General features: G+C 47.3%; 95 protein-coding genes, 6 pseudogenes and 1 other annotated feature (2 of these 102 cut by a window edge). Of the genes and pseudogenes, 66 read left to right on the forward strand and 35 right to left on the reverse strand.

The annotated features are described in order from the left end of the window. Window positions 1-996, forward strand: the final stretch of a protein-coding gene (locus A4G20_03350; protein QIW15432.1) for an ATP-dependent RNA helicase HrpA. 2985 nt of this gene lie to the left of the window's left edge; only the last 996 of its 3981 coding nucleotides appear in the window; its start codon lies off the left edge, out of view; the stop codon is at window positions 994-996. A gap of 415 nt (window positions 997-1411) precedes the next feature. Here the strand turns inward: A4G20_03350 and A4G20_03355 are convergent, their stop codons facing one another. After that, a complete protein-coding gene (locus A4G20_03355; protein ID QIW15433.1) occupies window positions 1412-1675 on the reverse strand; it encodes a glutaredoxin in 264 nt (87 codons plus the stop codon). Window positions 1676-1805: 130 nt separating this feature from the next. Between A4G20_03355 and A4G20_03360 the strand changes: the two genes are divergently transcribed. Next, a complete protein-coding gene (locus tag A4G20_03360) occupies window positions 1806-2618 on the forward strand; it encodes a 5'-nucleotidase, lipoprotein e(P4) family (protein QIW15434.1) in 813 nt (270 codons plus the stop codon). 55 nt (window positions 2619-2673) lie between these two features. On the opposite strand, the gene A4G20_03365 is transcribed toward A4G20_03360, so the two are convergent. Beyond that, a complete protein-coding gene (locus A4G20_03365) occupies window positions 2674-3306 on the reverse strand; it encodes a repressor LexA (GenBank protein ID QIW15435.1) in 633 nt (210 codons plus the stop codon). A gap of 153 nt (window positions 3307-3459) precedes the next feature. Between A4G20_03365 and A4G20_03370 the strand changes: the two genes are divergently transcribed. The 4 genes from A4G20_03370 (at window position 3460) to A4G20_03385 (ending at window position 9238) form a co-directional block, all read left to right on the forward strand. Continuing rightward, a complete protein-coding gene (locus A4G20_03370; protein QIW15436.1) occupies window positions 3460-5931 on the forward strand; it encodes a glycerol-3-phosphate 1-O-acyltransferase in 2472 nt (823 codons plus the stop codon). Between the two features lie 724 nt (window positions 5932-6655). Then, entirely contained in the window at window positions 6656-7813 is a 1158-nt protein-coding gene (locus A4G20_03375) for a hypothetical protein (GenBank protein QIW15437.1), read from the forward strand. A 91-nt stretch (window positions 7814-7904) separates the two neighbouring features. Beyond that, on the forward strand, window positions 7905-8444 hold the full coding sequence (locus A4G20_03380) for a hypothetical protein (GenBank protein QIW15438.1): 540 nt from the start codon (window positions 7905-7907) through the stop codon (window positions 8442-8444). Between the two features lie 188 nt (window positions 8445-8632). Next, a complete protein-coding gene (locus tag A4G20_03385) occupies window positions 8633-9238 on the forward strand; it encodes a hypothetical protein (protein ID QIW16844.1) in 606 nt (201 codons plus the stop codon). Between the two features lie 87 nt (window positions 9239-9325). Here the strand turns inward: A4G20_03385 and A4G20_03390 are convergent, their stop codons facing one another. After that, window positions 9326-10693, reverse strand: coding sequence for a U32 family peptidase (locus tag A4G20_03390; GenBank protein QIW15439.1), 1368 nt, complete (start codon window positions 10691-10693; stop codon window positions 9326-9328). A 399-nt stretch (window positions 10694-11092) separates the two neighbouring features. Between A4G20_03390 and A4G20_03395 the strand changes: the two genes are divergently transcribed. Beyond that, window positions 11093-11467 carry a cytochrome B562 gene (locus A4G20_03395; protein QIW15440.1) on the forward strand — a complete coding sequence of 125 codons (375 nt, stop codon included), beginning with the start codon at window positions 11093-11095 and terminating at the stop codon, window positions 11465-11467. A gap of 32 nt (window positions 11468-11499) precedes the next feature. Here the strand turns inward: A4G20_03395 and A4G20_03400 are convergent, their stop codons facing one another. Then, entirely contained in the window at window positions 11500-14385 is a 2886-nt protein-coding gene (locus A4G20_03400; protein ID QIW15441.1) for a hypothetical protein, read from the reverse strand. Between the two features lie 12 nt (window positions 14386-14397). Next, complete coding sequence (locus A4G20_03405) at window positions 14398-16086, reverse strand: hypothetical protein (GenBank protein ID QIW15442.1); 1689 nt, start codon at window positions 16084-16086, stop codon at window positions 14398-14400. A gap of 129 nt (window positions 16087-16215) precedes the next feature. Between A4G20_03405 and A4G20_03410 the strand changes: the two genes are divergently transcribed. The 4 genes and pseudogenes from A4G20_03410 (at window position 16216) to A4G20_03425 (ending at window position 21043) form a co-directional block, all read left to right on the forward strand. After that, window positions 16216-18321, forward strand: a complete 2106-nt coding sequence (locus A4G20_03410) for a ligand-gated channel (GenBank protein ID QIW15443.1) — start codon at window positions 16216-16218, stop codon at window positions 18319-18321. A gap of 98 nt (window positions 18322-18419) precedes the next feature. Beyond that, window positions 18420-19510 (forward strand): annotated as a pseudogene (locus A4G20_03415) (glutamate 5-kinase). 84 nt (window positions 19511-19594) lie between these two features. After that, entirely contained in the window at window positions 19595-20296 is a 702-nt protein-coding gene (locus tag A4G20_03420; GenBank protein QIW16845.1) for a 3-deoxy-D-manno-octulosonic acid kinase, read from the forward strand. A gap of 85 nt (window positions 20297-20381) precedes the next feature. Beyond that, window positions 20382-21043: pseudogene (locus tag A4G20_03425) on the forward strand (hypothetical protein). Window positions 21044-21045: 2 nt separating this feature from the next. Here A4G20_03425 and A4G20_03430 read toward each other — a convergent pair. Further along, complete coding sequence (locus tag A4G20_03430; protein QIW15444.1) at window positions 21046-21837, reverse strand: peptide ABC transporter ATP-binding protein; 792 nt, start codon at window positions 21835-21837, stop codon at window positions 21046-21048. 79 nt (window positions 21838-21916) lie between these two features. Next, window positions 21917-23215 carry a branched-chain amino acid transport system II carrier protein gene (locus tag A4G20_03435; protein QIW15445.1) on the reverse strand — a complete coding sequence of 433 codons (1299 nt, stop codon included), beginning with the start codon at window positions 23213-23215 and terminating at the stop codon, window positions 21917-21919. Window positions 23216-23575: 360 nt separating this feature from the next. On the opposite strand from A4G20_03435, the gene A4G20_03440 reads away from it, so the two are divergent. The 9 genes and pseudogenes from A4G20_03440 to A4G20_03480 all read left to right on the forward strand — a co-directional run bounded on the left by A4G20_03440 (window position 23576) and on the right by A4G20_03480 (window position 35147). Then, window positions 23576-25366 carry a fumarate reductase (quinol) flavoprotein subunit gene (locus A4G20_03440; protein QIW16846.1) on the forward strand — a complete coding sequence of 597 codons (1791 nt, stop codon included), beginning with the start codon at window positions 23576-23578 and terminating at the stop codon, window positions 25364-25366. Between the two features lie 10 nt (window positions 25367-25376). Beyond that, window positions 25377-26147 (forward strand): fumarate reductase, encoded by a 771-nt coding sequence (locus A4G20_03445; protein ID QIW15446.1) that lies wholly within the window; start codon window positions 25377-25379, stop codon window positions 26145-26147. Between the two features lie 11 nt (window positions 26148-26158). Continuing rightward, the gene (locus A4G20_03450; protein QIW15447.1) at window positions 26159-26551 is read left to right on the forward strand and encodes a fumarate reductase subunit C; all 393 of its coding nucleotides are present in this window, start codon (window positions 26159-26161) and stop codon (window positions 26549-26551) included. 10 nt (window positions 26552-26561) lie between these two features. Beyond that, a complete protein-coding gene (locus A4G20_03455; protein QIW15448.1) occupies window positions 26562-26906 on the forward strand; it encodes a fumarate reductase in 345 nt (114 codons plus the stop codon). Between the two features lie 190 nt (window positions 26907-27096). Continuing rightward, window positions 27097-29433 (forward strand): restriction endonuclease subunit R, encoded by a 2337-nt coding sequence (locus A4G20_03460; protein QIW16847.1) that lies wholly within the window; start codon window positions 27097-27099, stop codon window positions 29431-29433. A gap of 4 nt (window positions 29434-29437) precedes the next feature. After that, a complete protein-coding gene (locus A4G20_03465; protein QIW15449.1) occupies window positions 29438-30910 on the forward strand; it encodes a transcriptional regulator in 1473 nt (490 codons plus the stop codon). A gap of 239 nt (window positions 30911-31149) precedes the next feature. Further along, on the forward strand, window positions 31150-32619 hold the full coding sequence (locus tag A4G20_03470; GenBank protein QIW15450.1) for a restriction endonuclease subunit M: 1470 nt from the start codon (window positions 31150-31152) through the stop codon (window positions 32617-32619). A gap of 161 nt (window positions 32620-32780) precedes the next feature. Further along, a pseudogene (locus A4G20_03475) lies at window positions 32781-34288 on the forward strand (restriction endonuclease subunit S). A 56-nt stretch (window positions 34289-34344) separates the two neighbouring features. Further along, window positions 34345-35147: pseudogene (locus tag A4G20_03480) on the forward strand (integrase). Window positions 35148-35187: 40 nt separating this feature from the next. On the opposite strand, the gene A4G20_03485 reads toward A4G20_03480, so the two are convergent. After that, complete coding sequence (locus A4G20_03485) at window positions 35188-36429, reverse strand: hypothetical protein (GenBank protein QIW15451.1); 1242 nt, start codon at window positions 36427-36429, stop codon at window positions 35188-35190. Window positions 36430-36566: 137 nt separating this feature from the next. Between A4G20_03485 and A4G20_03490 the strand changes: the two genes are divergently transcribed. From A4G20_03490 to A4G20_03500, 3 genes are read left to right on the forward strand one after another with little or no spacing between them, the layout of a single operon-like run. Next, the gene (locus A4G20_03490; GenBank protein QIW15452.1) at window positions 36567-37262 is read left to right on the forward strand and encodes a nuclease; all 696 of its coding nucleotides are present in this window, start codon (window positions 36567-36569) and stop codon (window positions 37260-37262) included. Beyond that, a complete protein-coding gene (locus A4G20_03495; protein QIW15453.1) occupies window positions 37259-38446 on the forward strand; it encodes a cysteine desulfurase in 1188 nt (395 codons plus the stop codon). Before A4G20_03490 ends, A4G20_03495 begins: the two co-directional genes overlap by 4 nt. Window positions 38447-38458: 12 nt before the next feature. After that, window positions 38459-39916 (forward strand): cytosol nonspecific dipeptidase, encoded by a 1458-nt coding sequence (locus tag A4G20_03500; GenBank protein QIW15454.1) that lies wholly within the window; start codon window positions 38459-38461, stop codon window positions 39914-39916. A gap of 37 nt (window positions 39917-39953) precedes the next feature. On the opposite strand, the gene A4G20_03505 is transcribed toward A4G20_03500, so the two are convergent. Continuing rightward, window positions 39954-40397, reverse strand: coding sequence for a peptidoglycan-binding protein LysM (locus A4G20_03505; protein ID QIW15455.1), 444 nt, complete (start codon window positions 40395-40397; stop codon window positions 39954-39956). 213 nt (window positions 40398-40610) lie between these two features. Here A4G20_03505 and A4G20_03510 point away from each other — a divergent pair, with 213 nt between their 5' ends. From A4G20_03510 to A4G20_03525, 4 genes and pseudogenes are all read left to right on the forward strand, one after another. Beyond that, window positions 40611-41981 carry a glutathione-disulfide reductase gene (locus A4G20_03510; protein QIW15456.1) on the forward strand — a complete coding sequence of 457 codons (1371 nt, stop codon included), beginning with the start codon at window positions 40611-40613 and terminating at the stop codon, window positions 41979-41981. 159 nt (window positions 41982-42140) lie between these two features. Continuing rightward, window positions 42141-43873 (forward strand): annotated as a pseudogene (locus tag A4G20_03515) (amino acid ABC transporter). Window positions 43874-44022: 149 nt separating this feature from the next. Next, complete coding sequence (locus A4G20_03520; GenBank protein ID QIW15457.1) at window positions 44023-45141, forward strand: nitrate reductase; 1119 nt, start codon at window positions 44023-44025, stop codon at window positions 45139-45141. A 226-nt stretch (window positions 45142-45367) separates the two neighbouring features. After that, window positions 45368-45501 (forward strand) — a binding site (molybdenum cofactor riboswitch). A gap of 14 nt (window positions 45502-45515) precedes the next feature. After that, complete coding sequence (locus tag A4G20_03525) at window positions 45516-47987, forward strand: trimethylamine N-oxide reductase I catalytic subunit (GenBank protein ID QIW15458.1); 2472 nt, start codon at window positions 45516-45518, stop codon at window positions 47985-47987. Between the two features lie 94 nt (window positions 47988-48081). Here the strand turns inward: A4G20_03525 and A4G20_03530 are convergent, their stop codons facing one another. Continuing rightward, on the reverse strand, window positions 48082-48312 hold the full coding sequence (locus A4G20_03530) for an acyl carrier protein (protein ID QIW15459.1): 231 nt from the start codon (window positions 48310-48312) through the stop codon (window positions 48082-48084). Between the two features lie 346 nt (window positions 48313-48658). Here A4G20_03530 and A4G20_03535 point away from each other — a divergent pair, with 346 nt between their 5' ends. From A4G20_03535 to A4G20_03550, 4 genes are all read left to right on the forward strand, one after another. Beyond that, window positions 48659-48988, forward strand: coding sequence for a hypothetical protein (locus A4G20_03535; protein ID QIW15460.1), 330 nt, complete (start codon window positions 48659-48661; stop codon window positions 48986-48988). A gap of 42 nt (window positions 48989-49030) precedes the next feature. Further along, window positions 49031-50125 carry a tRNA (uridine(54)-C5)-methyltransferase TrmA gene (locus A4G20_03540; GenBank protein ID QIW15461.1) on the forward strand — a complete coding sequence of 365 codons (1095 nt, stop codon included), beginning with the start codon at window positions 49031-49033 and terminating at the stop codon, window positions 50123-50125. 85 nt (window positions 50126-50210) lie between these two features. Further along, window positions 50211-51653, forward strand: coding sequence for a fructosidase (locus A4G20_03545; protein QIW15462.1), 1443 nt, complete (start codon window positions 50211-50213; stop codon window positions 51651-51653). 89 nt (window positions 51654-51742) lie between these two features. Then, the gene (locus A4G20_03550) at window positions 51743-52762 is read left to right on the forward strand and encodes a transcriptional regulator (protein ID QIW15463.1); all 1020 of its coding nucleotides are present in this window, start codon (window positions 51743-51745) and stop codon (window positions 52760-52762) included. A gap of 113 nt (window positions 52763-52875) precedes the next feature. Here the strand turns inward: A4G20_03550 and A4G20_03555 are convergent, their stop codons facing one another. From A4G20_03555 to A4G20_03565, 3 genes are all read right to left on the reverse strand, one after another. Continuing rightward, window positions 52876-53790 (reverse strand): tyrosine recombinase XerC, encoded by a 915-nt coding sequence (locus tag A4G20_03555; protein ID QIW15464.1) that lies wholly within the window; start codon window positions 53788-53790, stop codon window positions 52876-52878. A 121-nt stretch (window positions 53791-53911) separates the two neighbouring features. Further along, window positions 53912-54865 carry an acetyl-CoA carboxylase carboxyltransferase subunit alpha gene (locus A4G20_03560; GenBank protein ID QIW15465.1) on the reverse strand — a complete coding sequence of 318 codons (954 nt, stop codon included), beginning with the start codon at window positions 54863-54865 and terminating at the stop codon, window positions 53912-53914. A gap of 112 nt (window positions 54866-54977) precedes the next feature. After that, a complete protein-coding gene (locus A4G20_03565) occupies window positions 54978-55931 on the reverse strand; it encodes a sodium transporter (GenBank protein ID QIW15466.1) in 954 nt (317 codons plus the stop codon). Window positions 55932-56163: 232 nt separating this feature from the next. Between A4G20_03565 and A4G20_03570 the strand changes: the two genes are divergently transcribed. Together A4G20_03570 and A4G20_03575 are read left to right on the forward strand one after the other, a co-directional pair. Further along, entirely contained in the window at window positions 56164-56859 is a 696-nt protein-coding gene (locus tag A4G20_03570; GenBank protein ID QIW15467.1) for an N-acetylmannosamine-6-phosphate 2-epimerase, read from the forward strand. Window position 56860: 1 nt separating this feature from the next. Continuing rightward, window positions 56861-57742, forward strand: coding sequence for an N-acetylmannosamine kinase (locus tag A4G20_03575; GenBank protein QIW15468.1), 882 nt, complete (start codon window positions 56861-56863; stop codon window positions 57740-57742). A gap of 67 nt (window positions 57743-57809) precedes the next feature. Here A4G20_03575 and A4G20_03580 read toward each other — a convergent pair whose 3' ends face one another. From A4G20_03580 to A4G20_03600, 5 genes are all read right to left on the reverse strand, one after another. Further along, entirely contained in the window at window positions 57810-59456 is a 1647-nt protein-coding gene (locus tag A4G20_03580) for a chaperonin GroL (protein QIW15469.1), read from the reverse strand. Between the two features lie 177 nt (window positions 59457-59633). Then, entirely contained in the window at window positions 59634-59924 is a 291-nt protein-coding gene (gene groES / locus A4G20_03585; GenBank protein ID QIW15470.1) for a co-chaperone GroES, read from the reverse strand. Window positions 59925-60046: 122 nt separating this feature from the next. Beyond that, entirely contained in the window at window positions 60047-62011 is a 1965-nt protein-coding gene (locus A4G20_03590; protein QIW15471.1) for a recombinase, read from the reverse strand. A 149-nt stretch (window positions 62012-62160) separates the two neighbouring features. Continuing rightward, the gene (locus A4G20_03595; protein QIW15472.1) at window positions 62161-63429 is read right to left on the reverse strand and encodes an O-acetylhomoserine aminocarboxypropyltransferase; all 1269 of its coding nucleotides are present in this window, start codon (window positions 63427-63429) and stop codon (window positions 62161-62163) included. A gap of 101 nt (window positions 63430-63530) precedes the next feature. Continuing rightward, window positions 63531-65939, reverse strand: a complete 2409-nt coding sequence (locus A4G20_03600; GenBank protein ID QIW15473.1) for a hypothetical protein — start codon at window positions 65937-65939, stop codon at window positions 63531-63533. 85 nt (window positions 65940-66024) lie between these two features. Here A4G20_03600 and A4G20_03605 point away from each other — a divergent pair, with 85 nt between their 5' ends. Continuing rightward, window positions 66025-66390, forward strand: coding sequence for a hypothetical protein (locus A4G20_03605; GenBank protein QIW15474.1), 366 nt, complete (start codon window positions 66025-66027; stop codon window positions 66388-66390). Window positions 66391-66470: 80 nt separating this feature from the next. Further along, window positions 66471-68249 carry a long-chain fatty acid--CoA ligase gene (locus tag A4G20_03610; GenBank protein ID QIW15475.1) on the forward strand — a complete coding sequence of 593 codons (1779 nt, stop codon included), beginning with the start codon at window positions 66471-66473 and terminating at the stop codon, window positions 68247-68249. Window positions 68250-68588: 339 nt separating this feature from the next. Here A4G20_03610 and A4G20_03615 read toward each other — a convergent pair whose 3' ends face one another. The 3 genes from A4G20_03615 to A4G20_03625 form a co-directional block, all read right to left on the reverse strand. Further along, the gene (locus A4G20_03615) at window positions 68589-69083 is read right to left on the reverse strand and encodes a hypothetical protein (GenBank protein ID QIW15476.1); all 495 of its coding nucleotides are present in this window, start codon (window positions 69081-69083) and stop codon (window positions 68589-68591) included. Window positions 69084-69092: 9 nt separating this feature from the next. Beyond that, window positions 69093-69914, reverse strand: a complete 822-nt coding sequence (locus A4G20_03620) for a hypothetical protein (GenBank protein QIW15477.1) — start codon at window positions 69912-69914, stop codon at window positions 69093-69095. An 85-nt stretch (window positions 69915-69999) separates the two neighbouring features. Beyond that, window positions 70000-70461, reverse strand: coding sequence for a hypothetical protein (locus A4G20_03625; GenBank protein ID QIW15478.1), 462 nt, complete (start codon window positions 70459-70461; stop codon window positions 70000-70002). Between the two features lie 242 nt (window positions 70462-70703). On the opposite strand from A4G20_03625, the gene A4G20_03630 reads away from it, so the two are divergent. Further along, the gene (locus A4G20_03630; GenBank protein QIW15479.1) at window positions 70704-70934 is read left to right on the forward strand and encodes a transcriptional regulator; all 231 of its coding nucleotides are present in this window, start codon (window positions 70704-70706) and stop codon (window positions 70932-70934) included. 22 nt (window positions 70935-70956) lie between these two features. On the opposite strand, the gene A4G20_03635 is transcribed toward A4G20_03630, so the two are convergent. Next, window positions 70957-73509 carry a hypothetical protein gene (locus tag A4G20_03635; protein ID QIW15480.1) on the reverse strand — a complete coding sequence of 851 codons (2553 nt, stop codon included), beginning with the start codon at window positions 73507-73509 and terminating at the stop codon, window positions 70957-70959. 293 nt (window positions 73510-73802) lie between these two features. Here A4G20_03635 and A4G20_03640 point away from each other — a divergent pair, with 293 nt between their 5' ends. Further along, the gene (locus A4G20_03640; GenBank protein QIW15481.1) at window positions 73803-74450 is read left to right on the forward strand and encodes a hypothetical protein; all 648 of its coding nucleotides are present in this window, start codon (window positions 73803-73805) and stop codon (window positions 74448-74450) included. 38 nt (window positions 74451-74488) lie between these two features. Here the strand turns inward: A4G20_03640 and A4G20_03645 are convergent, their stop codons facing one another. Continuing rightward, window positions 74489-75709 (reverse strand): hypothetical protein, encoded by a 1221-nt coding sequence (locus A4G20_03645; GenBank protein ID QIW15482.1) that lies wholly within the window; start codon window positions 75707-75709, stop codon window positions 74489-74491. Between the two features lie 223 nt (window positions 75710-75932). Between A4G20_03645 and A4G20_03650 the strand changes: the two genes are divergently transcribed. Together A4G20_03650 and A4G20_03655 are read left to right on the forward strand one after the other, a co-directional pair. Next, window positions 75933-77084: a methionine adenosyltransferase gene (locus A4G20_03650; protein ID QIW15483.1), complete on the forward strand. Its 1152-nt coding sequence runs from the start codon at window positions 75933-75935 to the stop codon at window positions 77082-77084. A 112-nt stretch (window positions 77085-77196) separates the two neighbouring features. Next, entirely contained in the window at window positions 77197-78735 is a 1539-nt protein-coding gene (locus tag A4G20_03655; GenBank protein ID QIW15484.1) for a hypothetical protein, read from the forward strand. Here the strand turns inward: A4G20_03655 and A4G20_03660 are convergent. The 12 genes from A4G20_03660 to A4G20_03715 form a co-directional block, all read right to left on the reverse strand. Further along, on the reverse strand, window positions 78732-79664 hold the full coding sequence (locus tag A4G20_03660; protein ID QIW15485.1) for an arabinose-5-phosphate isomerase: 933 nt from the start codon (window positions 79662-79664) through the stop codon (window positions 78732-78734). The genes A4G20_03655 and A4G20_03660 overlap by 4 nt on opposite strands. Window positions 79665-79681: 17 nt before the next feature. Beyond that, window positions 79682-80518: a 3-deoxy-8-phosphooctulonate synthase gene (locus A4G20_03665; GenBank protein ID QIW15486.1), complete on the reverse strand. Its 837-nt coding sequence runs from the start codon at window positions 80516-80518 to the stop codon at window positions 79682-79684. Between the two features lie 126 nt (window positions 80519-80644). Then, window positions 80645-82828 carry a DNA helicase II gene (locus A4G20_03670; GenBank protein QIW15487.1) on the reverse strand — a complete coding sequence of 728 codons (2184 nt, stop codon included), beginning with the start codon at window positions 82826-82828 and terminating at the stop codon, window positions 80645-80647. Between the two features lie 127 nt (window positions 82829-82955). After that, window positions 82956-84650: a D-lactate dehydrogenase gene (locus tag A4G20_03675; GenBank protein QIW15488.1), complete on the reverse strand. Its 1695-nt coding sequence runs from the start codon at window positions 84648-84650 to the stop codon at window positions 82956-82958. Between the two features lie 205 nt (window positions 84651-84855). Next, window positions 84856-86823: an exodeoxyribonuclease V subunit alpha gene (locus A4G20_03680; protein ID QIW15489.1), complete on the reverse strand. Its 1968-nt coding sequence runs from the start codon at window positions 86821-86823 to the stop codon at window positions 84856-84858. Between the two features lie 4 nt (window positions 86824-86827). Continuing rightward, the gene (locus A4G20_03685) at window positions 86828-87166 is read right to left on the reverse strand and encodes a sulfur relay protein TusE (GenBank protein ID QIW15490.1); all 339 of its coding nucleotides are present in this window, start codon (window positions 87164-87166) and stop codon (window positions 86828-86830) included. A 254-nt stretch (window positions 87167-87420) separates the two neighbouring features. Further along, window positions 87421-88086: a BAX inhibitor protein gene (locus A4G20_03690; GenBank protein ID QIW15491.1), complete on the reverse strand. Its 666-nt coding sequence runs from the start codon at window positions 88084-88086 to the stop codon at window positions 87421-87423. Window positions 88087-88150: 64 nt separating this feature from the next. After that, window positions 88151-88354 (reverse strand): heme exporter protein CcmD, encoded by a 204-nt coding sequence (locus A4G20_03695; GenBank protein ID QIW15492.1) that lies wholly within the window; start codon window positions 88352-88354, stop codon window positions 88151-88153. 12 nt (window positions 88355-88366) lie between these two features. Next, window positions 88367-89098 (reverse strand): heme ABC transporter permease, encoded by a 732-nt coding sequence (locus A4G20_03700; GenBank protein QIW15493.1) that lies wholly within the window; start codon window positions 89096-89098, stop codon window positions 88367-88369. Between the two features lie 264 nt (window positions 89099-89362). Next, entirely contained in the window at window positions 89363-90025 is a 663-nt protein-coding gene (locus tag A4G20_03705; GenBank protein ID QIW15494.1) for a heme exporter protein CcmB, read from the reverse strand. An 11-nt stretch (window positions 90026-90036) separates the two neighbouring features. Next, window positions 90037-91071 carry an oxidoreductase gene (locus tag A4G20_03710; protein QIW15495.1) on the reverse strand — a complete coding sequence of 345 codons (1035 nt, stop codon included), beginning with the start codon at window positions 91069-91071 and terminating at the stop codon, window positions 90037-90039. Window positions 91072-91080: 9 nt separating this feature from the next. Continuing rightward, the gene (locus A4G20_03715; GenBank protein ID QIW15496.1) at window positions 91081-92475 is read right to left on the reverse strand and encodes an MATE family efflux transporter; all 1395 of its coding nucleotides are present in this window, start codon (window positions 92473-92475) and stop codon (window positions 91081-91083) included. A gap of 227 nt (window positions 92476-92702) precedes the next feature. Between A4G20_03715 and A4G20_03720 the strand changes: the two genes are divergently transcribed. The 27 genes and pseudogenes from A4G20_03720 to A4G20_03850 all read left to right on the forward strand — a co-directional run. Beyond that, window positions 92703-93077 (forward strand): 30S ribosomal protein S6, encoded by a 375-nt coding sequence (locus A4G20_03720; protein ID QIW15497.1) that lies wholly within the window; start codon window positions 92703-92705, stop codon window positions 93075-93077. Then, window positions 93077-93388 carry a primosomal replication protein N gene (locus tag A4G20_03725; GenBank protein QIW15498.1) on the forward strand — a complete coding sequence of 104 codons (312 nt, stop codon included), beginning with the start codon at window positions 93077-93079 and terminating at the stop codon, window positions 93386-93388. Before A4G20_03720 ends, A4G20_03725 begins: the two co-directional genes overlap by 1 nt. 10 nt (window positions 93389-93398) lie before the next feature. Beyond that, window positions 93399-93626, forward strand: coding sequence for a 30S ribosomal protein S18 (locus A4G20_03730; protein ID QIW15499.1), 228 nt, complete (start codon window positions 93399-93401; stop codon window positions 93624-93626). Window positions 93627-93641: 15 nt separating this feature from the next. Continuing rightward, entirely contained in the window at window positions 93642-94091 is a 450-nt protein-coding gene (locus A4G20_03735; GenBank protein QIW15500.1) for a 50S ribosomal protein L9, read from the forward strand. Between the two features lie 562 nt (window positions 94092-94653). Then, entirely contained in the window at window positions 94654-96000 is a 1347-nt protein-coding gene (locus A4G20_03740; GenBank protein ID QIW15501.1) for an NADH:ubiquinone reductase (Na(+)-transporting) subunit A, read from the forward strand. Window positions 96001-96002: 2 nt separating this feature from the next. Then, complete coding sequence (locus tag A4G20_03745) at window positions 96003-97247, forward strand: NADH:ubiquinone reductase (Na(+)-transporting) subunit B (GenBank protein QIW15502.1); 1245 nt, start codon at window positions 96003-96005, stop codon at window positions 97245-97247. Then, complete coding sequence (locus A4G20_03750; protein QIW15503.1) at window positions 97240-97971, forward strand: Na(+)-translocating NADH-quinone reductase subunit C; 732 nt, start codon at window positions 97240-97242, stop codon at window positions 97969-97971. The genes A4G20_03745 and A4G20_03750 overlap by 8 nt, the downstream gene beginning before the upstream one ends. Continuing rightward, window positions 97971-98600: an NADH:ubiquinone reductase (Na(+)-transporting) subunit D gene (locus A4G20_03755; protein ID QIW15504.1), complete on the forward strand. Its 630-nt coding sequence runs from the start codon at window positions 97971-97973 to the stop codon at window positions 98598-98600. Before A4G20_03750 ends, A4G20_03755 begins: the two co-directional genes overlap by 1 nt. Beyond that, window positions 98601-99197, forward strand: coding sequence for an NADH:ubiquinone reductase (Na(+)-transporting) subunit E (locus A4G20_03760; GenBank protein QIW15505.1), 597 nt, complete (start codon window positions 98601-98603; stop codon window positions 99195-99197). Between the two features lie 10 nt (window positions 99198-99207). Then, window positions 99208-100443 (forward strand): NADH:ubiquinone reductase (Na(+)-transporting) subunit F, encoded by a 1236-nt coding sequence (locus tag A4G20_03765; GenBank protein ID QIW15506.1) that lies wholly within the window; start codon window positions 99208-99210, stop codon window positions 100441-100443. Window positions 100444-100795: 352 nt separating this feature from the next. Next, window positions 100796-101818 (forward strand): thiamine biosynthesis protein ApbE, encoded by a 1023-nt coding sequence (locus tag A4G20_03770; protein QIW15507.1) that lies wholly within the window; start codon window positions 100796-100798, stop codon window positions 101816-101818. Between the two features lie 13 nt (window positions 101819-101831). Then, window positions 101832-102065 carry a hypothetical protein gene (locus tag A4G20_03775; GenBank protein ID QIW15508.1) on the forward strand — a complete coding sequence of 78 codons (234 nt, stop codon included), beginning with the start codon at window positions 101832-101834 and terminating at the stop codon, window positions 102063-102065. 8 nt (window positions 102066-102073) lie between these two features. Continuing rightward, window positions 102074-102496, forward strand: coding sequence for an 8-oxo-dGTP diphosphatase (locus tag A4G20_03780; protein ID QIW15509.1), 423 nt, complete (start codon window positions 102074-102076; stop codon window positions 102494-102496). After that, window positions 102477-103025, forward strand: coding sequence for an oligoribonuclease (locus tag A4G20_03785; protein ID QIW15510.1), 549 nt, complete (start codon window positions 102477-102479; stop codon window positions 103023-103025). Before A4G20_03780 ends, A4G20_03785 begins: the two co-directional genes overlap by 20 nt. A gap of 177 nt (window positions 103026-103202) precedes the next feature. Continuing rightward, window positions 103203-103691 (forward strand): tRNA (N6-adenosine(37)-N6)-threonylcarbamoyltransferase complex ATPase TsaE, encoded by a 489-nt coding sequence (locus A4G20_03790; GenBank protein ID QIW15511.1) that lies wholly within the window; start codon window positions 103203-103205, stop codon window positions 103689-103691. Window positions 103692-103717: 26 nt separating this feature from the next. Continuing rightward, window positions 103718-104839, forward strand: a complete 1122-nt coding sequence (locus A4G20_03795) for an N-acetylmuramoyl-L-alanine amidase (GenBank protein QIW15512.1) — start codon at window positions 103718-103720, stop codon at window positions 104837-104839. A 56-nt stretch (window positions 104840-104895) separates the two neighbouring features. Then, the gene (locus A4G20_03800; GenBank protein QIW15513.1) at window positions 104896-105510 is read left to right on the forward strand and encodes an LPS export ABC transporter periplasmic protein LptC; all 615 of its coding nucleotides are present in this window, start codon (window positions 104896-104898) and stop codon (window positions 105508-105510) included. A 9-nt stretch (window positions 105511-105519) separates the two neighbouring features. After that, complete coding sequence (locus A4G20_03805) at window positions 105520-106035, forward strand: lipopolysaccharide transport periplasmic protein LptA (protein ID QIW15514.1); 516 nt, start codon at window positions 105520-105522, stop codon at window positions 106033-106035. Between the two features lie 8 nt (window positions 106036-106043). After that, window positions 106044-106769, forward strand: coding sequence for an LPS export ABC transporter ATP-binding protein (locus tag A4G20_03810; GenBank protein ID QIW15515.1), 726 nt, complete (start codon window positions 106044-106046; stop codon window positions 106767-106769). Window positions 106770-106942: 173 nt separating this feature from the next. After that, window positions 106943-107446 carry a PTS sugar transporter subunit IIA gene (locus tag A4G20_03815; protein ID QIW15516.1) on the forward strand — a complete coding sequence of 168 codons (504 nt, stop codon included), beginning with the start codon at window positions 106943-106945 and terminating at the stop codon, window positions 107444-107446. A gap of 8 nt (window positions 107447-107454) precedes the next feature. Beyond that, on the forward strand, window positions 107455-108321 hold the full coding sequence (locus A4G20_03820; protein QIW15517.1) for an RNase adaptor protein RapZ: 867 nt from the start codon (window positions 107455-107457) through the stop codon (window positions 108319-108321). A gap of 242 nt (window positions 108322-108563) precedes the next feature. Then, window positions 108564-110159 carry a peptide transporter gene (locus tag A4G20_03825; protein QIW15518.1) on the forward strand — a complete coding sequence of 532 codons (1596 nt, stop codon included), beginning with the start codon at window positions 108564-108566 and terminating at the stop codon, window positions 110157-110159. Between the two features lie 76 nt (window positions 110160-110235). Next, window positions 110236-111239 (forward strand): annotated as a pseudogene (locus A4G20_03830) (peptide ABC transporter permease). Window positions 111240-111433: 194 nt separating this feature from the next. After that, on the forward strand, window positions 111434-112324 hold the full coding sequence (locus A4G20_03835; protein ID QIW15519.1) for a dipeptide ABC transporter permease DppC: 891 nt from the start codon (window positions 111434-111436) through the stop codon (window positions 112322-112324). An 8-nt stretch (window positions 112325-112332) separates the two neighbouring features. Beyond that, window positions 112333-113304, forward strand: a complete 972-nt coding sequence (locus A4G20_03840; protein ID QIW15520.1) for a dipeptide ABC transporter ATP-binding protein — start codon at window positions 112333-112335, stop codon at window positions 113302-113304. A 223-nt stretch (window positions 113305-113527) separates the two neighbouring features. Continuing rightward, complete coding sequence (gene dppF, locus A4G20_03845; GenBank protein QIW15521.1) at window positions 113528-114502, forward strand: dipeptide ABC transporter ATP-binding protein; 975 nt, start codon at window positions 113528-113530, stop codon at window positions 114500-114502. Window positions 114503-114690: 188 nt separating this feature from the next. Beyond that, a protein-coding gene (locus A4G20_03850) for a PTS maltose transporter subunit IIBC (GenBank protein ID QIW15522.1) crosses the window boundary here: on the forward strand, window positions 114691-115343 show its beginning. The gene runs 769 nt beyond the window's last position; 653 of the gene's 1422 nt are visible here — the first part of the coding sequence; the start codon lies at window positions 114691-114693; the stop codon falls past the right edge of the window.

Raw genomic sequence — 115343 nt, forward strand, 5'->3', positions numbered from 1 at the left:
CATCTCAAGATGACCTTCCGAGTGATTGACGACAAGGGCAAGAAAATCGCCGAAAGCGGCAACTTGGACGAACTCAAATTCCAGCTCAAGGATCAGGTGCAAAGCACCCTTTCCAACATTGCTGATGACGGCATTGAGCAGTCGGGCCTGCACCTGTGGAGCTTCGACCAGCTGCCACAATTCTACGAGCAGAAAAAACAGCACTTTAGCGTTAAGGCCTATCCTGCCATTGTGGATGAACGGGAGTCGGTCGGCATTAAGCTCTTTGAAACCGAGTTTGAACAGGCACGAGCTATGCAGGCCGGCCTTCGCCGCTTGCTCCTGCTCAACGTGCCATCGCCTATTAAATACCTGCACGAAAAACTGCCCAACAAGGCCAAATTAGGCCTCTACTTTGCCCCTTTTGGCAAGGTGATGGAGCTGATTGACGACTGTATTGCCTGTGCGGTGGACAAGCTGATTGAGGATTTCGGCGGCTTTGTTTGGCAGGAAGCGGACTTTGAGCGGCTGCGAGACTATGTGCGGGAAAACCTCAACGAGGCCACCGTGCAAATCGCCCTTCAAACCGAGAAAATCCTAACCCTGGCCTTTGAGCTGAATAAACGGCTCAAGGGCAAGTTGGATTTCACTATGGCCTTTGCCCTGTCCGACATCAAGGCCCAACTGCAAGGTCTCATTTACCCTGATTTTGTCCAACAAACCGGCCATAAGCGTTTATCTGACCTGCAACGTTACCTGACCGCCATCGACAAACGGCTAGACAAACTCCACCAAGACAGCAACCAAGACCGCGCCAAAATGCTGCGAGTCGAAGCCGTGCAAGAGGCCTACAAGCAGCTACTGGCCAAACTGCCAAAATCTAAAGCCGTGCCTGATGAGGTGCTAGAAATTCGTTATATGATTGAGGAACTAAGGGTGAGTTTGTTCGCTCAACAGTTGGGGACTAATTATCCTATTTCGGATAAAAGGATTTTGAATGTGATTAGGGATATTTAGCCCTTATGGTAGCAAGGGTATTCTTGGGAGCTGTTGATAATTCAAGAAAAATGCTTGTTGGATAAGAAATAGGGAAGTGAAAACCTTCTAGATCCACCCCCCTCTTTAGCAAAGAGGGGCAGGGGGAGATTTGGCAGAAGAAATAGCAACGAGAGGGCTATTTTCGGAGAAAAAACAAACAAGATAATTTCTGACTAATCATTCTCTCATTCCGTTATCACTCCTGCCAAATCTCCCCTAACCCCTCTTTGCTAAAGAGGGGAATTACATCTATAGTTCATCAGAGATCACGACAACCGTAAATTTTTTCGAATTATCAACAGCCCCTAACAAAAAATTAAAAATACCCTTGCTACAAGCGGGTCGAAATTACATAAAATTTGCAAGAAAACCACAAATCTCAACCGCTTGTAACCTACACCTCAATCCCAAACTTTTCTTTCACGAGGGCTTGGAAATCGGTACAGCCGCCAACGTGCTTATCATCTAAAAAGATCTGAGGCACGGTGGCAACGGGTTTGCCGACACGGGGTTCTAGATCTTCCTTGCTGAGGCCTTCGGCGGGCATGTCAATAAATTTAAAATCAAAGCCTTCTAGCTCTTCCTTCATTTTTTCGGCCAGGGCCTTGGCACGGGTGCAGTAAGGGCAGGTGTAGCGGCCGTAAATTTCAACAAACATAATCATTCCTCTTAAAAAGTGTGATGGAGATCTAAATTTTAGCAGGCTTTTTGGAAAAAAGGTTACTTTCTTTCAAGTAGTAGGTGTAAAATTATTATGGTTTTTAACTCATTTCATAAAAGGAGAAAAAATGAAAAAACTAAGTTTAGTCGCTTTAACCGTTGCGGCAGTCGCTTTAAGTGCGTGTTCAACTACAAATACAACCAACCAAGGCGATGCGGCCCTGCAACAGCAGGCAGTTTTAGGTGTGAACTGGGTTCAGCAATCAGGCGAATACCAGGCTCTTGCCTATCAAGCCTTTAATGTGGCCAAGGTGTCTTTTGACCAAGCCAAGGTGAAAAAGGGCAAGAAAAAAGCGGTGGTGGTGGATTTAGATGAAACCATGGTGGACAACAGCGCTTATGCAGGTTGGCAAATTCAAAACAATAAGCCCTTTGATGGTAAGGACTGGACTCGTTGGGTAGAAGCCCGCCAAACCCAGGCCATTGCGGGTGCGGTGGAGTTTAATAACTACGTTAATAGCCACGGCGGCAAGGTTTTCTATGTCTCTAACCGTAAAGACGAGGGCGAGAAAGCTGGCACCTTGGATGATTTGAAAAAACTCGGCTTTAAGGGGGCTGATGAAGCCAGCCTTTATCTGAAAAAGGACAAGTCTAACAAAACCCCTCGCTTTAGCGAGATTGAAGCCCAGGGCTATGAAATCGTCTTATTTGTTGGGGATAACCTAAATGACTTTGGCGATGCAACCTATCGTAAGTCCAACAAAGAGCGTAAGGCCTTTGTCGATCAAAACAGTAAGTTATTCGGTAAGAAATTTATTGTCCTGCCTAACCCTAACTACGGTGACTGGGAAGGCGGTTTGGCCAAGGATTATTACAAGGGCGATGCCCAAAGCCGTGTGAAAATCCGCCTAGATGCCATCAAGGCTTGGGACGGCAAATAAGCAAATTAAGCGTTCAAAGAAATTTGAACGCTTTTTTGCTTTTACATCTTTGCTCTTACATCCAGGCATTACTGCGGATAACCCCTACAGCCAGGCCCTCAATTTCAATAAACTGAAAGCGAGGATCAACCACAATCGGCTCTAGCTCATCATTTTCAGGGTGCAGATAAATCAGATTGCCCTTTTTCTCCAAGCGTTTAACGGTGACTTCATCGTCCACTCGAGCAACCACAACCTGGCCATTGCGAACAGATGATGTTCTATGCACAGCCAATAAATCGCCGTCTAAAATGCCGATTTTCTCCATAGAGTTGCCGCTGACCTTGAGTAAATAATCAGCCGCAGGCGAGAAGAGGGAACCGTTTACAGGGTAGTGGTTTTCAATGTGTTCAATGGCCAGGATAGGCGCGCCGGCTGCAACCTTACCCACTAGAGGCAGGCCTTCATCATCGTTGGCAGCTTCATCATTCACTAAAATGCGGATACCACGAGAAGTGCCAGAAATCATCTCAATGTAGCCTTTGCGGGCCAGGGCTTTTAAATGTTCTTCCGCAGCATTGGGGGAGCGGAAGCCAATCTCACGGGCGATTTCAACCCGTGTTGGCGGCATACCCGTGGTTTCGATATGATTTTTAACGAAGTCAAAAATCTCTTGCTGGCGTTGGGTTAGCATCTGTTGTCGTTTCATAAAACCTCACTGTCTTTATATACAGAAATATTTGGTATTATATACAGTAAATTTGGCTTTGCAACTAGAAATTACATAAAATTGCTGAAATTTATGCTAAACTCCCTGCCATTCAAATGACTTGTCCGACCATAATAAGAAAAGGATTATACAATGTCTGCATTTTTAGCTTTTTACCGTAAAGCCCTAAACTTCCCCCTCTCCTTGTTGGTGAAATCCCGTGCCATTCCAACCGATCCTGTGGCGGAATTGGGCCTTAACCTTGAGCAGCCCATTATCTATGTGCTGCCTTATACCTCCCAAACCGATCTGCTTATCCTGCAAAAGCACTGTGCAGCCCTTAATTTGCCTGATCCCCTGGCCAATAATGAGATCGAGGGCCAATCCCTGCCACGTTTTGTCTTTTTAGATGAAGGCCGCCGCTTTTTTAAATCCAAGGGGGCGAAAAGCGAAACGGAAAAGCTCTTTTATCGTTATTTAGACTTGCACCGCAGCCTGCCTGATCTGGATGTGCAACTGGTGCCAGTGTCGGTCTTGTGGGGGCGTTTCCCTGGCAAGGAAGGGGCACCAGATTTACGCTTTTTAGGCTTTTTCCAGCGTTTGGTGACCATGGTTTGGTTTGGGCGGGATAATTTTATCCGCTTCTCCCAGGCTCTTTCCCTGCGTTTTATGGTGGAGAAACACGGGGCGGACGAAAAAATCGCCCAAAAACTCTCCCGTGTGGCCAAAATGCACTTTGCCAAGCAACGTTATTCTGCCACAGGGCCAAAATTGCCCAACCGTCAGGCCATGTTTAACAAGCTCTTGCAATCGCCTGCCATTTTAGCGGCCATTGACGATGAGGCCAGAAAGCCGAAAAGCTCGCCTGAAAAAGCCCGCAAAGAAGCAGAAAAAATCCTCAAAGAAATTGCCGCTGATGTCCGCCACGACAGCCTGCGCATGGCCGACCGTTTCCTAAGCTGGCTCTGGAACAAGCTCTATCAGGGCATCAATGTGCAAAACGGCGACCGAGTACGCAAGCTGGCCCTAGAAGGCCACGAGATTGTCTATGTGCCCTGCCACCGCAGCCACATGGACTACCTCTTGCTCTCCTACATTCTCTACCATCAAGGCCTAGTGCCGCCGCATATTGCCGCGGGCATTAACCTCAATTTCTGGCCTGCCGGCCCGCTCTTCCGCAGTTGGGGAGCCTTCTTCCTGCGCCGCACCTTCAAGGGTAACCGCCTCTATTCCACTATTTTCCGAGAATATTTGGCTGAACTCTTCTACCGTGGCTATTCGGTGGAATATTTTATTGAGGGCGGCCGCTCACGCACAGGCCGTCTCTTAGAGCCGAAAACGGGCATGATGTCCATGACCCTCCAGGCCCTGCAACGTGGTTTGACCCGCCCTATCAGCATTGTGCCAGTCTATATTGGCTATGAACATGTGCTGGAGGTGGACACCTATGCCAAGGAATTGCGTGGGGCAGAGAAAGAGAAAGAAAATGCCGGCCTGGTCTTCCGTGTGATCAAAAAATTACGCAATCTTGGCCAGGGCTTTGTGAATTTTGGTGAGCCGATTGCGGTCAATCACTACCTCAACGAGCATTTCCCAGAATGGAAACATGTCACCGAAGACAGCCGTCCGAAATGGCTGGGCGATGCGGTTGAACAGGTGGCGCATACGGTGATGATCAACATCAACAAGGCTGCGGCCGTCAATGCTAAAAATTTAGTGGGATCGGCACTTTTAGCCTCCCGCCAGCGCTCGCTCACCCGTGAGCAGTTGCTCGAACAGCTCGACAGCTATATGCAGCTCTTTAAAAACGTGCCTTATTCCCAGGATATGACCGTGCCTGCTGACAGTGCTGAGGCCATGTTGGAGCACGTTCTTCAGTTGCCTCGCTCGGGCGTCTTGTCTGAAAAGGACAGCTTCGGCGAAATCATCCGCCTCGATCGCCAGTCGGCCGTACTCATGACCTATTACCGCAACAACATCCAGCATCTCTTTGTGCTGCCGTCCTTGGTGGCCAGCATTGTCCTGCACCATGAAGCGGTATCGAAGGATTTTGTTATCCAGTCTGTTAGTAAGATTTATCCTTTCCTCAAGGCGGAACTCTTTTTGCATTTTAGTGAGACCGAAGTCCGCCCGCAAATTGAGGCCATTATTAGTGAATTTACCCGCCAGAACCTGATCAAAAATGAAAGCGATATGCTTATGATCAACCGCTCTCGAGTGCGTTCTTTACAGCTTCATTCAGCCGGCGTGCGGGAAATCCTGCAACGTTACTACATCAGCCTCAATGTCCTTTTAGACCAGCCAGATATTAGCCGTAATGAACTGGAAAAAGAAAGCCGTTCCATTGCCCAGCGTTTGTCTGTCCTGCACGGCATCAACGCTCCAGAATTCTTCGACAAGGCACTCTTCTCCACCTTCAGCAACAGCCTCAAATCTCAGGGCTACTTTGATGAAGAGGGCAATGCCATCTTGGCCAAGGTGCAAGATGTGGACACTCTCTTAAAGGGCCTAATTTCCATTGAAATCCAACTGACCGTACAAGGAGCCATGGCAAAGCCTGAACGGGTTGAGGAAGTGAAGGCTGAAGAAGAAAAGGAAGAAAAAGAGGATCAACAAGCGGTTTAAGAATCCGCAAAATTTGCAAAAATCCCCGCAAAATTAACCGCTTGCGGGGATTTTCTATATACCCCAACCCCGTCAAATACCTCCACATTTTGTGTCAGATCATGTCGCAAGCCCCTTGGCTAATTTGATCTAAAACAAGCCTTCATCTGCTAGCTGACGATTTTTCCTGCAATCATTCTACCTGTTGTTGTGCAAAAAAAAACAATATATAATCAAAAATTAAGCGAACAATGGAGCAATTTTTGAGTTTTTACGTTCCTAAAACTGTATAAAAACCAGCCAATTTATAAGAAGAAAAGTTTGTTTTGTCTCTATTTTTGCTTGTTTTTTAAGCAGTAAGGCTGGGCAGCTTTTAGGTTTATTTGGCAGGTTTTTCATTCCGATCTTTAAAGCCACCAATAACCTTATCTCTTATTTGGTGGCTTTTTTATGTTTGTTTGCTGATGTGTGAAATTTTTGTTTAACGCTTAATAAGGAGCATTTTATGTCGCAAATGAGTTTAAGAAGTGGCTGAATTTGTCAGTTTAATGAACTAAAACCACAAAAGTGGTGCTAATTCCAGCCATACTTAATTTTATGATGAGCGTGAAATAAAGCACTAAATTTGGTGCAACGTTTTTTGATTATTTGGCGGACGTTTTGTTTAACAGTTTCGCTTGCTTAAAGGAAGAGTCCTTCTCTTCTCGCCAAAGAATCTCACTATTACCTAAATAAGGAAATCTAAATGAAAAAGAAACTTTTAACCTTACTATTGTCACTTTCTTGTGTTCCTTCTGCGTTGGCAGATGATGCTTTTTTTAGCCTAGAATTGAGTAAAGGCGGGAGTCCTATATTCCTTCAGCAAGGGCAACAAGCATCTGGTCTAAAAATGATTGCATTACAGGGATTTAAACTATCTAATATCGCCATTAATTCAGGCCAATGCCCATTGGCATTTGGTTATAGCGCTCAAAGCACATTTTCTCAATATAGTGATTTTCTTGCTGAATTTAGGAAAAACTCTTTAACAATAAAACCAAAACAGGAAGTATCTTTCTATTTTGGTTGTGGTTTAGATGAGACAGATGAAATTACTATTACCACAGATAAAGGTATTCAACAAGTGACCTTTGATTCCAATAATAAACCAATCAGCACAATTAAACCTCTTTCAGAGAAGGCGACAGCTTTTGAGAAAAAAGCTGAAACTAAGCCACTGAATGAACTTTATCGAGTTTCTAATTACACTTGCTATCAAGATAAAGATCAAGCTGGCGAAGTGGCTGAATATTGTACCCCATTAATGATAACAGATCGTGCAGACTTTGATTTACCCTTAGGTCGATTTATGTCAAAGCCTTTATTTGCGATGCGTGCGCAAGAGAAAGCTAGATGGGCAAGATATATTGAACATGCCGAAACGATTCCAAGTGAATTACCAAAATTTAAAGCGAAAAAACTTCCTGAGGTATCAGAACCTCCATTTAGTGGCACTATTACAGCACAACCTCACCCAGAAAATTCATTACGTTTGGCAGAAAGAGGCTTAAACTCAGCAATTAGCTTTTATGAGTCTAGTTTGTTAGAGTTTATTAGAATAAAAATTAAAGTGGCAGAAATGGAGAATGAACTGGAAAAAGCGCAGCAAGAATTAGCCAAAGTGAAGAAAGCCTTGAAAAGTAACTCTTCGGAGCGTTTACAGCGCCGTGCACAAACATTAGAAGAGAGTATTTATGGCTTTTTCGGTTATTTGGCCAAGTTAGAAATTTATGCGACTGAGTTAACTAACAAAGAAAAGAGCTTTAGTGAGTATAAACAAAGAATAGAAAAAGCACAACAGGAAGTGATATATAAAAGGCAAGTGTGGAAAGAATCGGAAAAATCCGCAGAAACTAATCAATAAACAATCTATTGAATGTCGTTGTATCGTCAATCAATAGATGTTTATGTACTAACAAAAAACAAAGCATTAGTATCATTATTTTGGAGAATATATGGAAGACACCTTAGTTGCCTTAGCGAATTTATTAAACATTAAACGTTCTGATTTAGATATTAATTGGTCTTATTTTGATCTGACACCCCTTGGTGTGCCAGCTGAATATCAAAAATGGGTCTATATTGCGGCAGTGCTTATTTATTTAATTACTATTCTTGTTCTGCATAGTAAGGAAAAAGTGACCTTCTTTTATAGCTATTTAGACATAAGCATTGTAATTGTAACACCACTTACTTTTTTAGGACTTAACTGTGCAGTCGGTATGGAATGGCTAAGTGCGGATTTAAGTGGAAAAATTGGCTTAGGTATTTTAGTCTTTGCTCTAATTTTCCTTTGGTTTATAACCTATCGATCAAATAAGAATAGCATTATTGCTTCTTTATTTGTTTTTCCAGGAAAAATTATAGCTGGACTCTATGCTATTATAGTATTTGGTTTAGCTTTTATTTGTTCTATGTTCGATGGTGATAGGAAAAAATATGAAAGAAGAACCACCTATAAAAAAGAATGGATAAGGAGAGAGGAGAAACATTAGATCTGGGAGCAGGCTGTGCTGGCTTTCTTCTTCCTTATCGAGAGGATGAGTTTGTGATACCTGAAAAATTTGTTAAAGTTAAAAAGGATGAAGAATAATAAATAGATCAACGCATTGTCTATGTTAATTCAGGCCACCTAAGTTTTTAGGTGGCTTTCACAATATCTTACCGGGAGATAAAAATGAAAATGGAAGAACGTGTACTACCAAAACCAACCATTCAAGAAGTAGAGAAATACCTTGCTCAATGGGATACCTTTGAAAACTATACCCTACAAGAAAAGGCCTTAAATAAACTCTTCTTTGAATTATCGCCTGAAAATAAGGATGTCAGTGATATTCTGATTAAAGCCTCTAGCTTAAATGATTTTTATAGTACCAATATTTTTTCTATTTATCCTGTGGCAAAACATATTTTAGGTATTAAAAATTTGGATAAACGCTTAAAAGCAGGTGATGAAAGTTTGGTAAATGAATTGGCTAAAATTACTATTGGCGAAAAAAAGAAAAATTTTTATTCCTTTGCTACGAAATATTGTAGCCATCATAACCCAGAAGTCTTTCCGATTTATGATAGCTATGTTGAAAAAGTCCTTTGCTATTTTAATAAGGGTAAAGAGGATAAATTTTCAATCTTCAAAAGATCCGAGTTAAAAGACTATTCAACATTTAAGGCGGTATTATTGGATTTCCAAAAATATTTTGGTTTAGAGAAATTTAATTTGAAAGAGTTAGATCGCTATCTTTGGTTGTTGGGTAAGGAATATTTTCCTAGAGATAACAAAAAGAATTAAGTTGGTATTCATCTGAATTAAGGGGATTGCTGGAAGAGATTAAACTCCCCTCTTTGGAGGGGAGCAGATTGAGGTAAGACAAAAGCCCTAGGCCTTATGCGGATTACGGGTATTCACTCCGTCAGTCAAATTCCGCATAAGCAGGGCAAAGCCCAAGTCCACATCTTCAGGCACATCTAAGAATACAAAGTGGCCATCGCCCAGGCCGGCTTCCACTTCTTCATTCTTGCGGTTGAGCATGCGTTCGATCTTAAAGACGATATTGCCTTTCGGGGTCATCATTTCCACCTCATCACCCAGGAGGAACTTGTTCTTTACAGCCACTTCGGCCATGCCTTGAGCATTGCGGTTGCCAGTAAATTCGCCCACAAACTGCTGACGGTCGGAGATGGAGTAGCCATAGTCGTAGTTTTGGTACTCATCGTGGGTGTGGCGGCGGAGGAAGCCCTCGGTGTAGCCCCGGTGGGCCAGGCTTTCCAGTGTGTCCATTAAGCTCTCATCAAAAGGCTTGCCGGCGGCCGCATCGTCAATGGCCTTGCGGTAAACCTGGGCGGTGCGGGCACAGTAGTAGAAGGACTTGGTTCGGCCCTCGATTTTAAGGGAATGTACCCCAATCTGAGCCAGTTTCTCTACGTGCTGAACGGCCCGTAAGTCCTTGGAGTTCATGATATAAGTGCCGTGCTCGTCCTCAAAGGCGGTCATTTGCTCGTCTGGCTTTTGTTGCTCGGTCAAGAGGAAAACCTTATCCGTGCTGGCTCCCTCACCCAGGGTTGGGGCCACGTTCTTGATCTCGATCCGCTCACCCTCGGGCACGATCTGGCCGACCTCATCCACCTTGCCCTCTTCCACATTGTATTCCCAGCGGCAGGCATTGGTACAGGTGCCCTGGTTGGGGTCACGCTTGTTGATATAGCTAGACAATAGGCAGCGGCCAGAATAGGCCATGCAGAGGGCCCCGTGGACGAAGATTTCAATCTCCATATCTGGCACTTGCTCACGGATTTCAGCAATTTCGTCAATGGAGAGCTCACGGGAGAGGATAACCCGGGTCAGGCCCATCTGCTTCCAGAATTTGACCGTCGCCCAGTTGACCGCATTGGCCTGGACAGACAGGTGAATATCCATGTCCGGAAAGTGCTCCCGCACCAGCATAATCAGGCCTGGATCAGACATAATCAGGGCATCGGGTTTCATATCCACCACGACTTGCAAGTCCTTGATAAAGGTCTTGAGCTTGGAGTTATGCGGAGCGATATTGACCACCACATAGAATTTCTTCCCCAGGGCGTGGGCCTCGTCAATGCCTATCTTGAGGTTGGCGTGGTTAAATTCATTGTTACGCACCCGCAGGCTGTAGCGAGGCTGGCCAGCATAGACCGCATCGGCCCCATAGGCAAAGGCGTAACGCATATTTTTCAGGCTCCCAGCAGGGGAGAGGAGTTCAGGTTTAAACATAGGTTTTCTCTTTCTGAGTTCAGGTCAGGGCTTTCTTATTTTTAGTCCTTAGAAGTCTGCATTTCTCGATCTGATCCCTCCTCTATAGGGCTATCAAGTTCTATTGTAGGGACGCATTGCATGCGTCCGCTACGATATAAACATAACGGATAAAATGGAATTTATTTCGTTTACGGACGCATGCAATGCGTCCCTACCAATCACGCTGAATTTATTATTTAGAACTTAATAACCCATCTAAGCTCAAAGAGGAGGATTTGACCGAGTGGTAAAAAGCATGCGACAAAATTAAAAATAATTTGAAAGCATAAAAAGACGCACATTTTCTAGCAATTACGCCTTTCTAGCAAGCAATAGATGGGGTAAAATCGTTTCTTTTTTAACTGTGGGAACCAATAAATGAACAAACTCAAACAACTTTTAGCCATTGCCATCCTGGCAGCCTCGCCTCTTGCCCTCTCCAACGGCGTGATGATGGAAATGTTTGGCATGAACAAGCAAATGAACAGCCTCTTTAAGGCCGAAACGGCAGAGGACTTCCAAAAATCGGCCCAGGCCTTTATCAAAATCACCAGCGAAGCCAAGGAAAAAATGCCAGCCAGCCTAGATGGCGATGAGGAAGCCTTCAAGGGCTACCAGGCCGGGATGCAGGAAGTGATTGATGTGGTGGCCAATGCGGAAAAATTGGCGGCGGAAGGCAAGTTAGACGAGGCCAAGGAAACGGTCAAACGCTTAAATGAGCTGAAGAAAACCTACCATCAACAATATAAGTAGTCAAAAGCCCTCAAGTTGAGGGCTTTTTCTTGCTAGTTAATTTCGCCTACCGACACTCTGGATTGGCTGTTCTTATCACCAATGGTGATGGATTCGCACTGGTCCTTATCCTGGCTGGAACAGACCTCTAGGTTTACCACCTTCTCCTCCGTATTACCCTCAACCAGGCTTTGGTTTTCAAAAACGGCTTGCTGATCAGCAATTTGACCAAGCTGGCTGCTGGATAGATTGCTCGGGCTAATACCGTTTAGGCGATCCAGGGCCTGGAGCATTTCTCGGCGGCTAAGCTGACGCATTGGGCTTCCTGTTGTTTCTACCGCATTGAGATTATTGACCCGAGGTTGCTCAAAGAAGCTCACATCACTGTTTTCAAAGCTGAGCAGGCTACCATAACCGCCATTTCCGCCCAGGTAGGCTGGTGCTCCATTAGGGGCGATAAATTCAACCGTGGTATTGACAAAGCTGGTCCCCTTAGGATTGGTGGCGGCAAAGCCAGCATCAGCATCATCGTAAATTGGGCCATTGGTTGGACTGACATCGGCCCGAGCCGCCCCGGCGGTGCTAACCACCTTGATGCTCAAGTCTTTAGGCCCCGTTTCGCCCCGAATGGAAATGGCCTGGTTGTTGGTATCGGTTCTAAAACCGTAGCCGGTATGCTGTTTCACATAAATGGAGCTTTGATTCTTACCCAAGAGATCGCCAACTAGGAAGAAGCCTGCGGCCCCCCAATTTGGATTAGGCGAAACCCCAGTTTTTTCTGCCCCGACAACCTTAATATGGCTATTATCTAGCACCACATTGCCATTTAAGCCAAATTTATTGATATTGGCATGGGTGGAATCCAGGGAAATATCACGGTCATAATCCAAATTAAAGTTACTGTTGGTGAGATGAATATTTTTAGCCATAAGATGGACAAAGCCATCATTAATATTAAACAGGCTATTTTTAATATTAATCTCGGTATCTAAATGGCTATAGGGTTCGGCCCAAAGGTCAAACATATTAACAAATTCCCGCTTAACTCCCTTTTCAACATCGGTACTAAAGGCCCAACGGCGGTAACCATGTTCCTTATTAGATCGCATAAGACGATCAATCAGGTTTTCCGTATTGCTGCGTTCACTGTCCTTTTTAAAGGCATAAACATATCTTGTTGCATTACCCACCTGATTAGCATAGCCCCCATTAAGATAGAAGTTAGTTCTTCCCTGGCTTTTTAGGCCGTCCATTTCTAGCTTATCAAAACCATTAATAACTAAATCATCAACATTTTCTAGGGAAATATCTTTAAAACTTGCGGTAAATGGAGTGCGTGCCTCTTCTTCTAAATTAGAACCATAGTCATAATATCTAATTCCACCATGCTCTAAGCCCCAGGATCCCTTATTTAAATTAATACGACTATTGACAAAACCAAAACGTGGTGCATCCCGGCCCAATAATTCCATGGCCAAATAAAGCCTGCCCTGCTGGGTGTCAATATTAGCATGATTAATATCAATATTATTCATGGCCTTGAGTAAGAGGGTAGAATCACTATTTTTATAAATGCTTGGTCTAATATTTCCTGATAGACCTATGCCACCAAAGTCATATTCACGCTTATTTGGGTCATAGGTTGGATTTGAAAATAAGGTGACGCGTTCGCTAGAGGAAAGCATGGCACTTAGGGCCTCACCACTAATAAAGTTCTTTTCGTCTTGATATTGGGAGCCAATAGTAATTTTTCCTTTTAGATTAAAATCAAAACGGTTAGCCTGTTTCTCATAACTGGAGCTATAGAAACTGTCGGAATCATCCCTTTCAAAAGTCCCAGTAAATTTAAATTTATCTAAATTTTTGATTTCGGTTGTTTGGGCGGTAATTTTAGATCCTTTTTTGGAATCAATATTGACCTGACGTGTTTCATCAGCAGGCGAAGTAAAGCTCAATAATTTATCGGCCTTAATATCACTCTTTTCATTTAATTGAATAGAAGGGGCAGACAGGGTAATTTTACCGGCGGCATTTTGCGAAACATGGGTGGCCTGTAAGAGGCCATCGTTATTAATGGCAGAATCTAAAACCGCCTCCTTGCCCTTGGCGGTTAATTCAATATAGCCATTTTGGGCAATAATGGCTCCCTTATTTTCAATCAGGCCGGCTAGGGTATTGGCATCTAAATCGACATAAACGGAATTATCGTCCAGTTCGACCGTGAAATTTTCCCCAGAGGCCAAAATGACCTGGGCAGGCGTATCAATGGTGGTTTCTTCTGTTACCGTACGGTTTTCCCAGTTTTGCCAGCCCATTTCACAGGCATAGTCCCCATACCAGTCATCGCAATAGCGGATGGTCTTGGTTTTACTTTCGTGCTTGTAGTAGTTCTCAGCCTCGATTTTCCCTGTGTTGACCACCTGATCGCCGGCTAAGATAACAAAGCCATTCTCACCTTTGGCCTTAATGGTGCCGTGGTTTTCTACCTTGCCCTCCTGAGCCTTTTTGCGGACAAATTTTAGGCTGTCCTTATCCAGGTTTTGGGTAGGGTTTTCCAATTCCTTGGTGGTTGCTAAGAGCGAGCCAACATTGACCTGGGCATCCTTACTAAAAATAACCCCGTTAGGATTGGCCAAAAAGACCCGGCCATTGGCCTGTAATTTACCCTGAATCTGGCTGGCATTGCCCCCGGTTACACGGTTATAGGCAATGGACTTGCTATCAGGCTGTTTAAATTCAACCTGGTTATTTTTGCCAATATTAAAACTCTCCCAGTCAATATTGACCCGGGCAGAATTTTGGTTAATGGTCATATTATTTTCATGCGTATTGATACTGGCTTCACCAATAATTACCTTGCCATTTTGTGGCAGGTTGGCAGAGGCACAAGCGGTATAAAATAGGCCATATATTGCAAGGGTTAATTTATTCTTATTCATTTATTACTCCTTTTAGAAAGTTTTAAAGGCGGATAGCCAAACTTGATGTTTATCGGTATTTTCTAATTTTTTACCTACCGGTTTAGCATAGCTGACATTCAGCATATAAGAACCCGGTGCAGCAAGTTTTAAGCCGGCTCCAATACTTTGTACTTTAACCTTATTATTAAAGTCGCTAGCTAGGTTCTCTGTATTTTTATAATAAGAACCCCAGGCATAATCATAAAAAACAGAAGAGGTTAAGATACTTTCCTTAAATAGGGCCAAATTATGTTTTAATTCAGCCTGGAAAATATGGCCCTCATCAACCGATACGGCTCCAGACTTATAACCTCTTACCGCATATAAGCCTCCGAGCAGTAATTTTTGTGAGCTGTCTAGGGTCTTATCCGCTAGTTGGCCATTAATACCTAAATTTAGGGCAAGGGATTTAGGTAGGCTCTGTTCATGGGAAAGGCTATAGTTAAATACAGTAAAGCGGGATTTAGGTTGAATATTCTCATCCTGATATTGTTCTAGCTCATTGGTTTGATTATGCAAATTACCAAATAAACCTGAGAGGCCAAAATAAGTTACCCCATTTTTTAGGCTAGACCAGGAGCCATTTAAATCGAGGGTCAAGGCATTAATTGTACGTTTTTGCCTTAAATCAACCGCTTCTTGTTTATCGGTTAATTTTTGCTGATTAAAACCCAGCTTGGTATCTAAACGAAAACCTGTCTTGCGAATGGTTGGGTGCTGAATATAGGCTCCCAGGGTGTGGGAATTCCCCTTAGCATTCAGATCCTTAAAATTACCGCCTAATTTATAATTTAAATAAGAGGCCATAATACCCAATCGACTACCATAGCCATCAATTAAACCAGAATAATCAAGGCGGGCACTTTTTAAATTGCCTGAATTAGAACTGATGGCATTGAGATTTAACTCATCACCAAAACCAAATATATTATGGGCATAGGTTCCCAGGGTAAAACGATATTCTCCCGTGTCCTTTCCGCCCTGGTTATCAGCCATTAAATATCCGCCAAAACGTTTAGGGGCATCGGCTAAATTAAGGGTCAGATCGGTTTGGCCCACTTCCTGCCCGGCCTTGATGGATAAATTACTGACCACTCCAGGCACATCATTGAGCAGGAGGGCCAGTTTTTCGACCTCAGCCTTGTTGAGATAGGCCTTATTTTCCAGGCTGGTTGAGGCAAAACCGAGGGGGAAGCGATCCCGTAAACGGCTTTGGTTATTTAAGGCGACCTGGCCAATTTCTCCCCTAATCACGATGATTTTGACCCTGCCATCTTCAATCTCTTGTGGGGGCAGGATGGCCCGAGCCACCAGATAGCCCTGTTGGCGATAGTATTGGGTGATTTGCTCTGTCAGCTTGTAAAGGTCTGCCAGTTTGATTTGGCCTTGAAGATAGGGACTTGTGATTTGGCCTAGATCGTCTTTTAACTGGCCGCCATTAGGCTCAAGAAGCTCAATCCCGCTTAAGGCAAAGCTGATATTATTGTCAGGATGGGCGGCTTGTGGGCCAGGGCCATTCTCGAAAATTTGCCCACTGGGTTGAACCTTGGGCTGGGTTTGAGCCTGCTGGAGCTGCTTAGACAGGGAGCCTGCATCACTAGGAGCAGCGAGGGCGTGGTTGGCAGAAAGAATTGATAGGGTCAGAAGTGAGAGAGAAGCTAGGGGATAGCGTTTGGACATTGATTTCCTCCATAAAACATCCAAAATCCTAATAGGAATTGTTTTTATTAAGATTGTATATTAATGTAATTTTATGTATTATGAAAGTCTTTATCGGTTAGTTTTTACTTAAAAAATGGATGAATAAGTATGAAATTTTCAAAAATTTACCTCTCTCTTTTTGCCTTTAGCCCTGTTCTAAGTTTGGCCCAAGTGCCGCAAATGTTGGATGAAATTCAAGTTGTAGGCCAACGTGATATTTCCCAATATGTCCGCTATAACCATAATGCAACCACCCTCAATAAGGATAATTTAAGCAAGTGGCAGGCCAGTAGCGTGGCAGAATCCCTGTCTAAACTCAGCAATGTGGATATTGGCGGGGGCAGTCGTGCCCTGGCTCAAAAACCGATTATTCGGGGCCTGGGTGGCAACCGTGTAGTCCAGGTTATTGATGGGGTACGTCAGAATTTTGATCTGGCCCACCGGGGTTCCTACTTCCTGCCACCTTCTCAGGTTCAGGAAATCGAAGTGATTAAGGGAGCTTCCTCAACCCTCTGGGGTAGTGGTGCCCTGGGTGGGGTAGTCGCAGTCAGAACCCCGAATGCCCTCGATCTGCTCCGTGATGGTGATTCCTTTGGTGCCCTGGTTCGTCAGGGCTATCAGTCGGCCAACAACCAGTCTGAAACCGATTTATCGGTCTTTGGGGCGACGGAAAAATTCGACTACTTATTGCAAGGTTTCTACAACGATTCAGACAATCTCCGTATCGGCAAGGGGGAGAAACTGCCAAGCTCGGCCCTTAACCAAAGGGGGTTATCAGCTAAATTGGGCTGGCAGATCAATGATTCCCACCGGGCAGAGCTTTCCCACCGCACTACCCAAAGCAAGCAAACCGCCCCAAGTAACAATGAAATGCGGGATGAATACACCATTGAGGCCTTTATGCCAGTGGCGACGGCCTGTCACCGTTCAGGCAACTGTAACATCGGTGAGCTCTATAGTGGCCTGGGCGGGATTAGCTATTTGAGTGCCCAAAAGGTTGTCAACCACTCAACCGCCCTCAATTATTACTTGAATCCAAGTGATAACCCTTACCTGAATACCCAGTTTACGGTCTATCGCAACCAAGTGACTGAAAAGGAAACCCGCCTGGCCAATGAGCTGATTAAGGACAGAACCGATCTCAAAACCTATGGTTTTAACCTGAAAAATAGCTCCAACCTAGCAGGCCTTTCCCTAACCTATGGGGTGGATTACTATCAGGATCGGGCCGAGGTTACTCGGGGTAAAACCGCAACAGAAGTCCACCGTCCAGATGATTACACAGCTAAGGCTGATGTGGTTGGGGTTTATCTCTTAGGTCATCTGCCAGTCTTGAATGAAAAGCTTATTATCTCGCCAAGCCTTCGTTATGACCGCTATGCCAACAAGGGTGACACCAAGCAAACCGAATCAGAATGGTCACCAGCCCTGGCCCTGACCTGGAAGGCTACCAACTGGTTAGACTTAACTGCTCGTTATAACCAGGCCTTCCGTGCTCCATCGCTTCAGGAAAAATATTCCTCAGGCACCCACTTTGGCTTTGGTTCAGGCATGCGGGCCCTGAATAGCGTCTTTGTGGCCAATCCAGATCTCAAACCTGAAAAGGCCCAAAACAAGGAGATTTCGGCTAACTTCCATTGGGATAACTTTGTCTTCAATGCCACCTACTTCCAAAACGATGTTAAGGACTTTATCGAACTGCATACCTACAGTTCCGGCCGCTATGCCGCCCTGGCCCGTTTTATGCCAGGCATTGATAGTTTTGTGGACTCCTCCCAATACCGCAACGTGGCTGATGCCCGCCTCAGAGGTTTTGAGTTGGATGCCCAGTATAAACTAGGAGCCCTTATCCTGGCCTCAAACTATGGCCAAACCCATGGTAAGGACAAGGCAACGGGGGAGGCTCTTGAGAATATTGTAGCCAATAAGTTAGGCTTTGCTGTGGACTATGAAGTGGTTAAGGACAAGTTTAACCTGGGTGCCAGAGTAACCCGCTATTGGGCCCAACACCGTGTGTCAGCAGATCACCAAACCTATGCCGGCTATACCTTAACTGATCTGACCGCAACTTTTGCCCCGAAAGCCGGTGAGTGGAAAAATATCCGTCTAGATTTGGCCCTTGAAAACCTCTTTGACAAGAAATACCAGCCAGCCTTCAGCCTCATGGAGGGCAGCGGCCGTAATGTCAAGGCTAATGTGAGCTACTACTTCTAGATCCATCGCAAGTATTTGGAGCAAAAAACCATTCCTAGCTAGTCGGGGAATGGTTTTTTTTATAGAATTGCGGCCAGTTTCAAATTAGGATCTCAAGCATGAAAACCATTATTTTAAAATTCGGCACCAGTGTGCTAACCCAGGGTTCACCTAAGCTCAACCGCCCGCATATGTTGGAAATAGTCCGCCAGTGTGCAAGCCTACATAAGCAGGGCATTCGAGTTGTGATTGTAACCTCGGGTGCGGTGGCAGCCGGCCGGGACTACCTGGGCAATCCAGCCCTTCCACCCACCATTGCCTCCAAGCAGATGTTGGCGGCAGTTGGCCAGAGCCAGCTCATCCAAACCTGGGAGCAGCTCTTTAATATCTATGATATTAAGATCGGCCAGGTCTTACTGAGCCGGGCGGATGTGGAGGATCGGGAGCGTTTCCTCAATGCCCGTGATACCATGCAGGCCCTTTTGGACAATGGCATTATCCCGGTTATCAACGAAAATGATGCGGTGGCCACGGCTGAAATCAAGGTGGGGGATAACGATAACCTGTCCGCCCTGGTTGGCATTTTGGTTCAGGCCGATCAGCTCTATCTCTTAACCGATCAGCAGGGCCTATTCGATAGCGATCCCCGCTCTAACCCGGATGCCAAGCTCATTCCTGTGGTGGAGAAAATCACCGACCAAACCCGCCAGATTGCGGGCGGTAGTGTCTCTGGCCTGGGCACGGGGGGATGTACACTAAGATTGTGGCAGCCGATGTGGCCACCCGTTCAGGAATTGAAACCATCATCGCCCCAGGCTCTCGGCCTAATGTGATTGTCGATCTGGCTCAAGGCCAGGCCATCGGCACCAAATTTACCGTGCCGGCCCATCTTTTAGGCAGCCGCAAACAATGGCTCTTTGCCGCTCCCCTAGCAGGTTCCATTCTTGTGGATGACGGGGCAGAGCAGGCCCTCCTGGCCCATAAGTCCATGCTGCCAGCGGGCATTAAGGCGGTGGAAGGCACCTTCTCCCGGGGCGAGGTGGTCTTGCTAAAAAATGCCCAAAACAAACCGCTTGCACGGGGTATGGTGCGTTATGGCAGTGATGCCCTGGAGCAAATCAAGGGCCTGCAATCTAGCCAGATTCAGGCGGTGCTGGGCTATGAATATGGGGCTGTGGCTATTCATAGTAATGATATGATTGTGTTATAAAACGTAGGGGCGAATCACATTCGCCCTGATGAACCTAGGATCAACCAAGGGGCGAATGTGATTCGCCCCTACCATGAAAATGCGATGAATTATTACCACTTCAACCCAGATCTCGTTAAACCCGACCAAGAAAATTTTGTAAAGGATTTACTCATTTGCAAAAATTTCGAGCATTCCAACCGCTTGTTGGGGGCTTCTCGTGGGCGGGGGATAACCTGGTTTTTAGATACCCGGCCTGAACTGGGCCTGACCAGTGTTTTACGCCACTACTACCGGGGCGGGCTGTTTGGCAAGCTGATTAAGGACAGCTATTTCTTCCAGGGCCTAGATCAAACCCGGGCGGCTCAAGAGTTTGATTTGCTGCTTAAAATGCACCAGTGGGGCCTGCCTGTGCCTCGGCCCATTGCCTATCAGATTAAAAAGAGCTTTTGTTGCTATCAGGCCGATATCTTACTTGAACGGATCGAAAATACCCGAGATCTAAGCCAGATCTTGCAAGAAAGCGAACTAGAGAATGAGCAATACCAGAAAATCGGCCAGCTTATCCGCCAGCTCCACGACAGGCAAGTCCACCATTCCGATCTCAATATCCATAATATCCTGTTGGATAAGCAAGGAAATTTTTGGCTGATTGATTTCGACAAGTGCCGAATTCAACCAGGCCAGGACTGGAAGCAGGCCAACCTAGAACGCCTCCTGCGTTCCTTCCGTAAGGAGCAGGGCCGGCTCAATATTCGCTTTAGTGATGAAAACTGGCAGGCACTTTTGGCGGGTTATCAAATGTAAAAAGGCTTGCCATTTAGAAAAAAATCCGTAATATGCACGCCTCCTTGGGTTCCCTCACCCCAAATTTTTAACAAAAAGGTACAAGATGAACATTAAAACTTACTTTTCTGATGAGCAGAAACGTCGTTCCCTGCTCCTACTTTCTTTTTTCCATATCTTTATCATTGCCCTGAGCAACTATCTGGTGCAGTTAACCTTTGAGTTCAGGCTGCCCTTTAGTGATATTCACATCCCAACGACTTGGGGAACCTTCTCTTTTCCCTTTATCTTCCTGGCAACCGACCTGACGGTACGGGTCTTTGGCTCCAGCCTGGCTCGCAAAATAATCTTTGTGGCCATGCTGCCGGCCTTGATTGTCAGCTATATCATGTCGGTGATTTTTTTGAGGCACAGTTTCAAGGCTTTGCGGCTCTGAAGGAGTTTAACAGCTTTGTCTTCCGCATCGCCCTGGCCAGCTTTAGTGCCTATGTGGCAGGCCAGCTCTTGGATATTTTTGTCTTCAATAAGCTCCGCCAAAAAGCCCGCTGGTGGGTGGCGCCAACTTCTTCTACTCTCTTTGGCAGCCTTCTCGATACCTTTGTCTTCTTCGCCGTGGCCTTTTACAACAGCAGCGATGAATACATGGCCACTCATTGGTTTACCATTGGGGCAGTGGACTATGTGGTTAAGGTAGCCGTCAGCCTCCTGCTCTTCCTACCGCTTTATGGGGTCTTGCTTAACTTCTTGGTTAAGAAGCTCAAGTTATAGGCCTACAACCAAGCCTCTTCCGTCAAGGCCTTGCCAAAATGGCTTTCGATCAAGCGTGCGGTAATCTGGCTTTGGGGGTTGAGCAAGACCTGCTTGGTGTCGCCGTATTCTTCCATTTTCCCCTTGTGCATGACCATAATCTTATCGGCAATATGCTTAATCACACCTAGGTGTTGGCCGATGTAAATATAGGCAATGCCCAGTTGTTTTTGCAGGCTTAGCATCAGGTTGAGCTGCTGGGTTTTAGCGGAAAAATCAATGGTGCTGAGGGTGTCGTCCACGATGATGATTTCAGGCGACAAAATCAAGGCCCGAGCCAAGGCCACCCGTTGTTTTTGGCTGCTGGAGGCTTCTCTAATAGGAAGCAGGGCGTGTTCTGGGTAAAGGCCGACCAGCTTTAGGGTGCTGAAAATCCGCTCATTGCGTTCTTCCTCACAGGCTTCGGTGCCTAGGCGTAGAGGGGCGTCTAGGATCTGGCCAATATTGTGGTTGGGGTCAAAGGCATCGTTGGGGTCTTGAAACATCATGCGAATATGCTGGGAGCGGTAACCATAGTCGCCGAAGGTCAGGGGGGTGTTGTTGAAGATAATCTGGCCTGAACTGGGTTGGGTAATGCCGGCAATCATCTTGGCCAGGGTGGATTTGCCCGCCCCATTTTCGCCCACAATGGCCAGGGTTTCATAGGTGTTGAGGGTAAAGGAAATGTCCTGCACAGCATAGAAATCCTGCTTGCGGAAGAAGCCGTAGGTGTCGGTAAAGATTTTGTTGAGGTTTTTCAGTTCAAGGCGTGCCATTTGCAAATTTTCTCGTTATTTAGACCGCTTGTTGCTTACAAGCGGTCTGATTTTAGCAATTTTTTGCAAATTTAGCAGGCTATTTTCTTGCCTTGCCCAGCACGATACTCATTACCAAAGCAATCAAGGCTGGAATGAGCCAGGCTAATTGAGCCGAATAGAAGGGCAGCTTGGCCAGCACTTGGTTGAGGCTGTCAGGGATCCAGCCTAGGTTGTTGAGGCTGTCAATGGCACTAAAGAGGACTGTCACCCCAATGCTCAGGTTATAGCTTAATTTGACCAATGGCAGCTTGTGGCGGATAAGTTGGAGCACCACCAACATAATGGCCACAGGGTAAATGAGCAGGAGGGCTGGAATGGTCACCCGCAAGAGGGTGGTTAGGCCAGTTTCGGAAATAATAGTGGTGAGCAAGCAGAATAAGACCACCCAGAATGGGTAGCTGACCTTAGACAGGCGGGAGAAGTAGTCGGCCGAGGCACTGGTTACGCCGACAAGCGTGGTCAGGTTGGCCAGCATCACAATGCCGCTCATGATCCAGACGCCCTTGGTACCGAAGAGTTCGCCCACATAACGGGAGAAGATTTGCCCGCCGTTGGTGGCATCTTGAGCCACGGCCTGGCTGGTTGCCCCTAGATAAAAGAGGGAAAAGTAGAGCAGGGAAAGCAAGACCACCGAAAGAGAGCCAGCAATCAGGGTGTATTTAATGATGCGTTTGGCGTCGGTCACTTTCTTGCTCAACATAATGTGGGCGACAATGCCACCAAAGGCCGTGGCGGCCAGCACGTCCATGGTTTGATAACCACCCACCATGCCAACAGTGAGAGCGGATTCCGTGGCATAGGCTTTAGTTGGAAGGGGAATGTCTGACAAAGGCGTTTGCACCACTTGCAGAGCCACGATAACCAATAAAACCAAGAGGGCTGGGGTCATAATCTTGCCCACAGTGGAGATAATGGTGTTTTTGCGCAGCATAAAAAAGAGGCCGATTAGGTTAAAGACAAAGGCAAAAATAAAGTGGGCGTAGGGGTGGTTGGCGTCCACAATATTGAGCGGCATCCAGCCCATTTCATAGGCCACATTGGTGACCCGTGGCATGGCGAAAGTCGAACCAATCACCAAATAAAGGGTGGCCCAGAAGGCAACTTGTGCCCATTTAGGCAGATCAACCGAGAGGGCCTCGCCCTTACCCTTGATGGTGACCACAATTAAGGTCACAAAGGGCATAAAAACGCCGGTTAAAACAAAGCCCAAGGCCGCCCAAAACCAGTTGGAACCTGCCTGATAACCTTCCATTGGTGGGAAGATGATATTGCCTGCCCCAAGGAAAAGGGCGAAGATCATCATGCCCAACGCAATAATATCCTTCTTAGATAACATAAGACCTCTTTTTATTCTAATAAAACTTGGATTTTACCATAATAAATAGGGCAAAAAGCAAGTATTCAAGCATAAAATAAGGTGCTACATGGCAACAAAATTTTAGCAATAAAGCCAAAATACTATTTGTTAAAAAGCCGTTAATAATGGCCTGTCACCTACATAATTTGAGTTATATCAAAGTTTTGTTAAGACTGCTTCTCAATACCGTGGTAACAAGGAAAAAACAATTTGAGGTAGATCACAAAACAGAAAAAAACCTGTTAAGAAATTGTAAAAAAGGGTTATAAAAATACGCATTTGGTGGCAGAATAACGAGCACTTTTTATGAATGTTTTTTATTTTCCCGAGGAGGAAATTGTGCAAACTGTCAATGTTGATGTTGCGATTGTGGGTGCTGGCGGCGGTGGTTTACGCTCAGCAATTGCGGTGGCGGAAGCAAATCCAAATTTAAAAATCGCCCTTATTTCTAAAGTTTATCCAATGCGTAGCCACACAGTTGCGGCCGAAGGCGGCGCAGCTGCTGTTATCAAGGATACCGACTCTTATGATAAACACTTCCACGACACCGTAGGCGGTGGCGACTGGTTGTGTGAGCAAGATGTTGTTGAATACTTTGTTGAGCATTCCCCAGTTGAAATGACCCAGCTTGAGCGTTGGGGCTGCCCTTGGTCCCGTAAGGACGATGGCGATGTGAACGTGCGTCGTTTCGGCGGGATGAAAATTGAGCGTACCTGGTTCGCAGCCGATAAAACCGGCTTCCACCTCCTACATACCCTGTTCCAAACCTCCATTAAATATCCACAAATCATTCGTTTTGACGAACATTTCGTGTTAGATATTCTTACCGATGACGGCCGTGCCCGTGGTTGTGTGGCCATGAACATGATGGAAGGCACCTTCGTGCAAATCAATGCCAAAGCCGTTGTTATCGCAACCGGCGGTGGCTGCCGTGCCTATCGCTTTAACACCAACGGCGGTATTGTAACGGGTGACGGCCTCTCTATGGCCTATCGCCACGGCGTGCCATTGCGTGATATGGAGTTCGTCCAATACCACCCAACAGGCCTACCGAATACCGGTATTTTGATGACTGAAGGCTGCCGTGGTGAAGGCGGTATCTTGGTCAATAAAGATGGCTACCGCTACCTCCAAGACTACGGCCTAGGCCCAGAAACCCCAATCGGCAAACCAGAAAACAAATATATGGAATTAGGCCCACGGGATAAGGTTTCCCAAGCCTTCTGGCAAGAATGGCGTAAGGGTAATACCCTTAAAACCGCTAAGGGCGTGGATGTAGTTCACCTTGACCTCCGTCACTTGGGTGAAAAATACTTGCTCGAACGCTTACCGTTTATCTGTGAATTAGCCAAGGCTTACGAGGGTGTTGATCCTGCCAAGGCACCAATCCCAGTCCGCCCTGTAGTTCACTACACCATGGGTGGTATTGAAGTGGATGCCAATGCAGAAACCACCATCAAGGGCTTATTTGCGGTGGGTGAGTGTGCTTCTTCTGGCTTACACGGCGCTAACCGTTTAGGTTCTAACTCCCTGGCTGAATTGGTGGTTTACGGTAAAGTAGCAGGTGAAAATGCTGCCCGCCGTGCGGTGGAAGATGTGCCACGCAACCAAGCAGTAATCGATGCCCAAGCCCAAGACATTTTAGAGCGTGTTTATGCCTTGGCCCGCCAAGAGGGTGAGGAATCTTGGTCACAAATCCGTAACGAAATGGGTGACTCTATGGAAGAAGGCTGTGGTATCTACCGTACCCAAGAAAGTATGGACGCCACTGTTGCCAAGATTGCTGAACTCAAAGAGCGTTACAAACGCATTAAGATTAAAGACACTTCCAGCGTCTTTAACACCGACCTACTCTACAAAATTGAGCTAGGTTACATCTTAGATGTGGCCCAATCCATCTCATCTTCTGCCGCAGAGCGTAAAGAATCTCGTGGTGCGCACCAACGCTTAGACTATGAAGAGCGTGATGATGTGAACTACCTCAAACATACGCTGGCCTACTACAATGCAGACGGTGCACCAACCATCAAATACAGCGATGTGAAAATTACCAAATCACAACCAGCTAAACGTGTGTACGGTGCAGAAGCAGAAGCCCAAGAAGCGGCTAAAAAAGCAGCAGAGAAATAGGAGCGAGAAAATGGTCGATCAACACAAAATGACAATTGAAGTGCTGCGTTATAACCCAGAACAAAATAACGAGCCTTACCTGGAAAAATTTGAAGTCCCTTATGACAGCCAAACCTCTTTATTGGATGCCCTTGGCTATATTAAGGACGAACTACAGCCAGAACTTTCCTACCGCTGGTCTTGCCGTATGGCCATTTGTGGCTCTTGCGGTATGATGGTAAACGGCAAGCCAAAACTGGCCTGTAAAACCTTCTTACGGGATTACAGCGGCTATATGCGGATTGAGCCATTAGCCAACTTCCCGATTGAGCGTGACTTGGTGGTGGATCTAAGCCACTTTATCGAAAGCCTTGAGTCTATCAAGCCTTATATTATCGATAACAAGGCACCAGAATTGGACGGCAACCCGCACCCATCTGCGGAACTGGCCAAAAGCCGTACCAAACAAACCCCAGCTCAACTTGAGAAATACCGTACTTTCTCCATGTGTATCAACTGTGGTTTATGTTACGCAGCCTGCCCACAATTCGGCCTCAACCCTGAATTCGTTGGCCCTGCTGCCATCACCCTGGCCCACCGTTACAACCTCGATAACCGAGACAACGGTAAGGCAGAACGTATGAAGATCCTCAACGGCAAAAATGGTGTTTGGTCTTGTACCTTCGTCGGCTACTGCTCCGCAGTTTGTCCGAAACACGTTGGCCCTGCCTCGGCAGTCAACCAAGGTAAGATCGAAAGTGCCAAAGACTATGTGATCTCAATGTTTAAACCGCAAAAATAAGGAGCAGGGAAATGTCAGCAGTTGCAAGCAAACGCAAAAAATATGTGCGTGAAGTTACACCAACCTGGTGGAAAAAACTCGATTTTTACAAATTTTATGTCCTGCGTGAAAGTACCGCTGTGCCAACCATCTGGTTCTGCCTAGAATTATTCTACGGCCTAATCTGCCTGGCCAATGGCACCTTCGACAGCAAATTTATCGGCTTTTTGCAAAACCCAGTGGTGGTGATCCTCAATATCATCACCCTCGCTGCGGTTTTACTCAACAGCTTCACCTTCTTTAATATGGCACCACAAATGATGAATGTAATCGTCAAAAACGAACGCATTAACGTAAACCTCGTGACCAAGGTCTTTTGGGGTATTACCGCCTTTGTTAGCCTATTGGCCTTAATTTTAGTATAAGGGGAAAACCATGGACAAATTAAACCCAAAACGTTCTAACGAACCATCCGTCTGGCTACTTTTCGGTGCTGGCGGGGCCATTAGTGCGGTTTTCTTCCCGGTACTGGTGCTAATTTTAGGCTTCCTACTCCCATTTGGTTTAGTCTCAGCAGACAATATCATCGCCTTTAGCCAAACCTTTATCGGCAAAGTGGCCATCTTCTCCCTGCTGGTCTTCCCAATGTGGTGTGGTATGCACCGTGTGCATTTGGGCCTACACGACTTTAAAGTCCACGTGCCAGCAGGCGGCTGGATCTTCTATGGTCTATCTGCCCTCTACAGCCTTTTGGTCTTCTTCGCCGTGATTAACCTCTAAGAAGAAAGCCTAACAAGCGGCCAGTTTGGTTTGTGATTTTGCAAATCGGCTGGCCGTTTTTTATTTCTAAAATAGCCACTTATACCCCCTATTTTTTTGACCATTTTGCACAAACTTGGCATAATCCTTCCTATAATTAACTCTTATCGGAAGTTAGCCTATGACCTTCACTGCCCAAGAAAAACGGCAAATGTCTGAAACAGACATTCGTTCCAAATTTATCACGCCAGCCCTTAAAAATGCAGGCTGGGTTGATCGCCAAATCAGTGAAGAATATTCCTTTAAAGCCGATAAGCAATTTACTGATGGACAGATGGTGGTAGATCCCAAAACCAAAAAAGCCAGCCGTCAGCAGGGCAAACGAGTGGATTATCTACTCTATCAATCTCCTAATCATAAAATTGCTGTGGTGGAAGCCAAGGACAACAAGCACACTGCCCGAGATGGCTTGCAGCAAGCAATGGACTATGCCCGTTTGTTAGATATTCCCTTTGCCTACAGTACCAATGGCGATGAGTTTGTGGAACACGACTTTCTTACAGGTGTGCAGCGAACTCTGCCAATGGAGCAATTTCCTACGCCCGACCAACTCAAGCAACGCTGGGAAAAACAATATACACCTGAAGAACTGAAAATTATCCAACAGCCCTACTACACCAGTGCCAGCGATACCTTTAAAGAACCCCGTTATTACCAAGAAATTGCCATTAACCGCACCATTGAAGCGGTTGCCAAGGGGCAAAAGCGTATTTTATTGGTCATGGCAACCGGCACGGGCAAGACCTACACCGCCTTTCAGATTATCCACCGCCTAAAAGCCAGTGGTACCAAAAAGAAAATTCTCTTTTTGGCGGATCGCAATGTGCTGGTGGATCAACCTATGACCCAAGACTTCAAGCCCTTTAAGGACACCATGGTCAAGGTCAGCAATAAGAAGCTGGACAGTGCCTTTGAAGTTTATCTGGCACTTTATCAGCAACTGGACGGTTCAAGTGAAAACGAGCTTTTCAAACAATTCCAGCCGTCTTTTTTCGATCTGATCATTATTGATGAATGCCACCGTGGTTCAGCCAAGGAAGATTCCAACTGGCGAGCGATTTTGGACTATTTCGACCAAGCTACCCATATTGGTATGACGGCAACGCCTAAAGAAACTGCTTATGCCAGCAATATTACCTATTTTGGCGACCCCATTTACACCTACAGCCTAAAACAGGGCATTGAAGACGGTTTTCTTGCCCCTTATCGGGTAATTCGAGTGGACTTAGATTGCGACCTACGTGGATGGCGGCCGACCAAGGGAATGAAGGACAAGGACGGAAGTGAAATTGAAGATCGGGAATATACGGTCAAGGATTTCGACTACAACATAATCCTAGACGACCGCACCCGCCTTGTGGCAGAGCGGATTAGCGAATTTTTACGCAAAACCAACCGCTTGGACAAGACCATCGTCTTTTGTGCCAATATCAACCATGCCCAACGAATGGTGGCAGAACTCTCGCGCCTTAATGCCGATATGTTGCAGCAAAACTCCAAATATGTCTGCCAAATTACCGGCGATCAATCAGGCAAGGCAACCGATCTAGAACAATTCTGTGATGTTAGCAACGAAGACAAGGATTATCCTGTGATTGCAGTGACGTCCAAATTAATGACCACAGGCGTGGACAGTAAAACCTGCAAGCTGGTGGTACTCGATGCCAATATTCAGTCTATGACTGAATTTAAGCAAATCATCGGACGGGGCACTCGCTTACGCACGGATGCTGGCAAGGAATTTTTCACTATTTTAGACTTCCGTGGCGTAACTCGCCTATTTGTTGATCCCGCCTTTGATGGAGAGCCAGTTGTAATTATTGATGTACCCGAAGGAAAACCATTTGATGGTGAAAAAATAATAGAGCCAATACATCCAATTTCACCTATCCCTAATGTATTAGAAAGCCCTTCTACAAATTATAAGGTTCCTATTGTGGTTCAAGTAGGCACCCTTAAACTGAGAATTTTAGAGGAAAAAGTTCAATATTTAAATGAGCAGGGAGAATTGATTTCAGAAGACATTGATGTCTATTCCAAACGAGAAATCCAAAAAGACTTCCCAAGCTACGAGCAATTTCAAGCAAGCTGGCTTGCAAGCGGTACAAATATTGAGAAATTCTACACAGATCCCAAATGGATGCGAGCCCTACGCAATAAAAGCAATCTTGGAGACAACGTGGATGATTTTGATGTCCTCCGTTCGGTTTCCTACAACAAACCGCCACTCACTAAAAGTCAACGTGCTGACAAGGTACGCCTAAGCCAATATATCGACCAATACCCCGAAGAAAACCGCCAAGTGCTAGGGCTGCTTTTAGACGAATACGTCAAGTCAGGCACTAAAGATCTAGCCAAAACCGAACTGCTCCAAACGCCGACTTTTAGCCCACTGGGTGGCTTGGTTTCTATCGTCAAAAAATTTGGCGGCAAGGCACTGTATCAAAAGGCGGTGCAGGGCTTGGAAAAGATGATTTATTCGGAATAATAAAATGAAATTAGAACAATTAACTCAATTATTAAAAAACCTTATTCTTCAGCCTAAAGAATGTGAATGGCTTGAATTTAAGCATAACTATCATTCTGATGAAGAAATTGGGGAACGAATCTCCGCTTTATCAAATGCTGCTTGTATCTATCAACAGCCTTTTGCATATTTAGTGTTTGGTATTGAAGATAAAACACACAATATTTTAGGCACAACATTTAAACCTAAATCAGCAACGGTGAAAAGTTCTAAAGGAAAACCAAGTAAAGAAGAGCTTGAACACTGGTTAGTCCAACGATTGAATCCTAGGATTGATTTTACCATTGAAGAATTTGAATATGATGGTAAATTGATTGCACTTTTTAAAATTCCAGCCACCTATAATCAACCTGTTGAATTTATGCATACGGCATATATCCGAGTTGGTTCTTATACTCGTAAATTAAGTGATTTCCCAGAAAAGGCTCGAAAAATTTGGAAAAATAATACAAGCAAAGTTTTTGAGGAGCGTATTGCTTGGGAGTCTGCTGACGCAGATAAAGTAATAGAATTGCTTGATTCACAATCCTATTTTGAATTAATGAAACAGCCTTACCCCACGAATAGGGATAGTGTATTAGAGAAATTTACTTCTGAAAAATTTATTTTAGCTAATGATGATAATTCTTATGATATTACGAACCTTGGGGCAATGCTATTTGCCAAAAACCTAGATAATTTTGAACATTTAAAAAGGAAATCTGTTCGAGTTATTGTTTATAAGGGAAAAAATAAGCTCAATACGGAAAGAGAAGTAATTGGTAATAAAGGTTATGCGGTTGGTTATGAGAATTTGATCCATTGGATCAATGGACAATTACCTTCAAATGAAATTATCGGTCAAGCTTTACGCGAAGAAATTAGAATGTATCCTGAAATTGCAATTCGTGAATTAGTGGCAAATGCGTTAATTCATCAAGATTTTGATGAAAGAGGTTTTCCAATGGTTGAGATTTTTAGCGATCGTATTGAAATATCTAATGCAGGGATTCCACTGATTATTCCTGAGCGCTTTATTGATGAATATCAGTCTCGCAATGAAAAATTAGCGGATGTTTTACGGCGAGCAAGGATCTGTGAAGAAAAAGGGAGTGGTATAGATAAAGTGATTACCGCAGTTGAAATTTTCCAATTACCTGCTCCAAATTTCCTTATTCAGGAAAAACATACAAAAACAATCCTATATGCCCATAAACAACTCAATGAAATGGATAAAAAAGACAAAATTAGGGCGACTTATCAGCATTGCTGCTTGTGTTATGTAAATAATGAAAAAATGACCAATCAGTCGCTCAGGGAGCGTTTCAAAATTGATGACAAAAATGCAGCCATAGTCTCCCGTATCATCAGTGAAGCCTTAACAGAAGGTGTTATCAAGAATGATGATCCTGATGCGAAATCGAAGAAATATGCCAAATATATTCCTTATTGGGCATAGGTTTTATTTGATAGAAAAAGGCCAGATTTCTGCTTTATCTATATAAGTAATTGAAATTAAATAACTTTCTTATTTGATGGTTATTTGATGGTTAGTGCAAAAAACACACAGATAAAGCAATCTTATTTGATGATTCTATCACTTAAAACCAGTCTATGAGTTATAACTTATTGAAATAAAATAACTTTCTTATTTGATGGTTATTTGATAAAGCGAGCAAAAAGTAAACAAGGAACAAAATGAGCTTAAATAATATTGTTAAACGCCTACAAGATGTGATGCGAAATGATGCAGGGATCAACGGCGATGCCCAGCGGATTGAACAGATCGTTTGGATCTTATTTTTGAAAATTTATGATGCCAAGGAACAGGAATGGGAGATCAATGACGATAATTACCGCTCGATCATTCCTAACTTGCTGCGTTGGAATAGCTGGGCTAAAGATAATAAAGACGGCAAGGCAATGACAGGCGATGAGCTACTTTCTTTCGTCAATAATGATCTCTTTCCAACCCTGAAAAATCTACCTATCTCTGCCGACACGCCGATGAACAAGCGAATTATTCGGGCTGCCTTTGAAGACAATAATAACTATATGAAAAATGGGGTATTATTGCGTCAGGTGATCAACATTATTGACGAAATCAACTTCGAGCAGTACCAAGAACGCCACGCCTTTGGTGATATTTACGAGAACATTCTCAAAAGCCTGCAAAGTGCTGGCAATGCAGGGGAGTTTTATACACCCCGTGCCGTGACTGATTTTATGGTCAAGATGATCCAGCCCAAATTGGGTGAGCGGATTGCGGATTTTGCCTGTGGTACAGGGGGCTTTTTAACTTCTGCCCTTAAGGAATTGGAGCAACAAGTCTCGTCCGTTTCTGACCGCACTTTGTTCAATAATTCGGTCTATGGCATTGAGAAAAAAGCCTTACCCCACCTGCTTTGTATCACTAATTTGCTCTTGCACGACATTGATAACCCCAATGTCCACCACGATAACGCCTTGGAAAAATCGGTCAAGGACTACACCGAAAAAGACAAGTTTGACGTGATTCTGATGAATCCCCCTTATGGCGGTTCAGAAATTGAGCAAATTAAAACCAACTTCCCAGCCCACTTGCGCTCCAGCGAAACAGCCGATCTCTTTATGTCGGTGATTATGTACCGTCTCAAGCAAAATGGGCGTGTAGCGATTGTCCTGCCCGATGGCTTTCTTTTTGGTACGGATAATGCCAAGGTGGCGATTAAGAAAAAGCTGATGAGCGAGATGAACCTGCACACAGTCGTCCGTCTGCCGCATAGTGTTTTTGCCCCTTATACATCAATTACTACCAATATTCTCTTTTTCGACAAGACCCAACCGACCAAAGAAACCTGGTTTTATCGCCTTGATATGCCCCAAGGTTATAAAAATTTCTCCAAAACCAAGCCGATGAAATTAGAGCATTTCCAAGAAGTGATGGATTGGTGGCATAACCGCCAAGCCATTGAAATTGACGGCTTTGATAAGGCTCGAGCCTTCACTTACCAAGAAATCGCCGACCGTCAATTTAACATTGATCTGTGTGGCTTCCCCCACGAAGAAGAAGAGATCCTGCCACCTGATGAGTTAATTAGTGCCTATCAGCAAAAACGCAGCGCCTTAAATGCCGATATTGACCGCATTTTGGAAGAGATTACGGGGATTTTGGGGATTAAGTTGTAAAAATGGCGAACATTGTTCGCCAATACCCATTTTTTGCACCTGCGTTCAAAATATAACCAGATGAATATAAGTTCCTTTTAAAACAACTAGTTAGGACGCTTCAGTTATAAAGGATTATTTAATAACTGCCCCAAATAACGATATAGAAAAGATTAAAGAATATGAAAGCCCAACAATTAAAAAATGCCATTTTACAGCTCGCCATTTCAGGCAAGCTCGTGCCACAAGACCCTAATGATGAACCAGCCAGCGAGTTACTTTGCAAAATTCAAGCAGAAAAAGACCGATTGATCGCTGAAGGCAAAATTAAAAAAAGCAAAAAAACAACTGATAAAGCCCCTTATGTGAATGAAGAACCGCCCTTTGAGATTCCGCAGAGTTGGGTGTGGGTGAGATTGAATGATCTTGTTTTTAATTTAGGACAAAAAACACCAACAGAAAGATTCTTCTATATTGATGTTGGTTTAGTTGATAATAAAAAACATCGATTATCTGACACAATAAATATTATTGATGCTAAAAATGCTCCATCAAGAGCAAGAAAGATTATTCAAAAAGGCACAATCTTATATTCTACCGTTAGACCATATTTACAAAATATTTGTATTATAGAAAAAGAATTTGAACATGAAGCTATTGCAAGCACAGCTTTTGCGGTAATGAATGTTTTTAATGGATTATATAATAAGTATTTATTTTATTATTTACTAAGTCCAGCCTTTACAGATTTTGTAAATCAAGAAATGGTTGGTGTTGCTTATCCTGCAATAAATGATGAAAAGCTATACAGTTTTTTTGTTCCCCTTCCCCGAGCAACGAACAACACCGTATAGTCGCTAAAATCGAAGAGTTACTTCCCTTTATCGACCAATACGACCAAAAGGAACAAGCCCTAACCGCCTTAAACAAAAACTTTCCTGAACAGCTGAAAAAATCGATTTTGCAGGCAGCGATTCAGGGAAAACTGACTGAGCAATGCCCGACCGATGAACCTGCAAGCCAGCTAATTCAACGGATTCAGGCGGAGAAAGAGCGATTGGTTGCCGAAAAGAAATTGAAAAAACCGAAGGTAAAATCGGAGATTGTGGTTCGGGATAATTTAGCTTATGAGATCACGGATGGTGTGGAGCGTTGTATTCAGGATGAAGTGCCCTTTGAGATTCCGGAGAGTTGGGTTTGGGTTAGGTTGGGGGAGATAGGAGAGACAAATATTGGTTTAACTTATAAGCCAAGTGATATTTCTAATAGCGGTACTATTGTATTACGCTCAGGCAATATTCAAAATGGAATTATTGATATTAATAAAGATATTGTAAAAGTTAATATAGAGATACCTGAAAACAAGAAATGCAATAAAAATGATTTACTTATTTGTGCTAGAAATGGAAGTAAATCTCTGGTTGGTAAAACTGCTATTGTTGATCAAGATGGATATTCGTTTGGGGCATTTATGGCTATTTTCAGAACACCATATTACCAATATGTGTATCATTTTTTATCATCTCCTCTTTTTAGAAATGATTTTGATGGGATTGGGACTACAACAATTAATCAGATTACCCAGAATAATTTGAATAATCGTTTAATTCCACTACCGCCACTCGAAGAACAAAAACGCATTGTCGAAAAAGTAGAACAGCTTTTAACCAATTTGCAAAAATTGGCCTAAACTTATCCGCTTATCTCCTTATCATACTGATTTTCAATCAACAAAAGGAAATCAGTATGATCTTATCTTATGAAAAACATCTCAATCAGGCTAATTTGGCTAAAAATACCATTTCGGTCTACTTATTTTCAGTTAAACAGTTTTACCAACTCTTTCCAGACATCACCAAAACCAATTTGAGGGCATACAAACTCTATTTAATTGATCATTTCAAACCACAAACCGTCAATTTAAGGTTACGAGCTATAAATTGCTATTTAGAATTTATCAAAAAGAAAAATGGAAACTCTCTTTTGTGAAAATTCAACAAAAACCATTTTTGGAGAACGTGATTAGTGAGGCTGATTACATCTATTTTAAAAAGCGTTTAAAGCAGGATAACAATCTTTATTGGTATTTTGTGATCCGCTTTATGGCAGCGACAGGGGCTAGAGTAAGTGAGTTAATCCAACTAAAATGCGAGCATATTCAGATGGGTTATTTAGATCTCTACTCAAAAGGCGGTAAGCTACGCCGTATTTATATTCCTGAAAAACTCCAAAAGGAATGTTTAGTCTGGTTAAAACAGGAAAATAAACATAATGGTTTTATTTTTCTCAATAAATACGGAGAAAGAATTACCACAAGGGGAATTTCTGGGCAATTGAAGATCTTAGCGGAAAGATATAAATTAGATCCTAAAGTGGTTTATCCCCATTCTTTCCGACACCGCTTTGCTAAAAGTTTTTTAGAACGATGTAATGATATTTCTTTTTTAGCTGATTTAATGGGGCATGAAAGTATCGAAACAACCAGAATTTATTTAAGAAAAACCAGTACAGAACAACAAGCAATTATTAATAAAATTATTGATTGGTAATGTAGGGTGGGCATCCTTGCCCACCGTTTAAACACATTTGTTAATGGTGGGCAAGGATGCCCACCCTACTATCAATAGATTCAAAAAGTAATTCTATTTTTTCAACAATGCGTTTTTGTTCTTCGAGTGGTGGGAGTGGAAATAGAATTTCCAGTATATCGGTTCTAGAAATTCCTGGAATCATACTTTTAGCTACACCTTTTAATTTATCAATATAACTTGCTAAATAGAAGTATAAATATTTTTTATTTAGTATTTTAGATGTCGAAATAGCCATTATTTGACGAGCTATATGAGCTTTTTCTGCTTCTAAAAATAGCATTTCTCCAATAGTACCTTTACAGGTTATCAGTAAATCGCCTTTATTTGCAATCGTTGATGGATTATTTGTATAACGATTAATATCTAACTTTCCCTGAAAAAGATTACTTGCACCAGTGATATAGGGAATTCCTACATTTTCTTTTGAATACTGATCAGGCGTAAGATCTCTACCAGATTTCAATTCAATAATCTCTCCCAATCTCATCCAAGCCCAACTCTCCGGAATCTCAAAGGGCACTTCATCCTGAATACAACGCTCCACACCATCCGTGATCTCATAAGCTAAATTATCCCGAACCACAATCTCCGATTTTACCTTCGGTTTTTTCAATTTCTTTTCGGCAACCAATCGCTCTTTCTCCGCCTGAATCCGTTGAATTAGCTGGCTTGCAGGTTCATCGGTCGGGCATTGCTCAGTCAGTTTTCCCTGAATCGCTGCCTGCAAAATCGATTTTTTCAGCTGTTCAGGAAAGTTTTTGTTTAGAGCAGTTAGAGCTTGTTCCTTTTGGTCGTATTGGTCGATAAAGGGAAGTAACTCTTCGATTTTAGAGACTATACGGTGTTGTTCGTTGAGTGGGGGAAGACTAACCCAAATAGAATTCATATTTTCTTGATTCATTTTAGGTTGAGCTGTTCCACTGACATATTTATGTAGATTCGTTGCATTTATAAAAAAACATAAATAATGAATACTTAATTTATTTGGCATTTGTAAAACATGAGCATGATTATTTACCCAATATTTACCATTAGCAATAAAGGCTATTGGTTTTGTTCTTAATAATAAATTTGCCCCATCTTCACCAATTAGCAATAATTCTTCATTGAAAATATATTTATCTACTTTATCAATAACTCCTGAAGCCCCATAATAATCATAAACTTTTGCTAACTTATCTCTTTCTATTTTAGATAAAGGAACTCTATCGGCATCACGATTAATAACAATCTCCCCCAACCTCGCCCATACCCAGCTCTGCGGGATCTCAAAAGGCGGTTCGTCATTGGCATAAGGGGCTTTTCCAGAAGCTCTTGCCTACCATTCTTGGTTCGTAAATGGTAAGATTTAACTCACTTCAACCTTAGCAACAGACCATGAAAGGCCTATTTATCCTCTTACAATTTTTCCTCCTCCTCACCCCGCTTACCTGGGCTGCCCAACGCCAAATCCAATGCAAGGTAGTGGGCATTAGCGATGGGGATACCCTGACCTGCCTCCACAACCGCAATCAGCTCAAGGTGCGGCTCCAGTATATTGATGCCCCGGAATCTGCCCAGCCCTTTGGTAATCGGGCCAAGCAGGCCCTGGCCTCCTATGCCTTTAAGAAGGAGGTTCGCTTGCTGGTTTCGGGCTATGATAAGTACCAACGCCTGTTGGCTGTGGTTTTTGACGAACGTAACCAGAATCTCAATTTAAAACTGGTAGAAGACGGTCTGGCCTGGGCCTATCGGCAAACCAAGCCCCTCTATAAGCAGGCAGAAGATCAGGCGAGGCAAAGAGGCTTGGGCTTATGGCGAGATCCTAATCCCATCAACCCTGCGGATTGGCGAAAAATATACCAAGACAAGCGGTCACATTCTGGCCCAAATTTGCAAAATCAATCTTCAAATCCCCCGCTTGTAGGCAGGGTGGACTGTTCAGTTAAGCTCTCTTGTGGCAAAATTGAACGCATGGGTGGGGACTATGCCCTGGCCAAACGTTACTTTGATCAATGCGGCTGGGCCGAAATGGACGGCAACCGTGATGGTATTCCCTGCAACTCCCTCTATCGCAAGGCACAAAGAAGATGATAAATAGCCAATTTCGCAGCCACTTTCCCTTTTTCCAAGCCCAGCCGGATTGGGCTTATTTGGACTCGGCTGCCACCACCCTCAAGCCTCAAATCCTGCTAGAGGCCACCAGCCTCTTTTATGCCTCGGCCGGCTCTGTCCACCGCAGCCAGTACGATCTGCCCCAAACTCAGGCCTATGAAGAAGCCCGGGCCCTGGTGGCCAAGCGTTTTAATGTGGAGGCCAAGGAGGCGGTGATCTGGACCAGCGGCACCACCCAGGCCCTCAACACCGTGGCCTATGGGCTGGAGCATAGCCTAGGAGCGGATGATGAAATTATCATCACCGTGGCCGAACACCACGCTAACTTTATCCCTTGGCAGCAGTTGGCCCAGCGGACAGGCGCCAAGCTTGTAGTACTTCCCTTAAATGAGCATTACCAACTGGAAGCCTCTACCCTGCAAGCAGCCCTCTCAGCCAAAACCAAGATTGTGGCCTTTAATCTGGTGTCTAACGTAACCGGCATTCGCCAGCCTGCCGAAAAACTTATTCCCATCATTCGCCAGCATTCTCCAGCCAAGATCGTGCTGGATCTGGCCCAGGCCGTCTGCACCGAGCAGGTGGATGTCCAGGCCCTAGGTGCCGACTTCTACGCCTTTTCTGCCCATAAGATCTACGGCCCAACGGGCGTGGGCGTGCTCATGGGCAACTTGCAAAGTTTACAGGCCTTAGGCCCGCTTGTTTTTGGCGGGAAGATGTTGGAAGATGTTACAGAAAGCCAACTCACCCTAGCAGACCTGCCCTATCGTTTGGAAGCCGGAACCCCCAATATCGCCGGCATTATCGGCTTTGGGGCGGTGCTCAAGTGGCTGGAGGGCTGGGATCTGTCTGCTCTTAATCAAGGCTTGTACCAATTGGTGGAGACTACCTACAAGCGGTTAAAAACCTACCCAAACCTGCAAATTCTAGGCTCAGGCGGTTCAACCATGAGTTTTACGATTGAAGGCCAGCACCCGGCCGACATTGCCAGTATCCTGGCCGAGCAGGGGGTAGCCATTCGCCAAGGCCAACATTGTGCCCAACCTTATTTGCGTTATTTGGCCCAAAGCGGTACATTACGCCTATCATTGGCCCACTACAACAGCCCGGCCGATGTGGAACAATTTTTCAAGGCCCTCGATCTGGCCCTCGATCTACTGGCATAACAAGGAGCTTTTATGTCTGAAATTTCTACCCTTTCCCCCCAACTTCTCTGGCAATGGTTCGACAAGATCTGTGCCATCCCTCACCCTTCTTATCACGAGGAAGAAATCGCCCACTTTATTGTCGATTGGGCCAAGTCTAAAAACCTTTGGGTTGAACGTGACAGCACGGGTAATATCCTGATTCGCAAGCCTGCTACACCAGGCATGGAAAAGTGCCAAAAAGTCGCCCTCCAAGCCCACTTGGATATGGTTCCTCAAGCCAACGAAGGTACACAACACGACTTCACCAAAGACCCCATTCAACCCTACATTGACGGCGACTGGGTCAAGGCCAGAGGCACAACCCTGGGGGCTGACAACGGTATTGGCCTAGCCTCCTGCTTGGCCGTGTTGGATGCGGATGATTTGGCCCACCCTGATTTAGAAGTCCTCCTGACCATGACCGAAGAAGCCGGCATGGAAGGGGCCTTGGGGCTTCAGGCCAACTGGTTGCAGTCTGACATCATGATCAACACTGACACCGAAGACAATGGTGAGATCTACATCGGCTGTGCCGGTGGGGAAGATGGCAATCTTGAATTGCCGATTGTGTATGAAGCCAATCGCTTTGACCAGGCCCTACAAGTCCGCCTCAAGGGCCTCAATGGCGGGCATTCGGGCTGCGACATCCACACCACCCGGGCCAATGCCATCAAATTATTGGCTCGGGTCTTGGCTGAGGTGAAGAACCAAGTTGAGGTACAGATTGCTGACATCCGTGGTGGTTCTGTCCGCAATGCCATCCCACGGGAAGCGGTGGTTACCTTGGCTTTTTCTGCAAAAAATCGGGAAAAATTGACCGCTTGCTTGAGTGAGATGGAAGCCGAACTTAAAGCTGAGCTGGCCCTGGCCGAGCCAAATTTACACCTTGTATTGGAAGATGCGGCCAGCCCTGAGCAGGTCTTTGACAAAATCACCAGCGATAAGACCATCCAGCTTCTCAACGTCTTACCTAATGGTGTGATTCGCAACAGTGATGTGGTCAAAGATGTGGTGGAAACCTCTCTCAGTGCCGGGATTTTAGAGATTCGCAACAACCGTGTGCGGGTTAATATCCTCCTCCGCTCCCTGATTGAAAGCGGCAAGGCCGATGTCCGCAGCCGTTTAACTTCATTGGCGGAATTGGTGGGGGCAGAAGCTGTCTTCTCTGGTTCCTACCCAGGCTGGGAGCCAGATCGCCACTCCAAGATTACCCCGCTGACCAAGCAGATCTACGATCAGATCTTGGGCTATGAAGCTCAAATTAAGGTTATCCATGCAGGCCTAGAATGTGGTTTGATCAAGAAGGTCTATCCAAATATGGACTTGGTCTCCATCGGCCCAACCATCCGCAATGCCCACTCACCAGATGAGAAGGTGCATATCCCGGCGGTGGCCATTTATTGGGAACTCTTGACCCAGATTTTGGCTCAAGTGCCAGCTCAAGCCTAACAAGAAAAAAAGCCCCAAACGGGGCTTTTTTATACGATTATAAACCTTTCGGAATACGAATTTTTTGACCAGGGAAGATCTTGTTCTCGTCCTTGATCACTTCCTTGTTGGCTTCTACAATGGCCTTGTATTTGGCGCCATTGCCGTAGGCCTTGGTGGCGATTTCCCAAAGCGTGTCGCCCTTTTGAATCACATAGAACTCATCATCGCCTGCAACTTGTTCGCCATTGGCAACAGCCACATTATCCACCTTCACTTCGCTAATGCCTGCAATGTTGCCAGCCATTAAGATGGCCTTTTCAAGTGCGCTGGCATCTGTCGCCGTGCCTGAAATATTGGCCACACCGTTTTCCACGGTTACTTGCACATTTTCCACACCAGGGTTGTCTTGGTTTAAGTGTTCAGTGACGGCTTTTGACGCATCTTCTTCTTTGCTAAATAATTTGCGACCGATGTCGCCAACAAAATCAAATAGACCCATGTTTAAATCCTCTTTAACGAAATAATGACTTGCAAAATGAGCAAGCGGTTGGTTAGACCTGATTTCTTGCAAAAAGTTGCAGACAGTGAAATCAGCACAGGGGGCGATTTTATGCTAAAATCTGTCGGATTTCCATTCTCTTTGCGAGAAGCTGGTTTGATTTGCAAATTTTGGCGGGTTTTGCCCCGCTTGTAGCTTAAATAAGGATAAACTATGACCAAACATTATGATTACGTCGCCATCGGCGGCGGCAGTGGTGGGATCGCCTCCATCAACCGTGCGGCCAGCTATGGCAAGAAATGTGCCATTATTGAAGCCAAACACCTGGGCGGTACCTGTGTAAACGTGGGCTGCGTGCCGAAAAAAGTGATGTTTTATGGTGCCCAAGTAGCCGAAGCCATCCACCGCTATGCCCCTGACTATGGCTTTGATGTGGAGGTGAAAAACTTCGACTATGCCAAATTGGTTGAAAGCCGTCAGGCCTACATTAGCCGTATCCACACCTCTTACGGTAATGTGCTAGGTAAAAACCAGGTGGATGTGATTAAGGGCTTCGGTAAATTTATCGACAAAAACACCCTGGAAGTTACCCTGGAAGATGGCTCAACAGAAACCATCACAGCCGAGCATATCCTGATTGCCACAGGCGGCCGTCCAGCCCGTCCTAACATTCCAGGCACAGAACACGGAATTGACTCTGACGGTGTCTTTGCCCTAGACAAACTGCCGAAGAGTGTGGCCATTGCAGGGGCGGGCTACATTGCCGTGGAACTGGCCGGCGTGCTTAACAGCCTGGGCGTGGAAACCCACCTCTTTGTTCGCCAACACGCCCCACTGCGGAATCAAGACCCGCTTATCGTGGAAACCTTGGTTGAGGTCTTGGCCCAAGATGGCATTACCCTCCATACTCAAGCTCTGCCAAAAGAATTGGTCAAAAATGCTGATGGTAGCATCACCTTTAAACTAGAAGATGGCCGTGAACAAACCACCGAAACCTTTGTCTGGGCCATCGGCCGGGAGCCGGCCACCGATAAGATCGGCCTGGAAAAGGTGGGTGTGGAAACCAACAGCCGTGGTTTTATCAAGGTGGACAAGTTCCAAAATACCAACGTACCAGGCATTTATGCCGTGGGCGATATTATTGAAGGCGGGATTGAGCTGACCCCTGTGGCCGTAGCTGCGGGCCGCCGCTTGTCCGAACGTCTCTTTAACAATAAGCCAAACGAGCATTTAGACTATAATCTAGTGCCGACCGTGGTCTTTAGCCACCCGCCAATCGGCACAGTGGGCTTAACCGAACCTCAAGCCATTGAGCAATATGGGGCGGAAAATGTGAAGGTTTATAAATCGTCCTTCACAGCCATGTACACTGCCGTTACCCAACACCGCCAACCTTGCCGCATGAAGCTAGTCTGCGTTGGCCCAGAGGAAAAAGTGGTTGGCCTACACGGCATTGGCTTTGGCGTGGATGAAATGATCCAGGGCTTTGCAGTGGCCATTAAGATGGGGGCGACCAAGGCAGACTTTGATAACACGGTGGCCATTCACCCAACAGGCTCGGAAGAGTTTGTGACCATGCGTTAAGCAAGTTTTTGAAAGGGCGAGAGTATATGTTGCTATATACTCTCGCTTTTTTGTTTCAGCCCCAAAACCCACCCATTATTTGATTTCCCATAAGGAAATGCTTTATCACCTCCTTTTATAATAGCCCTCCTTTTACCAGCGCCATACGAGATGAGGGATATGACAACACCATTAAAATACGCTTGCTTGGTTGATATTCAGGGCCGCCTGTTTGAATGGGAAGATGAGGCCGGCAAACGCTTTTTGGCCAGCTTTAAGCAGCTTATCGGCTATGCCCAGGCCCTGCTGGCCTCTAGCTATCCTGCCCTAACCTTTTTCTATCAGTTAGAAAATGAAAGTCAGTGGTATCAAATTTGGTTGCGGAGAAATCAAGACGGCCTGGCCCTCTTTAAGGCTGAGGCAGTTGAGCTGCCCTTTAATTTGAGCAAGCGGGAGTTGGAAATCCTTACCCTCCTAAGCAGCGGTTTGAGCAACACGGAAATCGCCCAGCAGCTCTTTATTAGTGAACGGACGGTAGCCAAGCACGTTGAGCATATTTTTGAGAAAACCGCCATCGACAACCGCACCGTCCTGGCTGTCTTTGCCCATAAGCAGCACCTCTGCTGCCTGCCTACCCCCGGCCAACTTAGCCAATCCATTTTGGTCAGCTTTGAAATTGAACAGCTAGCCCAAAATTTGCCAAAAAAACCAACATTTAGCCCGCTTGTTCAACGCCAGGCCCGGCCGATTGTGATTGGCGTGCCCTATGTAGAAGAGGGAATTGGGCAAATTGACACCAAGGAGCTACTCAAGGGAACACAACTTGCCATTGAAAACCTCAACCGTCAGGGCGGGATTAAGGGGCGCTTGGTGGAAATGGAGGCAGTGGGCTTTTGTGTGGAGGATAAGGCCAGCATTGAGAGGGCCTATCATCAGCTCTTCGAGCGGGAAGTGGATGCCATTTCCACCAGCTACGCCTGCTATTCGCCCGACATTCACGAACTGATTGCCAGCCGGGGTATCCCTTATTTGCATATCGCCACCCACAGCGGTTCGGACAAGCGTTCCCAACACCTTCCCCAAGAAACCATTGATAATATCTTCCAGGTCTGTGCCAGCGATATTCACTATGGCTCGGGCGTATTCCGCTTCCTGCAAGCCTTTGCCCAGCATTACCCGCAACTACTGAAGGAAAAAAGGCTCTTGCTTATTCGGGTCAAGTGGCAACGGATCGATATTGGCCTTGCAAAATTAATCCAAGATCTGACCGCTTTACATTGGTCGGTGGAGGTGATTGAATTGGATGAGCAATCGCCCGCTGCCTTTGCCTATGCCCTGCAACAGATCCACCACTACGACCCAACCCTGATTGTCCTGGCTTCTTATTTTGCCGAGGATATTGTCGCTCTCTATCAGGCCTTTATAAGCCAGCCCATCAATGCGGTGATTTATAGCATTTATGCACCGTCCGCCTTTCTGCCTCAAGAACAACCCTGCGAAGGGGTTCTCTGGTCAACCACTAGCGGCCTGAGCAATAACCATCTGGGCCAGCAGTTCGTCCAGCAATACCAGGCCTTTTTCGGCCATCAACCCACCTATTCCCAGGCTTCTATTGCCTATGATCAGGTACAAATCCTAGCCAATGCCTGGAAAAACAGCATTTCCCCCGGGCATTTAAGGATGTGCTTACTGGCATTCGCTCCCAGCCCTATCACGGGGTCAATGGCACGTATTTCTTTGGTACAGAGGGGCAAACGGGGCTGACCTATCCAGACAATACGCTCGATCTTTCCATCAGCCAACCCCACCTGATCTACCAAGTCCAACAGGGCAGAAGTGCAGTTATCGCCCCAAGTTTGTTTGCCCAAAGTGAATTTGTGCTGCCTAAATGGTTTGACCTAAAAAGAAACTAGAACCTCTCCATTATTTGATCTGGATCTAACTTGGCTCCAGATCTAACCCAAAATACGTATTTTTACTTATTGTCCCCACCTGCCCAGCCCTTAAAATACCCCACATGATACCTATTTTTAATTAGAAAAATTTTTTTGGAGTGTATGAAATGGCCAAATTAAAAGGGGCTTTAACCGCCCTAGGCTTAGCTGCCCTGGGGGCAGCTACGGTGTTGGGAACCCAGTTTGCGATGAAAGAAACCAGCAGTACTGAATTTTGTGTGAGCTGCCACTCAATGAGCCACCCGCAGGCGGAATGGGAAGGCACGGTGCATTTTTCCAACCGCAAGGGCATTCGGGCAGAATGTGCCGACTGCCATATTCCGCAGGACAATGCCTTCCATTATGTTAAAACCAAGGTGATGGCCTTAAAAGATGTCTGGCACACGGTGGTCACCAACAAATTGCCTGACCAAGAAGCCTACGAAACCCACCGCTTAGAGATGGCTCAACGGGTTTGGGAGGATATGAAGGCCAATAATTCTGCCACCTGCCGTAGTTGCCATAGTTTTGAGGCCATGGTCTTATCAGAACAAAAAGAAGCGGCTCAAAAAATGCACCAGTTAGCCCAGGAAACTAACCAAACCTGTATCGACTGCCACAAGGGCATTGCTCACTTTATGCCTGAAATCCCTGTGGATAATGCCGCAGCGGCGGGCGAACTGGCTAAACACGGCGGTGAATTTGGAGTGAGCGACAAAACCCTCTATTCATTGGCCATGAATAATGTGCAGTTGGCCCAAGGTGGTGAAGTACGCCTTATGCCTTTTGCGGAATTGGGTAATTGGAAAGAAGCGGACGATAAAATTACCGCCACGGTTAAGGGCTGGCAGCAGGCTGGAGCGGAATCGGTTGTCTATTTGGATTTAGGCAAGCGGGTGATGGTTGCCCTCTTGGGTGACGATGCCCAAGGCAAGGTAAATGTGGTCAAAACTGTGTACGATGACGTGACCGCCTCCGATTGGAAGGAGATCAACTTTGAAGTAACCGCCCCGAAAACAGCTGTTACCGCCAATATTGCTGCTCTCAATAATTTTGGTAACAACCTCAACCAAACCCATTGTAGCGGCTGCCACGCCCCGATTGGCGCGGATCACTACACGGCCAACCAGTGGATCGGCGTGGTTAATTCCATGAAAGACCGCACGTCAATGACGGCTGATGATGTACGTGCTGTGACCATCTACCTGCAACGCAATGGTAAGGATATGGTGGAGAGTAAGCATTAATTCTTTCTACCCCCTCCCCCGCTTGCGGGGGAGGGCGGGGGTGGGGGACTAACCTTAACAAGCGGTTATTTTTCTCGCAAAATTTGCAAATATTGGTTGAATTTATACCGCTTGTTGCCTGACGGCAATCCCCCCACCCTAACCCTCCCCCGTAAACGGGGGAGGGGATTTTATCTCGATGTAAAATTTTTAAGCCCCTTCCTCCATTTTCGTGGGAGGGGATTAAATTAAACCCCGACTCCGAGCCTGTCTTCCTAAGTCGCAAAGATATGGAAACTGTGCCTGTGAGACTTCTCACACATGGTTGGCTTAGAAATGAGCCAGCCACTCAACTTAGAAAGGTGTCGTCTTTCAACTTCAATTTGGAGTCCATTATGAAAAAACAAGACCAAATCAATCTCAAACGCCGTGATTTCCTCAAGCACAGCTCGCTCGGTGTGGCGGGTGCTTCGCTCTCAGGTGGCGTGGTCGGCACACTTGCCTCAGCACCAGCGCTGGCAGCTGATAGCAAAACCGTGGTAACCGCCGCCCACTGGGGGCCGCTGGGCGTGGTGGTGGAAAATGGCAAGGTGGTTAAATCAGGCCCTGCTATTGTGCCAAGTGTGGAAAACGAACTGCAATCCGTGGTTGCCGACCAGCTTTATAGCGAAGCTCGGGTTAAATTCCCGATGGTGCGTAAGGGCTATTTAGACGGCAACAAAGACACCTCTTTGCGTGGACGTGATGAGTGGGTGCAGGTTTCTTGGGACAAGGCTTTCGATCTAGTTGCAGGCGAAATGAAACGTGTGCGTGATGCTCACGGCCCAAGTGCTATTTTCGCAGGTTCTTACGGCTGGTATAGCTCAGGGGCCTTACACGCTTGCCGCACCCTTTTGCAACGTTATATGAATTTGACTGGCGGCTTTGTTGGCGTGAAAGGCGACTATTCCACAGGGGCAGCACAGGTAATTATGCCTCACGTTTTAGGTACGATTGAGGTTTATGAGCAACAAACTTCTTGGGAAGTGATCTTAGAAAGCTCAGACATCGTAGTGCTTTGGGCAGCCAACCCGCTCACAACTCTTCGCATTGCCTGGACCTCCACCGACCAACAAGGGATCGAATATTTCAAAAAACTTAAAGAGAGCGGCAAACGTATTATCTGTATCGACCCTGTGAAAAGCGAAAGTTGCGAATTTTTAGGGGCAGAGTGGATCCCAATTAACACCGCAACCGACGTGGCCTTAATGTTGGGTATCGCCCACACCTTAGTAAGCGAAAACAAACACGACACCGCTTTCTTGAAAAAATACACCACAGGCTACGACAAATTTGAAAGCTACCTTTTAGGCAAGGACGACAACCAGCCGAAAGACGCGGCCTGGGCCAGCCAAATCACCGGCGTACCAGCCGATCTTATCAAACAATTAGCCGCTGACTTCTCGTCCAAACGCACCATGCTCATGGGCGGCTGGGGTATGCAACGCCAACGCCACGGTGAACAAACCCACTGGATGTTGGTCACCCTCGCTTCAATGCTAGGGCAAATCGGCCTACCAGGTGGCGGCTTCGGCTTGAGCTACCACTACTCTAACGGCGGTGCACCAACGGCAACGGGCGGTATCTTAGGTTCAATTTCTGCCAACCCATCAGGTCAAGCAGGCGAAAAAACCTGGTTGGACGAAACCTCCAAAATGTCCTTCCCTGTGGCTCGCATTGCTGATGCCCTGCTCAACCCGGGCAAAACCATCCAGTACAACGGCACGGAAATCACCTATCCAGATATCAAGGTCATCTACTGGGCGGGCGGTAATCCATTTACCCATCACCAAGACACCAACACGCTGATCAAAGCCTGGCAAAAACCTGACACCATCATTGTGAACGAAGTCAACTGGACACCAACAGCCCGTATGGCGGACATCGTCTTGCCAGCGACCACCAGCTACGAACGCAACGACCTCACCATGTCAGGCGACTACTCCATGATGAACATCTACCCGATGAAACAGGTGGTTGAACCGCAATTTGAAGCCAAAAACGACTTCGATATTTTTGCGGAACTGGCCAAACGTGCAGGCGTAGAAAAAGAGTTCACCGAAGGCAAGAGCGAAATGGAATGGCTGCAAAGTTTCTATCAAACCGCCTTTGAAGGAGCCAGAAAGAACCGTGTGCTCATGCCAAAATTTGAAAAATTCTGGGAAGAGAACAAGCCGATCACCTTCAAGGCCAGTGAAAAAGCCAAAAAATGGGTGCGTTATGAAGAATTCCGCAATGACCCACTGCTCAACCCATTAGGCACACCATCAGGCAAGATCGAGATCTTCTCTGATGTGGTCGCCAAAATGAACTATGACGACTGCAAGGGCCATCCAAGCTGGTTTGTCCCAGCCGAGTTCGCCGGCAACGTAACCGCTGAAGAGCCGTTAGCCCTAGTGACACCACACCCTTACTACCGCCTCCACAGCCAACTTTGCCACACTTCATTGCGTGACAAATACACCGTGGCGGGCAGAGAACCTGTGCTCATCCATAAAGACGACGCAGCCGCCCGCGGCATTGCAAGCGGTGACATTGTGCGGATTTTTAACAAACGTGGACAGGTGTTAGCCGGTGCAGTGGTGACTGATGGCATCATCAAGGGCACAGTCGCCCTACACGAAGGGGCCTGGTACGATCCACAGGATTTAGGCAGCAGCGACAAGCCACTGTGTAAATTCGGCAACCCGAACGTACTCACCCGTGACGAAGGCACATCTAAACTGGCCCAGGGTAACTCACCAAACACTGCAACCGTTCAGGTGGAGAAGTTTGTGGGCCAAGCACCTGAAGTGACGGTCTTTAAACAACCAAAAATCGCAGGTTAAGGCCTCTAAATAGCAAAATCCCAGCCTAGGCTGGGATTTTTTGTTGCCTCATCAAAGGGGCAAAAAATAAGGCGGTTTCAACCGCCTCTGGAAATTATTGGTTGTTCTGAACGTAATCAATGGCTGATTGAACAGTTGTGATTTTTTCAGCTTCTTCATCTGGAATTTCGATGTCGAATTCTTCTTCTAAAGCCATCACTAGCTCAACAGTGTCTAAAGAGTCAGCGCCTAAGTCTTCAATGAATGAAGCTTCTGGTTTTACATCTTCAGCTTTCACGCCAAGTTGTTCAACGATGATTTTTTTTACGCGTTCTTCAATGCTCATTTTTTGTTTCCTATTGTGAAATCGCCTAAGTGCGAGAGTTAAAAGTGTAAAGAAAATTTCACTAAATTCAACGCTTTTCAAAAGGTCAAACCAGCGTCGCTTTTCCACACACCTAAGTTAAGGGTTTCGCCCATTGGGCTGAGCGAAAAAGCGGTCTAATTCTACCACTATGATTAAGGTTTATCTATACCCTAATTTTGATTTCGCCCTACAAGCGGGGGATTTTGGCCAAAAATTTGCAAAATTTGGGCTTTTTTGCATTTAGGCATTGACATATTTTCAATACTTGCTTTAATGCTTGCCCAATTTTGATTTTTTCGATAACCCCTTATTTTAGAGGCATATTATGGCAGAAAGTTTTAGCGTAACCCGCCGTTTTTTTGATGATAAAAATTACCCGCGTGGCTTTTCCCGCCACGGCGACTACACCATTCGTGAATCCCAGCTTTTAGAGCAATTTGGCCAAGCCTGTCTTGCCTTGGAATTAGGCGAGCGTAAGCCTGCTACCAAAGAGGAAAAACAATTTGTTGCGGTGGTCAAGGGCGAGGCAGAAGCTCAAAGCCTCTTGGAAAAAGTGTGGATCAAATACCGCACCAAAATCAGCAACACCCACCGTGTTTACACCCTTTCAGGCAATACTGATGCCTCTGCGGACGATTTTACCGCCACAGAATAACCCTCCTCCCCCAGTTTTGGGGGAAGATTTTTATAAAGAACCATGTCACTAGCCATCTCCCACTATCCCCAATTACTTGCAGAAAAAGCCCAAAGGCTGACCGCTTTATTGGCCCCTTTTGATGCCCCTGAACTAGAGGTTTTTGCCTCCCCCACCAGTCACTTTCGCCTAAGAGCCGAATTTCGGGTCTGGCATGAGGCCGGCGATCTCTACCATATCATGTTCGATCAGGCCACCAAACAACGCTATCGGGTGGATGAGTTCCCCATTGCCAGCCAGCTCATCAACCGTATGATGACCGTCCTGCTGGCTGAAATTAAGGGCAATGACCTCCTGACCCGCCGGCTCTTTCAGGTGGACTATCTCAGCACCCTGAGCGGCCAGATTGCCGTGTCTATGCTCTATCATAAGACACTGGATAAAGAATGGGAACAACAAGCCCGCCTGCTTAAAAAACGCTTAGAGGGCTATGGCTTTGATGTTCAGCTCATTGGCCGGGCCACCAAGCAGAAGATTGCCCTAGATCAGGACTATGTGGAAGAAAGGCTGGAAGTCCATGGCCAAGCCTATATCTACCGCCAGGTGGAAAACAGCTTTACCCAGCCCAATGGCTTTATGAACATTAAGATGTTGGAATGGGCCAGATCTTGCACCGCAAATAGCCAAGGGGATTTGTTGGAGCTCTACTGTGGCAATGGCAACTTTTCCATCGCCCTGGCTGGCAACTTCCGCAAGGTGCTGGCCACTGAGATATCTAAGTCTTCCGTTCAATCTGCCCAATACAATATTGAGCAGAACGGGGTGGATAACCTGCAAATCATTCGGATGTCAGCCGAGGAATTTACCCAGGCCATGAATGGGGTGCGGGACTTTTATCGCCTCCGAGGCATTGATCTGAAGAGCTACGACTGCAATACCATCTTTGTCGATCCGCCACGGGCAGGGCTGGATCAGGCCACTCTTGATATGGTGCAGGCCTATGAGCGGATCCTCTATATTTCCTGCAACCCCGACACCCTGGCCGACAACCTCAAGCAGCTCAGTCAGACCCACCGGATTGAGCGAGCCGCCCTCTTTGACCAGTTCCCCTATACCCATCACATCGAAAGTGGGGTTTGGTTGGTGCGAAAAATGTGATCTAGCTAGCAAAAATGTGACTTCAATGGTCGCATTTTTTTTGTTTGAATTACAATGCTAAAACGATTTAGACAGAGGAATGCCCATGCATATTTTCAACCAAGGTAAGTACAAGAGCCTGCACGCCCAAGAGGCCGGTGAGTTAGACGCGGTTCGTCAAACTGTATTAGAAGATCAAGACTTCTACCCAACCTACCACCTGGCCCCGCCAACTGGCCTGCTCAACGACCCCAACGGCCTGATTTTTGACGGCGAGAAATTCCATATCTTCTACCAGTGGTTCCCCTACGATGCCCTGCACGGCATGAAGCACTGGAAGCATTTTGTCTCCCAGGATTTGCAAACTTTTCGTGAAGCCGACCCGCTTGTGCCGGATGAGATGTTTGAGTCCCACGGCTGCTATTCGGGCGGGGCCATTCTCTGGCAGGATAAGATTGTAGCCTTCTACACTGGCAACACCCGCCGGGCTTCGGACAATCAGCGGGTTCCCCACCAAAATATGGCCATCTTTGACAAGAGCGGGAAGCTGCTAGAAAAACGTTGCCTGCTAGACCAGGCTCCTGCGGGCTATACCGAACACGTGCGGGATCCTAAGCCTTGGGTAACAGCAGAGGGTAAGATCCGCTTTGTGCTGGGGGCCCAACGAGAGGACTTAACCGGTACCGCCCTAGTCTATGAAATGGACGACCTGCAAGGCCCGGCCCGCCTCTTGAGTGAATTGGCCGTGGAAGACTTTGACAACAGCCAGGTCTTTATGTGGGAATGCCCAGATCTCTTCAAATTAGGCGGCCAGGATATTTTTGTTTGGTCGCCCCAGGGGAAAGAAAGGGAAACGACCCGCTTTCAAAATAACTACCACGCCACCTACGCCCTAGGCAAACTAGCAGAGAAGAGCCTCCAGGCCCAACATATTGAAGAGCTAGACTACGGCTTTGACTTCTACGCCCCACAAACCGTGCAAAATACTGACGGCCTCTTGCTGGGCTGGGTCGGCCTGCCAGATCTGACCTACCCAACTGACAAGTACAAGTGGCACTCTATGCTGAGCCTGCCTCGCCAGTTACGGGTGGAGGGCCATAAGATCTACCAAAAACCGGCTCAACAGGTTTATGATCTCTTGGGGCCAAAAGTGGGCTTGAAGCTTCAGGGCAAGCAGGAGCTTGCTCATCTTGATCGTGCCTATTTGCAAATTTCTGTGCAAAATCAACCGCTTGAGCTTAAGTTCTTCAATAATGCCCAGGGCCAACACTTGGTGCTTCGCTATGAAAAAGGCCTCTTGAGCTTGGATCGTTCTCAATCCGACCAAACCGACCTGATGGAAAAATTTGGCAGCCTTCGTCACTGCGAGATTGGTCAACTAGATAAACTGGAAATCTTCCTTGACCGTTCGGTTATTGAGATTTTTGCCAATGATGGGGAAAAGGCCCTAACCTCTCGCTTCTTTATTGCTGAGCGGGAGAATGTGGTGGAAGCATCTAGAACTGTGGAAGCTACGATAGCGAAAGTCGGTTCGATTGCTTATTTGTAGGACGACTGATGGCGCAAGCGTCCACGCTTGTGCCTAATATGGATACTAAGCACCAGCCTGGAGGCTGGCGCTATCATTAAATAGAAAAAATGGACATTAAACAACCTAAAAAACGGATCACTCTGGGCGAAATTGCCCAGCTTGCAGGCGTGTCGAAAACCACGGCCAGCATGATTTTAAATGGAAAGGGAGAAAACTTCCGCATTCGGCCTGAAACCCGCCAGCGGGTAGAAGCCATTGCCAAGCAGCACGGCTACCGAGCCAATGCCTACGCCCGCTCCCTCCAGGCCCAACGCACCAATGTGATTGGCATGGTCATCCCTGATTTGGCCAACTACGGCTTTGCCTCCACGGCCAAGACCCTGGAAAAACTCTGCCGTGACAAGGGGCTTTTGTTGGTCATTGCCTGCTCGGACGACAACCCCCAACAGGAAAAACAGGCCATCGAACGGCTCTTGGACAGGCAGGTCGATCTGCTCATTACCGCCCCCACCCACCAAGACCCGAGTTACTACAACCAGATCATCAAACATACGCCGGTTCTGCAACTGGACAGGCACATCCCCAACCTGGAACTGTCCTATGTTATCAGCCAGGACAGGCCCGCCATTGCGGAACTTGTTGCCCAAACCGTTGCTCAAGAGGGCTTGAGCGAATATTACTATTTGGGCGGCAAACTGGCCCTTTCACCCAGTGAAAACCGCCTGCAAGGCTTTAAGCAGGGCTTGGTGCAAGCCGGCTTGGACCTGAATGAAGATTGGATCTGGCACAGGGACTATCAACCCGACTCGGGCTATCAGATGTTGGCTGACATTGTAGCCAAGCTCGGCCGTCTGCCCCAGGCTATCTTTACGGCTTCTTATACGCTTTTGGAGGGGGTTCTGCGTTATTTGACCGAGCATCAGCTTATGGATAAGCTCCTATCTGGCCAGCTGCACCTCACCACCTTCGATGATCATAAGCTGCTCAATGCCCTGCCTTTTAAGATCCACTCCATTGGACAGAACCATCAGGCCATTGCCCAGGCCATGTTTGGTTTGGTGGAACGTTATCTGAAACAGGAAAAGTTGGAAAGCCATCAGGTGGCTTGTGAGATTTTTTGGCGGTGATTTGTAAAAAATAGCTGATTTCTAACCGCTTGGTTGCTACCCAACGATAGCGCCAGCGTCCTCGCTGGTGCTGATAAGTCTAGGCACCAGCCTGGAGGCTAGCGCCATCAGCGTTACGATTTACGCTTGGCCCTCGGATGGGCGGAGTCGTAAATTTTGGCCAGATGTTGGAAGTCTAGGTGGGTATAAATCTGGGTGGTGGACAGGCTGGCATGGCCTAGCAGTTCCTGCACGGCCCGCAAGTCGCCGCTGGCTTCCAGCATGTGGGTGGCAAAGGAGTGGCGTAATTTGTGGGGGTGGACGGCGGTGTCTAAGTGCTGGGCCTGCCCCCATTTTTTCATAATAAGCTGAATAGCACGCTGGGAAAGTCGCCCGCCCCGTTGATTAAGAAAGAGGGCTGTATCTTGCGGATTAAAGTCCGCCCGCACGGCCAGCCATTTTTCGAGCGCTTCAACGGCCTTGGCGCCCATGGGTACAATCCGTTGCTTGTTGCCCTTGCCCAGCACCCGCACTTCTTGCAGGCCAAAATCCAAATCCCCCAAGTCCAAACCTTGCAATTCCGACAAACGCAGTCCCGAGCTGTACATCAGCTCCATCATGGCCAAATCCCGTTTTTCTGCTGGGCTTTCCCCTTCTTTTTCAAGCAATTGTGCCACCTGTTCAGCATCAATATTCTTAGGTAAATGCTTGCCCACCTTGGGAGCCTTAATACCAAGGGCGGGGTTTACGGCCATTTTTTCAGCTCGAATGAGAAATTGGAAGAATTGACGGAGGGCAGACAGGCGGAGGTTAATGCTCTTACTGCTCAAGCCCTGCTTGTGGCTTTGGGAAAGCAGCCAGCGGACGGTGGAGGGTTCTACTACCTGCCATTGCTCAATGCCGGCTTGAGCCAAAAGACTGCATACCGCCTGCAACTGGCGTTGGTAGTTGGAGAGAGTGTGGGGGCTGGCCTGACGTTCAATACGCAGGAAGTCCCAATAGGGTTGGGTCTGTTCAAAGAGAGCCAGGGCGAGGTTGGTGTTTGGCATACAAGCGGGTGGAGTTGGGGAAAAACTCGCAAATTATATGAGAAAAGATAGCGCCAGCCTCCAGGCTGGTGCTGAGAAAACATAAGGCACCAGCCTGGAGGCTGGCGCCATCTGTGTTGCTTTAAATATAACCGTAAGTCATCAAACGCTCATAACGGCGATCCAGCAAATCTTCTTGGCCTAGTGGCGAGAGATCGGCTAAATCGTCCAAGAGACGTTGTTTGAGGTTGGCGGCCATTTCGTCAAAATTACGGTGGGCGCCGCCCAAAGGCTCTGGCACGATATTATCAATCAGGCCCAGCTCCTTGATACGAGGCGCGGTCAAGCCCATAACCTCTGCGGCAGTGGAGGCCTTTTCGGCACTCTTCCATAAAATAGAGGCACAGCCTTCTGGGGAAATCACTGAGTAGGTAGAATATTGCAGCATATTGACCTTGTCGCCCACGCCAATGGCCAAGGCACCGCCTGAACCGCCCTCGCCAATCACAGTACAAATCACCGGCACCTTGAGCAGGGACATTTCACGCAGGTTGCGGGCGATGGCTTCAGACTGGCCACGCTCTTCCGCCCCAATGCCAGGGTAGGCACCTGGGGTGTCAATAAAAGTGATAATCGGCATATTAAAACGCTCAGCCATTTGCATAAGGCGCAAGGCCTTGCGGTAGCCCTCAGGGGCTGGCATACCAAAGTTGCGTTTGACCTTTTCTTTGACATTGCGGCCCTTTTGGTGGCCGATAATCATCACCGGTCGGCCCTCTAAACGGGCAATCCCGCCCACAATGGCCTTGTCGTCTGCAAAGGCACGGTCGCCAGACAGTTCATCAAATTCAGTGAAAATACGCTCAATATAGTCTAGGGTGTAGGGGCGGTCTGGGTGGCGGGCCATGCGGGAAACCTGCCAGGCGTCCAGGTTGGAAAAGGTTTTCTTGGTGAGTTCTTCGCTTTTCTTTTGTAGGCGTTTGATTTCATCATCAAGATTGATTTGGCTGTCTTTGGCGGCCATATCCTTTAGGGCTTCAATTTTGGCTTCAAGCTCTGCAATCGGCAGTTCAAAATCTAGATATTCTTGAGTCATGCTCTTTTCCTTTTGAAAAATAGGGACAAAACGCCCCTATTTTAGTACGTTTAAGGCAAAATGTATTGAGAAATTTTACAGGTCTAACGTTTTGCAAAAAATCGCCTGATTTTTACCGCTTGTCAGCCGCTTCTTTATCCTTCATGGAGGCAAAAATCATGGCCAAAATCGGGCCTGAAATATTGTGCCAGAAGCTAAAGACCGCACTTGGCACAGCCACTACAGGATTGGCCTTAAAGTGCAGGGCAGCTAGGGCGACGCCTAGGCCAGAGTTCTGCATACCCACTTCAATGGAAATGGCCTTGCTGTCGTAGAGGGAATTTTTAAAGAGGCGGGCGAAACCGTAACCAATGGCATAGCCGATCACGTTATGCAGCACCACCACGGCAAAAATTAGGAGGCCAGAGGCGATAATTCTGTCCTTGCTGACTGCTACCACCGCCATTACGATTAAGATGATGGAAATCACGGAAACCAGGGGCATAGTTTGGCTGAATTGGTCGATTTTTTGTTTGAAAATAGAGCGAATAAGCACGCCGATAAAGATCGGCACCAAGACCATTTGCACCACGGAGATAAACATATTGGTTGGGTCGATTTCGATCCACTGGCTGGCGAAAAGATAGAAAATGGCCGGAGTTAAAATCGGCGCCAAGAGGGTGGAAATGGTGGTGCAGGCCACGGACAGGGCTGTGTTACCACGGGCCAAGAAGGTCATCACATTGGATGAAGTGCCGCCTGGGCAGCAGCCGACCAAGATAACGCCAATGGCCAAGTCAGGTTCAAGATGGAAGGCATGAGCCAGGGCAAAGGCTACGGTTGGCATAATAACGAATTGGCCGACGACACCAATGGCCACAGCCTTAGGGTTTTTGGCGACTTCGCCGAAGTCCTTAAAGGTTAGGGTCAAACCCATGCCCAGCATGACAATGCCCAGTAAATAGGGAATCCATTTAACCAAGGGCTTAAAGGTTTCAGGCATGGCGCCTGCTAAAAGAGCAAACACCACCACCCAAATGGCGAAGGTCTTGCTGACAAAGTTTGTGAATTTTAAAAGGGCTTGCATAGGGCTTCCTGTTGTTTTTGTTAAAAGAGTGTAAAGACTAGCCCAAGTGTGGGGGAAAATAAAGGGGGGAAGTGAAAATTTATGAGGAAAATAAACAAAGGTCTGTCTTGCTTGAATCAGCAAAAAAACTTTGATCTACCTCTCATTTTTTCCTTTATTTACTTGCATATTTGGGGCTTGGGTATTAACCTTGGAGCCATTCTTCTTTATAGCCAAAACATTTGGAGTTTTTATGTCAAGATTAACGAGAGAACAAATTTTAGCACAACTTGAAAATGGACTAATTTCTTCCTGCCAACCTGTTGATGATGGCCCTATGGACTCGCCTGAAATTGTGGCCGCCATGGCCAAGGCCTCGGTGATTGGCGGTGCAGCAGGCCTGCGGATTGAGGGTATTGACAACCTCAAAGCTGCCCGTGCAGCCGTAGATGTGCCTATTATTGGCATTGTCAAACGTGATCTGCCAGACAGCCCTGTACGCATTACCCCTTTCTTACAAGACATTGACGATCTCTATGCAGCAGGTGCCGATATTATCGCTTTTGACGGCACAGACCGTGTGCGTCCAACCACCATTGAGGCCTGTGTAAAACGTATTCAAGAGCTGGGTGCCATGTCTATGGCCGACTGTTCTAACCTCAAAGAAGGCCTTTACTGCCAAGAGCTGGGCGTGGATTTAATTGGCAGCACCATGTCTGGCTATACAGGCGGGGAAATCCCGGCTGATCCTGATGTGCAGCTGGTGCGTGATTTAGTGGCCAAGGGTTGCCGTGTGATGGCTGAAGGCCGTTACAACACACCAGAACTGGCCGCTGTGGCCATTGAGAACGGGGCTTACGCAGTTACCGTGGGTTCGGCCTTGACCCGTTTAGAACACATTGTTAGCTGGTTTGTAGGAGCCATCGAAAATCGCAAAAAAGGGGGCTAAAATGACCGCTTGTTTAGCCATTGATATTGGCGGCACCAAGATTGCTGCCGCCTTGGTGGAGCTGGGTGCAGAGGTGAAAATTACTGATCGCACCCAAATTCACACGCCACAAAACCCAACGGCAGAGGCCTTAGATGCTGCCTTAACCCAGGTTTTAGCCAAGTTTGCAGGCCGCTTTGATAAAGTATCGGTGGCCTCCACTGGCATTATCCAAGACGGGATCTTAACCGCCCTTAACCCCAAAAACTTGGGTAATCTGGCCTTTTTCCCGCTTAAAGAGAGCATTGAAAAGCATACAGACAAGTCCCTTTATTTGATGAACGATGCCCAGGCGGCGGCCTGTGCTGAATATCTAGGCCAAGACAGCCAAAAGGTCAAAAATTTTGCCTTTATCACAGTGTCCACAGGCGTGGGGGGCGGCATTATCTTAGATGGTAAGCTCTTCACTGGCCAAAACGGGGTGGCAGGCCATATCGGCCATTCCTTGGCAGATCCCAATGGAGAGGTTTGTGGCTGTGGCCGGGTAGGCTGTGTGGAAGCGGTGGCCGCTGGTCGAGCCATTGCCAGAGAGGCAGCCAAGTGGGAACAGCCTTGCGATCCGCCAGAGGTCTTTGAACGCTTCCGTGCGGGCGACCAACAAGCGGCTGATTTAGTGGATAAATCTGCAAAAGCCATTGCTAACCTGATTGCTGATTTAACCATCAGCCTAGACATTGAGTGCATTGCCCTGGGTGGCAGTGTGGGCTTGGCCCAAGGCTATGTGGAGCGGGTGAAACACTTATTGGCCCAAATGCCAAAAATCTACTCCCCTGAAATCGTCTTGGCCCATTATGCCCAAGATGCGGGCTTGATTGGGGCCGCTTGGTGGGCAGAGCAGGCCTAAATGCTATAAGTAGACAAAACAAAAGGGCTAGGTTTAACCTAGCCCTTTGTCTATCTTGGGGGAGGGATTACATCATACCACCCATGCCACCCATACCGCCCATGCCAGCAGTGCCTAGGTCTGCTTTTTCTGGTTTCGGTAGGTCGGTCACCATACATTCAGTGGTGATCATCAGGCCTGCAATAGAGGCTGCGAATTGGAGGGCTGAACGGGTGACCTTGGTTGGGTCTAAGATACCCATTTCCAGCATATCGCCGTATTGCTCAGTGCCTGCGTTATAGCCGTAGTTGCCGTTGCCGTCTTTGACGTTGCGGGCTACCACTGAGGCCTCTTCGCCAGCGTTGGTCACGATTTGACGAAGTGGGGCTTCCATGGCACGCAGGGCCAGGCGGATACCGACATTTTGCTCTTCGTTATCGCCTTTAAGGGTGTCAGCCACCTTGCTGGCTGCACGCACAAGGGCCACACCGCCGCCGGCAACCACGCCTTCTTCCACCGCTGCACGGGTGGCATGGAGGGCATCGTCCACACGGTCTTTCTTCTCTTTCATTTCCACTTCGGTTGCTGCACCCACTTTGATCACAGCCACACCGCCTGCTAATTTAGCCACACGCTCTTGGAGTTTTTCCTTGTCGTAATCAGAAGTAGACTCTTCGATTTGTTGGCGAATTTGGGCAATACGGGCCTTGATTTGGCCTTCATCACCGATACCATCAATGATGGTGGTGTTGTCTTTAGAAATCACCACACGTTTGGCCTGGCCAAGCTCTTCAATGCTGGCTTTTTCAAGCTCCATACCGATTTCTTCAGAAATCACAGTACCCGCAGTCAAGATAGCGATGTCTTGAAGCATGGCCTTACGGCGGTCACCAAAGCCAGGGGCTTTAACAGCAGCCACTTTGACGATACCACGCATATTGTTCACAACCAAGGTTGCCAAGGCTTCGCCTTCGATGTCTTCAGCGATGATAAGTAAGGGTTTACCCGCTTTAGCCACGGCTTCAAGCACAGGCAGGATTTCACGGATGTTGCCCACTTTTTTGTCCACTAAGAGGATGTAAGGGCTGTCTAATTCCACATTGCCAGCTTCTGGCTTGTTGATGAAGTATGGTGAGAGGTAGCCACGGTCGAACTGCATACCCTCAACCACGTCTAACTCATCTTCTAAACCTGTGCCATCTTCAACAGTGATTACGCCTTCTTTGCCTACTTTTTCCATGGCCTGAGCGATTAAACGGCCCACAGTTTCGTCAGAGTTGGCAGAGATGGTACCCACCTGCTCAATTTCTTTTGAAGTTTCGCACGGTTTAGACAGGGTTTTGAGTTCAGCCACTACAGCCGTTACAGCCTTGTCGATACCACGTTTAAGATCCATTGGGTTCATACCCGCGGCCACGGCCTTTAAGCCTTCGTTTACAATGGCTTGGGCCAGTACGGTTGCAGTTGTTGTACCGTCACCTGCGGCATCATTGGCTTTTGAAGCCACTTCTTTTACCATTTGGGCACCCATGTTCTCGAATTTATCTTCTAATTCGATTTCACGAGCCACAGATACACCGTCTTTGGTGATGGTTGGGGCACCAAAGGCCTTGTCTAAAACCACGTTACGGCCTTTGGGGCCTAGGGTCACTTTTACTGCATCGGCTAAGATATTTACGCCGTTTAACATTTTTGAACGGGCGTCGTTACCAAATTTTACGTCTTTTGCTGCCATTTTTTGTTCCTTTTGAAATCAATATGAAATGAGATGTTTTCGCTCCACCCGTTTACGGGGGAGCTGCCCAAAGGGCTGAGGGGGATTTGCAAATTTTTTCGCAGTTTAGACCGCTTGCCCCCCTCCGCCTTCGGCACCTCCCCCGCAAGCGGGTGGAGGGAAGTAAGAGAGCGGGAATTACTCCACAATCGCCAAAATATCGCTTTCAGCTAAAATCAAGACCTCTTCGCCGTCGATTTTCTCGGTTTTCACGCCGTAGCCTTCATTGAAGATAACCACATCGCCAACCTTAACGTGCATTGGGTGAACAGAACCGTTTTCTAAGATACGGCCAGGGCCGGCCGCAATCACCTTACCACGGGTGGACTTGGTGGCGGCCGAGCCGGTTAAAACGATACCGCCGGCGGACTTGGTTTCTACTTCTTCACGTTTTAAGATTACTTTATCGTGTAATGGATGAATTGCCATGAGAATTGCTCCTGTAAATAAAATGTTATCAAAACGAGCTTCTATGTAGGGGCGGTTTTACGCCTTTCAAGGGCGAAAATAAAAAAAATCGCCTTATGTGAGCCATAAAGCGATTTTGTTGCCTATTTATTCAGCTGAAAAGGCAGGAAGAGGCTAAGTGGCCGTTTTCTAGCAATTTCACCCACACACTTGATGATGGCCCACCAGCTGTCAATTTCCGTGTTGCGGGAACGCAGGGCCACCCAGAGGGTCAGGGAGAAGCTGACAATCAAGTTCACTATACCAATCAGCAGCACAAAGGCCAGAGACTGCCAGAATATAGCCCAGCCCAGGGAGCCGCTGATAATGGCATAGCCCACATTGGCAGAGGAGAAAGCCACATGGCGGATGTCTAGCGGCAGACCCAGCCAGTAGCCGATAATGCCGGTTACGCCCAAGAGCATACCAAAGGCCAAGTTACCCACAATCGAGCCGATATGGTTATGCAAATAATCGGCAAATTTGCCCCGCATGTTTTCAGTCATAAGCAGTTTGAGGCAGGGGTGCTGACGCAGGCGCATACGGGTGTTGAGGTAGTTGCTGCGGTTGTCGAAAAAGCCCGAGATAATGCCCGAACAGAAGAGCCACACACCCGCAATGGCCGCAAACCAAAGTGTGCCCTTGGTTGGGTCGATGGAGCTTAATTGGTAGGCGATTTCCTCTTTATCAAGCAAGGCCATGCCGGTGTAATGGGCGTAGCCATAGGCGATGGCGGCGGCCAGGCTGACCGAGATGATCACATTACCCAAGACTGCAATGCTTTGCGAACGCAGTACGTCCACCAAGAGTTGGGCCAGCTTCATATCCACCGCCCGCCCTTGTGGGTTGCGTTCGACCGCTTCGGCAAAGCGGGCGGCCGTCATGGCAGGCTGTTTGGTGGCCACGGTAAAATGCAGCATAAAGATCAGGGTAAAGCCCAGGCCATAATTTAAGCCCTCGGCCAGGCCTTTCCAGACCTTATCATCAATGATCCCGCCCAGGTAAATCTTAAAGAGGGCCATCAAGGCAATAATCACCCCGCCGCCTGCGGCTGAGAAAAACATGCCAAAATATTCCTTTTTATCACGGGTAATATAATGCTCGCCGTGATCGCTGGTGTGCTGGGTAATGCTGCGGGAGAGCATTTTCACGCTCTGGCGCATAATGTCGGTGGCACTGTGTTGGTTGGCGGCCGCCTTGGCAAAGATTTTGGCCGCATGCAGCACATGGGGGCGTGAAAGCTCGGGCTTGGCGAAGATCTCCATCAGCATGGCCAGCCGCTCCAAGGTTTGGCTCAGGCGTTCTAAAAGATAGGCCACACCCAAGGAAGAACCAGCCGTTGAGCCACGCTTGTGCAGGCGTTCGATCAGATCTCGGCACTGCTCAAACATGACCGCAATATGAGCATCATCATAATCCTGGCCAGCCTTACGGGCTTCAAGCCAGAGGGAAATTTCGCCTTGCAGGGCAACAAAAGGGGAGTGGGCATTGAGCAGCTGTGGCTCCAGCCGAATTAGCTCAGGCTCCAGCTCCTCAGCTGCAATCCAGATGGACAGCATTTTGATGGCGTAAAGGCCCTCGTGTTCCAGGTGATCTTGCAGCCACTGCTTGTCCTGCTCGTTGGTGAGATCATCAAGCGTGCTGAAAAAGGTCAGCCAGTCACGGTTGGACAGGGCATCCAGCCACTTTTCATCGTCACGATCGCAAAAGAGTAGGAAGAAGACATCACGCAAGTCCTGGGTGTCTTTAAAGGCTGGGTTGAACTTATCATAAAGGCGATTACGCATCTCCCGCCCAAAACCGTGACGGGCCAAAATACCGCTGCTGACCAAGAGCGGATAGAGCCGAATCTGGCAGAGCCAACGACAAAGCAGGCTGGCCACCGCCTGACCCAATTCAGGGCTATCACGCAGGCCGCTTGCAAAAACTTGCAATTTTTGCCCCGCTTGTTCAGGCTCGCCTGAGCGTAACCACTGGCAAAGGGCGTTGAGCAGGCCAAAGGCATCATTTTGCTCAAGATAAGAGGCCAGCTGGGGAATCAGATTTTTTTCTAAGGTCGTATTTGACATGATCGCTCCGAGTTGAAAAGGGAGTGATCATAAGGTATGCAGGGCAAGAGGGCAAGGGGTGGCGGTTTTTTAGTCGATTATTGAGAATCTTAGACCGTAGCGTGGGCTTTAGCCCACGCTACAGAGGTTGATGTGAAGATCAACGAGGTTTAAGCCAACCTAGCAAAAGCCTGCTCAAGGTCTGCCAAAATATCTTGTACATTCTCAATCCCAACCGAAATGCGGATCAGGCCAGGGGAAATGTTGATCTTGGCCAGTTCTTCCTCGCTCATTTGGCGGTGGGTGGAAGTGGCTGGGTGGAGGGCGCAGGTGCGGATGTCGGCCACGTGGACTTCACGGGAAACCAGCTTCAGAGCATTGAGCCACTTGGCGGCTGCCTCACGCCCGCCCTTAATTTCAAAGGAAATCACGCCACATAGGCCATTTGGCAGGTATTTTTCCTTGAGGGCATAATCTGGCGAGCTACTTAGGCCTGGGTAGTTTACGCCTGCAACTAAATGATGTGCTTCTAGGAACTGGGCCACAGCCAGGGCATTGCTATAGTGGGCCTGCATCCGTAAAGGCAGGGTTTCAAGGCCTAGGTTGAGCAGGAAGCTGTTTTGCGGTGCAGGTGTAGCACCTAAGTCCCGCATAAGTTGGACTCGTGCCTTGATGATATAGGCCGCTGGGCCAAAGGCTTCGGTATAGACCAGGCCGTGGTAGGTTGAATCAGGCTGGGTAAAGGCGGGGAACTTGCCGCTGTGCCAGTCGAAGTTGCCGCCATCAATAACGATACCGCCCATGGCAACGGCGTGGCCGTCTAAGTATTTGGTGGTGCTGTGAATCACAATATTGGCTCCAAAGTCAAAAGGCCGGCAGAAGTAAGGGGTGGCAAAGGTATTGTCAATTAAAAGCGGGGCCTGGGCCTTTTGGGCCAGCTGGGCAAATTTTTCAATGTCTAGCACCCGCAATTCAGGGTTGGCCACGGTTTCGCCGAAAATGGCCTTGGTGTTAGGTTGAATGGCTTTTTCTAGCTCTTCCAAAGGCAGACTTTGATCAACAAAGGTTACGCTAATGCCCATTTTCTTAAAGGTGTGGGCGAAGAGGTTGTAGGTGCCGCCGTAAATTGAGGTAGAGGAAATAAAGTGATCGCCGGCTTCAAGCAGGTTTAAGAGGGCATAGAAAATGGCAGACTGGCCTGAAGAGGTGCATAAAGCACCCACGCCGCCTTCAAGGGCGGTTAGCTTTTCCTCCACCACATTGGTGGTTGGGTTGGCCAGGCGGGTGTAGAAAAAGCCGGCTTTTTTCAGGTCGAAGAGATCGCCGATGTCCTCGGCCGAATCATAGGTAAAAGTAGTGCTTTGCACGATAGGGGCAACACGGGGTTCGCCCGATTTTGGGCTATAGCCTGCGTGCAGGCACTGGGTTTCAAATTGCATAGGTTCTCCTTTTGATGTTGATGATAAACCCTTAGATTGTACAAGGCTTGCACCTTAATGCAAGCCAACAAGCGGGGCAAATGGCCGAAAAACTTGCAAATCTAGAGAGGCTTCAAATTCTTGTCCAACAAGCCCTTTAAGAGGAGCTTGCCCTCCTTAAAACGGTATTCCGCATATTCTGCTTGGGCATAATATTCCCCTAGGCCTTCGGCAAAGAAATAATCCTGGCTGGGCAGGCGGGGCTGGTTGTGGTGGAAGGTGTTGATGGGCAGGTAAACCCCTGGCTGGCAGCCGGTAAAATTGCTGGGTTCTTCTGCACTTAAACGGCAGAAGCTGGCCAGGCCGGCTTGGTCGGTTTGAACCAGGGCATAGAGCGAACCTGTCAGGTTCTGCTGATACATCTCATCTTGTATCTCGTTCAAGATTTGGTAGTTTAAGATCATATAGTCGCCCTGCATAAGGGAGCGGGGATCGACTGGGGCGATTTTCAAAATCACAGGCTGGCCGCTGCTTAAAATATCCTCAAACTGATGAACCTTGTAATTAACCAAGCCCAAAACAGCCAAACCCAGGGCCAAGATGGCACTCGGCACTTGCCAACCGGCTTTTGGAGCTGGAACAGGGTTGGAGGCTGCTTTTTGGGCTGGCAAAAAGAGGCTACTGATGAGAAAGAGCAGGCCATACAGGATAAGGGAAATGCCCTTATAGAGCAGGGGGATAGCCAGGGAATAGTAGTAAAGCCCCAGTTCTAGCACCAGGCAGGCTAGAGCCAAGATCAGCACTAGGCGCTGGTTTAAACGGTAGGCCAGCAGGAGTAGGGCCACATAAAAGAGGATTTGGCCAGAGGCAATAAAGCCCAGGGCAGTCAAAAGCCAAAGCAGGCTGAGGGCGATATAGGCCAAGATCCCTAGGCTCTGTTTGTGGCTGTTAAGCCAAAAAATCAGCAGGGGAGCAAGGCAGAGAGCCAGATAGCCCAGCCAAGGCAGGGAGGGGGTGAAGCCCTCTAAATTTCTGCCGATAAGAATATAAAACATATCTTGCAGGCTATAGATTTCACGGCCTAAAGCCAGCTGGCTTGAGGATTGGAGGAGGGTTTCATTCCAATTCATCAAGACGACAAAGATCCAGCAGGCCCAGGCTAGAGGGAAGGAGAGAGCTGGCTGGCGTTTGGCTCCCAAGGCAAAGAGGGCCAGGCTTAAGAGGGGGAGGGTGTAGTAGCCATAGAGGGCATAAACATTGGTGAAAATTTCGGTATCAATATAAATATACCAAACGGCCAACAGGCTAAAGGCAGAAGCGACCCGAAACCAAGGGCTTGGGCGTTTGACATAAAAATAAGCCATCACCAGGCTGCCCAGGAGCAGGGCCAGCAGGTTTATTTGCCCGTTTTCAAAGAAGAAATAGATAAAATAAAAGCTATAGCTTAAGAGGAGGAAAAAACCAAGAATATGTTGAGTAATTGGGCTAAGTTGGCCGCCTCTTTCCTTGCGATAGAGAACCAGGCTCAAGATGAAACATAAGAGACTGGAAGCCAAAATGCCCTCTTCTTCCAGGCCCAAGAATAAAAGGGCAAGCAGTGTCCCTAGCCCCATGAGCAAGGCCCAGAACAAGATAAGGGTTAGGCCCCAAGACATAAGCTTACTTTCCACTTGATGCTTTTGCTTAAACCAATGGGCCAGCAGGAAAAAGGAGCCAAGTGCCATCAGGGCAGGGAAGAAGAAGCTGAAGACCAAGCCCATTTCAGTGCCGTTTTTATTAAAGGTGAGATCCAGTAAAAAGAAGTTGCTGGAAAGCACCATATAAACCAAGCACAGGCTTAAATTGATGAAGTCGAAACGCTTATTTTTGTAATAAAAAATCAGGCAGCCCACCCAGGCCCAGCTGCCAAGATAGCCCAAGCCATCAAGCGAGCTGTTAAAGGGCAGAGCAACTAGAGCCAATAAAAGGTGACCCAAGCCAAGCGCCAGTAAAACCTTGGGCAGAATATGATGGCGCTCATCCCGCAAGGCTGCACGGCTATATTCGCTTAGGGCCAAGAAGGTAAAGCTCCACAAGGCGGCATAGAAAAAGGCGGTTTGGCCTAAAGCGGGATAAAATAAATCTATGCTGGCATGGGAGGTGGCGATAAAGAGTAAGAAAGCAGGCAGATTAGGCAAGAGGATCAGAAGTGGGATTTGACACACCGACCAAAGGGCAAAGAGCTGCCAGGCATTGGCCCCTGTTTGGTAGGTTTGGCCCACCAAGGCTAGAAGCCCGCCAATGGCCACCGACAAGACAAAACTCGCCCCCTTGGCATAGGCCTTTTGCCCTCGGGCGTAGAAGCAAGCGCTTAAAAGGGCAAGAGCCAGCAGCAAGGCCTGCATACCGTAAATCTTTTCGGCATCTGAAAAATAGTCCCAGTTGGCCGCCAGCCAAGTGATGATGCCGCTGGAAAACAAGCCAGCCCCAAGGGTGAGCAGCAGGAATTTTAGGTAGCCTGGCCAATTTTGATGGGTTAAAGCAGAAAACATCTGTCCTCCTCTTGCCTATAATGGTTGCAATCAATTCTCAATCAGCATAATATCGCCACTTTATCTTGTTTAATTTCCCTTTGCAATGAAGAAGCCTGTTTATATTTGTCTCGGTTTTATTTTTTTCGGCCTGGGCCTGATTGGCATCCCAACGCCAGGCCTACCAACCACGCCTTTTTTGCTGCTGGCCCTTTATTTTTTTAGCCGTAGCTCTCCCCGCCTGCAAGCCTGGTTTATGGGCACCAAGGTCTATCAAAAATACCTCAAGGACTACGATCAAAACCGAGCCATGACCATGAAGCAGAAACTGACCATCCTGCTGGTTTCCACCCCTTTTAGCTTTTTTGCCGTCTATGCCCTGCCCCATATTGGCGGCAAGATTGCCATGGTCTTGGTGATTTTAGTTCAGTATTGGTATTTTTTCTTCAAAATTAAGACCATTAAGCCCTAAATTTGCTAGATTTTTCTTCTTGAAAGCCTTATATTAGCGAACACTTGTAAGCTGAAAAATAAGAAGGAAAACAAGCGTCTATGCAAACCCTCGATCTTCATTTTGTAAACCGTGTACGCCAACAAGCCGCCAAGCAGGCTAACCTTCCTGCCCTACGCCATAAGGTAGGGAATAGTTGGCAGGATATTTCCTGGGCCAGCTTCCAGGCCCAGATCGATCAACTTTCCCTGGCCCTCTTAGCCTGCCAGATTGGCGTGCAGGATAAGATCGGCATCTTCGCCCACAATATGCCCAACTGGACTATTGCCGACATTGCCGCCCTGCAAATCCGTGCCGTAACCGTGCCCATCTATGCCACCAACACGGCCAAGCAGGCTGAATTTATCATCAACAATGCCGACATTAAGATCCTCTTTGTGGGCGACCAAGAACAGCTAGAAGCCGCCCTTAGCATTGCTGATAATTGCCCGCTTTTGCAAAAAATTGTCCTGATGAAACCGCTTGTCTGCCCTGAAAATAGCTTGGTTTGTAGCTGGCAGGACTTTGTAGCCTTAGGTTCAAGTCAATTTCAGGCTCAATTAGACCAGCGTTTGGCCGACAAAAACCTAAACGATCTCTTCACCCTTATCTACACCTCCGGCACCACGGGCGAGCCAAAGGGCGTGATGTTGGACTATGCCAACCTGGCCCACCAGCTAGAAGCCCACGACCTGGCCCTGCCCCATATTGACCACCAGGACAGCTCCCTCTCCTTCCTACCGTTTTCCCATATTTTTGAACGGGCCTGGATTGCCTATGTGCTGCACCGTGGGGCGGTAAACTGCTATTTGGAAGACACCAACGAGGTACGATCTGCCTTGACCGAATTGCAACCTACCCTCATGTGTGCTGTGCCAAGGCTCTATGAAAAAATCTACACCGCCGTGCTGGACAAGGTGCAAAAGGCCCCAATCCACCGCCGTGCCCTCTTTAACTGGGCCATTCAAGCGGGTCAAAAATATAAACAATCTGCAAATCCCTCTTGGTGGGCTAGAAAACAGTTCCAACTGGCCGATAAGTTAGTGCTGTCCAAATTAAGGGCCTTGCTGGGCGGAAAAATCCGCATGATGCCTTGTGGCGGCGCCACCTTAGAACCGACTATTGGTCAATTTTTCCAGGCCATTGGAGTAAACGTTAAACTAGGCTACGGCATGACCGAAACCTGTGCCACGGTTTCCTGCTGGGCCGAGGGCGATTTTAACCCGCATTCCATCGGCACCCTTATGCCTAATGCCCAGGTGAAGATTGGCGAGAACAACGAGATTTTGGTCAAGGGTGGCATGGTGATGAAGGGCTACTACAAGAAGCCTGAAGAAACCGCCGCAGCCTTTACCGCAGATGGTTTCCTCAAAACAGGCGATGCAGGCGAGATGGACGAGAGAGGCAACCTCTTTATCACCGACCGCATTAAGGAGCTGATGAAGACCTCCAACGGCAAGTACATCGCCCCGCAGTACATTGAGGGCAAGATTGGCAAGGACAAGTTTATTGAGCAGATTGCGGTGATTGCCGATGCCAAGAAGTATGTGTCGGCCCTGATTGTGCCTTGTTTTGATAGCCTAGAAGAATACGCCAAACAGCTCAATATCAAGTACCAAGACCGCTTGGAATTGATTAAGCATTCGGAAATCATCCAACTCTTTGAGAAGCGGATCAACGAATTGCAGCAGGAGTTGCCAAGTTTTGAGCAGGTCAAAAAATTCACCCTCCTGCCCCAAGCCTTTACCACCAAAATGGAAGAAATTACCCCAACATTAAAGTTGAGAAGAAAGGTGATTTTTGAGCGCTATAAGGCGCAGATTGAGGCCATGTATAGCTAACTTTTGAAATGAACCCGCTTGTTATAGGCAAGCGGGTTTTTAGGGGGCGTTGATAATTCAAGAAAATTGCTTGTTAGAAAAGAGGAAAGTGAAAACCTTTGAGATCCACTCCCCTCTTTAGCAAAGAGGGGCAGGGGGAGATTTGGCAGAAGAAATAGCAACGAAAGGGCTATTTTCGGAGAAAAAACAAACTAATTTCTGACTAATCATTCCTTCACTCCGTTATCACTACTGCCAAATCTCCCCTAACCCCTCTTTGCTAAAGAGGGGAAGCACATCTCTAGACAATCAAAGATCACGACAACCGCAAATTTTTCCGAATTATCAACAGCCTCTAGATCAATCCTCAATATAGGATGGCTTTTTAACCAAGCAACGATAGAGCTTAAAAGGTTTACTGTCACGAAAACGCATTTCAAGCGTATTTTGATTGATCACCCTGCCTTGAACAGAACTAATTTCAGGTTGGCGATTTATTGTAGGATCATCATAACCTGTTTCATCCGAATCATAGGCCTCATAAACCCCTGTAAAGGTGGTTTCACTGATTTCACTAAAATGCGTAGGAATAATGGAGGTGTGGCCAACCGCCCCAATATAAATGGCCTTTTCTTCAATTCGGTAAAGAATTTCCCACATACGATATTTATCATTACAATGTCCAATATTTGCCTTATCTTTCACCCAATACCCCCTAAAGGCTTGAGGAAAAGAAAGCATTCTTGATTGTTCAACCGCCCGAGAAATCGCCCCTAAAAGGCCAGGGCGCTGGCTAAGTTCGGCACAGCCTGCCAGGGTAAGGCCAAGGACAGTGGCTAAGAGTATCTTTTTCATGTTAGCCGCCTATTTTTTAAAGTAGTTCCATAAGTCGCTATAGGCGTTTTTATTACCATTAGTATCTTCCTCTTGAATTGATTTCATAAAAACCGTTTGGAATTGACTTGGTAAAACATAACTTTGGCTGGCTGAGTTGAACTCAACTAACACCTTGCCAGTTCGTTTAGCAAGCACTTTACGTTTATCCCAAGCCTCTGCGCCTGATCCTTCGGTATATGGTTTATATTTTGTGAGAGTATAATGGTATTCAATCGGGTAATAACCCTCTGTCATTTTTGATTTTGTATTGATTTTAGCAGTGCATTTGACAACCGTGTAAGAATCTTGCCAGTCCTCACTGAAACAGCCAGGGATAATTTTCATTTCTGATTTACTATCATAAATAATCCCCATCTTAGAACTGCGGCCTCCAGAACCTCCTGAGCTAGATATGATCCTAAAACCTTGTTGTTCTTTACCTAGACTAATAATTTCTGCTTCAATATTATCGCCACTGAAAGCACTATTTTCCGCTCCTGCTATTGTACCATTTGCCCCTAGTACCCATTGATCGCCAACCTTATCAAAGACATAGGTATAAATTTCCGCATTAAATGGCTCACCTAAAACAAGTAAATAACGCTTTTCTCCTTGGCTGGTTTTTATATCTTTTATTTTATATTCCATATCTCCCTTAACATAACGCTCCGCAAACTGCTGCTTACTCAAAGAAACGGGCGCTTTTTCTTGCAGAAAAGCACCTGAGGATAAATTATTCATCAGGCCTGTTAATTCCGCACAGGAGGCAAGGGAGAGGGAAAGGGCTGCAAGGGCTAGGGTTTTCTTCATGGTAAACTCCTTGGATATTTATAGTGTTTAAAAAGATATATATAGTCTTCATTAAAGTGCGTTTTATATACAAAATCAACAAAATTTACAAATTATCTTCAGGATTGGCCGTGGTGGCTTTTTCATAAAGAGCCAGTTCTTTAATCAGTACCAGCAGCATTTGCAGAAATTCAGGCATCAGACTGGCCAGGCAGTAGCCTTCTACAAAATAATAGGGCGGTTTGTCGAAGTTCATGGGCAGGAGTTGATCGGGCTGGCCGCTTAAAAGGTGCTGCTCGTAGGTTTCGCCCATAAGATGAACCAGGCCGATTAAATGGTTGGTTAGGGCCAGGTCTGGATGGGCTAGGCTGAGATCTAGACTCAGGTAGAAAGGGTAGTCTGGCTTCATGCAGACCTTCTCCATATAAAAGAGATTGCCTTCTCTGGAACACATAAAGCCCGAGAAAAGGTGATAATAGGCCTTTTTATAGAAAACCTCTTTGAGGATTTGCGACATTCTGTCGTTGGGAATAAAGGGTTCAGGGTTAGGATGACGGAGTTCAGACATAGCATATTCCTTGAAGGTGGGAGGGTAAATTCAGGGCAAAAAAAAGCCCCCCAACAATCATGAGATTATTGAGGGGACCCCTTTTCGGGTATGTAATTTACAGCTAAATTAGCGATCCGTCAAGTCTTTTGCCTAGAAAGTCTGCATTTTTCTACAAATATCAGGCAGATTACTGCAAAACCCATCTAAAAGCCTAAGTTAGTATGTAGTTTATTGGTAAGGACTTTTATAAAGTTAGCCAAATGAACGCACAAGAACGTAAAACCCTCCTTAAGCAACTTGGCTTATCCATTAAGCTAACCAGAATCAAGGCCGGCCTTTCCCAAGAAGAGCTGGCCGAAATTGCTGGTCTTCACCGTACCTATATTGGCATGGTCGAACGGGCTGAACGCAATATTTCAGTCATTAACCTAGTTCAAATCGCCAATGCCCTAAAGACCACAACAGATAATTTATTAGAGGGGCGGATTTAAGGCCCCTCTAACTTCTGTTACTTTAGCCAAGATAGGCTTTAATTTTTTCGATCATTTCCAGTTTTTGCTGGTTCTCTTCTACCACTCTATCAATATTTTGAATTTCTTCCTGTTTAATAATATTGACCACATTGCGAATAAACTGCCTGAAGTCATTATAGTGCAAGGAATTATATTCGTAAGCATGGCTGTCAAGTAATAATTGAATTTGACGTTGGAACTTACTTAATAAGATTATATCCAAGCCCATGGCATAGACTACGCTGTTTTCCATAATATCTCGAATAATATCTATATCCTTATTGATTTCTTCTGCAATTTCGTTAGGCGTTTTGCTTTTCGGAATATAAGGAATGAGTTTTTTCACATCTTTAGTTAAGATCTGCCAGCGGTGTGTTTGTTTAAAGAATGAGGCTAACGCATCAACCATTTGATCTTGGCTATGGTTGACATTTTGTTCTTCATTTTCTTTATTGCGATTAAAAAGGTTTACGTTAGAAAATAGGCCCTTGGCCTTCTCAACTTTTTTAGCTGCAAAATCAATAACCGTATCCACAGCCTTAACACTGAAAGGCTCATACTCATCTTTTGCCATTTTAATAAGCCGTCTAAACAGGCTTTCTCCCTCTTGGCCTTGGGTCAATAAGAGGTTAATGAGAGTAAAGTCATCGCATCCTTTTTGGCTGGCATAATAGGTATCTAAAATTAAGAAATCTTTAGCCGCATTTTCTACCTTTTCCAAGCGGTTATCATCGCCAATTGGATATAAGATCACATCAAATAAATTTCTCGAGAAGCGGACAAAAACATAATCAAGCTTGTCACTATTATAGGCATCTTTTTCCAGCACCTTATCTACGAAAATTTCCACTTCTTTACGAATTTGAGAGGAGAATCTATGATTGATTCGCTCAAGATCTAACACACCTTGCACAATTTCATTGATAATATTATTGCGTACCGTATCAAATTTTGTGTTAATAAAATCCTTAAATATGTGATTAAAGCTATTGAGCAAGGCAATCTGTTTCTCACTTCTAATATTAAGGTGGGCAGAGGTAATGGTGCCATCAGATGTGATGCTTTTTGCCCTTTTGCTACGGGAGTTTTCATTAGTAACATCATCCTCTGTTACTCTTATTTTTTGAAAGAGTTCATCTTGTGAAAAAAGCGCTTTCAGCTTTTGAATATCTTCATTTTCATGATTATCTACACCACTCTTTTCTTTTGTGCTTTCTTCATCTCTAAATTTGTTTAGGCGTGCAACAAAGCGATTTTCTAACTCATCCTTGGTTAAATCTTTAATGTCATCTAGGGCACTTTCTTTATCTGTAGAAATACGATAATTAAAAGAGAGGATATAATTTAATTCTTTTTTAAAGGCTTCTAGATTTTGCTTGATATTCTTCTCTAAGATATTAAATCTGTCGGTTTCATAATAATGAAATAAGGCCTCTCTTAAAGAATCAATCCCGCTATTTTCTAGAGGGATATTACTATGTCCGCCCGTAATCATATCTCTATCTCGTAAATGTTTATGGGCAGAACCCACAAAAACACGTTCTTTAATAGCAAGTTGGTGTTTTTCAACATCTTTTTCTAAGGTATCTCGGTTTTTAGTCAGTTCCTCAATGTGATTGACTCTATCTAGTTGATTACCAAAGATAAAGAGTTTATCTTTTAAAGGAATACCATCTTTATCTTTTCCCTCAATTAAAATATCTAAGGTTGTTCCTTGTAAACTAGGGTTAGTGGCAACATTTGTGATTAAAATGATCACATCAGCATTTTCTAAGCGTTCTTTAGTTTGTTTTTTATGTAATTCTGTTGGGGAATCAAACCCTGGTACATCATACATAACTATGTTTTTCATCTCTTTTAATTTAGAGGAAAATATATTTATATATTTTACGCTGCGAGGTTTAGATACATTGCCATTTTTACCTGTAATATAATGCTTGAATGCTATATCACTAATCTTATCTTCATCAAAAGTAATAATATTTCCAGTTAGTAATTGTTCCAAATCTTCTTTAGTACTCAAAATATCCCGAATATCTGCAATAATGTAGGTTTTATAATCAAATAAATCTGGGTTTTGTACTTTAAGATTCTCAATATGAGCATCAAAAACAGCCAGCTCAAGGTTTTTATAGGTTAGCTCAGGTTCAAGGGGATAGTTTACTTCAGACAACATTGTTCTAAAATTTTGGTTAAATTCCTCTTCACTATAAAAGCAAATCTCAGCAGAATCTTTGCCATCCGTTGAACTCATTAGACAGGTTGTGGTAAAGGTGCAGCGTTCTGTAGCAGAAGGCAAGAGGTTATTTTCAACCAAAGCGTTAGCAAAGGTAGATTTTCCTGCCTTTTCAAGCCCAATTACAGCTACTTCAAACTCATCTTTTTTGACTTTTTTGAGTAAGGTTTTACTTTTCTTATAAAGCTCTTCTAGAGCAAGGGCTGGGAAATCTTTTGAACTAAAAAGAGGATTGGTTTGAAGATCATCAAATAAGTTAATTTGTGCGGATAAGAGGTCAATTTGTTCGTGCTTTTTAGCATCAAATTCAGTATTCATAGCAGGCTCCATGACAAATAAATCATTATTAAGAAACGAATAGTGTTCATTTTATAGCCTTACAATAGCGTTGTGTCAAGATAGTAAGGGTATTTTGAGGAGAAATTTACATTCAGGAGAGGTTTTATGTTCCCAAAATCTGTTCACAAAATAGCAACCTTTGTCACCAATATTTTACCACCTAAGAGGTATATTTCGTTTGACAAGGCTAGGTGCAAGCACGAAAATAGCAAGCGTTTTCAGCTAACCCGTTTTAGCAGAAAACGCTTTCTTTTTATTTCGAGGATACAACTATGAGTATTTTTCAACAAACTGACCCAAGCCGTCGCCGCTTTGGTTTAGCCGTTTTTATCGGGATTATCGCAGGCATTATTTCTGCCTTCGTTAAATGGGGCGCTGAACACCCCTTCCCACCACGCAGCCCAATCGATCTCTTTACCGCAGCCTGCCCACAACCTGTGCTAGATGCCATGAATGCCGCCTCAGACCAGGTGGCCGCCAAGGCCATCGCCCTGCAAGAATGTTCCCGTGCCTTCTTAAACCCGCCGCACGTTTTCTTGCGTGACTATATCGGCATCGATCCAACAGAAGCCGCCTTTACCTTTGCAGACCACGCTTTTAACTGGATTGGCGTGACCCACATGATTTTCTCCCTGGTCTTTGCCATTGGTTATTGCTTGGTGGCCGAAGTCTTCCCGAAAATCAAATTCTGGCAAGGGATTGGTGCGGGTATCATCGCCAATATCTGTGTTCACTACATCACCTTCCCGGCCCTAGGCCTGACCCCGCCTGTGGCAGAATGGCCTTTATATGAGCATATTTCTGAATTAGTTGGCCATATTTTCTGGTTCTGGACCATTGAGGTTATCCGCCGTGACCTGCGTAACCGCATGACCCAAGAGCCTGATCCTGAAGTGCCTTTAACGCAGCCTTATCGTTAAAAATAAAACCGCTTATGTGAACCATAAGCGGTTTGTTTTTATGGCAGGGCCAAAATCCGACAGTTACACAGGTCGTCGCTTTCAAAGGCGGTCATTTCCCTGGCCTGTTTGCCTGGAATGGGGAAGAGCCTCACCGTCAGTGGTTTGTTGAGGCGGAAGGCCATGGTGCCGGTGTCCCGCATGATGGCAGTGATTTTCTCCACAGGTGTGTCGCCTGCAATGGGCACGGTGTCTAGCCCAATGCCGCAGACCGCACTGTAGGTCAGCAAGGCCCGAATATCAAAATCTCCCCTCTGCGTGCCTTGAGCCAGGCCCAAATCTTCTGTAACAGCCAGCATGAGGCCTGAAAAGCCAACTAAGGGCACATTTTTAACCGATTTAAAGACCCGAGTTAAGAGGGCAGAAGCCTCCACCGTGCCAGCTGCCCCGAAGTAAGGCACGCCTAGCAACTCATAAACCGTGGCCATGGAGGCACAATTTTTGGAAGGAGCGGCCGAGCTGTCAATGCCGGCAAATGCAAAATTCCCTGATAATTCAACCGCTTGTAGGGCAGCAAGAACCTCATCCACATGGTATTGCAGGGCCTGGGAAAGGGCCTCAAAGGCCTGATGGAAGCGGGCATTATGCTCATCTTGCGGCAAGTTTTTGAGGACTTCCACCATCAAATCGGGCGTTTCCAGGCCAATCACAAAGCTGTTAGGCAGGTCGCTGCTGTGGTAGCTGGCCGGAAAATAAGGAATAAAGGGTTGGCAGTTGAAATTGACGGTAAAGTTAAAGTTGCCCTCGCCCCGTGGGGTTAATTGGGCGATTTGCTGGATGGCCTGGGCGGAACGTTCAATCTGGGCATTGTCGAGGATCTGATTATCGTCCAAGGCGATATTGACACAGGCATTGCAAAGGTCGCCAAAGCTGGCGATCAGCTCTGGCAGGAGGGCGATTTCCTCCGCTGTTTTGGCCTCACCAATGGCAAAACGAATGCGTAAGCCGCTGTCATTCATGGCCTGGAGGAGCTGGCTTAGGTAGGCCAGATCTGCCTTGGCGGTTTCCAGGCTGGTCAGATTGAGGTATTGGCCAAAGGCATTGGTCACAATCCGAATGGTTTGAACGGTGTAGCCCTGGTTTTGCAGGGCGGGCACAAGAAGGTCAAATTCCGCCTTGGCCTTGGCCAGTTCTGCCTGCCATTGGGCCTTGTCTTGGGTCAGGGAGAGAAAGAGGGTAACGGCCCGCACTCGGCAGAGGGCCTTATTTTGGTATGACATGGGTTTGCTCCTAAGAATGAATTTAACAAAGTAGTAACATATTTATCTGGCTTTGCCAAATGAAATATGAAAAATCATTTGTCTTTGCCGCCTAAAAAATATATTATAGACGTCTAGATGGAAAAACGTCTAAAGCCAATTAGGTACAAGCGGTCAGAATTTGCAGGATTTTCGCAAAAACCGGCCGCTTGTCTTTTGCTTATATCACAAAATCGAGGAAAACATGGCGATTAACTTATTTACTTCCGAATCGGTGTCTGAAGGACATCCAGATAAGATTGCAGACCAAATTTCAGACGCAGTCCTAGACGAAATTCTTAAACAAGACCCCAAAGCCCGTGTGGCCTGTGAAACCTATGTGAAAACGGGGATGGCCTTGGTGGGTGGTGAAATCACCACTTCCGCCTGGGTGGACATTGAAAACCTGACCCGCCAGGTCATTTGCGACATCGGCTACACCCATTCTGATATGGGCTTTGACGCTCATTCCTGTGCAGTGCTTAATGCCATTGGTAAACAATCCCCAGACATCAATCAAGGCGTGGATCGGGCCGACCTGCTTGAGCAGGGTGCGGGCGACCAGGGCATTATGTTCGGCTATGCCACCAATGAAACTGAGGTGCTGATGCCTGCTCCAATTACCTATGCCCACCGTTTGATGGAGCAACAGGCCAAGGTGCGTAAATCAGGCAAGCTAGACTGGCTCCGCCCAGATGCTAAGAGCCAGCTGACCTTTATCTATGAAGACAACAAGATCAAGGGTATTGATGCCGTGGTGCTTTCGACCCAGCACGCCGAAAGCGTGTCGCAAAAAGAGGTTTATGAGGGCGTGATGGAGGAGATCATCAAGCCAATTTTGCCAAGCGAGTGGCTGAACCAAAACACCAAATACTTCATCAACCCAACCGGCCGTTTTGTGATTGGGGGCCCAATGGGCGACTGTGGTTTAACTGGCCGTAAGATTATTGTAGATACCTACGGCGGGGCTGCCCGTCACGGTGGTGGGGCCTTCTCAGGTAAGGATCCATCCAAAGTAGATAGATCAGCGGCCTATGCTGCCCGCTATGTGGCTAAGAACATTGTGGCGGCAGGCCTAGCTGATCGCTGTGAAATCCAGCTTTCCTATGCCATTGGCGTGGCCGATCCAACCTCTATTATGGTGGAAACCTTCGGCACGGGTAAGGTCAGCAATGAGGTGCTGGTTAAATTAGTGCGTGAGCATTTTGATTTACGCCCTTATGGCCTCATTCAAATGCTGGATCTGATCCGCCCAATCTACCGTGAAACCGCCGCCTATGGCCACTTCGGCCGTGAACACTTCCCTTGGGAGCAAACCAACAAGGCGGAAGCTTTGCGTTCAGCGGCTGGGTTTTAATTCGCTCACTTTATGATATTGATGGCGCAAGCGTCCACGCTTGTGCCTTATATATCAATACCTTATCAGCACCAGCGAGGACGCTGGCGCTATCCCTGCTAAAAAGAAGCCTATGAACTTAGCCAAAAGCCTGTTTATTTGCCTAATCCTGGCCTTTACCTCCCTAGCCAGCTACTTCCTGCTTATCGGCTCAGGTATGTTCCCCAGCCCTGATCTTGCCCTAATAGGCCTAGTGATGGTCTTTATTTTGGCCCTAAGCCAAAGCCGAAAGATCTTCTATTTTATCCTCCTGCCTCTGATTATTATCCACGCCTTCTATACGCCGACAGGCCTGAATTTTGGGGCACCTAGCTATCAATATATCGCTTCGCTCTTTGCCACCGATCTGCTGGAAACCAAGGAATTTCTGCTGCAAATTCCATTCACCAGCTACTTGATTGCCTTCTCTATTCCAGTGCTGCTTGTGGCCCAATACAAACTTACCCAGCGGGCGGGCATCAATTTTTATCGCAATAAGACCTTTCTAGCCCTTTCCGCCCTCCTAGTGGCCTTTCATCTGCCCATTGCCAATCCGCTCAAGGAAACCGTTAATGCAGGCCTCAAGATTATGGACGAGGTAGGCAAGCTCAAGGCCATGACTAACAGCCCCAGCCGCTGGGGAGTTACGGAACTTGAGGCCAAATACGATGATTATGTGTTGATTATCGGCGAAAGCGCCCGTAAGGACTACCATCACGCCTTTGGCTACCCGGTGGAAAATACCCCCTTTATGAGCCAGGCCAAGGGCACGCTTATTGACGGCCTGCGTTCAGCCGGCACCAACACGGTGGCCTCGCTCCGCCTTATGCTGACCCTGCCCAACAAGGAGACCTGGGAGCCTAACTATGATTTGAGCCTGATGGACTTGCTTAATTCAGCCGGCCTTGAAACCCATTGGCTGTCTAACCAGGGCTACTTGGGCGAGTTTGACACGCCAGTTTCTTCTCTGGCCTCCAAGGCTCAACAAGTTACCTTTATGAAAAAGGGCGGGAGCTTTAATTCTACCAACCATAGCGATTTTGAGCTGCTGCCCAAGTTTGCCCATATTTTACAAGCACCAAGCTCGAAAAAACGCTTTATCGTCCTGCATATCTACGGCTCCCACCCCCTGGCCTGCGACCGCTTGGAGGATTACGCCACCATTTTTAAAGAGGGCCAGATTGACCCCAAACACCATTATCTTAACTGCTATATTTCCTCCATTAAGAAAACCGATGAATTTCTAGCTAGGGTTTATGAGCAGCTCAAGGCTCACCAGGCAAGCAGCCAGCGGAGCTTTTCCATGGTCTATTTTTCCGACCACGGCATGTGTCACCAGGAAAATGGCAAGGAAATCGTGCTGAATCAGAACTGCTTTAGCCAGGCCCACCATGATGTACCGCTCTTTAAACTGTCTTCAGACGACAGCGAGCAAAAACGCTATCAGGCCTTTAAGTCTGGGTTGAATTTTGTGGAAGGTATGGCGACTTGGGTGGGGATAAAACACCCCTTGCTTGATGAGAAGGTAGATCTCTTTTCCAATCAGCCAGACCCAAGTGATTATGGCCTGGCTGATCGGATTAAGGAAAAATATCGGAAAGAGGCCGATCCCGCGGTAGATATTGGCCCTTAGGCAAAGTCCAAAATACCTGTTACCCTGCCCGCTTCATTGACTGCCACCAGGGAGTGAATGTGCAGGGCTTTCATCATTTCTTCTGCCTTGCCGATAAACTCACTGTCTAAAATGGTTTTCGGCGAGCGGGTCATGATTTGCTGGGCCGTTTGGTTCAGGCTTTCTGCCCCCTTGGCGGCTAAGAGGCGGCGGACATCCCCATCGGTAATAATGCCCAAGAGCGCCTCCCCTTCCATCACCAAGGCCACGCCCATTCTGCCCTCATTCATTACAGACAAGCAATCATTAAAGATAGCCTCTGGTGCAACCACAGGCAGTTTGGTACGCATAAGATCCCGCACACGGTAGAGCAATTTGCGGCCCAGGCTGCCACCTGGGTGGAAGCGGGCAAAGTCTTCAGGCTTGAATTGACGGGCCTCAATCAGGGCCACGGCCAGGGCATCGCCCAGGGCCATGGTGATCAGGCTGGAGGTGGTAGGAGCCAGGTTATTGGGGCAGGCCTCACGGCTGACACTGATGTCTAAGAAGAGATCGGCATTCTTGGCCAGGGTGGACTGCGGATTGCCGCACATGGCAATAATCTTGTTGCCAAAGTTCTTCAGCGAAGGAATGAGTTTATTGACATCATCCGTTTCACCGCTATTGGAAATCAAAATGACCACATCAATGGGCTTGAGCATACCCAAGTCCCCGTGGAAGGCTTCGGTTGGGTGGAGGAAGAAGCTTGGGGTGCCAGTGGAAGCAAAGGTGGCCACCATTTTCTTACCCACCAAGCCTGACTTACCGATGCCGCCCACCACCAACCGCCCCTGGCAGTTGAGGATCATATCCACCGCTTTTTGGAAGGCCTGGCTCAAGCCCGCTTCTGTTTTTTGCAGGGCTTGAATATAGAGGCCAAGCACTGCTTTTCCGCTTTGAATGTAGTCCATAATGCCCCCTTCTTGGCCTATTTAATGCTTAATTCTGGGAAGGATTTGACGGTCTCATCAATGGCCTTGACACGCACCAAGAAGTCTTCCAAAAGGTGGAGAGGCAGGGCGCTTGGGCCATCGCACTTGGCCTGATCAGGGTCGATATGAGACTCAAGGAAAAGGCCGGCCAAACGGGTTGCCATGCCAGCTAGGGCTAGATCTAAGACCTGGGAACGGCGGCCGCCTGAGGCAGCAGCACCCGCCTCACGCTGTTGAAGGGAGTGGGTGACATCGAAAATCACCGGCATATTGCCGCTGACCTTTTTCATCACGCCAAAGCCCAACATATCGACCACTAAATTGTCGTAGCCAAAGTTTACCCCACGTTCGCATAAAATCAGCTGGTCGTTGCCAGCTTCCTTGAATTTTTCCACGATATTGCCCATTTGATGAGGGCTTAAAAACTGTGGTTTTTTGATGTTGATGATACGGCCTGTTTTGGCCATGGCGTGAACCAAATCAGTCTGGCGGGCCAAGAAGGCCGGCAGTTGAATCACATCCACCACTTCCGCCACAGGCGCTGCCTGCCAAGGCTCGTGTACATCGGTAATAACGGGTACATTAAATTCTTTTTTGACTTGGGCAAAAATCTTCATCCCCTCTTCTAGACCCACACCACGGTAGGAATGGATGGAGGAGCGGTTGGCCTTGTCAAAGGAGGCCTTGAAAACAAAGGGGATCTTGAGCTTGTCAGTCACCTTAACATACTGCTCGCAGGCCTTGAGGGTGGAGTCCAGGTCTTCTAAAACATTGATGCCACCAAAAAGGGTAAAGGGTTGATCGTTAGCGATGGTGAAATGATGTAGTTTCATGTCGGTATCCTTGCAAGGTTGATGGCGCCAGCCTCCAGGCTGGTGCCTTGATTAGGTTTATTAGCACCAGCCTGGAGGCTGGCGCTATCAATGGCAGTAATTATAGGGGATCTGCTGAAGATAATCCTACATTTTTTCCAAATTCGCCATCTTGGCAATCAGCCACTTAATCCCGTTATTAACAAAGGCAATCTGTACTCGAGTTTGGTCGCCAGCTCCTTCCACATTGATAATGGTACCCGTGCCGAACTTGGCATGGGCCACCTTCTGGCCCATCTTCCAGCCGGCTTCCTGCTCCAAACAAGCGGCCGGTTTCGGGCTATTTTTTGCAAACGTGGCTGGGCGGTTGATGTTGCCTCTTAAGCGGATTTCCCGGATATGCTCTTCCGGCAGCTCCGCAATAAAGCGGGAAGGAATATGTTTTTCCTCCTTGCCGTAGAGGCGGCGGCTTTCGGCATAGCTGATGGTCAGTTTGCGTTTGGCCCGGGTAATGCCCACATAGGCCAGTCGGCGTTCTTCCTGCAAACGGCCCTCATCAAAGGTCATGCCACTTGGGAAGATACCCTCTTCCACGCCTACTATAAAGACCCGAGGGAACTCCAAGCCCTTGGCCGAATGCAGGGTCATGAGCTCCACATAGTCCTGGTGGGGAGAAGCCTGAGCCTCGCCGGCCTCAAGGGAGGCATGGGTTAGGAAGGCGGTGAGATCACTCATGTCCTCGGCTTCATCAGGCTTGCTGAACTGGCGGGTGGCGGTGACTAGCTCGCCCAAGTTCTCAATTCGAGCCTCACCCTTCTCGCCTTTTTCAGCCTGGTACATAGCCAACAAGCCCGATTTATTGATGACATATTCGGTCTGCTCAAAGAGGCTCATTTGGCTGGTTTCTTGCTCCAGGGCGTTAATCAGCTCCACAAAGCGTAGCAGGGCGGTGGCGGCTCGGCCAGACAAGTGTTCTTCCTGAATAGCCAGTTGAATGGCCTGCCAGAGGGTAATCTGCTTGGAGCGGGTTAGCTGCCGTAGGGCATCCAGGGTGCGATCACCAATTCCTCTTGGCGGCGTGTTGATAACCCGCTCAAAGGCAGCATCGTCCTGGCGGTTGGCAATCAGGCGGAGGTAGGCCAGGGCATCCTTGATTTCCTGGCGTTCAAAAAATCGCATACCACCATAAATGCGATAAGGGATATTGGCCTGAATCAGGGCCTCTTCAATGACCCGGGACAGACTGTTGCTCCGATAAAGAATGGCACATTCGTTGAGTTCGCCCTCAGATTCCGTCCACTGCTTGATTTGGGAGGCCACAAAGCGGGCCTCGTCCAGCTCGTTAAAGGCGGCATAGATCTCAACCGGGTCACCATCGCCCCCGTCCGTCCAGAGGTTCTTGCCCAGGCGGTCGTCATTGTTGGCAATCAATTCATTTGCAGCATTGAGGATGTGGCCAGTGGAGCGGTAATTTTGCTCTAGGCGGATGGTTTGGGCATTTTCGTAGTCGTCCAAAAAGCGTTGGATATTCTCCACCTGGGCCCCCCGCCAGCCGTAAATGGACTGGTCGTCATCGCCCACGATCATAACCTTGCCAGTCTTGCCCGCCAGCAGGCGGATAAGTTTGTATTGAATATGGTTGGTGTCTTGAAACTCATCAATCAAAATATGCTGAAAACGCTGCTGGTAGCGTTGCAGGATGGGGGCCTTAAACTTAAAGAGTTCATAGGCCCGAATGAGCAGTTCGGCAAAGTCTAGCAGGCCGGCCCGGTCGCAGGCGTCCTGATAGATTTCATAGAGCTGAACCAGTTTTTTCTCGTTGGGGTCGTTTTGGTGGTCGATGTGTTCAGGCCGCAGGCCCTTGTCCTTCTGGGCATTGATGTACCAGGCCACATTCTTAGGTGGGAAGGCCTTTTCGTCCACATTATGCAGTTTAAGCAGGCGTTTAAGCAGGCGTTGCTGATCTTCGCTGTCCATGATTTGGAAGTCCTGGGGCAGATCGGCATCCAGATAATGGGCCCGCAGGAGGCGGTTGGCGATGCTGTGGAAGGTGCCCACCCACATGCCAAAGAGGCGGTTATGCTCAGAGGATTGGCTAAGGGTATGCTCAATCCGATGGCGCATTTCAGCCGCAGCCTTGTTGGTAAAGGTCACAGCCAAAATGCTGGATTCAGCCACATTTTCCACCCCAATCAACCAAGCAATTCGGGAGGTCAGCACCCGGGTTTTGCCACTGCCTGCCCCGGCCAGAACCAAGTAATTGCCCAAGGGGGCAGCCACAGCCTCCCGCTGCCTATCATTCAAACCATCTAATAATAAGGAAAAATCCACACCAACCTCTGATTTTTTATACAGTTAAATTGGGTGGATTATAGCGAAAGAAGTGGCCTTTGGCAAAAATAAAATCTCGGCAGATGATGCCGAGATTTGCAAGTTTTGGGGGATTTCTCCCCGCTTGTTAGGCCCAGTTTTTCTTCTTAGAGGTTTTGCCGATGCCCACGTTGAAGCTGTTGGTTGGATCCAGCTTCTTATAGAAGCTGCGCAAGTCCTCGTTGGCTTCGTACAAGTGGCCCACATTGTGCTCGGCTGGGTATTGGGCGCCCCGTTGGTCGAGGAGTTTCAGCATATCGTGCTCAAGCTGCTCGCAGTCGTTGCCCTTCTTGACAATATAGTCTTGGTGGAAAACGTGGCACATAAAATGGCCATAGTAGAGCTTGTGGATGATCTTGTTGTCGATTTCCGCTGGCAGGCGTTCATACCAATCCTGATCGTTGCGGCGCAGGGCGATGTCCAGGGCCACAATGTCCTCCACCTCTTTCTCGTGAATAGCACGGTAACGCACCGCAGCTGAAGCCACGGCAAAGCGATGCAGCATGGCTGCCTGGGTTTCAACTGGGTCGCACTCAAAGTATCCACCTTTGGCTCGGTCTGCAAAATAAGCCTTGAGATATTCTCTGGCTTCTTGCACACCCTTGCCGCCCATTTTCAAGATGAGGTGATGCTCATATTGGGCACGGTAGTCCAAGATGGATTTTGGCAGATGTTGCGGGAGCACCTTGGAAACCAGTTGCAAGAACTTGTCGCTTAAATGGCTTGGCAGGAAGCCGACCTTCTTGGCCAGTCTGTCCACCTTGGCCTTGGCAGCAAAGAGCTGCGGCAGGCGGTGGGTACCCGCTTTCTTGATGACCCAGAAGGTATCCTTGCCGTATTCTGCGGCAATATCAAAGGCATCACGGTGGATGTATTCGCCTGAAATCGGCAGGCTCTCAAACTGGCCTAACATATGGCGGCGCAGTTCGGTGAGTACATCAATTTGGTTGGTGCCAATGTAGAAAACCGCCGTTTCGCTTTCGGCTGGGAAGGTATCCAAACGCACGGCAAAGACGGCCAATTTCCCCGCACAGCCTGAACTTTCATAATGGCGGGATGGATCGGCATTAAAGCGGGCAGGTGTGTCTTCATCAATTTGGCGAACATGGTTGCAATAGCTGTGATCGTGCGCTTTCTTGCTGCTATCTTGCTGAATATCCTTGTTTTGGTAGTGATGGCCTTGAAGGTTGGTCAGGATTTCTTCAGGCGTGCTACCCAAGTCGATCCCCAAGTGGTTCACCAATTCTAATTTACCCTCTGCATTGATTTGGGCAAACAGGGCCATTTCCGTATAGACTGGCCCCCGTTGCACCAAGGCCCCGCCCGAGTTGTTGCAAACCCCGCCAATCACAGACGCCCCAATACAGGACGAACCAATCACCGAATGCGGCTCCCGTTTAAGCGGCTTGAGCATGAGTTCAAGTTGGTTAAGGGTGGAACCTGGCAAGCAAACGGCCTGCTGGGCTTCATTGATAAGCTGAATACCGTCAATCCGCATGGCGTTGATAATCACAATATCACGATCGTAATCATTGCCACTTGGGGTTGAACCGCCTGTTAGGCCCGTGTTGGCGGCTTGCGAAATCACAATCACCCCCGCTTCGACACAGGCTTCTAGCACCTTCCACTGCTCCAAAAGCGTACCAGGCCGAACCACGGCCAAGGCATTGCCCGACCCAAAACGATAGCCACTGCGGTAGGCCTCGTTTTTGCTTGGGTCTGTAATCACATATTTTTCGCCGACAATTTGGCGTAGGCTATTGAGTAAATTTTGGCTGGTCATTTTTCTTCCTCCATTGTTAAACATAGCGATATTAAAACATTACAATCTTAAAGAATACTTAACATCTTAGAAATGTGAGGGAGATCACAGAAATTATGCATTTGCAGGGTCAGTAATAAGAGACTTCGTGCTTTTTCTGCTTAAAATGGCCTATTACAAGGCCTATTCGGCTCATTTCAAGAGCTGAATAGGGCAATTATTTGGCTCAATCGTCCATCATTAACTGCTGGTTCAATCCACTTTGGCGTTCGATCTCTTGATTCACCCCCGATCGCCAGGTATTTTGCTGGCTAAAGAGGCTAAAGCGTTTTTTGGCCCGGGTGACGGCGGTGTAAAGCAGTTCTTTGGTTAAAACAGGCGAGCTGGTCAGTGGCATAACCAAAAGGGTATGGCCAAACTCAGAACCTTGGGACTTGTGTACGGTCATCACATAGGCTGGATCGTAGGCAGGTAGGCGGCTTAGGGAGAGTTTGAGATAGTCGCCAGTTTCTTCGTGCTTTACATCAAAATAGACGACATATTTTTCCCCCGTTTCATCAGGCAAGATTAAGCCAATATCGCCATTAAATATGCCTAATTGAGGGCTATTTTCGCTTATCAAGACAGGTTTGCCTAGGTAGGCCTCGCGACTATGCTTGAAGTGGACCAGATGAGCCTGTTTTAGGGCTTGAGCAATGCTTTCATTCAGCCCCTCTACCCCCAATCCTCCTTCCCTCAAGGCAGATAAGAACCGTACCTGCTTGAAACTTGCAAAAATTTGCTCAACTGAGACCGCTTGCGGGTTTTGTTGGCGTTGTTTGACCAGGCCTAAATAAGTGCCATATAACTCAACCGCCTTGTTCACTACCAAGCTTACACAGGCCTCCTGCCACTGATGTTTATCAGGGAAACTGGTCGCAGGAGGGTACTCACTTAAAGCTAGATCCGCAAAATTTTGGTTTGCAAAAACTTGCCAGGATTTAGCCGCTTGTTGCTGGTTAATGAGATCTGCCAGTTTGCCAATGCCTGAATGTTCGTCAAAACGATAGCTCTTACGCAGGTGGCTGAGGCAGTCGCAAATAGGTGGCAGGCCCTGGTAGCTTGGGGAGAGGTTGGAGCCTGTGGTTTGGTTGAGATAGTCACAGTGGGCCTGGCTATATTCATAGGTGAGCAGTTGCCCCAGCTCACCCATAATGGCCCCAGCTTCCACAGAAGCCAGTTGATCCTTGTCGCCCAACATGACCAAGCGGGTGCTTGGCTTGAGGGCGGCCATAAGTTTCTCCATCAAAGACAAATCAATCATGGAGGCTTCGTCCACCACAAGGAGATCAAAGAGGAGGGGATTATTGGCATGGTGTTTTGGCTCATCCGAAAGGGGCCGAATACCCAGCAGGCGGTGGAGGGTGCTGGCCTGAACGGGCAGGGCATTTTGCACCTCAAGCGGGAGCTGGTGGAGCTCGGCCAAATTGGCCTGAATGGACTCCTTCAGCCGGGCCGCAGCCTTGCCGGTTGGGGCGGCCAGGGCAATATTGAGCAGGGGCAGGCCCTGGCTATGTTGGCGGAGTTGCAGGGCGGCTAATAGGCGTGCCACTGTGCGGGTCTTACCCGTGCCCGGCCCGCCTGAAATCAGGCAGAAATGTTGTTTTAGGGCCGTGGCCACGGCGATTTTTTGCCAGTCGATTTCGTCTGCTGCTTCGGTAAAAATTTGGTCTAAAATAGCCTTATTTAGGGCAGGATTTGCAAGATTATCTGTTTTTTGAGCCGCTTGTTTGAGGTAGTTGGCGACACTGTTTTCGGCCTGCCAGTAGCGGTAGAAGTAGATCAAGTCCCCTTGGAAGAGGATAGGTGCAACCTTCTCTTTTGGATCAAAGCTAAAAGCAATATGATCCGCTAGTTCCTCCTGCCAGACAAGCGGGTCAAAACCGCCGATTTTTTCAAAAATCTCGTAGTAGTAATCACGCTCGAAGGTTCTGTTCATAATGTCGCCAAAGGGCTTTTGGCAAGAGGCTAGGCTCATGGCTGTGTTGCCCTGCATAAGTTGATAGTGCATCAAGCAGGCCAGAAAGACCGCTAGATTTTTTTGAGTGTCGGAATAAGGGTAAGCGGCTTGTTTTTGGTCGATAAACTTAGCGAACTGGTAGTTGGCTTCAGTAATGACCTTGTCTTTTTTGAGATCGGAAAGGAGTGCTAACATAGGCTTAGAGGCATTTGGCAGGTTTAGGTAGGCCTGCTATTTTGGTGGCCTGCTTGGCCGGGCCGTCAGGAAAGAGCCGTTGCAGGTAGCGGCTGTTGCCTTTTTCCTCGCCAAACTTCTGGGCCAGGGATTTGACTAGCATGCGGATGGCTGGGGAGGTCTTGTATTCTTGGTAGAAATCCCGCACGAAGTGGATGATTTCCCAGTGTTCGTCTGTCAGGGTGATTTGCTCTTGGGCGGCGATGACCTGGGCTAATTCCGGCGACCAGTCGCTTAGATTGGTGAGATAGCCTGAGTTGTCGGTGGGGATTTGTTGTTGGTTGAATTGGATAAAGTTGGGCATTTTAGTCTTTGGTTAACACGACAGAAAGTAATTTACGCAAAATAAGGTTCCCCTCTTTAGAAAAGAGGGGTTAGGGGAGATTTGACAGAAATGATAGCAGAGTGAGAGCTCAATTCGGAGAAAATTTGCTTCTCAAACCATGACTATTCATTCCCTTTCTTCGTTTTCCCTACTGCCAAATCTCCCCCTGCCCCTCTTTGCTAAAGAGGGGAGTAGATCGAGCTAAATAGGCATTTAGAGCGTCTTAATGATAGTTAATCATCACTTCCCAAGACCCCAAAGATCTGCAAGAAGCTGACAAAGAGGTTGTAGAGGGAAACGTAGAGATCAACAGTTGCCATGATGTAGTTGGTTTCACCGCCGTTAATAATACGGCTAGTAGCCATCAAAATCGCACCGGTTGAGAACACGATAAATAAAGCACTCAACGCAAGGCTTAAGGCTGGCATGGCCAAGAAAATGTTGGCAATCATACCCACGATTAAGACCACAAACAAGGCAATCATCATACCCGATAAGAAAGACATATCCTTCTTAGTGGTTAAAACATAGGCAGAGCAGGCGAAGAAGACAAGGGCTGTTGAACCTAGAGCAAGGGCTACAGCATCGCCTAGGCCGTTACCTAAATAGAGGCTTAAGATTGGGCCAAGGGTGTAGCCCATAAAGCCGGTAAGAGCGAAAACGCTGGCTAGGCCTGCGGCAGAGTTAGCGGTTTTGCTGGTTAAGAAAAGTAAGCCGTAGAAGCCTACCAAGACTGCCCACCAAGGCAGGCGAGGCAGGTTAAGGGCCATGGTGATTACAGCCACAACCGAGGAAAAGGCCAAGGTCAGAGCCAGTAGGAAGTAGGTATTACGCAACACCTTGTGGGTGCTGAGCAGGGACTCACCACGGGCGGTGGTCACAAATTGGTTTTGTTGCATAAAAGCTCCTGTTGAGGGGTAAAAAAGATATGGTTAAATTAACATATTCTTTACAAATGTCAAACTAACTCTGCTGTTTTTTTAAACGTTCCTCACGGGCCTGTTCCTGCTTGGCCTGGGCCAGGGTTTGGCGGATTTCCCGCTTGCTGAGCCAGACCAAAGCGCCCACGGCTAAAAAGGTAATGCCGTAGGACAACCAGACATAAAAGCCGTAGCCACCCATGGCGAAAAAGTCGCTGATAGAAGCAAATTGAAAGTTTAAGGTCATGATCTTCTCCTATTATTGGGCTAAGGCACGCACCCAAGGGCGTTTGCGTTCATCTTTAAGCAGGGCAGCACGGTAGCGGAGGATGCTGAGCCAGATCATAAAAATCATGGAGCCGAAAATGGCCAGTAAGAGCGGGATCAGCATTTCCACTGCCATAGAAGGCTTGTCGAATTTGGTAATGGTTGCCCCTTGGTGCAGGGTATTCCACCATTCCACCGAGAAGTGGATAATAGGCAGGTTAATCACGCCCACAATGGATAAGATCCCCGCAGCCTTGGCCCCGATATTACGATCTTGGAAAGCCGAATAAAGGGCCATTACCCCCAAATAGAGGAAGAAGAGCACCAAGGCTGAGGTCAGGCGTGCATCCCAAACCCACCAGGTTCCCCACATAGGCTTGCCCCAAATGGCTCCTGTTACCAAGGAAAGAAAGGCAAAAACCGCCCCAATCGGTGCCATGGAAATCATGGCCAGACTGGCTTGACGGATCTGCCAGACCAAGGCAACCAGGGCAGCAACTGCCATGGATCCATAAACGCCCATAGACCAAATGGCCGATGGCACATGGATAAAGATAATCCGATAGCTATCGCCCTGTTGATAATCTTTAGGGGCAAAGGCCAGGCCCCAGACAAAGGCAGCGGCCAGCAAGAGGGCACTTAGGATGCCCAAAAGAGGTTGAATTTTCCCCAGCAGTCGGTATTGGGTTTCCGACTTGGCGTAGGGGTGTAACCATTTCCACATAAAAACTCCAGTGATTGAATATAATTTTGTGTGTCGTAGATAGCGCCAGCCTCCAGGCTGGTGCTTTCGCTTTTAATTGAAGGCACCAGCGAGGACGCTGGCGCCATCTTAGGGATTTAACTAACAATACAAGCGGGATTTTTTTACAAAATTTTTGCAACAAGCACGTACTAGCTTCGTTATCACTTCTGCAAAATCTCCCCTAACCCCTCTTTTTCAAAGAGGGGGATCAGAACGAGCGTAAATCGCTTACACAGTTCTAAATTACTGCAAACTCACCCTCAAAGCCCCTGCAATGGCAAAGGGCGAGAAGGTAAGGGTAAGGGCCAAAATCGCCCCGATAATGGCCAACTGGCCCGTGTAGCCAATATTCAAGGTTGCCGCTTCCAACACGCTGGCGGCAAAAATCAGCACAGGCAAAAAGAGCGGAAGCACTAAAAGGCTTAAGAGGGTTCCGCCCTTGCGTAGGCCGACCGTCAGGGCAACGCCGATTGCTCCCAGACAACTTAAAATGGGCGTGCCTAACAAAAGAGTCAGCACCAAGGCCCACCAGACTTGGATCTCAAGCGAGAGTAAGACCCCTGCAATGGGTGAGAGCAAAATCAGCGGCAGGCCAGTTAAGAGCCAGTGGGCCAGCACTTTGGCCAAGGCCACTTGGGTCAGGCCAATAGGCAAGAGCATAAGTTGCTCAAGTGAGCCGTCTAAATAATCGTCCCGAAAGAGCCGCTCAAAGGAAAGCAGGGCCGATAAAACCGCTGCCACCCAGGCAATCCCAGGGGCTATTTTACCCAATAATTCCGGATTTGGCCCCATAAGGAGCGGAAAAAGGGTGATAATAATCAAAAAGAACCACAAAGGGTTTAAAATTTCCGCAGGTTTGCGGAAGGCGATGGTCAGTTCTCGTTGAATAATGGTCAATAAAATCATTGAGTTATCTCTTATAGATCCAGAATTTTCCTACTTTTAGCACTTTCAAAGGCTTTTTCAATTAAACCCAGCACATAGGCAGCCTGTTCGGTGGTAATGGCAAGAGGCTTGTGCTCGGCAATGGCTTCATAAAGATTATCATAGACTGCCTGACAGCTCCTTAATGGGCCGGCAAAGGACTGGCGGATCACTTGGTTCTCTTGTTCGGTATGCAAAATGCCCTCACGGATTGCTTGGTTCCAGTCGCCCACAGGCTGAATGCCTTGAGAGAGTAAGGCTTCCTGCCCGTCCACTGCTTGTTTCACATAGGAACCCAATTTGCCATGCAGGACAAAATGCGGGCTGGGCTCACGGGCATATTTGCTGGCAGCCAGTCGCACTTTTAGGCCCGACTCATACCACAAGTCAATGCTGAAATTATCATCGCTGATGGCTCCCTCGTGTTGGTAGCGGATGTCGGCAAAGATTTTTGCAGGTTTACCGAATAAATAGACCGCTTGATCCAGCAAATGCACGCCCAAGTCATAGACCAGGCCCGTGCCCTGCTCGCCGGTTTCCTTCCAGGCCTTGACATTTTTACCCTTGGCATAGCGTTCAAAGCGGATTTCGCAATCGACTGCCTCACCGATCAAGCCCTGGGCCAAGATTTCTTTGGCGGCTACTACTGCATCATCAAAACGGCGGTTTTGATAGACCGATAAGATCACATTTTGGGCCTTGGCTAGTTCCGCTAGTTCCTCAGCTTGAGCCTTGGTTATCGCCAACGGTTTTTCCACTAGCACATGCTTGCCCGCCAAGATGGCCTGTTTGGTTAGGTCAAAATGGGTTTGGTTGGGGGTAGTGATAATGACCAAGTCCACTTCAGGCGTGAGCAGTTGCTCAAAGCTCCGCACAATTTCCACGCCCTCTAAGTGCTCAAGGGCATTTTGGCTGCTGCGTTCAAAGACCTTGACCACCTGAAAACGCTTGTCTGCCTTGAGAAAAGGGGCGTGAAAAACCCGCCCAGAATAGCCAAAACCTGCAATGGCAACCTTAATTTCTTGCATATTCTATCCTTACTTAATTTTTTCTAAATGTTGAATGAGTTGCTCCGCTGGCACGGCCTGGATTTTGCGCATTTGGTAGAAGAGCAAGCCGCTGGCCAGGGTTAAACTAATACAAAACATAAGCCAAAAACCCGCTGCTGCCATGGGTTGGGCGGTCAGCCAGTCGGTTCTGGCCAGAATATAACCAAAGGGAATCCCCACCAGCCAATAACAAAAGACCGTGGCATATAAAATCGATTTGGTGTTTTTATAGCCCCGTAAAATGCCGTTACAAATGGCCTGCATGGAATCGGGCAACTGATAGACCGCAGCAAATAAGAGCAGGCCTGAGGCAATGGAAATCGAGGTCGGGTCTTGGGTAAAGGCGAGGGGAATAAGCCCATTAAACAAGGCAATCACCACCGCCGAGATGAGGGCCAAGATGAGGCCTGTAATCAGGGCATGGTAGCTCAAGACCTTGGCTTCCTCCACCTGCTTTTGCCCCAAGGTTTGGCCAATGACAATGGTAGTGGCAATCCCAAAGGCAAGTGGGATCATAAAAAAGAGCGAGCTGGTTTGTAGGGCTACCTGATGACTGGCCACTACTTGAGCGCCAAGCGGGGAAAGCACCAAGGAGGAGGTGGCAAAGAGCATCACTTCCGTAAACATGGCAAAGGCAATGGGCAGGCCCAGGGCCAACAACTTGCCCAAGGTCTTGAAGTTAGGGCTTTCTAGCCATTTGTCGAATAATTTGATGTCCTTTTGGGCCTTGTTGGTGTAGCAATAGTGCAACATCAAGCCGAACATGATCCAGTTTACAATGGCCGTGGCCACCCCGCAGCCGACCGCCCCCATTTCAGGCAGGCCAAACTTGCCGAAAATAAAGATATAGTTAAGGGGAATATTAAGCAGCAGGCCAAAAAAAGTGATCTGCATGGCAGGTTTGGGGTTGGACAAACCATCGTTCAAGCAACGCAGCAAGACGGACAACAAGGCAGGCAAGAGGCCGATAGACAGCACCTTGAGGTAGTCGTGGGTCTTTTGGGAAAAGTCCGCAGGCGTGTCCATAAAGTCCAAGATTAGGTCGCTATGCCAAAAAATCAGCAGAAGCGGGGCAGACAGGGCCAAGATAATCCACAAGCCCTGGTGGATTTGGTGGGCAATCAGCTCCCGCTGGCTGGCACCGTTCAAATAAGACACGGTTGGCGTAATGGCATTGAGAATGCCCAACACAAAGAGAAAGAGGGGGAAATAAATAGAATTACTGACACTAATGGCCGACACATCCGCATCGCTAACCAGCCCCGCCATCACAATATCCGCCAGCCCCATGCCCGAAACCGAGAGTTGAGAGATAAAGATGGGAAGGGAGAGCTTAAAGAGCCTTTTTGCGTTTTTAGGGTAGTCTTGCCAGTGTAAATTCATAAAAACCTCATTTTAGAACCCAAGATTATACTCAACAAGCGGGCAAAAAGCCTTAGTTTTTTGCAAATTTTGCCACAAATCACTTGAGCCAACGTTTAGCGAAAAGCGCTTGTTATTTAACAAATTCTCTGTATAATGCACGCCCTCAACCACATTTACTTTTTCATCCTTGCTTCCAAATGCAGGTGGTTGGCAAGCTGGAGGCTATTAACCCGTAAGGATCGACAATGCGTCACTACGAAATCGTTTTTATGGTCCACCCAGACCAAAGCGAACAAGTACCTGGTATGATCGAGCGTTATACCGCTTCTATTAAAGAAGCAGGCGGTCAAGTTCACCGTTTAGAAGATTGGGGTCGCCGTCAATTGGCCTACCCAATTAACAAACTTCACAAAGCACACTACGTGTTAATGAATGTAGAAGCACCTCAATCAGTAATTGATGAGTTAGAAACAAACTTCCGTTACAATGATGCCGTTCTTCGTAACATCATCATTCATACAAAACACGCCGTAACAGAAGCTTCTCCAATGGCTAAAGCGAAAGAAGAGCGTAAAGCACCTGAAGCAGCCGCTGTTGAAACTGAGGAAGCAGGCGAGTAATTCTTGTGGAAAATCGTTTAACCCTTAGCGGCACAGTTGCAACAGCGGTTAAACAAAGCCAAAGCCCGGCTGGCATTTATAATCGCAGTTTTTATTTGGAACATCGTTCAAACCAAGTAGAAGCAGGATTGCAAAGACAGGCCTGGTGCAAGATCCAAGTGATTTTGAACGGCAATCAATTTAACACAATCACTCAAAATATTACGGTCGGATGTAAGGTGAGAGTTAGCGGATTTATCCATTCTCACAAGGACTATCAAGGCTTAAGCCAATTAGTTTTACATACCGAGCAGATCGAATTTATAGATTAGGAGAAGCCTCATGGCACGTTATTTCCGTCGTCGTAAGTTCTGCCGTTTTACAGCGGAAAATGTTGTTGAAATCGATTACAAAGATATCGCTACATTAAAGAACTACATTTCAGAAAGCGGCAAAATTGTCCCAAGCCGCATTACAGGTACTCGTGCGAAGTATCAACGTCAATTAGCTCGTGCAATCAAACGTGCACGTTACCTTGCGTTGCTTCCATACACTGACAACCATCAGTAATTCGAGGAGTTTACAATGCAAGTTATTCTTTTAGATAAAGTTGCCCACCTTGGTGGTGTTGGCACACAAGTAGAAGTTAAATCTGGTTTTGCTCGTAACTACTTAATCCCACAAGGTAAAGCAGTTATGGCAACCAAGGCAAACATTGCTCACTTTGAAGCCCGTCGTGCTGAATTAGAAGCCAAAGCTGAAGCTGCACTCGCTGCTGCTCAAGCTCGTGCTGAAAAATTGACTGCACTTGCCCAAGTGACTATCGCTACCAAAGCTGGTGACGATGGCCGTTTATTCGGTTCAATCGGCGCCCGTGACATCGCTGATGCAGTTTCTGCTGCTGGTGTTGAAGTGGCGAAAAGCGAAGTTCGTTTAGGCGAAGGCCCACTTCGTGCCACTGGCGAACACACTGTACGCGTTCACTTCCACCCAGAAGTTGAAGCAACAGTTGTTGTAAACGTGGTTGCTGAGTAATCTGCAAAAAATTGCATAAATCACCCCGCTTGTTAGCGGGGTTTTTTCTTTTATGGCTTATGTTTAGGGCGTGTCCTCAATTTGCTCACGGCGGTATTTTCGGCAAAAACTCGCCATCTACTTCGTCAAAAATACTCGCCAAATGTCTATTTGGCTGCGTTTTTTTCCTCGTATCTGTCGTTTTTTGTTCGAAAAACCGACTCGTTTTCAAATTGAGGACATGCCCTAAAATCCACCTCTATTTTTCCCCTCTCTTGTTCCCCATCTGTATTTTTTGCTGTTTTTTTCAACATTTCTTTTACCTCTTTAGAAGTAGAGAGAAATTTTTGGTAACAAAAATGTTGATTTACTTCAAAGTTTTTGTGACAGAAAAGTAAAAAAATGGGGTTTTTGTGGCATTGGAGGGGGGTTTTTAGGTAGAATATAGCGTTTATTTTTCTCTCGAAAAAAATGAGGGGAAATCCGGTTTGAGAACTTTATGCTGCCCTTTGGTGGCAACTCAATATAGCGGTTACAGCTTGCTGTAACTTAATGTTTAACCCAACTATAAGTAGTGCAAAAGATGATTACCATTAAAAAAGGTTTGGATCTTCCGATTGCAGGAAAACCAGCACAGACTATCTCAGCAGGCAATGCCGTGTCTGAAGTGGCTGTTTTAGGTGAAGAATACGTGGGTATGCGCCCTTCTATGAAGGTGCGTGAAGGCGATGTGGTGAAAAAAGGTCAGGTGCTTTTTGAAGATAAAAAGAACCCTGGCGTGGTTTTCACTGCTCCTGCAAGTGGTACGGTTAAGGCCATTAACCGTGGCGATAAGCGTGTTCTGCAATCTGTTGTGATTAGCGTTGAAGGCTCCGAGCAAGAAACCTTTGCTCGTTATGAGGCCGCTCAATTAGCATCATTAACCTCTGAACAAGTCAAACAAAATCTTGTTGAATCAGGCTTGTGGACGGCCTTGCGTACTCGTCCATTTAGCAAGGTTCCAGCCCTTGATGCCACTCCGTCCTCCCTATTCATCAATGCCATGGATACCAACCCATTGGCAGCGGATCCGACGGTGGTTTTAAATGAGCATCGTGAAGATTTTGTGAATGGCGTGACGGTTTTAAGCCGTTTATTCCCTGAGAAAAAGGTGCATTTGTGTAAGGCTGGCGATAGCAATACGCCAACAGTGAACTTGCCAAACGTGCAAACCCACGATTTCGGTGGCGTTCACCCAGCAGGCCTTGTGGGTACACATATTCACTTTATCGATCCAGTCGGTGCAACCAAATCCGTTTGGCACATCAACTATCAAGATGTGATTGCCGTGGGTAAACTCTTTACCACGGGCGAGCTTTATGTGGATCGTGTGGTCGCCCTTGCTGGCCCGCAGGTCAAAAATCCACGTTTAGTCCGTACCGTACTGGGTGCGAACCTTTCTCAACTCACCCAAAACGAGCTACAAGCGGGTCAAAATCGTGTGATTTCTGGCAGCGTTTTAAGTGGCACAACCGCTTCAGGCCCACACGACTACCTTGGCCGTTATGCCCTTCAGGTGTCTGTTATTCTTGAAGGTAACGAGAAAGAGTTCTTCGGTTGGATTGCCCCAGGCACCAATAAATACTCTATTACCCGTACTGTTGTTGGTCACTTCCTCAAGGGCAAACTCTTCAACTTCACTTCTGCAGTGAATGGTGGCGACCGTGCCATGGTGCCAACAGGCAACTATGAGCGTGTTATGCCCTTAGATATTTTACCAACGCTCTTGTTGCGTGACTTAATTTCAGGCGATACCGATTCAGCTCAAGCCCTTGGCTGTTTAGAGCTAGATGAGGAAGACTTAGGACTTTGTACCTTCGTTTGCTCAGGTAAATATGAATACGGTTCAATCTTACGTCAAGCCTTAGATAAGATTGAGAAGGAAGGTTAAAAATGGGTTTAAAACATCTTTTTGAAAAAATGGAACCTAATTTTTTACCTGGCGGTAAATTAGAAAAATGGTATGCCCTCTTTGAAGCGACCTATACCCTTTTCTATACTCCAGGTACGGTAACACCGAAAAAAGGTTCCCATGTACGTGATGCCTTAGATTCAAAACGTATGATGATCCTCGTTTGGTTAGCATTGTTCCCAGCCATGTTCTACGGTATGTACAACGTGGGCGCACAATCTTTCCAAGCCTTAATGATGGGCGATTTTGCCCAAAACGTGGCCAACAGCATTGCCAACGACTGGCACTTCTCCCTGGCCAATAGCCTTGGTTTACTTAACCAAGATGCTGGCGTATTGACTAAAATGGGCCTAGGCGCCATCTTCTTCCTGCCAATCTATGCCGTTGCCTTTGGTGTCGGTGGTTTCTGGGAAGTGGTCTTTGCTATGGTGCGTAAGCATGAGATCAACGAAGGCTTCTTCGTGACCTCAATCCTCTTCGCCCTCATTGTTCCACCAACATTACCACTCTGGCAGGCTGCCCTGGGTATTACCTTCGGTGTAGTTGTGGCCAAAGAGATCTTCGGTGGCGTAGGTAAGAACTTTATGAACCCAGCCCTTGCCGGCCGTGCCTTCTTGTTCTTTGCCTACCCTGCACAAATCTCAGGTGATATGGTCTGGACTGCGGCCGATGGTTTCTCTGGTGCAACAGCCCTTTCTCAATGGGCACAAGGTGGCGAAGCCGCACTTAAACACGTTGCAACCGGCCAGCACATCACTTGGATGGATGCCTTCTTGGGTAACATTCCAGGCTCTGTGGGTGAGGTTTCAACCCTGGCTATCTTAATCGGTGGCTTAATCATTGTGTTTGCAAAAATTGCCTCTTGGCGGATTATTGCGGGCGTGATGGTGGGTATGGCAGCAACGGCAACCCTCTTTAATATGATTGGTTCAGACACCAACCCAATGTTCGCCATGCCTTGGCACTGGCACTTGGTATTAGGTGGTTTTGCCCTCGGTATGATCTTTATGGCAACCGACCCAGTTTCGGCCTCTTTCACCAACACAGGTAAGTGGTGGTATGGTGCCTTAATCGGGGTCATGGCGGTATTGATCCGCACGGTAAACCCAGCCTACCCAGAAGGGATGATGTTAGCGATCTTATTTGCAAACTTGTTTGCACCAATTTTCGACTACATCGTGGTTCAAGCGAATATCAAACGTCGGAGAGCAAGAACAAATGGCTAAGTTTAATAAAGATAGCGTAGGCGGAACCGTTTTAGTTGTTCTGCTGTTAAGCCTTGTCTGTTCCATTATCGTGGCAGGTTCTGCGGTGGCCTTAAAACCTACCCAAGAAGAACAAAAATTGCTAGATAAACAGAAAAACATTCTGAGCGTAGCAGGCTTGTTAGACAAGGGCAGCGTCAAAGATGTTTTCTCTAAATTTATCGACACCAAATATGTGGACTTAGATTCTGGTGACTATGTCGATTCAGCCAACAATGCTGAAGAAGCCATTGCCCCAGAAGCAGACAAAGCAGGTATCCGTAAACGTACCAAAACCGCTGAAATCTATATGGTGAAAAACGAGCAAGGTTCTGTTGAACAAATCGTTCTGCCAATTTACGGCACAGGTTTATGGTCTGTTATGTACGGCTTTGTGTCTGTTGAGCCAGATGGCAATACCATCAAGGGCATCAACTTCTACCAACACGGGGAAACCCCAGGCCTTGGTGGTGAGATTGAAAACCCGAACTGGCAAAAAGTCTTCCAAGGTAAAAAATTGTACAGCGATAATCACCAACCAGCTATTAAGGTGGTGAAAGGCCAAGCCCCACAAGACGCCCACAGCGTTGATGGCTTGTCTGGTGCAACCCTAACAGGTAACGGTGTACAAGGTACCTTTGATTATTGGTTTAGTGATAATGCTTACGGCAAATACCTAAGCAAACTTAAAGCGGGGGCGAACTAATGTCTGACGCAAAAACTAACTTAAAAGATCTGTTGTTAAACCCAATTGCAAAAAATAATCCGATTGCCTTGCAAATTTTGGGTATTTGTTCAGCGCTTGCGGTAACAACCAAATTAGAAACTGCCTTCGTTATGGCGATTGCAGTAAGCCTTGTAACAGGTTTCTCTAGTTTATTTATTTCTTTGATCCGTAACTACATTCCAAACAGCATCCGTATTATCGTGCAGTTGGCGATTATCGCCTCCTTGGTAATCGTAGTGGACCAAATCCTCAAAGCCTATGCTTATGGTCTTTCCAAACAGCTTTCGGTTTTCGTTGGTCTTATCATTACCAACTGTATCGTAATGGGTCGTGCAGAAGCCTTTGCCATGAAATCTCCACCAATGGAGAGCTTTGTGGACGGTATCGGTAACGGTTTGGGCTACGGCGCCATGCTCATTATCGTGGCCTTCTTCCGTGAGTTAATCGGTTCAGGTAAGCTCTTTGGTATCACCATTTTTGAAACCATTCAAAACGGTGGCTGGTATCAAGCCAACGGCTTATTCCTACTTGCACCAAGTGCCTTCTTCATTATCGGCTTCGTTATCTGGGGCTTGAGAATGTGGAAACCAGAGCAACAGGAGAAATAGATGGAACACTATATTAGTATCTTCGTGAAGGCGGTCTTCATCGAAAATATGGCACTCTCTTTCTTCCTTGGTATGTGTACCTTCCTTGCGGTATCCAAGAAAGTGTCAACCGCCTTTGGTCTCGGCATTGCAGTAACCTTCGTACTAGGTATTGCCGTGCCAGTAAACCAACTTATTTATGCTAACGTCTTAAAAGATAGTGCCTTAGTTGAGGGCGTGGACTTGTCCTTCCTTAACTTTATTACCTTTATCGGCGTGATTGCGGGCCTGGTACAGATCCTTGAAATGGTCTTGGACAAATTTATGCCAGCCCTCTACAACGCCCTAGGTATCTTCCTTCCGCTTATCGCCGTAAACTGTGCGATCTTCGGTGGCGTATCTTTTATGGTGCAACGTGAATACAACTTCCCAGAATCTGTGGTCTATGGTTTTGGCTCAGGCATTGGTTGGATGTTGGCTATTGTTGCTTTAGCAGGTTTAACCGAGAAAATGAAATATGCGGATATTCCAGCAGGCCTCAAAGGTTTAGGTATCACCTTTATCACCGTAGGCTTGATGGCGTTAGGCTTTATGTCATTCTCTGGTATTCAATTATAAGGAGCGCATCATGAGTGAAACAACTGTTCTCGCACTCGGGATTGCGGCCTTTACCGCAATCGTGCTAGTGCTTGTGGCGATCATCCTGTTTGCTAAATCCAAATTAGTGGATTCAGGTGACATTACCATCAGCATCAACGAAGACCCTGAAAAAGCCATTACCCTGCCTGCGGGCGGTAAATTGCTTGGTGCCTTGGCTGCCAAGGGGATTTTCGTTTCGTCTGCTTGTGGTGGCGGTGGCTCTTGTGGCCAGTGCCGTGTGGTGGTGAAAAGCGGTGGTGGCGATATTCTGCCAACCGAGCTTTCCCACATCAGCAAGCGTGAAGCCAAAGAAGGCCACCGCTTGGCCTGCCAAGTGAATGTGAAAGGCAATATGGATATTGAGTTGCCGGAAGAAATCTTCGGCGTGAAAAAATGGCAATGTACCGTTATTTCTAACGACAACAAGGCCACCTTCATCAAAGAGCTTAAACTGGCCATTCCAGAAGGTGAAGAAGTGCCATTCCGCGCGGGTGGTTATATCCAAATCGAAGCCGATCCACATGTGGTCAATTACAAAGATTTCGATATTCCAGAAGAATACCACGAGGACTGGGACAAGTTCGATCTCTGGCGTTATGTGTCTAAGGTTGATGAGCCGATTATCCGTGCTTATTCCATGGCTTCATACCCAGAAGAGAAGGGCATTATTATGCTTAACGTGCGTATTGCCACACCTCCGCCACGCAACCCAGATGTGCCGCCAGGTCAAATGTCTTCCTACATTTGGTCGCTTAAGGCAGGCGATAAGGTTACCATTTCTGGCCCATTCGGTGAATTCTTCGCCAAAGAAACCGAGAATGAAATGGTCTTTATCGGTGGTGGTGCGGGTATGGCTCCAATGCGTTCCCACATTTTCGACCAGTTAAAACGTCTCAAATCTAAACGTAAGATGTCCTTCTGGTACGGCGCTCGTTCTAAACGTGAAATCTTCTACCAAGAAGACTTCGACCAATTAGCGGCCGAGAACGACAACTTCGTATGGCATGTGGCCCTTTCTGATGCTCTGCCAGAAGACAACTGGGACGGCTACACAGGCTTTATCCACAACGTGCTTTATGAAAACTACCTCAAAGATCACGAAGCACCTGAAGATTGTGAATACTATATGTGTGGGCCACCAGTCATGAACGCTGCGGTAATTAACATGCTTAAGAGCCTAGGCGTTGAAGACGAAAACATCTTATTAGATGATTTTGGTGGTTAATCCATAAGCTCCTCTTCCCTTTCCCTCCCCCCACTTGTGGGGGGAGGTGCCGAAGGCGGAGGGGGGAACAAGCGGGTCAAAAATGCAGGTTTTTTGCAAGTTTGATCCGTTTGCACTATGTAAAAATTCCTCTCTTTAGCAAAGTTGAGTTAATACCACGCACGGCAAGCCGTACGTGGTTACGAATAATTGAGGGGCTTTGCCCCTCCTCTAATCTACAGGGGCAAAGCCCCTGACTTATTCGTAACCGATTGCGACGAAGTCGCTGTCGGAAAAAATCTATTTTGCTAAAGAGAAGAACTAGATCCAGATTGATTGAGATCTAATTCCTCAAAAACTAAAAAGGAACACCATGAAACTCAAAACCCTACTTGCCCTTGCAACTTTTTCCCTCTTTCTGACCGCTTGCAACAAGGAGCCGACCCAAATCGCTTTGACTGGCAAAACCATGGGAACGACCTATCATGTCAAGTATATCGACAAGGGTGACATTAAAAACCTGCCTAAGCAAGAAGAGGTTCAGGCCCAGCTGGACAACCTCCTCAAGGAAGTCAATCGCCAGATGTCCACCTATCAAAATGATTCAGAAATTAGCCAGTTTAACCGCTATAATATGGCCAACCAGCCCTTCAAGGTTTCGCCTGATTTTGCCATGGTGGTGCAAGAGGCTGTTCGTTTGAACAAGATTTCTGACGGAGCTTTAGATGTAACCGTTGGCCCACTGGTCAATCTCTGGGGTTTCGGGCCAGATAAACGCCTTAATAAAGTGCCAACGGCAGAACAAATTGCGGAGCGTTCTGAAGCCGTGGGGATTGATAAAATTCAAGTGCAAGGCAACGCCTTGGTCAAAACCCACCCAAATCTCTACTTAGATTTATCTTCTATTGCTAAGGGGGCTGGTGTGGACAAGGTGGCCGATCACCTAGAAAGCTTAGGGATTGAAAACTACTTGGTCGAAATCGGCGGCGAAATGCGGGGCAAGGGTAATAATCAGAAAAATGAGGCTTGGAAGATTGCCATTGAAAAGCCGGAAGCCAACGGTGTCGCCCAAATTGTCGTGCCGCTGCACAAGTTCGCTCTTGCCACCTCAGGTAACTACCGCAACTATTTTGAAGACGAGCAGGGCAACCGCTTATCTCATATTATCGACCCTAAAAATCACCACCCAGTAAACCACAATCTGGCCTCAATTTCGGTGGTGGCGGAAAAATCCATGACGGCTGACGGCCTTTCCACTGGGCTCTTTGTCCTTGGTGCAGACAAGGCCTTAGACGTGGCCGAACGGGAAAAATTAGCCGTTTTCTTGATTATCAAAAACGGCGACAAGTTCGACACTAAAATGTCGAGCGAATTTGAAAAACTGATCAAACAATAAATTGGAGTGAATAATGGAAACGATTTTACTAACCTTCGGTTTTTTTCTAGCCATCGTGATTGCCATGTCGATTGGCTTTATTATCAAGGGCAAGGAACTCAAGGGCAGCTGTGGCGGGATTTCTGCCCTGGGCATGGCCAAAATGTGTGACTGCGAAGAGCCTTGCGATAATCTCAAATCCAAAATCGAAAAGGGCGAAGCTACCCTGGCTGATTTTAAACCACAATTTTACGATGCCTCTAAATAAGGATAACTATGCCTGATAAGCCCACGATCCAGGTCGCTGTTGGGATTATTCGCAACGAATTCGGCCAAATTTACCTTGCCCAACGCTTAGAAGGGCAGGATTTTGCTCAAGCCCTTGAATTTCCAGGCGGCAAAGTCGATGCGGGTGAAAGCCCAGAGGAAGCCCTCAGACGTGAATTAGAAGAGGAAGTGGGCATTCATGTACTCAGTGCCTTTCCTTATGAGCATTTTGTCTTTGAATACCCAACCAAGCATTTGGAGTTTTTCTTCTACCTGATTGAGGAATGGGTGGGCGAACCCTTTGGCCGTGAGGGGCAGGAAGGATTTTGGATCGAGCAGGCAGAGCTAGACGCAGGCCTTTTCCCACCTGCCAATGAAGCCCTAGTTAAACGTTTAGTTTTGGAGGCACAAAGTGAGCAAGAACAAGGATAATTTAATTTGGATCGATCTGGAAATGACCGGGCTTGATCCTGAAAAAGAGCGGATCATAGAAATTGCCACCATCGTGACCGACAAGGATCTGAATATCCTGGCCGAAGGCCCGGTGTTGGCGGTGCATCAATCTGATGAGCTTTTGGCTAAAATGAGTGATTGGTGTGTTAAAACCCACACCGAAAACGGCCTGGTTGAGCGGGTTAAACAGAGCAAACTGACCGAACGGGCCGCCGAACTTCAAACCATCGACTTTCTCAAGCGCTGGGTGGATAAGGGGGCCTCGCCCATTTGCGGCAACAGCATTGCCCAGGATAAGCGGTTTTTGGTCAAATATATGCCTGATCTGGCTGATTATTTTCATTATCGTCACTTGGATGTCAGCACCCTCAAGGAGCTGGCCCGCCGTTGGAAGCCTGAAATCTTGGACAAGTTTGAGAAAAAAAATACTCATCTGGCCTTGGACGACATCAAGGAATCCATTGCTGAACTCAAGTTTTATCGGGAACATTTTATTCGCTTAGACTAGAGGCTGTTACTCTTAGTATTTGTGAATAAAATCCCCCCTCCGCCTTCGGCACCTCCCCCGCAAGCGGGTGGAGGGAAGAGATCTTTTGCAAACTTCGCTCCCTCCGCTTGCGGGGGGAGCTGCCCAAAGGGCTGAGGGGGGATTATCAATAACGTTAAAGAAGTCTAAAAACATTAAATGACACAACTCGCCTTTTCCTTTAGCAACGAAGAGCAAATGTTGGCCTTTGGCAGCCAACTGGCCCAGCAGTTTGCCCAATATTTGGCTCAAAACACTGAAAATTCCCTGGTAATTTACTTAAACGGGGAACTTGGGGCGGGCAAGACCACTCTAAGCCGCAGCATTGTCCGCCAGTTTGGCTACCAGGGCAATGTTAAAAGCCCAACTTATACCTTGGTGGAAGAATACCAATTGCCAGCTCTGGCCATTTACCATTTCGATCTCTACCGTCTGGCCGATCCTGAAGAGCTGGAATTTATGGGCATTCGGGATTATTTCCGCCCCCAAACTCTCTGTTTACTGGAATGGGCCAGCCGAGGCCAGGGTATGATCCCTGAGGCAGATTTGTTGGTGCAAATTAATTATCAAGCGCAAGGGCGGGAGCTGGTCTTGCAGGCACAAAGTGCAGCTGGCCAGGCCATTCTTGCAAATTTTAAGGACCTTTAACCCGCTTGTATGAAATAGGAAGAAGAATGAATTGGCTTAAAACCCTCTTGATTGGAACATTCGGATGCTTACTGAGCCTGTCGGTGTCGGCTAAGCTGGTGATTGCCATTGATCCAGGCCACGGTGGACGTGACCCTGGAGCCATTGGTAAATCATTGAATATTAAGGAAAAAGATGTCACCTTGGCCATTTCAAGAGAGCTTAAGGCCTTGCTGGACAAGGATCCTAACTTCAAGGCGGTGATGACCCGTTCGGGTGACTATTTCATTCAACTACCCAATCGTACCGAAATTGCCCGTAAGCATCGGGCCAATTTCTTGGTCTCCATTCATGCCGATTCTTCTCCTGCCTCCAATAACCTGAAAGGGGCTTCTGTCTGGGTCTTGTCCAACCGCCGAGCCAGTGATGAATTGGGTAAATGGCTGGAAGATCGGGAGAAGCAGTCTGAACTCTTGGGCGGGGCGGGTTCGGTCTTATCTAATAATAACGAACGCTACCTCAACCAAACCGTCTTGGATCTCCAATTTTCCCATGCCCAGCGGGTGGGCTATGAGCTGGGCAAGAGCGTCTTGGCCAGCCTAGGTAATGTTGGCGCCATTGCCAAACGCACGCCTCAACATGCCAGCCTCAGCGTTTTGCGTTCGCCAGATATTCCGTCCATCTTGGTGGAAACCGGCTTTTTATCCAATGCGGATGAAGAACATAAGTTAGCCACAGCCGCCTACCGTAAAAAGGTGGCCCGGGCCATTTATCAAGGCTTGGTTAATTACCATAAAAAGAACTCCGGCACCCTAGGCACGGGCAGCCCGAAGGTGGCCGAAGTCAAGCCCAAGGCCACGCCTAAAAAAGATGAGCCAAAACAAGCGGCTGAAAAAACATCAAAATCTGCAAAAACAGCGGATAAGACCAAGGCCGGTGACAAAACAAGTACCAAAGACAAGCCTAAGGCAAATGAGAAAGCCACCGCAAAAGACAGCAAAAGCGAAAAGGCAAGCCCTGCTAGCAATGCCAGCCACCATGTTGTGCAGCAGGATGAAACGGTCTATTCCATTGCCAGAATGTATAAGACCACGCCAGATAAGCTTAGCCAGCTCAATAACCTAAAAGACTATAAAATTCGCACAGGACAGAAATTAAAAGTCCGTTAATGGTCAGGTCAAAACTGTGGTATCATAGCCACAGTTTTTCATCTTTATAAAACAGTATGAATATTCGATTAACTCTTATTTTACTGCTGATTGTCGCAAGCCTTGGGGGCTGGTATATCAGCCTGCAAAGCAATGACGATACAGGCCTTGAGAACCTGATCAAGAAAGAGGGCATGCCTGAATATGTGGGCGATAAGATGACCACCTCGGTTTATGATCTTAACGGCAAGCCCCAATATTTTGCTGAAGCCGAAGAAATTAAGCGTTTTGAAACTACCGAGCGCACCGAGTTTTTAAAACCTCTCTTAAACCTCTTTGATGCCCAAACTGCCCTTAAAGAATGGCAACTAACCGCAGACAAGGCAGAAATTACCAAGGAAAAATTGCTGCATTTGCAGGGCAATGTAAAATTGCAGGCCCTGACCCCAACCTCCCGCCTGCAAAAAATTGAAACCGATCACCTAACCGTTGATTTAAACAGCCACGATGTTTATACCGACAGTGTGGTCAAATCCGAGGGAATGGGCTTTACTACCACAGGGACAGGCCTTACAGGCAACCTTAAACAGCAGGTCGCCACCCTACAAAAAGACGTCAAAACCTTTATTGAACCGACTAAGATTAAACAAGACGACCAGGCAGCAGATGCCCCAACGCCAACTGATAAATAAGGACACATGATGAAATTTGCAATTCGCAGCCTTTTTTTGACCGCTTTACTGACCACCAGCCTTTCAGCCCATGCCCTTAAGGGCGATACAGATCAGCCTATTAACATTGACTCCGGCAGCCAGTCCCTGGATATGGAAAATAATGTTGTCACCTTTAGCGATAACGTGGTGATTACCCAAGGCTCCATTAAGATCAATGCCGCTAAAGTGACTATTACCCGTCAAGAAGGCAAGAAAGAAACCATTGATGCAACAGGTTCGCCAGTGACCTTTCAGCAAACCTTGGATAATGGCAAGCCAGTAAATGGCAAGGGTAATAGCGTGAATTATGATCTGAACAACGAATTTTTGACCCTAACGGGCAATGCCGAACTCAAGCAGTTAGACAGCTTTATCCGGGCCAATAAGATCACCTATGATGTGAAAAAACAACAACTTAGGGCCACCAGTGGTGGCAAGTCTCGGGTCAGAACCGTGCTGATTCCAAACCAGTTGCAAGATAACAAGAAATCGACCAAGAAATAGGTGAGCCCATGCCAACGCTTTATGCAGAAAATTTAGCCAAGAGCTACAAGAGCCGTCAGGTCGTTAAAGACGTAAGCTTTAATGTCAAAGCAGGCGAAATTGTTGGCCTTCTAGGCCCAAACGGAGCGGGGAAAACCACTTCTTTTTATATGGTGGTGGGGTTGGTTCGCCATGACAAGGGCAAGATCCGCATTGACGATCATGACATCAGCGTCCTGCCCATGCACGACAGAGCCAGGGAAGGAATTGGTTACCTGCCGCAGGAAGCCTCGATTTTCCGCCGCTTGAGTGTCTATGATAACCTTATGGCCGTGCTTCAAGTGCGAAAAGATCTCAACGATCAAGAACGTAAGCAACGTGCTGACGAGCTGATTAGCGAATTCCACATTGAACATATCCGCAATAGCCTGGGCCAGTCTCTATCAGGGGGCGAACGCCGCCGGGTGGAAATTGCCCGTGCCTTGGCTGCCAACCCACAATTTATCCTGCTGGATGAACCCTTTGCAGGTGTGGATCCCATTTCGGTCAATGACATTAAAAAGATCATCGTCCACCTCAAAGAGCGGGGCTTGGGTGTCTTGATCACCGACCACAACGTGCGGGAAACCTTGGATGTTTGCGAACGTGCCTACATTGTAGGCAGCGGTGCCATTATCGCCAGCGGCACACCGAATGATGTCCTCAATAACCCAGATGTAAAACGGGTTTATTTGGGTGATCAGTTTAAGTTATAACATTGAGTAAAACGAAGAACAGTAATTTACCCCCCCCCTCAGCCTTCGGCAGCTCCCCCCGTAAACGGTGGGAGCGAAGGATATAAAGAATTTATTTATTCACGAATATTTTCCCTCCACCCGCTTGCGGGGGAGGTGCCGAAGGCGGAGGGGGGATTGAAAAATAGTATAAAATGAAATTTACCTATTTCCTCAAACCTGAACTCATTCGCCACGATGTGATTGCCTCCAGCAAAAAACGTAGCCTTGAAATGATTGGCGAACTGGCCGCAAGCTATTTCAACCAACAATATGGCGAGGAGCGCTGTAAGGTGGCTTGTTTTTCCAGCCTCTTTAAGCGGGAAAAATTAGGCTCAACCTGCATTAACAATGGCATTGCCCTGCCGCATGCCAAGTTGCCTGCTAGCCAACACTTTAGCCAACCTTTGGCCCTTTTCCTCCAGCTGGCTGATCCTATTGATTTTGAGGCAGCCGATAACCGAGAAGTGGATTTGATTTTTGCCATGTTCTTCCCAGAAGGAGCGTGTGAGCAATATAAGTCAGCCCTGCCAGATCTGGCCCAAAGGCTGAGCGACAAACATTTGGCCAAACAGCTCCGATCAGCTGGATCAGCAGAAGAAATCTGGCAGGTTTTTGAGTATGCTGACAGCCTAGAAGCACAAGCAAGCGAAAGTTAGGAGGGGTTATGGAACTTATTATCATCAGTGGCCGATCAGGATCGGGCAAATCAGTGGCCTTACGGGCCTTGGAAGACAGCGGCTATTACTGTGTGGATAATATCCCCCTGCCCCTGATTCCTCAACTTGCAACCTTGCTGGCCGAGCGGAATCAGTCGGTTGCAGTCAGTCTTGATATTCGCAACCTTCCCAATAAGTCAGGCTTATTGGATGATATGCTGGCCCAGCTGCCGCAAGACATTCAAACCAAAATCATCTTTTTAGATTGTGAAACCAGTGTGCTGATTCGCCGCTACAGTGATTCCCGCCGCTCCCACCCGCTTTCAAATGAGGAGGGAATTTCCCTTGAAAGTGCCATTGAGCTGGAGGGCAAATGGCTCGATCCCCTGTTCCAGCACGCCAATCATATTATTGACACAACGCATCTCTCCTCCCATGGCCTAGCAGAAAAATTAAGAGAATTACTGCGTGGCAATAGCGACAAGGAACTTAAGATCATCTTTGAATCCTTTGGCTTTAAATACGGCCTGCCTGCTGATGCGGATTATGTCTTTGACGTGCGCTTCCTCCCTAATCCCCATTGGAATGCAGAACTCCGCCCCATGACAGGCCTAGAGCAGCCCGTGATTGATTTCTTAGAAGCCCATAGCGAAGTACATAACTTCATCTACCAAACCCGCCAATACCTGGAAATGTGGCTGCCCATGCTGGAAAAAAACAACCGCAGCTACCTCACCATTGCCATCGGCTGCACTGGTGGCAAGCACCGTTCAGTCTTTATTACCGAACAGCTGGGCAAATATTTTCAAGGCAAGGGCAAGGACGTTCAAATCCGCCATAAGAGCCTAGAAAAGTATAAAAAGGCCGATCATTAAGTTTTCCCCAAAAGCAGATGAATAATCTGCTTTTTTCTTAACAAAAAATAAACAAATTTACAAAATAATCGCCTTTCTTAGGATTTTTTGCTATCACCCCCCTTGCAGTTCACACAAAAACTTGTATATTCCCTCTATATGCTTTTTGAAAAAGTTCCTTCTTTGTAGCATATTTTTCTAGATTTTATACAACAAGCGGGGTAAACCCCGCAATTTCTTGCAAACACACCCTGGAGTCACCTATGAAAAAACTCTCTGTCCTAACCCTTGCCATGCTTGCAGCAGGCACAGCCGTGGCGGCGCCGAAAACCTTTGTTTACTGTTCGGAAGCCTCGCCTTCGTATTTCAACCCACAATTAGGCACCGATGGCGCAACCCTTGACGCCTCTAGCCAAACCATTTATAACCGCCTGGTGGATTTTGAACCAGGTGAAACCAAGGTTATTCCGTCTTTGGCAGAAAGTTGGGAAATTTCTGACGATGGTAAAACCTACACCTTCCACCTGCGTAAGGGCGTAAAATTCCATACCACAAAAGACTTCAAGCCAAGCCGTGATCTGAATGCGGACGATGTGGTCTTCTCCTTTAACCGTCAGCTCGATCCAAAACACCCTTACCACAAGGTATCAGGTGGCAATTATGAGTACTTTATTGCCATGGATATGCCAAATATCATGGATAAGGTGGAAAAAGTTGATGATTACACGGTTAAAATTAGCCTAAAAGTGCCGAATGCACCGTTTTTGGCCAATCTAGGCATGGATTTCGCCTCTATTTTCTCGGCTGAATATGCTGAAAATATGCTCAAGGCCGGTACGCCAGAAAAAGTGGACAGCCAGCCACTTGGCACTGGCCCATTTGAATTTGTGGCCTACCAAAAAGACTCTACAGTTCGCTTCAAGGCCTTTGAAAACTACTGGGCAGGTAAATCGAAATTAGATCGCTTGGTCTTTAGTATTACACCAGATGCTTCTGTGCGTTTTGCTAAACTAAAAAAGGGCGAATGTCACGCCATGCCATATCCAAACCCAGCGGATTTAGGCGTTATCAAGGCTGATCCAAACCTCAAGGTGCTGACCAAACCAGGCCTTAACGTGGGCTATGTGGCCTTCAATACAGAAAAAGCGCCATTAGATAAGCCACAGGTTCGCCAGGCCCTTAGCCACGCTGTGAATAAGGCGGCCATTTTGGATTCGGTTTACCAAGGTTCAGGTGAAGTGGCCAAAAACCCAATTCCACCAACAATCTGGAGCTATAATGATGCCGTTCAGGACTACGAATACAGCCCAGAAAAAGCCAAGGCCCTCTTAAAAGAAGCTGGCCTAGAGAAGGGCTTTGAGATCGACTTATGGGCCATGCCAGTTTCCCGCCCATACAACCCGAATGCCCGCCGTATGGCTGAAATGATCCAAGAAGACTGGAAAAACATTGGTGTGAAAGCCAAAATTGTTAGCTATGAATGGGGCGAATACCTCAAGCGTATGGGCAAGGGTGATCACGACACTGGTCTCATGGGCTGGACGGGTGACAATGGTGACCCAGATAACTTCTTAAATACGCTTTTAAGCTGTTCTTCCGTGCCATCTGGCTCTAATTATGCCCGTTTCTGTAATGCAGACTTTGATAAGCTGGTGAAAGAAGCGGCGCAAAACAATGATCCTGCTAAACGTACTGAGCTTTATCAACAAGCCCAAGTGCTCTTTAAACAACAAGCACCGTGGATTACGGTCGCCCACTCAACAACCTACTTCCCTGTTAGAAAAGAAGTGGAAAACTATGTGGTCAACCCATTTGGTTTACACAATTTCTATGGGGTAGAATTGGTTGAGGGGAAATAGTTAAATCCTCCTCCTTGATCCCCTCCCCCGCTTGCGGGGAGGGTTAGGGGGGGGGAACAATTATACCGAGAAAACAATGTTTCAATTTATTCTAAAACGCATTTTAATGGTCATTCCCACCTTTTTGGCCATTACCCTGATTACCTTTGCCCTAGTGCATTTAATTCCAGGCGACCCGATTGAGATCCGCATGGGCGAACGGGGGATCGACCCTGTTATTCACGCCCAAATGATGAAACAACTAGGGCTGGATTTACCCTTGTGGGAACAGTATTTCAACTACATCAAGGGCGTGCTAAGCGGTGACTTGGGCGTGTCCTTTCGCAATAATGAGCCCGTGCTTAAAGAGTTCTTTACCCTCTTTCCAGCCACAGTAGAACTGGCCTTCTTCGCCCTGGGCTGGTCGCTGATTGGGGCATTATCTTAGGGATTATTGCTGCCATTAAGAAGGACTCCTGGATTTCCCATGTGGTCAGCTCCCTTGCCTTAACAGGCTATTCCATGCCCATTTTCTGGTGGGGCTTGATTTTAATTCTCTATTTCTCTACGCCTTTAGGGTTGCCGGCTTCAGGCCGCCTGCCAGCAGAGTTTTGGATCGATGCCGACACAGGTTTTATGTTGATTGACACCTGGCGTTCAGACGAACCCGGTGCTTTTTTAGGGGCGGTTAAGTCGCTGGTCTTGCCTGCCATTGTCTTAGGCACCATCCCGCTGGCCATCATTACCCGAATGACTCGTTCTTCCATGCTGGAAGTCTTGGGTGAGGACTATATCCGCACCGCCAAGGCCAAGGGCTTGAGTACAACCAGAATTGTGATCGTCCATGCCCTAAGAAATGCCCTCATTCCGGTGGTCACCGTGGTCGGCCTGATTATCGGCCAGCTCTTATCGGGTGCGGTCTTAACCGAAAATATCTTCTCTTGGCCGGGGATTGGTAAGTGGGTGATCGATGCCATTAACGCTCGTGACTACCCAGTGCTACAGGGCTCAGTCTTAATTATTGCCACCATTATTATCTTGGTTAATTTAACGGTGGATTTGATTTATGGTGTGGTGAATCCGAGGATTCGGCATTCGTAATCATTGTTTAAATGTGATGGACTTGATTGCCACGTGATCCATTCCCCTCTTTGAAAAAGAGGGGTTAGGGGAGATTTTTCAGACGTGCAATCAACGAGAGGGAGTGGAAAAAGCATTTTTTGACCCGCTTGTAGTGAGTTAAATCCCCCTAGCCCCCTTTTTCAAAGGGGGGAATGTTAATTTTTGGAGTGAAAATGTCTAGTGAAACCCTGGTTGCCCCCCAACCAAAAACGCCCCTGCAAGAGTTTTGGTACTATTTCAGCCAAAACCGTGGGGCCTTGGTGGGCTTGGCCTTTATTTCGATTGTCTTTTTGGTCTGCGTCTTTGCAGATGTGGTCGCCCCCTTTGACCCGATTGAACAGAACCGTTCCGCCCTGCTCCTACCGCCTATGTGGTTTGAAGGTGGCAATTCTGCCTATATTTTAGGCACGGACGACATCGGCCGGGATATTCTCTCTCGGGTGATTTATGGGGCCAGACTGTCGGTCTTTATCGGGCTTGTTATTGTGGTACTTTCCTGCCTTATGGGCGTGATTTTAGGCCTCTTGGCTGGCTACTATGGCGGCACAACCGACATCATCATCATGCGCTTTGTCGATATTATGCTGGCCATCCCAAGCCTCTTGCTGACCATTGGCGTGGTTACCATCTTGGGCCCATCTTTGATTAACGCTGCTATTGCTATTGCGGTGGTCTCCATTCCGAGTTACGTCCGCTTAACCCGTGCTTCGGTCATGAGTGAAAAGAACCGTGACTATGTGGTCGCCAGCCGTGTGGCTGGGGCTGGTGTGTTCCGCCTTATGTTTGTAGTGATTTTGCCTAACTGCTTGGCCCCGCTTATCGTGCAGATGACCATGGGCATCTCCAACGCCATTCTAGAACTGGCCGCTCTAGGCTTCCTCGGCATTGGGGCACAACCGCCAACGCCTGAATTGGGGACCATGTTGGCTGAATCCCGTGGCTTTATGCAGTCGGCCAACTGGCTAGTGACTATTCCAGGTTTGGCCATCTTGTCGCTGGTGCTGGCCTTTAACCTCATGGGTGATGGCCTGCGTGATGCCCTCGATCCAAAACTCAAACAATAGGAGGCAAAATGGCACTATTAGAAGTGAATAATCTCTCTGTCCATTTTGCTGGCTTTAAGGCGGTGGATAGAATTAGCTACCAAGTCAACGAAGGTGAAGTGCTGGGCATTGTGGGCGAATCAGGCTCGGGCAAGTCGGTCAGCTCCCTGGCCATTATGGGCCTGATTGATTTCCCAGGAAAGGTTATGGCAGACAGCCTGCATTTTAATGATAGCAACCTGCTAACCCTCAACCCTAAGCAGAAACGCCAGATTGTGGGGGCGGATGTGGCCATGATCTTCCAAGATGCCATGACCAGCCTCAACCCCAGCTACACCGTGGGCTACCAGATTATGGAGGCCCTCAAGGTTCACCAGGGCGGCAGCAAGGCCAGCCGTAAGGCTCGGGCCATTGAATTGCTTACTTTGGTAGGCATTCCCGATCCCCAATCTCGGCTGGAGGTCTATCCCCACCAACTTTCGGGCGGGATGAGCCAGCGGGTCATGATCGCCATGGCCATTGCCTGCAACCCTAAACTCTTGATTGCGGACGAACCGACCACGGCCCTCGATGTTACCATTCAGGCCCAGATTATTGATCTCTTGCTAGAACTGCAACGCAAGGAAAATATGGCCCTCATCCTGATCACCCACGATCTGGCTTTAGTAGCTGAAGCAGCCCATCGGATTATCGTTATGTATGCGGGGCAAGTAGTGGAAGAGGGCAAGGCAGAGGAAATCTTCAAGGCACCGCTTCACCCTTATACCCAAGCCTTGCTCAAAGCCTTACCTGAATTTGCGGAAGGCAAATCCCGCCTGCAATCACTGCCAGGTGTCGTGCCGGGCAAATACGACCGTCCACAGGGCTGCCTGCTCAACCCACGTTGCCCTTATGCGACCGATCTCTGCCGCCAGCAAGAGCCGGAGATGCGGATGATTGAAGGGCGGCAGGTCAAGTGCCATACGCCTTTGGAGCTGGACGGGCAACCGAGAATTATTTGATCTTACACCTCCCACAAATCCCCTCCCCTGCTTGCGGGGAGGGTTAGGGTGGGGGGACTAACATAGAAGAAACAAAAAATATCAAGCGGTTAAATTTGGCGAAAAATTTGCAAACTTTGTTTGTTTTTGTACCGCTTGTTGCCTAACGGCAATCCCCCCACCCTAGCCCTCCCCGCAAGCAGGGGAGGGGATTTTGCCGAGCTAGGGTTAGTAAGGAAGAATTATGCAAAATACCCAAACCCCACCGCTCTTAGATGCGGTGAATTTAAAGAAATATTATCCTGTTAAGAAGGGCATGTTTGCCAAACCGCAATTAGTCAAGGCGGTTGATGGCGTCTCCTTCCGCCTAGAACGGGGCAAAACCCTGGCTGTGGTGGGTGAGTCTGGCTGTGGTAAATCCACCCTGGGCCGCATGCTGACTATGATTGAAAGCCCAACCGAAGGCGAGCTCTTCTACAATGGTCAAAATTTTTTAGAGAATGATAAGGCCACCCAAACCCTGCGTCGCCAGAAGATCCAGATCGTTTTCCAAAATCCCTATTCCTCCCTCAACCCTCGCAAAAAGGTGGGGACGATTTTGGAAGAGCCACTCTTGATCAACACCAGCCTAACCGCCAAGGAACGCAAGGAGCAGGTGCTGGAAATGATGGCCAAGGTCGGGCTAAAACCTGAGTTCTACAACCGCTATCCGCATATGTTCTCAGGCGGCCAACGCCAGCGGATCGCCATTGCCCGGGGGCTTATGCTCAAGCCGGATATTGTGGTGGCCGATGAACCGGTTTCCGCCTTAGACGTATCCGTACGGGCCCAGGTGCTGAATTTGATGATGGACCTGCAGGAAGAGATGGGCCTGTCCTATGTCTTTATCTCCCACGATCTCTCTGTGGTAGAACATATTGCCGATGAAGTGATGGTTATGTACTTGGGCCGTTGTGTGGAGCAGGGCGACACCCAAACCCTCTTTAATAACCCTCGCCACCCTTACACCCAGGCCCTACTTTCGGCCACACCAAGGCTGGATCCCAACCAACGGCGGGAGCGGATTAAGCTGACTGGCGAATTGCCAAGCCCGCTTAATCCCCCTAAGGGCTGTGCCTTTCATGCCCGTTGTTGGAAGGCGACGGAACGCTGCAAGGTGGAGCAACCCGTGCTTGAAACCTTAAATGATAGCACTAGAATTGCGTGTTTTAACCTCTAACAAGCGGTACAAAATCATCACTTATTGACAAATCAGGTGGGCAGAGATGCCTGCCTGATTTTTTATCAATTAACCCCAAAATGTGATCTAGGCGACAAATTTGCATTTTGCTTCGTAAATTTTCTTTTTTAGCTAAACCGTTTTAGTTACAATATCGCCGATTTTTTCTTCAACCAGAAGGTAACACTATGAACTTTCCTCAAATCGCCCAACAAGTGATCGACAAACTTGGTGGCAAAGCTAACATTACCTCCGCAGCTCACTGTGCAACCCGCTTGCGTTTAGTGATTGCAGATGAAACTAAAATTGATAAAGAAGCCATTGAAAATATTGATGGCGTAAAAGGCCAGTTCTCAGTGGCCGGCCAATACCAAATCATCTTCGGTTCTGGTACGGTGAATAAGGTACACGCCGAAATGGTTAAGTTACTCGGCCTGGGCGATATGAGCACGGCTGAAGTAGCCGCTGCCGGTGCCCAAAAACAAGGCTTCTTACAAGGCCTAGTCAAGGGCTTGGCTGACATATTCGTGCCAATCATCCCAGCCATCGTAGCCGGCGGTTTGCTCATGGGTATCCACTCCATGCTTACCTCCATCGGCTTCTTCTGGGAAGGCCATTCAGTCGTAACTAAATACCCGGGCATTGCTGACCTGGTTGACTTTATCAACACCATCGCCAACGCCCCATTCGTTTTCTTACCGGTTCTTTTAGGCTTCTCTGCCACCCGTAAATTCGGTGGTAACCCTTATTTGGGTGCGGCACTGGGTATGCTTTTAGTTCACCCTGCTCTAGCAGATGGTTGGAACTATGCCAAAACCCTGATGGAAGGCGGTATTAAATA

The sequence above is a fragment of the Pasteurellaceae bacterium RH1A genome (genome assembly GCA_012221805.1).
Lineage (GTDB): Bacteria > Pseudomonadota > Gammaproteobacteria > Enterobacterales > Pasteurellaceae > RH1A.

What these genes read in the sequence shown, in the direction of transcription:
- A4G20_03355 (QIW15433.1), bottom strand. Translation starts at nt 1,675, where the DNA reads ATGTTTGTTGAAATTTACGGCCGCTACACCTGCCCTTACTGCACCCGT.
- A4G20_03360 (QIW15434.1), top strand. Translation starts at nt 1,806, where the DNA reads ATGAAAAAACTAAGTTTAGTCGCTTTAACCGTTGCGGCAGTCGCTTTA.
- A4G20_03365 (QIW15435.1), bottom strand. Translation starts at nt 3,306, where the DNA reads ATGAAACGACAACAGATGCTAACCCAACGCCAGCAAGAGATTTTTGAC.
- A4G20_03370 (QIW15436.1), top strand. Translation starts at nt 3,460, where the DNA reads ATGTCTGCATTTTTAGCTTTTTACCGTAAAGCCCTAAACTTCCCCCTC.
- A4G20_03375 (QIW15437.1), top strand. Translation starts at nt 6,656, where the DNA reads ATGAAAAAGAAACTTTTAACCTTACTATTGTCACTTTCTTGTGTTCCT.
- A4G20_03380 (QIW15438.1), top strand. Translation starts at nt 7,905, where the DNA reads ATGGAAGACACCTTAGTTGCCTTAGCGAATTTATTAAACATTAAACGT.
- A4G20_03385 (QIW16844.1), top strand. Translation starts at nt 8,633, where the DNA reads ATGGAAGAACGTGTACTACCAAAACCAACCATTCAAGAAGTAGAGAAA.
- A4G20_03390 (QIW15439.1), bottom strand. Translation starts at nt 10,693, where the DNA reads ATGTTTAAACCTGAACTCCTCTCCCCTGCTGGGAGCCTGAAAAATATG.
- A4G20_03395 (QIW15440.1), top strand. Translation starts at nt 11,093, where the DNA reads ATGAACAAACTCAAACAACTTTTAGCCATTGCCATCCTGGCAGCCTCG.
- A4G20_03400 (QIW15441.1), bottom strand. Translation starts at nt 14,385, where the DNA reads ATGAATAAGAATAAATTAACCCTTGCAATATATGGCCTATTTTATACC.
- A4G20_03405 (QIW15442.1), bottom strand. Translation starts at nt 16,086, where the DNA reads ATGTCCAAACGCTATCCCCTAGCTTCTCTCTCACTTCTGACCCTATCA.
- A4G20_03410 (QIW15443.1), top strand. Translation starts at nt 16,216, where the DNA reads ATGAAATTTTCAAAAATTTACCTCTCTCTTTTTGCCTTTAGCCCTGTT.
- A4G20_03420 (QIW16845.1), top strand. Translation starts at nt 19,595, where the DNA reads ATGAATTATTACCACTTCAACCCAGATCTCGTTAAACCCGACCAAGAA.
- A4G20_03430 (QIW15444.1), bottom strand. Translation starts at nt 21,837, where the DNA reads ATGGCACGCCTTGAACTGAAAAACCTCAACAAAATCTTTACCGACACC.
- A4G20_03435 (QIW15445.1), bottom strand. Translation starts at nt 23,215, where the DNA reads ATGTTATCTAAGAAGGATATTATTGCGTTGGGCATGATGATCTTCGCC.
- A4G20_03445 (QIW15446.1), top strand. Translation starts at nt 25,377, where the DNA reads ATGGTCGATCAACACAAAATGACAATTGAAGTGCTGCGTTATAACCCA.
- A4G20_03450 (QIW15447.1), top strand. Translation starts at nt 26,159, where the DNA reads ATGTCAGCAGTTGCAAGCAAACGCAAAAAATATGTGCGTGAAGTTACA.
- A4G20_03455 (QIW15448.1), top strand. Translation starts at nt 26,562, where the DNA reads ATGGACAAATTAAACCCAAAACGTTCTAACGAACCATCCGTCTGGCTA.
- A4G20_03460 (QIW16847.1), top strand. Translation starts at nt 27,097, where the DNA reads ATGTCTGAAACAGACATTCGTTCCAAATTTATCACGCCAGCCCTTAAA.
- A4G20_03465 (QIW15449.1), top strand. Translation starts at nt 29,438, where the DNA reads ATGAAATTAGAACAATTAACTCAATTATTAAAAAACCTTATTCTTCAG.
- A4G20_03470 (QIW15450.1), top strand. Translation starts at nt 31,150, where the DNA reads ATGAGCTTAAATAATATTGTTAAACGCCTACAAGATGTGATGCGAAAT.
- A4G20_03490 (QIW15452.1), top strand. Translation starts at nt 36,567, where the DNA reads ATGAAAGGCCTATTTATCCTCTTACAATTTTTCCTCCTCCTCACCCCG.
- A4G20_03495 (QIW15453.1), top strand. Translation starts at nt 37,259, where the DNA reads ATGATAAATAGCCAATTTCGCAGCCACTTTCCCTTTTTCCAAGCCCAG.
- A4G20_03500 (QIW15454.1), top strand. Translation starts at nt 38,459, where the DNA reads ATGTCTGAAATTTCTACCCTTTCCCCCCAACTTCTCTGGCAATGGTTC.
- A4G20_03505 (QIW15455.1), bottom strand. Translation starts at nt 40,397, where the DNA reads ATGGGTCTATTTGATTTTGTTGGCGACATCGGTCGCAAATTATTTAGC.
- A4G20_03510 (QIW15456.1), top strand. Translation starts at nt 40,611, where the DNA reads ATGACCAAACATTATGATTACGTCGCCATCGGCGGCGGCAGTGGTGGG.
- A4G20_03520 (QIW15457.1), top strand. Translation starts at nt 44,023, where the DNA reads ATGGCCAAATTAAAAGGGGCTTTAACCGCCCTAGGCTTAGCTGCCCTG.
- A4G20_03525 (QIW15458.1), top strand. Translation starts at nt 45,516, where the DNA reads ATGAAAAAACAAGACCAAATCAATCTCAAACGCCGTGATTTCCTCAAG.
- A4G20_03530 (QIW15459.1), bottom strand. Translation starts at nt 48,312, where the DNA reads ATGAGCATTGAAGAACGCGTAAAAAAAATCATCGTTGAACAACTTGGC.
- A4G20_03535 (QIW15460.1), top strand. Translation starts at nt 48,659, where the DNA reads ATGGCAGAAAGTTTTAGCGTAACCCGCCGTTTTTTTGATGATAAAAAT.
- A4G20_03540 (QIW15461.1), top strand. Translation starts at nt 49,031, where the DNA reads ATGTCACTAGCCATCTCCCACTATCCCCAATTACTTGCAGAAAAAGCC.
- A4G20_03545 (QIW15462.1), top strand. Translation starts at nt 50,211, where the DNA reads ATGCATATTTTCAACCAAGGTAAGTACAAGAGCCTGCACGCCCAAGAG.
- A4G20_03550 (QIW15463.1), top strand. Translation starts at nt 51,743, where the DNA reads ATGGACATTAAACAACCTAAAAAACGGATCACTCTGGGCGAAATTGCC.
- A4G20_03555 (QIW15464.1), bottom strand. Translation starts at nt 53,790, where the DNA reads ATGCCAAACACCAACCTCGCCCTGGCTCTCTTTGAACAGACCCAACCC.
- A4G20_03560 (QIW15465.1), bottom strand. Translation starts at nt 54,865, where the DNA reads ATGACTCAAGAATATCTAGATTTTGAACTGCCGATTGCAGAGCTTGAA.
- A4G20_03565 (QIW15466.1), bottom strand. Translation starts at nt 55,931, where the DNA reads ATGCAAGCCCTTTTAAAATTCACAAACTTTGTCAGCAAGACCTTCGCC.
- A4G20_03570 (QIW15467.1), top strand. Translation starts at nt 56,164, where the DNA reads ATGTCAAGATTAACGAGAGAACAAATTTTAGCACAACTTGAAAATGGA.
- A4G20_03575 (QIW15468.1), top strand. Translation starts at nt 56,861, where the DNA reads ATGACCGCTTGTTTAGCCATTGATATTGGCGGCACCAAGATTGCTGCC.
- A4G20_03580 (QIW15469.1), bottom strand. Translation starts at nt 59,456, where the DNA reads ATGGCAGCAAAAGACGTAAAATTTGGTAACGACGCCCGTTCAAAAATG.
- groES (QIW15470.1), bottom strand. Translation starts at nt 59,924, where the DNA reads ATGGCAATTCATCCATTACACGATAAAGTAATCTTAAAACGTGAAGAA.
- A4G20_03590 (QIW15471.1), bottom strand. Translation starts at nt 62,011, where the DNA reads ATGTCAAATACGACCTTAGAAAAAAATCTGATTCCCCAGCTGGCCTCT.
- A4G20_03595 (QIW15472.1), bottom strand. Translation starts at nt 63,429, where the DNA reads ATGCAATTTGAAACCCAGTGCCTGCACGCAGGCTATAGCCCAAAATCG.
- A4G20_03600 (QIW15473.1), bottom strand. Translation starts at nt 65,939, where the DNA reads ATGTTTTCTGCTTTAACCCATCAAAATTGGCCAGGCTACCTAAAATTC.
- A4G20_03605 (QIW15474.1), top strand. Translation starts at nt 66,025, where the DNA reads ATGAAGAAGCCTGTTTATATTTGTCTCGGTTTTATTTTTTTCGGCCTG.
- A4G20_03610 (QIW15475.1), top strand. Translation starts at nt 66,471, where the DNA reads ATGCAAACCCTCGATCTTCATTTTGTAAACCGTGTACGCCAACAAGCC.
- A4G20_03615 (QIW15476.1), bottom strand. Translation starts at nt 69,083, where the DNA reads ATGAAAAAGATACTCTTAGCCACTGTCCTTGGCCTTACCCTGGCAGGC.
- A4G20_03620 (QIW15477.1), bottom strand. Translation starts at nt 69,914, where the DNA reads ATGAAGAAAACCCTAGCCCTTGCAGCCCTTTCCCTCTCCCTTGCCTCC.
- A4G20_03625 (QIW15478.1), bottom strand. Translation starts at nt 70,461, where the DNA reads ATGTCTGAACTCCGTCATCCTAACCCTGAACCCTTTATTCCCAACGAC.
- A4G20_03630 (QIW15479.1), top strand. Translation starts at nt 70,704, where the DNA reads ATGAACGCACAAGAACGTAAAACCCTCCTTAAGCAACTTGGCTTATCC.
- A4G20_03635 (QIW15480.1), bottom strand. Translation starts at nt 73,509, where the DNA reads ATGAATACTGAATTTGATGCTAAAAAGCACGAACAAATTGACCTCTTA.
- A4G20_03640 (QIW15481.1), top strand. Translation starts at nt 73,803, where the DNA reads ATGAGTATTTTTCAACAAACTGACCCAAGCCGTCGCCGCTTTGGTTTA.
- A4G20_03645 (QIW15482.1), bottom strand. Translation starts at nt 75,709, where the DNA reads ATGTCATACCAAAATAAGGCCCTCTGCCGAGTGCGGGCCGTTACCCTC.
- A4G20_03650 (QIW15483.1), top strand. Translation starts at nt 75,933, where the DNA reads ATGGCGATTAACTTATTTACTTCCGAATCGGTGTCTGAAGGACATCCA.
- A4G20_03655 (QIW15484.1), top strand. Translation starts at nt 77,197, where the DNA reads ATGAACTTAGCCAAAAGCCTGTTTATTTGCCTAATCCTGGCCTTTACC.
- A4G20_03660 (QIW15485.1), bottom strand. Translation starts at nt 79,664, where the DNA reads ATGGACTACATTCAAAGCGGAAAAGCAGTGCTTGGCCTCTATATTCAA.
- A4G20_03665 (QIW15486.1), bottom strand. Translation starts at nt 80,518, where the DNA reads ATGAAACTACATCATTTCACCATCGCTAACGATCAACCCTTTACCCTT.
- A4G20_03675 (QIW15488.1), bottom strand. Translation starts at nt 84,650, where the DNA reads ATGACCAGCCAAAATTTACTCAATAGCCTACGCCAAATTGTCGGCGAA.
- A4G20_03680 (QIW15489.1), bottom strand. Translation starts at nt 86,823, where the DNA reads ATGTTAGCACTCCTTTCCGATCTCAAAAAAGACAAGGTCATTACTGAA.
- A4G20_03685 (QIW15490.1), bottom strand. Translation starts at nt 87,166, where the DNA reads ATGCCCAACTTTATCCAATTCAACCAACAACAAATCCCCACCGACAAC.
- A4G20_03690 (QIW15491.1), bottom strand. Translation starts at nt 88,086, where the DNA reads ATGCAACAAAACCAATTTGTGACCACCGCCCGTGGTGAGTCCCTGCTC.
- A4G20_03695 (QIW15492.1), bottom strand. Translation starts at nt 88,354, where the DNA reads ATGACCTTAAACTTTCAATTTGCTTCTATCAGCGACTTTTTCGCCATG.
- A4G20_03700 (QIW15493.1), bottom strand. Translation starts at nt 89,098, where the DNA reads ATGTGGAAATGGTTACACCCCTACGCCAAGTCGGAAACCCAATACCGA.
- A4G20_03705 (QIW15494.1), bottom strand. Translation starts at nt 90,025, where the DNA reads ATGATTTTATTGACCATTATTCAACGAGAACTGACCATCGCCTTCCGC.
- A4G20_03710 (QIW15495.1), bottom strand. Translation starts at nt 91,071, where the DNA reads ATGCAAGAAATTAAGGTTGCCATTGCAGGTTTTGGCTATTCTGGGCGG.
- A4G20_03715 (QIW15496.1), bottom strand. Translation starts at nt 92,475, where the DNA reads ATGAATTTACACTGGCAAGACTACCCTAAAAACGCAAAAAGGCTCTTT.
- A4G20_03720 (QIW15497.1), top strand. Translation starts at nt 92,703, where the DNA reads ATGCGTCACTACGAAATCGTTTTTATGGTCCACCCAGACCAAAGCGAA.
- A4G20_03730 (QIW15499.1), top strand. Translation starts at nt 93,399, where the DNA reads ATGGCACGTTATTTCCGTCGTCGTAAGTTCTGCCGTTTTACAGCGGAA.
- A4G20_03735 (QIW15500.1), top strand. Translation starts at nt 93,642, where the DNA reads ATGCAAGTTATTCTTTTAGATAAAGTTGCCCACCTTGGTGGTGTTGGC.
- A4G20_03740 (QIW15501.1), top strand. Translation starts at nt 94,654, where the DNA reads ATGATTACCATTAAAAAAGGTTTGGATCTTCCGATTGCAGGAAAACCA.
- A4G20_03745 (QIW15502.1), top strand. Translation starts at nt 96,003, where the DNA reads ATGGGTTTAAAACATCTTTTTGAAAAAATGGAACCTAATTTTTTACCT.
- A4G20_03750 (QIW15503.1), top strand. Translation starts at nt 97,240, where the DNA reads ATGGCTAAGTTTAATAAAGATAGCGTAGGCGGAACCGTTTTAGTTGTT.
- A4G20_03755 (QIW15504.1), top strand. Translation starts at nt 97,971, where the DNA reads ATGTCTGACGCAAAAACTAACTTAAAAGATCTGTTGTTAAACCCAATT.
- A4G20_03760 (QIW15505.1), top strand. Translation starts at nt 98,601, where the DNA reads ATGGAACACTATATTAGTATCTTCGTGAAGGCGGTCTTCATCGAAAAT.
- A4G20_03765 (QIW15506.1), top strand. Translation starts at nt 99,208, where the DNA reads ATGAGTGAAACAACTGTTCTCGCACTCGGGATTGCGGCCTTTACCGCA.
- A4G20_03770 (QIW15507.1), top strand. Translation starts at nt 100,796, where the DNA reads ATGAAACTCAAAACCCTACTTGCCCTTGCAACTTTTTCCCTCTTTCTG.
- A4G20_03775 (QIW15508.1), top strand. Translation starts at nt 101,832, where the DNA reads ATGGAAACGATTTTACTAACCTTCGGTTTTTTTCTAGCCATCGTGATT.
- A4G20_03780 (QIW15509.1), top strand. Translation starts at nt 102,074, where the DNA reads ATGCCTGATAAGCCCACGATCCAGGTCGCTGTTGGGATTATTCGCAAC.
- A4G20_03790 (QIW15511.1), top strand. Translation starts at nt 103,203, where the DNA reads ATGACACAACTCGCCTTTTCCTTTAGCAACGAAGAGCAAATGTTGGCC.
- A4G20_03795 (QIW15512.1), top strand. Translation starts at nt 103,718, where the DNA reads ATGAATTGGCTTAAAACCCTCTTGATTGGAACATTCGGATGCTTACTG.
- A4G20_03800 (QIW15513.1), top strand. Translation starts at nt 104,896, where the DNA reads ATGAATATTCGATTAACTCTTATTTTACTGCTGATTGTCGCAAGCCTT.
- A4G20_03805 (QIW15514.1), top strand. Translation starts at nt 105,520, where the DNA reads ATGAAATTTGCAATTCGCAGCCTTTTTTTGACCGCTTTACTGACCACC.
- A4G20_03810 (QIW15515.1), top strand. Translation starts at nt 106,044, where the DNA reads ATGCCAACGCTTTATGCAGAAAATTTAGCCAAGAGCTACAAGAGCCGT.
- A4G20_03815 (QIW15516.1), top strand. Translation starts at nt 106,943, where the DNA reads ATGAAATTTACCTATTTCCTCAAACCTGAACTCATTCGCCACGATGTG.
- A4G20_03820 (QIW15517.1), top strand. Translation starts at nt 107,455, where the DNA reads ATGGAACTTATTATCATCAGTGGCCGATCAGGATCGGGCAAATCAGTG.
- A4G20_03825 (QIW15518.1), top strand. Translation starts at nt 108,564, where the DNA reads ATGAAAAAACTCTCTGTCCTAACCCTTGCCATGCTTGCAGCAGGCACA.
- A4G20_03835 (QIW15519.1), top strand. Translation starts at nt 111,434, where the DNA reads ATGTCTAGTGAAACCCTGGTTGCCCCCCAACCAAAAACGCCCCTGCAA.
- A4G20_03840 (QIW15520.1), top strand. Translation starts at nt 112,333, where the DNA reads ATGGCACTATTAGAAGTGAATAATCTCTCTGTCCATTTTGCTGGCTTT.
- dppF (QIW15521.1), top strand. Translation starts at nt 113,528, where the DNA reads ATGCAAAATACCCAAACCCCACCGCTCTTAGATGCGGTGAATTTAAAG.